The sequence below is a fragment of the Actinotalea sp. Marseille-Q4924 genome (assembly GCF_916618755.1).
Lineage (GTDB): Bacteria > Actinomycetota > Actinomycetes > Actinomycetales > Cellulomonadaceae > Actinotalea.
The window spans coordinates 515,155-626,513 of record NZ_CAKAKB010000001.1 but is presented as its reverse complement, the minus strand read 5'-3'; the positions used below and the strand labels follow the sequence as shown (position 1 = coordinate 626,513).

Here is a 111,359-nt window from a genome sequence, read left to right as displayed (position 1 = left end):
CAGGCCCTCGTCGTGCGTCGTCCCGTCGGGCATCGCTGTCCTCCGGGCTCGGGTCCGCGGCTCGCGCCGGCTCAGCCTCGCGCGCGAGGCAGGCATGTCGACCCTACGGGGCCTCGCACCGGCCGCGCGAACCCTCCGCCCCGGGACGGCACTCAGAGCAGGCGGCGCTGCGCCGCCCACCGCGTCAGCTCGTGGCGGGACGACAGCTGGAGCTTCCGCAGCACCGCCGAGACGTGCGTCTCGACCGTCTTGATCGAGATGAACAGCTCGGATGCGACCTCGCGGTAGGAGTACCCCCGCGCGATGAGCCGCATCACCTCGCGCTCGCGTGCGGAGAGCCGGTCCAGCTCGTCGTCGCCGGTCGCGATGTCCCCCGCCGCCGCCCCGAAGGCGTCGAGGACGAAGCCCGCCAGCCGCGGGGAGAAGACGGCGTCGCCGCCCGCCACGCGGCGCGCCGCGTCGGACAGGTCGGGCCCGGAGATCGCCTTCGTCACGTAGCCGCGGGCGCCGGCCCGGATGACGGCGACGACGTCCTCGGCGGCGTCGGAGACCGACAGCGCGAGGAAACGCACCTCCCCGAGCAGGTCGGTGCACGCCTGGATCACCTCGGCGCCGCCCCCGCCGTTCCCGCCGGGCAGGTGCACGTCGAGGATGACGACCGGCGGGCGCAGCCGTCGCACGGCCTCGATCGCGGACGGGACGTCGTCGGCCTCGCCGACCACGCGGATCCGGCCGTCGAGGGACGCGCGCACCCCCGCTCGGAACATGAGGTGGTCGTCGACGAGGACGACGTCGAGCACGTCACCGCCGGACCCCTGGGCGCCACCCCCCACCGTGCTGCCGATCAGCCCGCTCATCGCGCCTCCCCGTCCTCGTCGTGCCGGGGCAGGCACAGGTGCACCTCGGTGCCCTGGCCCGGCCGGCTCCTCACCGTCGCGGTCCCCCCGCGGCGGCGCATCCGTCCGATGATCGACTCCCGCACGCCGAACCGGTCGTGCGGCACCGCGTCGAGCGCGAACCCGTCGCCGCGGTCCCGCACGAACACCTCGACCTGCTGCGGCGTGCACTCCAGGTACAGCGACAGCGGCGGCCGTCCGTGGTTGGCGGCGTTGAGCAGCGCCTCCCGTGTCGCCTGCAGCAGCGCCTCGGCGCCGTTCTCGGGCACGCAGTCCCCCACGACGACGGTGTCCACCGCCACGGCGTACCGGTCCTCGACCTCGCCGACGACGTCGCGCACCGCGTCAGCCAGCGAGGTGCCCGGGCTGCTGCGGTCGTCGTAGAGCCACGAGCGGAGCTCGCGCTCCTGCGCCCGGGCGAGCCGGGCGACGTCGTCGGGGTCGTCGGAGCGGGCGCGGATGAGGGCGAGGGTCTGCAGCACCGAGTCGTGCAGGTGGGCTGCGATGTCGGCGCGCTCGGACTCCCGCGCCCGTGCCGCGCGCTCGTCGCCGAGCTCGCGCACGAGGCGCAGCCACCACGGCGCGAGCACCAGGGCGGCCCCGACGAGCACGGCGAGCGCCGCGACCGCCGAGCGCAGCAGCGCGTCGACCGGCTCGTCCTGGCCCACGAGCAGCACCACGCCGAGACCCACGAGCAGCACCCCGCCGACGAGCCGCAGGACGCTCGCCGGCGTGCGGCCCCCGGCACGCGACAGCCAGCGGTCCCGCTGGACGGCGTCGAGCTGGCTCCACGCCAGGCCGGCCCCGACGAGCGCGATGAGCGTCGGCACGACCCACGAGTAGTCGACGTCCCAGCCGAAGCGGATCGCCAGCAGCAGGCCGGCCCCGGCGAGCAGCAGGACGCCCAGGCCGATGTCGGTCAGCGGCACCGGCCGCTCCGGGTCACGCAGGCGCGGCGCCAGGCGGCTCAGCGCGGCGGGCCGCTGCTCGCCGGCGGTCCTCACCGGGTCACCGGAGGGCACCGTGACCCACAGGAAGACGTAGAGGATCACACCGGTCGCGCCGAGCGGCAGGAGCAGCAGGAAGAGGGCTCGGACGACGGCGACCGACACGCCCAGGTGCGCCGCAAGACCGGCGCACACGCCGACCACCCACCGGCCCTGGAGGGGCCGGCGCAGCGGCAGACGCGCACGCACGGCGGGGGTGGTCGTCACGAGCAGCATCGTCACACGGGCGGGGGCGGCCGTGGGGCCGCTCAGGCCGATGTCAGGGCCGTTCAGGGGACCGTTCCGGGTACGGTCAGGGTCGCGCGGCTGCACGGATCAGGGTGAGGTCAGGGCACCAACCGATACCCCGGTCGGCCTGCACGGGAGCAGGCTGGATCCATGGACACGACCACGCCTCCCCCGCCGGCGAACGCCGCCGGCCAGCCCTCCGGGCAGTACCCGGGCGGCGCCCCCGGACCGTACGCGCCGTACCCCCCGCCCCCGCGCCCCAGCGGCACCGACGGGTTCTTCGACGGCATCCGCCGCGCCGGCATCGTGCGCAGCGAGGAGCGGTGGATCGGCGGCGTGGCGGGCGGGCTCGCGCGCCGGGCCGGGATCGACCCCCTCGTGGTGCGCGGGCTCTTCGTCCTCACGTCCTTCCTCGGCGGCCTCGGACTCGTCGCGTACGCGGTGGCCTGGGCCCTCCTGCCGGAGGAGAAGGACGGTCGGATCCACCTGCAGCAGCTCTTCCGCGGCCACTTCGACGTCGCGCTCATCGGCATCGCCGTGGCCTTCTTCTCCGGGCTGTCCTCGCCCGACCGGTGGCTGCCCTGGTGGGGCGGCTGGTCCGACGACCACTGGTGGGGCGGCCTGTTCTGGCTCGGCGCGGTCGTGCTGCTGGTCGTCCTCGTCACGACCGCTCGACGCGACGACGGCACCCGAGCCTTCGGTGCCGGCGCCCCGGCCGGTCCCGCGACACCACCCCCGCCCGCGCCCGGTCACGGCACGGACCCCGCGGCCGAGGAGGCCGCCCGACCCACAGGGAACCCCATGGACACCACCGCGCCGTACCCGACGGCGTCCGACGCCCGGGCGTCCGCCGCTGCGGCACCCACGAGCACGACCTTCGCGGCCGGCACCCCCGCGCCACCCCTGACCGGTTCCGTGATCGGCAGCCCCGCGTACGGCGGACCCGCGTACGGCAGCAGCGCGTACGGCGGCCCCGCCTACGGAGGTCCTGCCTACGGAGGAGGGGGCGGCGGCGCCTACCCCGGCACCCCGACACCCTCCGTGCCGCCGACCCCACCCGCCCCGCCGCGGCCCCGCGTCCTCGGCCCGGGCTCCACGACCGTCAGCATCGTGCTCGGCCTCGGCCTGCTGGCCCTCGCCGGCTTCTGGTACGCCCAGCGCGTGGGTGCCTTCGACGGTCCGGTGCTGCTGGCGGCCGGTTCCGCGGTCGTCGTCCTGGCGGGCATCGGCATCGTCCTGGCCGGGCTGCGCGGGCGCCACAGCGGCGCCCTCGGCGCCCTCGCCGTCATCACGACGATCGTGCTGATCCCCCTGGCGTTCTTCGCGCGGGTGGACTGGACCGAGTGGAGCTGGGACGGCACCAGCACCGGCATGGGCGAGATCCGCAACACCCCGACGACGGTCGCCGAGGCCGAGCGCGGCTACTCCGTGGGCGCCGGCGAGGCGACCATCGACCTGACCGAGCTCCCGCTGCGCGACGGCGACGTGGTGGAGGTGCCGATCTCGGTCGGCGCGGGCGAGGTCACCGTCCGGATGCCCGAGGGCGGCGCGTTCACGGCCGACATCCAGGTGTTCGCCGGCGAGGTGCAGTGGCTCGGCGGCCAGGCGCAGACCGGCTTCGGCCAGCAGCGCATGGCGTACGAGTCGCCGGCGGTCGAGGACGGCGCGGAGCCCCAGGTGGTGCTCGACATCTCCGTCGGCGCCGGGGCCGTGAGCGTCGAGGAGGAGTGACATGACCGACGAGACCGGCCGGGAGCACGTCCGCGACGCGGACGGGACCCGCAGCACCGAGGCCCTCAGCAGCACCGACACCAGCACCGACACCAGCACCGACACGACCGAGGAGCCGACGATGGACGAGGGGACGACGGGCACCGCCCGCCCCGAGGGCGCCACAGTCACCGCCCGGGCGGAGGGGGCGACGGCAGGCAGGGCCACCCGCCACGCCGACGACGACGCCCCGTGGTCCGCGCCCGCCACCGCACCGACGACGACGGCTGCGCGCCCGACCGCCGAGCCGGAGATCGCCCGCGGCGTGCGCGTCGGCACCGTGGTGTGGGGCGTCGTCGTCATCATCGCCGGGGCGCTGCTCGCGGCGGCGGCGGCGGGCGTCGTCTTCGACGTGCAGCTCGCCGTGATCGCGACGGTCGCCCTCGCGGGCGTCGCGCTGGTCGTGGGGTCGCTCGTCTCGGCGAGCCGTCGACGCACCCGCGGCGCCTGACGTCGGGCGGCCGCCTGCCGGCCGCACGCCGCAGCGGCCGGTCGTCCACCTGGAGGGGGCGGACGACCGGCACACACGGAGGGCCGCACCAGCGGTGGCTGGTGCGGCCCTCGATGTGTGCGCCGCCGCCGTCAGGTGGGGCGGCGCGTCGGTGCGCGCGCCGGGGCGTCAGGCGCGGGCACCGACCGTCTGGCGCGGCGCGACGTCGGCGGCGGCCGGGACGAGGGCCCGCAGCGCGTACCCGGTCACGGCGAACAGGACACCCATGCCGGCCGCGAAGGCCGCCACACCGAACGCGATCACCGACGTGAACAGCGACGCCCGCAGGAACGACCCGTTCATCACCGAGGCGCGCGCCGGGTCCTCACGGTCCAGCTCGGCGTAGGTCTTGCCACCGGAGCCCTCCAGCGCGTGCTTGTTGATGATGTCCGCCTGCACGTACGCGTCCAGCGGACCGTCCACGACGTTGCCGGCGAACGCCATCGCGTCGTCCGGGATCGTGATGTTCTCCGCCACCAGCTGGCTGCGCACGGTGATCCAGGTCGCGGCACCGCCGGCGACGAGCACCACCCCGGCGACCATCAGCAGCACGGCGATGAGACGAACAGCCTTCGTGTTGACCCCAGTCGTGGACATCGTCCACTCCTTCCCAGGAACTGCTCCGAGTCCGGGAGCCGACCTGAAGGCCATCGTCCCGGTGAGCCCTCTGCGGCTCGATGGGACAAGTCTTTCTCACGGCCGGAGCCGTGACATAGGTCCAAAGGCTCCCGGACCAAGGGCCTACCCACGAAGGGACGGCTCCGCGCGGCGGGCGGCGTCCGCGCTGGTCAGGAGCCCGTCCGCGCGCGTCAGGAGCCGGGGACCGCCCCGGCCGCGGTGTCACGGAGCGCGGAGCGCCCTCGCGCGGTCGTACTCGGCGCGAGCCGCCTGCGCCGTCAGCCGCCACCCGTGCACGGGTCGCCGTCGCACCGCCGTCGTCCGGAGGCGCTCGAGGAGGCCCGGCTCGGTGGCGAGGCGGACGACGGCGGCGGCCATCGCGGCGTCGTCGGCGACGAGCAGGCCGTCCTCCTCGGAGGTGACGAACTCCTCCACCCCGGTCCCCCGCCGCGCGACGACGACGAGCCCGGCGGTCCGCGCCTCGAGGGCCGCGATCCCGAACGCCTCGAGCCGGGCGGGCGCCAGGAAGGCGTCCGCGCCGGCGTAGAGGGCGGGCAGCTCCGCCCGGGGCACCCGCCCGCGGAGTCGGACGACGTCGTCCAGGCCGCGCCGGTGCGCGCGGCGCTGCATCGCGGCCCTCGCGGGACCGTCGCCGACGACGTCCAGCGTGAGCGACCCCGGGGGCAGGGACCGCGCGGCACGGGCGACGACGTCGATGAGCGCCGGCCCGCGCTTGCGCGGGGCCAGGCGCATCGTGGCGACGAGGCGGAGGGGTGGTCCCGCCGCCCCGCCGGTGCCCGCGCTCCCGGCGGCGCCGTCGAGCCGAGCCGCGGGCGCCCAGGCGTCGAGGTCGATCCCGTCGGGGACGACGGCGACGGGTGCGTCGAACACCGCCTCGACGCGACGCGCGGCCGCCCCGCTCACCGCGCTCAGCGCCAGGGGCTCGGAGCGCCAGTGCGTCCGCCGGACCACGGCCCGCAGCGATCCGACGACCCCGTCCAGCATGCAGTGCCACGTGACCGCGACGGGCAGGCCGGCGTCGACGGCGACACGCGTCCCGTCGAACGCGAACGGGGACACCACGCCCGCGTGCACGTGGACGACGTCCGGCGCGAGGCTCTCGAACAGCTGCCGCATCCGGGGCGGCGCGGCGGGGTTGACGGGGAGGTCGAAGGGCAGGCGCGCCCCGAGCCGGTGGACCGCGACGCCGTCGTCGTCCTCGGGCGCCTCCCCCGGGGCGTGGTGCCCGCGCGGGCCGGCGGTCGCCGTGAGGACGTGCACCTCGTCCCCGGCGGCCGCCTGCACCCTCGCCAGGTCGCGGACCTGCGACTCGATGCCGCCCGTGCGCGGGGCGTAGCAGTCGGAGACGTGGACGATGCGCACCGGCCCAGGCTAGACACCCGTCGCCGGTGCCGTGACCCGGCGCCCCGCCGGGGTCCCGCCCGGCGGGGTCACACCAGGATGGTCAGCGGGTTCTCCACCGCTCGGGTGAAGGCGGCCGCCCACCGAGCCGCGAGCGCACCGTCGACCGCACGGTGGTCCGCCGAGAGGACGCACCGCATGACCGTGCCCACGGCGAGCGCGCCGTCCACCACCACCGGCTGCTGGACCGCGGCCCCCACGGCGAGGATGGCCGCCTGCGGCGGGTTGAGGATCGCCGCGAACTCCGGCGTCCCGTACATGCCCAGGTTGGACACGGTGATCGAGCCGCCCTCGAGCTCGGGCTGCCTGAGCCGGCCGGACCGGGCACGCGCGACGAGGTCGGCCGACCGGCGCGACACCTCGGAGACGGGCAGCTGCCCGACGCCCCGCAGCACCGGGGTGACCAGGCCGCCGTCGGTCGCGACGGCGATCGCGACGTCGACGCCGTCCAGCACGGTCATCTCGTCCTCGCCCCACTGCACGTTCGCCTCGGGGACGGCCCGGTACGCCGCGGCCACCGCCTTGACGACGAGGTCGTTGACCGAGACGCGCACGTCGCCCGCCTCGTTGACCTGGCGCCGGAGGTCGAGCAGGGCGTCGACGCGCGGCTCCGCGACGACGTAGAAGTGCGGCACCGTCGCCTTGCTCTCCGCGAGGCGGCGAGCGATCGCCCGCCGCATGGGGGTGTGCGGCACCCGGCTCCCCGGCGCCGGCGCCACGGCTGCCGCCGGGGCGGACGCCGCGGGCTGCGGCGAGGGCGCCGTGGGAGCGGCAGGAGCCTGCGCGGTCGCCGGGGCGCCGGCCGACGCGCCCGTCGCGATCGCCGACTCCACGTCACGACGCACGATCCGCCCGCCGGGGCCGGTCCCGCGGACCCGCTCCAGGTCGAGCTGCGCCTCCCGTGCCATCTTGCGCGCGATCGGGCTGGCGAAGCGCCGCTCGCCGGGGGGAGCAGCGCCGTCCGACGCCTCACCCGAGGGAGCAGCGCCCGACGCCTCGCCACCCGAGGGAGCAGCGCCGTCCGGCGCCCCATCGGTGGGAGCAGCGCCGCCCGACGCCTGGCCACCGGAGAGCGCCGCGTCCTCGGCAGCGTCGGCCAGCTCGGCCGCCCCACCGACCGCCGCGCCGTCGTCGGCGGAGCCCTGGGCCTCCGAGGTTAGAGCCGCCGCTGCGCCGAGGAGCGCGTCGAGGTCCACGTCCTCCCCCGCCTCGCCCAGGACGGCGACGGGTGCACCCACCTCGACGGTCTCGCCGTCGGCGGCCAGACGACGGACGAGCACGCCGGCGGTCTCCGCGGCGAGCTCGACGACGGCCTTCTCGGTCTCGACCTCAGCGAGGACGTCGCCGACGGCGACCGTGGCGCCCTCCTCCGCGACCCACGCGGCGATGACGGCCTCGCCGGCGCCCGTCATGACGGCCGGCATCCGGATCAGCGTCGCCACGTCAGCCACCCATCCCCTCGGTCACGCGGCGCAGGCCCGCCACGACCTCCTCGGTCCGCGCGATGGCCGCCCGCTCGAGCACCTTGGAGATGCTCGGTGACGCCTCGCGGCCCGTGACGCGCTGCACCGGCTGGTCGAGCCAGTCGAAGAAGCGGCGCTGGATCTCGTCGGCGAGCCAGCCGCCGTAGGAGGTGCCGAGGGCACCCTGCTCGGCGATGAGGACGGCGTTCGTCTTGCGGATCGACGCCCCGATCGTGTCCCAGTCGATGCTCGCGCGGTCCAGCCAGCGCAGGTCGACGACCTCCGCGTCGACGCCCGTCTGCTCGACGGCCTCCAGGCTGTGGCCGACCATGCTCAGGTACGTCAGGACGGTGACGTCGGAGCCCTCCCGACGCACCTTGGCCCTGCCGACGGGGATGTGGAAGTCGAGGTCGTCCTCGGGGATCTCCCCCGTGGTCCCGTAGAGGCCGACGTGCTCGAGGACGAGGACCGGGTCGTCGATCGCGAGCGCGGCGTTCATGAGGCCCACGTAGTCGAACGGCGTGGACGCCGCGACGACCCGCCACCCCGGCGCCGTGGCGAAGATGCCGGTGGGGTCCATGGAGTGCTGCGACCCGTACCCCGTCCCTGCCGCGACCTTCGTGCGCAGGACGAACGGCACGGCGTTGTCGCCGCCGAACATGTGGCGTGCCTTGCCGATCTGGTTGAACAGCTGGTCGGCTGCCACCCAGAGGAAGTCGGGGTACATGAGCTCGACCACCGGCCGGTAGCGCCCGTCCAGGGCCATGCCGCCGCCCAGCCCGACGAACGCGTTCTCGCTGATCGGCGTGCCGAGCACGCGGCCGGGGTAGGCGTCGGCCAGGCCCTTGGTGGCGCCGTTCGTGCCGCCGCCCAGGCGGTGGACGTCCTCGCCGAGGACGACGATCCGCTCGTCGGTGCCCATCCGCCGGTTCATGACGCCCGAGACGGCCTCGACGAACTTGGTGGTGACCATGGGGCCGCCGTGGTCCTCCTGCTCCGCGGTGCGCGCGCCGGCGACCTCGGACAGGTCTCCCCGGACGCCGACGTCGACGAAGTCCGTGCTGGGCCACAGGTCGGGCCGGATCCGCCGGGTCCCGGGCTTGCCCTCGGGGTCGGCCTCCGTGAGCGCCTCGACGACGACGGCCATGGCCTCCACGGCCTGCTTCCGCACCCGCGCGACGGTGTCGGCGTCGACGAGCCCCCGCTCGGTCATCTCGGTCGCCACGCGCTCGAGCGGGTCACGAGCCCGCCACTGCGCCTCCTCGTCCTTCTTCCTGTACCCGAAGGCCGAACCGGGGTACGGGCCGTTCTGGTGGAAGAAGCGGTACACCTCGGCCTCGACGAGCACCGGGCCCTTCCCCGAGCGCATGTGCTCGACGGCCTCCGTCATGACCAGGTGCACCGCGAGCGGGTCCATGCCGTCGACGTGCCACGACGCGAGGCCGAAGCCCGGTCCCCGCGCCGAGAGCCGCGGCTCGCCCGTCGCCTCGGCCACCGTGGTGGACACCGCGTAGAGGTTGTTCTCCACGAAGAAGCAGAGCGGCACGTCCCACGCCGCCGTGAGGTTCATCGACTCCAGGACCGAGCCGATGTTGATCGCACCGTCGCCGAAGTACGTGACCGTGACGTCGTCCGTGCCGGCCTGGCGCTGCGCCCACGCGTTGCCCGCTGCCATCGGCACGCCGCCGCCGACGATCGCGTTCGTGCCGAGCGCCCCGGCCTCCATCCACTGCAGGTGCATCGAGCCACCGCGGCCGCGGCAGTAGCCCTCGGCGAGGCCCAGGATCTCGGCGAGGGTGCGGCGCAGGACGACGGCGAGGTCGTCGGTCACGAGGGAGGCGAGGTCCAGCGTCGGCGCGACGTAGGAGAGCGCCTTGGCGAGGAACTGGTGGTGCCCGCGGTGGGAGCCGTTGACGGCGTCCGCGGCGCGCAGGGCCAGCACCGAGCCCACGGCGCCGCCCTCCTGGCCGATGCTCGAGTGGGCGGGGCCGTGGACCAGACCCTGTCCCGCGAGGTCGAGGACCGTCTCCTCGAACGCCCGGATGAGATGGAGCTGGCCGAGCATCGTGGCCAGCAGCGCGGGATCGGCTGCGTCCCAGTCCTCGGGCGTGCTCTCGACGCGGACCCAGGGGGAGCTGGGCTCGAGCGGCGTCCTCCGCATGGTCGTCTCTCCTTCGAAGCGAACCTCTGGTCTCTGAGCCTAGAGCGTGATTGGATACATTCACAAGACCGCGGCCCCGACTCGTGCGACCCGGACCGCCGATCTGGCACGACTTCGGATACAAGGAGGAGCAATGGCGCTTCCCGGCCTGGTGGGCACGGAGCACATCGGGATCACCGTCCCGGACCTCGAGGAGGCGGAGCGGTTCCTCGTCGACGTCCTCGGCTGCGTGCGCGTCTACGCGCTGGGCCCGTTCGAGCGGGACGACGACTGGATGGCCGTCCACCTCGGGGTCCACCCGCGCACCGTGATGCGCGAGCTGCGCTTCTACCGCCTCGGGACCGGCCCGAACCTCGAGGTCTTCCAGTACGAGGCCGCGGACGGGCAGGCGCCCCACCCCCGCAACAGCGACATCGGTGGGCACCACCTGGCGATCTACGTGCACGACCTCGACGCCGCGGTGGCGTACCTGAGGGAGCAGGGCGTCGACGTCATGGGTGAGCCGACGGCGAGCACGCGGCACTCCGCGGGCCAGCGCTGGGTCTACTTCCGCGCCCCGTGGGGCATGCAGCTCGAGCTCGTCAGCTACCCCGAGGGCAAGGCCTACGAGCGGCAGCCCGGGACGACCACGCTCCTGTGGCACCCCGCGGACCCGACCGCCTGAGGGGACGCACGGCAGGATGCCCCCCATGACCGCAGCGGAGCAGACCGACGCACCCCTGACCGGGACCGGACCCGCCTCGGACCGCATCGTCGACGGCCTGCGCCGGCAGATCCTCACCGGTGCCCGGGCACCGGGTTCGCGGATCGTCCAGGAGGACCTCGCGCGCGAATTCAGCGCCAGCCGTCTCCCGGTGCGCGACGCGCTGCGTCGGCTCGAGGGGGAGGGCCTGGTGCGGCTCGTCGCGAACACGGGTGCCTGGGTCGAGTCGCTGTCCGTCCACGAGTGCACCGAGGCGTACCTCATCCGTGAGCGCCTCGAGCCGCTCCTGCTCTCCCTGTCCGCCCCGCACCTGGACGACGCGGTCGTCGACCGTCTCGCCGACCTCGCCGCCCGCATGCAGGGCGCGGACCTCGAGACGTTCCTCCTGCTGGACCGGGAGTTCCACCTCCTGTCCTACGCGGGCGCGGCGGCGCCGTCGATCGAGGAGATCGTCCGTCGGCTGTGGAACTCCACGCAGCCCTACCGTCGGGCGTTCGCGGTCCTCGTCGGGGTCGCCGAGAGCCGGGCGACGCACGCCGAGCACACGCTGCTCGTCGAGGCGCTGCGCCGGCGCGACCCGCAGGACGCCGCGCACGTCCTGGAGCTGCACATCCGCCGGACGCGCGTCGAGCTGGCGCGGCACCCCGATGTCTTCGACACCGACTGAGCCGGAACCGCGAGCGGCACCGGCGCGCGGACCCCTCGAGCCCGACCCGCGGGAGCTCCGGGGCGCGCTGCGCCTGCTCCACTCCGCGGTGTTCCTCGCGTCGTTCGACCGGCTGGCCATCGCACCGCTGCTCATCCCGATCGCCCTCGACCTCGACGTCCCGGTGGAGCAGGTGGCGGTCGTCGCGACCCTCTACTTCGTCGGCTACGGCATCACGCAGGTGCTCTGGGGCTTCGCCTCCGACCGCCTGGGCCGTGTCCGGACCGTCCGGATCGCCCTCGGCATGAGCGTGGTCGCGGGCGTCGTCGGGGTCCTGGCCCCCACCGTCGTCGTGCTCGCCGTCGCGCGCTTCGTCGCCGGCGCCGCCTACGCCGCCGTGTTCCCGACGGCGATCATCTACATCGGCGACTCGCTGCCGGCGCACCGGCGGCACGGCCCGCTCGCCGACCTCATGGCGGTGTCGGCCGTCGGCATGGCCACCGCGACCCTGGTGGCCGCGGGCATCGCCGACCTCAGCGGCTGGCGCGCGGCCTTCGCCGCGCCGACCGTCGTCGCCGCCGTGCTCGTCGTCCTGCTGCGTCGGGTCCCGGAGCCCCGGGTCGACGTCCCGCGGCAGCGCCCCGCGGCGTCCCTCGCGGCGGTCCTCCTCCGGCCGTGGCCGGTCGCCGTCCTGCTCCTCGTCCTCGTCGAGGGCATGGTGCTCGTGGGCATCCTCACGTACCTGCCGGCGCTGCTGCAGCGGTCAGGGATGAGCGCGACGGGGTCGGGCCTGGTGACCGCCGGCTACGGCGTCGCGGTCCTGCTCGCCGCGCCGCTGGTGAAGCGGCTGGCACGGGCCGGCATGTCGGCCGGGCTCCGCCTGATCACCGGCGGGGTGCTCGCCACGGCGTCGTACGCCGCCCTGCTGCTCGACCAGGCGTGGGTCGGTGTGCTGAGCGCGTGCGTCCTGCTGGCGGGCGCCTGGGCGTTCATGCACACGACGCTCCAGACCTGGATCACCGAGGTCGCGCCCGGCGCCCGCGCCACAGCCGTGAGCCTCTTCGCCTCGGGCCTCTTCCTGGGCGGTGCCGCGTGGACGGCGCTCGGCGCGGCGCCGTTCGCCTCCGGGCGGTTCACCACCTACCTGGTCGCCGGCGCGGCCCTGTCCGCCGCGCTCGGCGTGGCGGCGACGTGGTTGCACCGGTCCTACCGGGCCGACCCGGCCCGGTCGGGAACCGGTACCTGACCGGCACCTGACCGGCACCGGCGGGCCGACCGCACGGTCCTAGCGCTCCTGCCCCGCGCCCTGCTCGCGCACGGGCGACGTCGACCCCCGGACCACGAGCTCCACGCCGAGCGAGATCGTCGTCGAACCGGGCACGCCGTCCTGCAGCCAGCGCAGGAGGATGCGGCTCGCCTCCGCACCGATCGCGGAGTGGGGGACGTGGACGGTCGTGAGCGGCGGGGAGAGCTTGTCCACGAAGGGCATGTCGTTGTAGCCCACGACGCTGACGTCCTCGGGGCACCGCAGCCGCCGCTCCTCGAGGACACCGAGCAGGCCGACGGCGATCTGGTCGTTGCCGGCGATGATGGCCGTCGGTCGTGCGCGGTCCAGGAGCAGCCGGCCCGTGCGGGTGCCCTCCTCGACCGAGTAGGTCATGCACTCCTCCGTCAGCGACGGGTCGAGGTCCCCGCCGAGCTCGAGCATGAGCTGCCGGAAGGCCCGCGCGCGCTCCAGACCCGTGGACAGGGCCGTCGGGCCGGACAGGTACCCGATGCGCTCGTGGCCGAGCGCCCGCAGGTGCCGCACGGCCTGCTCCATGCCCGAGGTGTCGTCGCCCATGACGCACGGGAGCGCGGTCCTGTCGGTGCGCCTGTTGAGCAGCACCGTGGGTACGCCGCCCTCGACGAGGCTGCGGACGGCGGCGTCGTCGCGGCGGGCGGAGGCGACGAGGAGCCCGTCGACCTGGCGCGAGCGCAGCGTGTCGAACGCCTCGGCCTCCTTGGCAGGGTCGTTGTCCGTGTCGGCGATCACCGAGCTGTACCCGGCGTTCGTGAGCACCTCAGCGGCCCCCCGCACCATGGGGGCGAAGACAGGGTTGGACAGGTCGGGGACGACGATCCCGACCGTCATGGTGCGGTTCGTCTTGAGCCCCCGGGCGATCGAGTTCGGCCGGTACGCGAGCGCCTTCGCGGCGGCGTGCACGCGCCGCACGGTCGCCTCGCTGACCAGTCCCTGGGTGACGGGGTTGAGCGCCCGCGAGGCCGTGCCGGGGTGCACGCCGGCACGCTCGGCGACGTCCTTGAGCGTCGCGCCCGTCGTGACCTCACTCGCCACGGCCTGCCCCCCTGTCGGTCCCCACGGTCGTCCCCCGGTGACTGGTCCGGGTCACCAGTCGACGGCCACGTACTTGGACTCGGTGTACTCCAGGAGGCCCTCGTGCCCTCCCTCGCGCCCGATGCCCGACTGCTTGGTGCCACCGAAGGGAGCCGCGGGATCCGAGACCACGCCGCGGTTCAGGCCCACCATGCCGCAGTCCAGCGCCTCCGCGAGACGCAGGCCGCGCGCGAGGTCGCGGGTGAAGACGTAGGCGACGAGCCCGTACTCGGTGTCGTTCGCGAGGCGGACGGCCTCGTCGTCGTCGTCGAAGGTCACGACCGGCGCGACCGGGCCGAAGATCTCCTCCTGGAGGATCCGGGCGCCGGTCGGCACGTCCGCCAGGACGGTGGCCGGGTAGAAGAAGCCCTGACCGTCGCCCGGCCGACCGCCGACGAGCACCCGGGCGCCCCGGGCGGCCGCGTCCTCGACGAGCTCGTGCACCTTCTGGACCGCGTCGGCGTTGACGAGCGGGCCGAGCGCGGCGCCCGACAGCCCCGGGCCGGTCGTGACGTCCGCCATCCGCCGCGCGAGGCGCTCCGTGAACTCCGTCGCGACGCTCCGGTGGACGTACATCCGGTTGGCCGCCGTGCAGGCCTCCCCGCCGTTGCGCATCTTGGCGACCATCGCGCCGTCGACCGCGACGTCGAGGTCGGCGTCCTCCAGGACGACGAGGGGCGCGTTGCCGCCGAGCTCCATCGAGCAGGAGACGACCTGGTCCGCCGCGAGCTGGAGGAGCGTGCGCCCGACCTCGGTCGAGCCGGTGAACGACAGCTTCCGGACGCGGGGGTCGGCGAGGACGGCCTGCGCCACGGCACCGGACCGGCGCGAGGGCAGGACGTTGACGACGCCGTCCGGGACGCCGGCATCGGCCAGGACCTCCGCGAGGGCGAGCGCCGTCAGCGGCGTCTCGGACGCGGGCTTGAGGATCACCGTGCAGCCGGCGGCGAGAGCCGGGCCGATCTTGCGGGTGGCCATCGCGGCCGGGAAGTTCCACGGCGTGATGAGCAGCGAGATGCCGATGGGCTGCCGCAGGACGACGATCCGGTTGGCGCCCGACGGCGCGGTGCGGAGGTCGCCGGAGACGCGCACCGCCTCCTCGGCGTACCAGCGGAAGAACTCGGCGGCGTAGGCGACCTCCCCCCGAGCGTCCGGGAGCGCCTTGCCGTTCTCCCGGACCATGAGCTCGGCGATCTGCTCACCCCGCTCGGTCATCAGCTCGAACGCCCGGCGGAGGATCTCCGAGCGTCGTCGCGGTGAGGTGGCGGCCCAGCCCGCAGCGGCGGCGTCGGCGGCGTCGACGCACCGACGCGCGTCCTCGACGGTCCCGTTCGCCACGTGCGCGATCTCCTCGCCCGTCGCGGGGTCGACGACGGCGAACCGGCCGCCGTCCTCGGCCGCCACCCAGCGGCCGCCCACGAACAGGTCGGTGGGGACGCGCAGGCCCTCCACCAGGTCCTCGAGCATCGCCTGGGTCATCGGTGTGTCCTCGTTCCTCGCATCAGGGGTCGGTCGGGACGAGCGGCACGGCGACCGTGATCATCGTCCCATGGTGTGCCGGCCGCTCACCCCGGAGGGGCGACGGCAATGACGGCGATCTCCAGCCGCAGTCGCGGGTCGGTCGCGAGCGAGACGACCTCCACCGAGGTGCTCGTCGGGATGTGCCCGCCGAACCACGCGCCCTGGTAGGCGTTGACGACGTCCTGGTCCTCGCGGACGTGGGTGAAGAACCGGTCCATGCGCACGACGTCCTGCCGTCGGCAGCCGGCCGCCGCGAGCGCGAGGTCGAGGTGCTGGAACAGGAGCTCGACCTGCCCCGCGATGTCCTGGGGCACGGCCTCGAACTGCTCGGGCCGGTGGGGATGGTCGTGGTACGGCGGGGCGGCCGTGATGCCGGAGACGTAGACGGTGCGTCCCTGCGACACCCGGATCGCCGGGACGTACACCTGCTTGATGTCGGGGCTCCAGCCCTCGTGGTGGACGACCTCGAGGTGCTCCTCCGAGCTGCTCACAGCACCTTCCTCCCTCCGCGGCACCGGCGGCCGGGCGGCGGCCGGACCGCCGCGTGCGCCGGGCCCGTGTTCGCGCCGTCACCCGGCCGCCTCCCGCACCGCGCTGTGCGGACCGCGCGGCCGTGCGATCGATTGCCCCGCCGCTGACGTGTCAGAGTCAAGCACGGTTCGACGCCGTGATGCAATCCTTTGCATGCCCCCGATCCATCACGCGCCGACGGCCTGCACCGCCGATTGCTGAGGAGCAGCGCGCCCAAGGCTCGGTGCGCTCTTCCCCGCTGGAGGCGGCGGTGCTACCGTCGGCCGCAATCGTTTGTGTGCGTACTCGGGACCCGGGCGACAGCGACGTCGCCCGCTGCGGCAAGGGAGACGGTGCGATGACGCAGGTGGCCGACGCCGACCTGGTGCTCCTCGACGGCAGGATCACCACGCTCAGCCTCCAGCCGGGCGTCCCGGCCGAGGTCGGTGCGCTCGCCGTGCGGTCCGGACGCGTCCTCGCGGCCGGGAGCGACGACGAGGTCCGGCAGCACGTCGGCCCTGCCACCCGGGTCGTCGAGCTCGGCGGGCGCCGCGTCGTGCCGGGTCTCGTCGACTCGCACGTGCACTTCGTCCGCGCCGGCCGGACCTGGGCGGACGAGGTGCGCTGGGAGTCCATGGCCAGCCTGCAGGACGCGCTGGCGGCGGTGGCGGAGCGCGCGGCGCAGCTCGAGCCGGGCGCGTGGATCCGGGTGATCGGCGGATGGTCCGAGGACCAGTTCGCCGAGCGTCGCGGGCCGACGCGGGAGGACCTCGACGCGGTCGCACCGGACAACCCCGTGTTCGTGCAGGCGCTCTACGAGTACGGCGTCTTCAACAGCGCGGGCATCGCCGCGCTCCGGCTGGACGAGGCCACGATCGCGGCGTCACCGACCCCGGACCAGTTCGAGCGCGACGCGGACGGCGCGTGGAACGGCCGGGGCACCGGGAGGATGGCCCAGCTCTCCTGGTTCTACAACCAGCTCCCGCCGCCGCCGTTCGAGCGGGAGGTCGTCTCGACGGGCCTCCTCTCACGGGAGTTCGCCCGCCTGGGGCTCGTCGGCGCGACGGACGGCGGCGGGGTGAACTCCGGACCGGACGTCTACGGAGCCGTCCACGAGGCCTGGCGACGCGGACTGCTGCGGACCAGGGTCCGGATGCTCAAGCACGCCACCCGCCGCGGCACCGAGACGGAGGACTTCGCCGGCTACCTGCGCTTCGGCGAGCCCCGCTTCGGGGACGCGATGCTCCGGTGGTCCGGGATCGGGGAGATCATCCTCTACCGCAGCCACGACGACCTCGGGAAGCCCGCGGACTTCTCCCCCGAGGCCCTCGCCGCGGCGAAGGAGATCCTGCTCCCCTTCGCCCGGAGGGGATGGGCGGTCCAGGTCCACGTGATGAACAGGGAGTTCCTGGACGGCCTGCTCGACCTCTTCGAGGACATCCACGCCGAGGTGCCGATCGACACCCTGAGGTGGGCCGTCATCCACGCCAACGCCGTCACCGCCGGTGACGTGCCGCGCCTCCAGGCCCTCGGCCTCGGCGTCCTCCACCAGGCCCTCCTGCGACTCAACGGCGAGGCGCTCATCGCGGCCTGGGGGGCCGAACGCGTCGCCGGCTCCCCGGCGCTCCGCGCCCTGCTCGATGCAGGCGTGCCCGTCGGGCTCGGGTCCGACGGCATGCGGGCGTCGTCGTACAACCCGTGGGCGAGCCTGCAGCACTTCATCACCGGGCTGACCGTCGGCGGCACGCCGACCCTGACCGGCGAGCACCTGCTGAGCCGCGAGGAGGCGCTCGCCGGCTACTCCCGCGACACGGCGTGGTTCACGAGCGAGGAGCACGAGCGCGGCCAGCTCACGCCGGGCTTCCTCGCGGACCTCGCGGTGCTGTCCGAGGACTACTTCGAGGTGCCCGTGGAGCGGATGCACACGATCACGTCGGAGCTGACCCTCCTCGGCGGTGACGTCGTGTGGAGCTCAGGGGCGGTCGTCCCCCCGACCGACTGAGGCCGCACCGTCCGACGCGTCGAGCCGGACCAGCCCGGTCCCGACCCGGTCGTCGGCCGACGGTGGCCGCTTCGAGCCGTTCACGATGTACCAGATGCCCTGCGCCTCCTCGTCGGTGTGGTTGACGTACAGGTGCGGGCGCATCGAGTCGAAGCAGAAGGAGTCCCCGGCGCGCAGCACGTACGTCTCCGACTCGAGCCGCAGCGTCAGCTCGCCGGTCAGCACGTAGCCGTGCTCGACGCCCGCGTGCCGCGTGAGGGCTTCGCGGCCCGAGCTGGCCGCGCGCGGCGCGTACGTCGCCAGGACGCCGTCGACGTGGTCGGGGCCCGGCATCACCGCGAGGCCCTGCCACGTCACCCCGTCCCCCATCGTGATGGTCGGCGCCTCCACCGCGCGCTGCACGGGGTGCGCGGACCGGGAGTCCTGGAGCGGGCCGGCCCCGGGCTGGTGGTCGAGGACCTCGTCGACGGACAGGTCCAGGCACGTCACCACGGCGTACAGCGTCGTGACGGACGGCTGCACCTTCCCGGTCTCGACCTGCGACAGCAGGCTCGGTGAGACGCCAGCCCGGGCCGCGGTCTCCCGCAGGCTCATCCCGCGTGCCAGGCGCGCCTCCCGGATGCGCTGCCCGAGCTGGTCGGTGCCGCCCCGCGGCGTCCGTCCCCTCGTCGCAGCCGACACGTCCCCCGTCACGGCCGACCTCCTCGTCTCACCCTGCGCGGACACCCCGCAATGTATCGCCACGCTGAACAGCGCCGACCGAGCGCCCGAGGTCCGGCCGCCGCCGCCGGACATGGGCGAGCCGGTCAGCCGCTGAGGAAGCCCCGGACGAGCGCGGCCACCTCCGACGGCGCCTCCTCGTGGACGAAGTGGTCCGTCCCGGCGACGACGGCGCCGCGCAGGTCCGCGCGCAGGCCGAGGCTCGTCGCGAGCGCCGCCGCGGAGAGGAACGGGCTGTCGGCACCGCGGACGAGCAGCATCGGGACGGTCGAGTCGCGCAGCGCTCCCGTGAGGTCGACGTCCATCGCGCGCAGGGTCTCGTCGACGGCCGCCGACGACGCGAGAGGCACGAAGCCGCCGTCGCCCGCCTCGTAGAGGTGCCGCAGGCGCCGCTCGACGGCGGCGTCGGGCAGCCGCGCGGAGCGCGCGCGGACGGCGCGGCGGACGGCGTCCGCGTCGGTGAGCTGCCCCTCCCCGCCGGACCGCGCCACCCGGAGCCGCTCGAACACCTCCGGCTCGATGCCGGCGGCGTAGTCGACGGCGACGACGGCGCGGATCCGCTCCGGCATCGCGGCACCCGCGAGGATCGCGTTGCGGCCGCCGAGGGAGTGCCCGACGACGGCGCGAGCGGGACCGAGCACGTCGAGCACGGCCGCGACGTCGTCGACGTAGTCCTCGGCGCGGTAGCCGGTGTCGGGCTTGCCGGACCGCCCGTGCCCGCGCTGGTCGATCGCGACGCAGCGGTACTCGCGGCCGAGGTCCTCCAGCACCGGGTCCCACACGGCGGCACCTGCCGTGATCCCGTGGAGGAAGAGCAGCAGCTCGCCCTCGCCGGCGCGCCGCGCGTGGAACGAGAGACGTCCGGTGCTCAGCACGACGTCGGTGACGACCACGGTCAGTACGGGTTCGCGACGAACAGGTCCTGCGCGGGGAACCGGGTGAGGACCTCGATGCCGTAGTCGGTCACCACCACCTCCTCCTCGATGCGCGCGGCGGAGGTCCCGTCGGAGGCCGGGCAGTAGGTCTCCATCGCGAAGACCATGCCCGCCTGCAGCTCGACGGGGTCCTTCATCGAGTTCAGCCGGGAGATGATCGGCCGCTCGTGCAGCCCGAGACCGAGGCCGTGGGCGAACTGCAGCCCGAAGGCGGCGAGCTCGTTGTCGAAGCCGAACTCCTGCGCCCTCGGCAGCACGGCGGCGACCTCGTCCGACCCGACCCCCGGCCGCAGGGCGTCGAGCGCCGCGTCCATCCACTCCCGGGCCTGCGCGTACGCGTCCCGCTGGCTGGGGGTCGCCCACCCGACCCCGAACGTGCGGTAGTAGCAGGTCCGGTAGCCGTTGTAGGAGTGGATGATGTCGAAGAACGCCTGGTCGCCGGGCCGGATGATCCGGTCGGTGAAGTTGTGCGGGTGGGGGTTGCACCGCTCGCCGGAGATCGCGTTGACCGCCTCGACCTGGTCGGAGCCGTACTCGTAGAGCCGCTTGTTGGCGAGCGCCACGATCTCGTTCTCGCGCACGCCGGGCCGCAACGCGTCGACGATGTCCTGGTAGACGCCGTCGACCATGGCAGCCGCCTGGTTGAGCAGCATGATCTCGTCGACGCTCTTGATGACCCGCGCGTCGAGCATCGGCTGCTGGGCGTCCGCGATGCGGATCCCCTGGCGCTCGAGCTCGAAGAGGAAGGGCGGCTCGACGATGTCCAGGCCGAGCGGGGCGTCCGCCAGGCCCGCCTCCGCGAGGATCCCCCGGATCTCCGTGACGGCGTCCTTCATGAGGTCCGCGCCGCCGTCCGGCGCGACCGCCCCCCGGAAGCCGAGGAAGCCGGGCCGGTGGTTCTCCCGCGGCATCCAGTCGGAGTAGAGCTGGTGGTGGCGGACCGCCGAGCCGAAGTCCCAGAGGATCGGCTCGCGTCCCGGCAGCAGCAGGGCGTAGCGGATCATCTTGTCGCCGAGCGCCCCGCCGATCCACGTCTGGGTGGTGTAGCGGATGTTGTAGAAGTCGAAGAGCAGGAAGGCGCCGCAGCCGCTCGCCTCGAGCGCCGCCTGCGCGCGGCCGAGCCGGTACCGGCGCAGCCGCTCGAAGTCCACGCGGTGCTCGTAGTCGACGGCGACCTGGCCGGGGGCTCCCAGCGGGCGCACCCCGGCCGGGCGGGCGCTGGGGCGCTCGAAGGCGCGGTCCGCCCCTCCGCCGTGGTGGTGGCTCATGTCACTCGGCCTCGAGGCCGTCGGTCACGTCGGCGTCCTCCGGCTGGATGTCCAGTCCCGAGCCCCTGGCCACCGTGAGGACGAGGGAGGCGAAGTCCAGCTCGGTGTTGCCGTTGCCGACCTCCTGCGCGACGAGGTTCCGCGTCACGGAGGCGACCGGCATGACGACGCCCGACTGCGCCGCGGCCTTGAGACCGAGGTCGAAGTCCTTCTGCAGGAGGACCGGGGTGAAGGTCGGCGTGAAGTCGAGGTGGACCAGCGCCGGGGTCTTGTACTGGGTGAAGACGGAGCCCATGACGGAGTCGTTGAGGAAGGAGAGGAAGTCGGCGCGCCTGACGCCGGCGCCCTCCGCGAGCACGGTCACCTCGGACAGGGACTGGATCACGACGCCGAGGAAGACGTTGTGCGCGATCTTGACGATGCGCGCCAGCTCCCCCTCGCCGACGTAGGTGACGCCTCTGCCCCACGTCTGCAGGAGCGGCTCCGCCACGTCGAAGCTCTCACGGGGGCCCGACGCCGCGACCGTGAGCTTGCCCGCCGCGATGACCGCCGGGTTGCCCGAGACGGGAGTCGCCAGGAAGCCGATGCCGCGCTCGTCGGCCGCCGCGCGGACGACCTCGCTCGCCGCCACGGACACCGTCGAGGCGTCCCCGATGAGACGAGGGGCGGCGTCCGCGTCGGTCAGCAGGCCGCCCTCCCCGAGCATGACCTCCTGCAGGTCCTTGTCGGCCGAGACCATCGAGAAGACGACGTCGCGCGTCGCCAGGTCGACGGGCCGGTCGACGAGCGTCGCGCCGGACTCCGTCAGCGGCTCCGCCTTGGCCTTCGTGCGGTTGTAGACCGCCACGTCGTACCCGGCGTCGAGCAGGCGCTTGGCCAGCTGGAACCCCATGCGGCCGGCGCCGATCCAGCCGACGGTGGGCTTCGTGTCACTCATTGCTGCTCCTCATCCAGGCAGGGGCTGCCCGACGGTGTGGTGGTCGGTGGGTCGGCGGTCGAGGGCGGTGGTGTCCGGCTGCGCCGGCCGCCGTCCTCAGATCCCGAGGTACTGCTCCAGCGGCGTGGTGTCCGCCCGCAGCTGTTCTGCCGTGCCCGACCAGGTGCTCCGGCCGGTGTCGTCGATGATCACGACGTGCTCCGCGATGTCGAGGGCGAGGTCGACGTTCTGCTCGGCGATGAGGATCGACAGGCCCGAGGAGCGCAGCTCCGCCAGGCGGTCCTGGATCACGTCGAGGACCGCCGGGGCCAGGCCCTCGCTCGGCTCGTCCATGATCAGCAGGTTCGGGTTCGTCATGAGGGCGCGACCGATGGCGAGCATCTGCTGCTCGCCACCGGACAGCGAGCGGGCCATCTGCCGCGAACGGTCCGCGAGACGCGGGAAGAACTCGAAGACCCGCTCGACCGTCCATGGCTCCGCGGCGGACGCCGCCCGGCGCCGGGGGACCACCGTGAGGTTCTCGGTCGTGGTGAGCGAACCGAACACGCGCCGTCCCTGCGGGACGATGGCGATCCCGACCCGCGAGATCTGGAACGGCGTGCGGTGGGTGATCTCCTCGCCGTCGAAGACGATGGACCCGCTCGCGACGGTCGGCGGCCGCAGCCCGCAGACCGAGCGCACGAGTGTCGTCTTCCCCATGCCGTTGCGGCCGAGCAGCGCGACGGACTGCCCGTCGCCGACCGTGAGGTCGACGCCGTGCAGGACGGAGGCCGTCGCGTAGCGGACGTGCAGGTCCGAGACCACGAGAGTCACTTCTTGTCACGCCTTCCGAGGTAGATCGCCCTGACGGTCTCGTTGTCCCGCACCTCTTGCGGGGTCCCGGTGACGACGTGACGGCCGTTCTCCATGCACATCACGCGGTCGGTGAGCCCGAGAGCGAGCGACATGTCGTGCTCGATGAGGAGGATTGGCAGGGTCCGCGGCAGCCCCTCGATGAGGCGCCGGAGGGTCGCCCGCTCCACCGCCGACAGGCCGGCGGCCGGCTCGTCGAGCAGGAGCATCTCCGGCTCCGTGACAAGCGCCATGGCGATCTCGAGCTGGCGCTGCTCGCCGTGGGACAGGTCCGCGACGGTGTCGTCCACCCGGCGGCTGAGACCGACCGACTCGAGCGCCGCGAGGGCGCGCTGCGAGATCTCGTCCCGGGCGCGCTGCGGACGCCAGAACACCCGTGCCCGCGGCGTGCCGCCGCGGGCGGCGACTCGGACGTTGTCCAGGACCGTCATCTCCCGGAACAGGTTGGACACCTGGAAGGTGCGGCCCAGCCCGAGCCGGGCGCGTCGGGCCGTGCCGAGCCGGGTGACGTCCTGGCCGAAGAGCTCGACCGTCCCGGTCGTGGGCAGCTCGTCACCCGCGAGGACCTTGAACAGGGTCGTCTTGCCCGCACCGTTGGGACCGATGACGCCGATGCGCTCGCCCGGGGCCATCGTCAACGAGATCCCGTCCACCGCCTGCACGCCGCCGAACCGCTTGCCGACGGCGTCGGCGACGAGGACGGGGGCTCCGGGCCCTCGCGGGCCCGGAGCCGTCCTGACAGCAGCAGCCATGACTGCTAGCCCTGGAACTGCTGGGAGTAGTTCGGACGGGCCATCGCCTCTTCCGGGTCCATCCCGAGCCACTGGTCGACGGCGTCGAACGTCTCGATCGGCACGTTGAGGAGCTGGCCGTCGACCTCCTGGACCTCCCGGATGTAGACCGGGCTGACCGGGTTGTTGTACTCGTCGAAGACCGTCTTGCCGAGGATCGAGTCCTCGAACGTGGTGTCCGAGATCGCTGCGACGAGCTCGGCGCCCGTGACCAGGCCGTTCTCCTCGAGCACCTGGGCGACCTGGCTGGCCGTGACGTAGCCACCCGCGACGTTGAGCGAGGGGATCTTGCCCTCGTAGCGCTCGGCGTACGCCTCGTTGAACTCCTGCACCTCCGGGGCGTCGCGGCCCTCGGCCCAGTTGCTGACCGAGTGGAAGCCCAGCACCTCGTCACCCATCGCCCGCAGGGTGGCCTGGTCCATGGAGCAGCAGTTCAGCAGGAGCGGCTGGGTGTCCTTGAGGCCGAGGCCGAGGAAGCTGCGCATGAAGTCCGGACCCGGCGCACCGCCCGCCGTGGCCACGTACGCGATGTCGGCACCTGCCGACTGGATCTGGGAGACGTAGGTGCTGAAGTCGGACGTGCCGTTGGGGTACCAGTACTGGGCGGTCACCTCGCCGCCGTTCTGCTCGAACCCCTGCTTGAACCCGGCGCAGGACTCCCACCCGAAGGCGTAGTCCGGGCAGAGCGTGACGGCCGTCTCGTGGCCCTGCTCCGCCGCCCAGACCCCGCCGGGGTAGTTGGCCTGCGAGCCGGACATCGAGCCGGACCGCACCGTGAAGTCGTTCGCCGCCCGCTGGGTGAGGTCGTCGGCGGCCGCGACCGGGTGCAGGTTCGGGATCTCGACGGACGAGGTGTAGGACGCCACCGCGAGGGCGGTGTTGGCGAGCAGGGGGCCGACCACGACGTCGACCTGGTCGGACTCGACGAGCTTGCGGGCCTTGGTCAGCGAGATCTCGGGGTTGCCCGCGTCGTCCTCGACGATGGTCTCGACCGTGACCCCGTTCACCTCGTTGCCGTTGATCTCCCAGTACAGCTCCCAGCCGTCCACCATCTCCTGGCCGGCGACGGCGAAGTTGCCCGTGATCGGGGAGATGTAGCCGACCTTGAGGGTGCCGCCCTCCGCGGCGGCGTCGTCGCCGCCCGTCTCCTCGCCGGTGCTCTCGCCACCGGCATCACCCGTCTCGGCCGGCGCGGCCGGGTCGTCGGAGCCCGCGGGGGCGCAGGCCGCGAGCGTGAGCGCGGCCACCACTCCCAGGGCGGCGCTCCACCGGTGGCGAGTCAACATCGTTGTCGACCTCATGGCAGTTCCTCTCGTGTCAGGCAGGGGGATGGATCAGGGGACGGTGGTGGTCGTGGTGAGCCCGGCGGGCTCGGCAGGTTCGGGGTCGCCGCTGCCGTCGGGGTCGCCCCGCCGCCGACGACGCACGAGCTTCGCGGCGCTCCCGACGAGGCCGGACCGGGCGAAGAGGATGACGAAGATGAAGATGAGGCCGAGGACGGTCGGCCACCGCTCGACGGAGTTGGAGACGACGTTCTCGACGAGGATCACGATGGCGGCGCCCACGAGCGGACCCAGCGTCGTGCCGAGGCCGCCGAGGATGACCATGACGATGAGGAGCACGGAGCGCTCCAGGTTCGTCGCGGACGGGCTCACGAAGTGCGTGTGCCACACGGCGAGGAGGCCGGCGAAGCTGGCCACCGTCCCCGAGATCATGAACGCGCCGAGCTTGTACGCCGGCACGTAGTAGCCGAGGCTGCGCATGCGGCTCTCGGAGTCGCGGATCCCGCGCATGGTCGCCCCGAACGGCGAGCTGCTCACGACCCACAGCAGGCCCGTCGTCACGGCGAAGCACGCGACGAGGAACAGGTAGAACATCCACGGCTCGGCCAGGACGTCGGGCCGCTCGATCCCGGTGATGCCGTTCTCGCCTCGCGTGACGCTCGACAGGCGGTAGGCGAGGCCGAAGACGACCATGCCCAGCGCGAGGGTCACCATGAGGAAGTAGATGCCGTTCGTCCGCATGGACAGCACGCCGTAGACGAACGTGACGAGGACGCCGACACCCATCGCCACCAGGACCTGCGTCACCATCGGGTGCCCCTGCAGGGACGCCCAGCCGGCGCCGTAGGCCGCCGCGCCGGCGATCGCCCCGTGGCCGAGCGAGGCCATCCCGCCGTCGGCGGCGAGGAGGTTGACCGTCGACGCGAGGATCGCGGCGATGAGGACGGTCGAGGCGATCGACACCTGGTACCCCGAGGTGCCGAGGTAGGGGAACGAGGCGAGGGCGACGAGCACGAGCACCATCGCGCCGAGGCCGACCTTCCGGTCGCGCGTCATGTGGCCCTCCCGAAGAGACCGGACGGACGGAGGACGAGGACGAGGGCCATCGGCGCGAAGATCGTGAAGTAGGCCAGCTCGGGGATCCACGCCTTGGCGAAGGCGTCTATGACCCCGATGAGGACCGCGCCGACGGCGGCGCCCTTGATGGAGCCGAGACCGCCGAGGATGATCACGACGAGGGCGTACATGAGCACCTCGTTCTGGATGCCGGGCCGGACGCTGATGACCCCCGAGCCGATCGTCCCGGAGAGGGCTGCGAGCGCCCCGCCGACGACGAACATCCCGGTGAACACCCGGGTGATGTTGACCCCCATCGCGGCGATCGTCTCCCGGTCGTCGACGCCCGCCCGGACGACGGCACCGATCCGGGTCCTCGTCTGGACGAGGGCCAGGGCGATCCCCACGGCGACGGCCACCGCGATGACGAAGAGCCGGTAGAGCGGGTACGTGAGTCCGCCGATCGTCAGCGCGCCCTGGATCGACGCGGAGGCGGGCAGCGTCTTGGGGTCCCCGCCGAAGAACGCGAGGCACAGGTCCGCGACGACGAACATGACGCCGATCGTCAGGAGCACCTCGGGCATCTCCTGCCCCCGCACGAAGCGGAGGAGGAGGACCTCGACGACGAGGGCGGCGACGCCCACCGAGATCATGGCGACGACGACGGCGAGGAGCAGGTTGCCGGTCATGGTCGCGATGACGATGCCGATGTACCCGCCCAGCATGTAGAAGGCGCCGTGGGCGAGGTTGACGATGCGCTGCAGGCCGAACACGAGCGTGAGGCCGCTCGCGAGCAGGAACAGCAGCCCGCCGAAGCTCAGTCCGTTGAGCGCCTGTTGCGCCAGGAACACAGGTTCGAACACCGGGGTCCAGACCTCCACATCATCGGGGAGTCTCCGGCGGGGTCGGGCCCCACCGGTATCCAGCACGGTACGCAACCGTTTGCATCCGTGGCAAGAGTGACTTGTCGATTTCCTCGTCGGGGACTGCTCCCCATGTGCTCACAGCCCCCGTACCGCGGTCTGCAAACGTGTGCCCTTCCTGCTGCACGATGGGCGGCAGGGAGCGTGATGCGACGGTCCTCAGGACCGCGCGGCGCGGGAGGCCGCCGGGTCGGGCGGCCCCGTCGGTCAGGTGGTCTCGCCCCGCCCCTCGGCCGTGTTGAGGTGCGACTGGGAGTCGCGGACACCCGGCAGCGGGCCGTTGACCGTGACGTAGCGACCGCCGCCCGCGACGAGCAGGTCCTCCGCCGGGAACTTCGTGATGACCTCGCAGCCGTCGGCGGTGACCACGAGCTCCTCCTCGATGCGCGCCGCTCCCCAGCCGTCGGCGGCCGGCCAGTACGTCTCGAGGGCGAACACCATGCCCTCCTCGAGCACCTCCGGGTGGTCGAGGGAGGTCAGCCTCGAGAAGATCGGCTTCTCCCAGATGGACAGGCCCACGCCGTGCCCGTACTGCAGGGCGAAGGCGGCCTCCTCGTCGGGGAAGCCGAACTCCTGCGCCTTCGGCCACAGCGAGACGACGTCCGCCGTGGTCGCCCCGGGCCGCACCGCCGCGATGGCGACGTCCATGTACTCCCGCGCCCGCTTGTAGGCGTCGACCTGCGCGCGGCTCGCCGAGCCCACCGCGAACGTGCGGTAGTAGCAGGTCCGGTACCCGTTGAACGAGTGCAGGATGTCGAAGAAGGCCGGGTCACCCGGCCGCACCGCGCGGTCCGAGTACACGTGCGGGTGCGGGGCGCAGCGCTCCCCGGAGATCGCGTTGACGCCCTCGACGTACTCGGAGCCCTGGTCGTACAGGGCCTTGGACACCAGGCCGACGCACTGGTTCTCCCGGACGCCCGGGCGGAGGAACTCGTAGAGCTGGTCGTACGCGGCGTCCACCATCGAGGCGGCCGTCGTCAGGAGCGTGATCTCGTCCGCCGTCTTCGTCCGACGCGCCTCGAGGAAGACCTGCTGGCCGTCGACCACCGTGATGCCCTCCGCCTGGAGAGCAAAGAGGATCGGCAGCTCGACGATGTCGACGCCGAGCGGCTCGTTCGCCAGCCCGAACCTGTCCAGCTCGCGCTTGACCTTCCGGGCGACCTCCTCGGCGATGCCCGCGGCGGGCGGGAACGCCCCGCGCAGCGTCGAGATCCCCGCCCTCGCGCCCGACTCGGCCCGCGGGCGGGTCGCACCGTGGTGCGGGGCGTGCGGGTCGGCGTCGGCCTCCAGGTGCGTCTCGTGCAGCCACGGGTTGAGCAGGTGGTGGTGCTTGGCGGCCGAGCCGAAGTCCCAGACGATCGGGTCGGAGTGGCGCGTGACGAGGCAGAAGCGGATGAGCTTGTCCATCGCCCACGTCCCGATGTGGGTCGCCGAGGCGTAACGGATGTTGCCGAAGTCGAACGCGAGCAGCGCGCCGACCTCGGACCGTTCGAGCTGGGCGCGCAGCCTCGCGAGCCGCTCGTCGCGGAGCCGGCCGAAGTCGACCCGCTCCTCCCAGTCCACGCCCATGGTCCCGCGGGTGGCGATGCTCATCTCGTCCTCCTCGTACGTCGTCGCTGGTGGCCTGCTCGGCGGGGCACCGCCGTCGTCACGTCAGGTGATGCGCCAGCCGCGGTCGACGAAGAGCGAGTGCGCCGAGACACCGCGGTTGAACAGCAGGAACTTCGTCGCGTCCACGACGTCGACGACGGTGGCGAGCTTGCCGCCCGGCGTGCGGCTCTCGTACCCGTCGAGCACGCCGGCGGGCTTGGCGGCCCAGAACGGGGAGTCACCGATGATCCCGGGGTGCAGCGAGTTCACCCGGATCGGGGCGAGCTCCAGCGCGAGCGTGTTCATGATCCCGTCGATCCCGCCGTTGATCGTCGAGACGGTCGTCGAGCCGGGGTACGGCGCGTCCTTGGCGCGGCCGCCGAACAGGACGATGCCCGTGTCGACCGAGGGCTCGAGCCGGTCCAGCAGCGTGTGGACGACCTCGGTGTAGCCGACGAGCTTGAGGATGATCAGCCGTCGCGCGCGCTCGATGTCGTACTCCCGGATCGTGTTCGCGTCCCGCTCGATCGCGCCGAGCACGAGGCCGTCGACCCGCCCGACCCCCGCCAGGGCGTCGGCGATGGTCTCGGGCTCCGAGATGTCGACCGCCACCCCGCTCGCGCCCTCCCCCAGCTCGGCGGCGACCCGCTCGGCCGTCGCGGCGCTGCGGCTCGTCACGATCACGCGGTCCCCGCCTGCGACGAGGTCCTCGGCGAGGGCCAGGCCGATGCCCGAGGACCCCCCGACGATGAGAATGGTGCGGTCGCTCACAGCTCTTCCTCCAGTCGTTCGGTGAGGTAGTCCCAGTCGCGCACGAAGCGGTAGGCGTGCCGCGCCGGCATCTGCGGCGCCTGCGTCTCGAGCCACTGCACCTCGTCGCCCGTCGCGGCGAAGGAGTGGACGCAGCCGACGGCGGCCCATGCGATGTCACCGGCCTGCAGGAGGAACTCCTGGCCGTCGAACGTCGCCCGGACCTCCCCGTCGGTGATGAGGTACGCCTCCTCGAGCGGGTGGTCGTGCGGGCCGGCCTTGCCGTCCGGCTCGTAGCGGACCATGAACATGGTCCCGAGGCTCGCGCCGAGGTCCGAGTCGACCATCATCTTCAGCGAGATCCCCGAGTAGACCAGCAGGGCGGTGCGCATCGACGCCGAGACCGCGAGGAGCTCCTGGGACTGCCTGCCGGGGGACATGTGGTCCGCCGTGATGGTGCCGAAGGACCGGGTGCGAGGGTCGCGCGGGTCCACCCGGACCGGCTCGACCTCGGGCAGCTCCGGCACGCGGTAGGTGTCGGAGCCGTGGCGCTCGCGGGCGGGCGGCGTGAACAGGTCGGACCACTCGGCCACCTCCTCCCCCACGGCGCGCCAGGCGTGCGGCACCCCGATCGGGATCACGCCGTAGTCCCCGGGGACGAGGTGGACGGTCGCCTCGGGCGTCGCGAGCACGACCTCGCCCCGGAGGACGTGGAAGCTCTCCTCGAAGGAGTGCACGTGCGTGGCGGTCCGCCCACCCGGCTCGAGCCGGGAGATGCCGAAGTCGGTGTGCGCGGCGCCGTCGTCCTCCCCCACCGCGCGCCACCGCTGGAGCCCGAGCGCCCCAGGTGCGAGCGGTCCGGGCTCGCGGTACTCCGCCTCGTTGCTGCGTCGGACGACGAACCTGGCCGCCATGCCGGCTCCTAGACGCTCCAGGGCTGCAGCACCCGGGAGCCACGCTGCTCCTCGGGCTGTTCAGCCACACTGAACACGTAGTCCAGCCAACGCGGGGGCCGTTGTCAAGAGATGGCCGGCAGACGGGGCTCCGGCGCGGCGGCTCGCACCGCGTCCCCAGGGGCGGCGATGCTCCTGCCATGGGGGCGACGACGGAGGACGGCGATCCAGGCCACCGGCCGCCGGTCGCGGCGGCCCGTCGGGGCGCGCTCGCCGGATCGCTGGCGGTCGCCCTGGTCGCCGGCTGCGGCACCGGCGACCTCCCGCCGACGCCGGACGGCGTCGTCGGGACCGTGTGGTCCGTGTCCGACGTGTCCGGCACGCGCGACACCCGGGTCCCGGAGGGCTGGGTCGTCGCCCTCCCCGCCGAGCGGCTGCGCGACCTGCTCGACGTCGCCGGCGACGGGCACATGGAGCGCGACCTGCCGTACCTCCAGCTCACCGTGCCGGCCGGCACGCTGGACACGCTCGGCGGGACGGTCGTCGAGGTCGACGGCCGTGGGCGGTTCCGGGTGGACGTCACCGGGGACACCGTGCTGTGCCGGCTGCCCGAGCACCCGTCCGGCCGGCCCACCACCCTCCGGGGTTGCGATCGCGCGGACCTGGCCGGCGGCACCGTCGTGCGCATGACGTGGGGCGAGGGCGGCCTGGCCGTGGTCCCGGTGGACGGATGAGCCTCGACGACGCGCGGCGGAGACGCTCGCGGACGGGCTGACTCGCGCGCCGCCACGGCGGAGCTCGCGTCGTCCGGGGCGTCGCTACCCGCTCGTCCCGGACCGGCTCGGGCTCACTCCCACTCGATCGTGCCCGGCGGCTTGCTCGTCACGTCGAGCACGACCCGGTTGACCTCCGGCACCTCGTTGGTGATGCGCGTGGAGATCCGCGACAGGACGTCGTACGGCACCCGCGCCCAGTCCGCCGTCATGGCGTCCTCGCTGGTGACCGGCCGCAGCACGACAGGGTGGCCGTAGGTGCGGCCGTCGCCCTGCACGCCGACCGAGCGGACGTCCGCGAGCAGCACCACGGGGCACTGCCAGACCGTGCGGTCCAGGCCGGCGCGGGTGAGCTCCTCGCGGGCGATCGCGTCGGCGGCCCGCAGGAGGTCGAGGCGCTCGCCGGTGACCTCGCCGATGATGCGGATGCCGAGGCCGGGGCCCGGGAACGGCTGCCGCCACACGATCGCGTCGGGCAGGCCCAGCTCGAGCCCCACCGCGCGCACCTCGTCCTTGAAGAGCGTGCGCAGCGGCTCCACGAGCTCGAACTGCAGGTCGTCGGGGAGGCCGCCGACGTTGTGGTGGCTCTTGATGTTCGCGGCGCCCTCGCCGCCGCCGGACTCCACGACGTCGGGGTACAGCGTGCCCTGGACGAGGAAGCGGACCTCCTCGCCGTGGGCCCCGCTCTCGGTCACGACCTCGCGCGCCGCCTGCTCGAACACGCGGATGAACTCGCGGCCGATGATCTTCCGCTTCTCCTCCGGGTCCGTGACCCCGGCCAGGGCCCCGAGGAACCGCTCCCGCGCGTCGACGACCTTGAGGTTCACACCGGTGGCAGCGACGAAGTCCCGCTCGACCTGCTCGGGCTCACCCTGGCGCAGCAGGCCGTGGTCGACGAACACGCACGTCAGCTGGTCGCCGACCGCGCGCTGCACGAGAGCAGCCGCGACCGCCGAGTCGACCCCGCCCGACAGCCCGCAGACGACGCGCGCGTCACCGACCTGGGCGCGGATCCGCTGGACCTGCTCCGCGACGACGTTGCCGGGCGTCCAGTCCGGGCGCAGGCCCGCCCCGCGGTAGAGGAAGTTCTCCAGCGCGTGCTGGCCGAGCGGGGAGTGCTTGACCTCCGGGTGCCACTGCATCCCGAACAGCCGCCGGTCCCGGTCCTCGAACGCCGCGACGGGCGAGCCGGCCGAGGTCGCCAGGACGTCGAAGCCGTCGGGCGCTTCCTGGACGGCGTCGCCGTGGCTCATCCACACCGACTGCTCGGTCGGCGACCCGGTGAGCAGCATCCCGGACTCGGGCACCTCGACGTGCGTCCCGCCGTACTCCCGCTGCCCGGTCTGCGCGACCGTGCCCCCGAGGGCCTGCGCCATCGCCTGGAACCCGTAGCAGATGCCCAGGACCGGCACGCCGGCGTCGAACAGCGAGGGGTCGACGCGGGGCGCGCCGTCCGCGTACACGCTCGAGGGCCCCCCGGACAGGATCACGGCGGCGGGGTCGCGGTCGAGGATCTGCTCGGTCGTCCACGTGTGGGGCACGACCTCGGAGTAGACGTTCGCCTCGCGCACGCGGCGCGCGATGAGCTGCGCGTACTGGGCCCCGAAGTCGACGACGAGGACGGGCCGGGCGTCGGTGCCCCCGGGCTGGGGCTGGGTGTCGGTCACCCCAGCGAGTCTAGTGAGGCCGACGACGGCGCCCGGGTGCCGTCCGCCGCGGACGCATGCGGTCAGGCGAGCGAGGGAGGTGCCGCCGGGCCGCGCCGCCGCGCGCGCGCCCAGGTGACCGTCGCGACGACGGCGGGCACGACGGCGACCGCGAGCGCGGCACCGGCGAGCGCCTCGACCAGGACCGGGATCTCCAGCACGACCCCGGGCGACAGGACGGGCCGGGCGACGAGGACCGCCACGGCCGCCCCCGGCACGGCGACGAGGCCGTGGGGGACGTGCGCACCGTGGTGCGTGCGCGCGAGCCCGTGCGGCCCGGACGTCCGACGGGCCGTCGGCCCGGACTCCCACAAGGTCACTGCCGCGGCGACCGCCCCGACGAGCGCCGTGGACGTCAGGAGCAGGTAGGCCGCCCAGACGGCGAGGACGGGGGTCGTGCCGACCGGGGCGAGGGCCAGGAGCAGCACGACGACCCCCGCGAGGAACAGCAGGAGGGACCCGGCGCCCGCACCCACGCCCCAGACGACCAGCAGCCGGATCACGAGCTCGCGCGTGCTCATCGGTCGGTCCTCATCGGTCGGTGGTCAGCGTCGCCGCGAGGACGCGGTGCGCGGGGCGGGGCGGCCGGTGGCCACCTGCGCCTCGCCGCTCGCGTGGATGCGGCGCTCCACGACGAAGGACAGGAACGGGACGACACCGGCCAGGACCATCGCCGTGAGCCGGCCGAACCCCCAGCGCATCGTGGACCACAGGTCCACGACGGTGACGAGGTACACGATGTAGACGAGGCCGTGGATCTGGGCGAACCACTCGTCGGCCCACTCCATGACCGGCCCGCCGGCCTGGAAGCCGTACTTCAGGACGAGCTCGACGGTGAAGAGGAGCAGCGTCACGCCGGTGACGATCGCGAGGACCCGGTAGCGGCGCAGCGACGCCGTCGCGCGGGTCGGCCAGTCCGGCCGACGGCGGGGTGCCGTCGTCGTCGTCCGGGTCGCGCCCGGTGTGCTGCCTGCCACCGCAGGACCTCCCTCTCCCCTGCTGCCGTCCCGCGATTCTCCCCCACGGTGCGCAGTGGTGCTGCCCGGACGCCTGCCGTCCCAGGAGTGCCACAGCCCCGGGCAAATTGCGTCGACCGTGTCGGACGGCGGTCGTACCGTTCTGAGAGTGCGTCCACTTCCTGAGACCGACCCGGGGACACCCCCGCTGACGTCCGCCCCCGCCTACCTGTGGTGGGTGGCGCGGCGCCAGGGCCTGCTGCTCCTCGGCAGCTCGCTGCTCGCCGTCGCGAGCGCGGTCTCCCTCGCGGCGCTGCCGTTCCTGCTCGGTCGCGTCGTCGACACCGGTCTGGACGACGGGCTGTCGCGCGACCTCCTCGTCGGCTGCCTGCTCATCCTCGGTGCCGGTGTCGTCCTGGCGCTCGGCAACGTCTTCGGTCACGTGCTCGACGTGCACAACTGGTTGCGCGGGGCCTTCCGCACGAGCCAGCTGGTGGGCCACCACGTGTCCCGCACCGGTGACGCGGTCACCGCGGAGCTGCCGACCGGTGAGGTCGTGGCGACGGTGGCGAGCGACGCGCTGCGCGTCGGCGAGGTCTTCTACGTGACGGCACGGTTCATCGGCGGCCTGGTCGCGTACCTCGTCGTCGCCGTGCTCCTCCTGAACAGCTCCGTCGTGCTCGGCGTCGCCGTCCTCGTCGGCCTGCCCGCCGTCGCGGGCGTGCTCGCGCTCGTCGTCCGACCGCTGCAGCGCCGCCAGGGCGAGCAGCGCGAGGCCGCCGGACGCCTGACGACCCTCGGTTCCGACACCGTCTCCGGCCTGCGCATCCTGCGCGGGATCGGTGGCGAGGACGTCTTCACCGCGCGCTACCGCGAGCAGTCGCAGCGGGTGCGGCACGCGGGCGTCCGGGTGGCTCAGACCCAGTCGCTGCTCGACGGGCTCCAGACGCTGCTGCCCGGCCTGTTCCTGGCCGGCGTCGTGTGGGTCGGCGCGCGACTGGCGCTCGACGGCGAGATCACCGCCGGTCAGCTCGTGACGTTCTACGGCTACGCGGTCTTCCTCACCGAGCCGCTCACCGCCGCCACCCAGGCGGTGCACGTGCTGACGCGCGCGCTCGTCGGCGTCCGGAAGATCCTGCGGGTGCTGCGCGTCCCCGTCACCGGTGCCGAACGGCCGAGGCCTGCCCACGTCGACGCCACGGCGTCCCCGGCCCCGGGCGGGGACGTGGTCGACGAGGCGTCCGGGCTGCTGGTCCGCGGCGGGACCGTGACCGCGCTGGTCAGCGCGGACCCGGACGAGACCGCCCGGATCGCGACCCGCCTGGGCCTGCTCGGCCGGGAGCACGCCGACGACGCCCCGCAGGTCACGCTGGGCGGCGTGCCGCTCTCCGCCCTCGGGCTGGGCGAGGTGCGCCGGCGCATCGTCGTCGCGGAGTCGACGCCCCAGCTCTTCACCGGCCTGCTGCGCGAGGAGCTCGAGGGACGCGCCGACGCGGACGTGCCCGCCGGCCTCACGCGCACGCGGGAGGAGGCCGAGGCACGGCTGCTGGGCGCGATGTTCGCGGCGGACGCCCAGGACGTCCTCGACTCCGTGCCAGACGGCATGGACGGCGAGGTGGCGGAGAAGGGCCGGTCGCTGTCCGGCGGCCAGCGCCAGCGCCTCGCGCTGGCCCGCGCGCTGCTGACCGAGCCGGAGGTCCTCGTCCTCGTCGAGCCGACGAGCGCCGTGGACGCCCACACCGAGGCCCGGATCGCGGCACGGCTGGCGCAGGTGCGCTCCGGTCGGACGACCGTCGTCGTCACGGCCAGCCCCCTGGTGCTGGACCAGGTCGACGAGGTCGTCCTCGTCGCGGACGGCATCGTCCGCGCCCGTGGCACGCACCGCGGGCTGCTGGACGGCACGGCCGGGACCGACGCCGCCGCCCGCTACCGCGCCGTCGTCAGCCGTGCCGCGGCCGACGAGACCCCCACGACCGCACGAGAGGAGGAGCACCATGAGGCTGCCCGTCGCTGACGCTGCCGCGCTGCGCGCGCACACCGGACGCCTGCTGCGCCGGCACCGGACCGGGCTCGGTCGCGTCCTGGGCCTCCACGTCGCCGCGGCGGTCGCCGGGCTCGCCGGCCCGTGGCTGCTGGGCCTCATGGTCGACGCCGTGCGACGCGGCGCGGACGGCTCGTTCGTCGACCAGGCCGTGCTGTTCCTCGTCGTCGCGGTCGTGCTCCAGGCCGGGCTCGTGCGTGCCGCGCAGCGCGCCTCGATGGTGCTCGGCGAGACGGTCTTCGCCGAGCTCCGCGAGGAGTTCGTCGCGACGGTCACGCGTCTGCCGCTGTCCGTCGTGGAGCGCGCCGGGACCGGCGACCTCGTGTCCCGGACGACGACCGACATCGACCGCGTCCAGCACACGGTCCGCTTCGGCGTCCCTCGTGTGCTCGTCACCTCCGCGACGATCGCGCTCACCGTGGTGGCGGCGTTCGTCGTCGACTGGCGGGTGGCGCTCGCCCTGCTGGTCGGCACGCCGCTGCTCGTCCCGACCGTGCGGTGGTACCTGCGCCGCGCCGCGGCGGGGTACCTGCGGGAGTCGGCCTCCTACGCCCGGCTCAACGGGACGATCACGGAGTCCGTCGAGGGCGCGCGCACCGTGGACGCCCTGAGCCTCGGCGCCCGCCGGCGGGCCCGCACCGACGACGACCTGCGCGAGGCCTTCGCCGCGGAGCGGTACACGCTGCGCCTGCGCACCGTGCTGTTCCCCGGCGTGGACCTGTCGTTCATCCTGCCCATCCTCGGCGTGCTGGTCTGGGGGTCCTGGCTCATCGCCTCCGGGCACACGACCGTCGGCTCCGTCACGACGGTCGCCCTGTACGCCGTGCAGCTCATGCAGCCCATCGGCGAGCTGATCTTCTGGCTCGACGAGGTCCAGGTCGGCTCGACCGCGCTGGCACGGATCGTGGGCGTCGCCGACGTCGAGCCCGACCGCCACGCCGGCGACGCGCAGCCCACGGACGAGCACGTGGTCGCCGAGCGGGTCCGGTACGCGTACCGCGACGGCCACGACGTCCTGCACGGGATCGACCTCGACCTCGCCGTCGGCGAGCGTCTGGCGGTCGTGGGCCCGTCGGGCGCCGGGAAGTCGACGCTCGGCCGGATGCTCGCGGGCATCCACCCGCCCACCGGCGGGCGCGTGAGCGTCGGCGGCGTGCCGTTGGTCGAGCTCCCGCTGGAGGACCTGCGCGGGCACGTCGCGCTCGTCACCCAGGAGCACCACGTCTTCGTCGGGACGATCGAGCAGAACCTCCGCCTGGCGCGCACCGACGCCGACCCGGAGGAGCTGCGCCACGCCCTCGAGGCCGTCGACGCCTGGGAGTGGGTCGCCGCCCTGCCGGACGGCCTGGCCACGGAGGTCGGGTCGGGCGGGGTGGCGCTCACGCCGGCGCAGGCGCAGCAGGTCGCCCTCGCGCGGCTGGTGCTCCTCGACCCGCACACGCTCGTCCTCGACGAGGCGACCTCGTTGCTGGACCCGCGCGCGGCCCGTCACCTCGAGCGGTCCCTGTCGGCCGTCCTCGCGGGGCGCACCGTGGTGGCGATCGCCCACCGTCTGCACACCGCGCACGACGCCGATCGCGTCGCGGTGGTCGACAGCGGGCGCATCACGGAGATCGGCTCGCACGACGAGCTCGTCGCGGCGGGCGGCGACTACGCCGCCCTCTGGCACTCCTGGCAACGGGACTGACGGGCACCGAGGCGACACCCGGTCGGGCCGGACCCTCAGCGGTCCGGCCCGGCCGGCGCCTCGCCGCCTGCCCGCTCCCCCGCCTCGGCACGGGCCTCGTCCCGGACCAGCCGGCTCCAGAGCAGCACGGCGAAGCCGCCGAAGATCCACCACTGCAGCGCGTAGGCGAGGTTCTGCAGGTTCAGCCCGCCCCCGGGGAGCGTCGGCGGCGGCAACCGGTCGACACCGGCGCCGACCGGCTCGTCGACGACGAGGTAGCCCGTGTACACCGGTCCACCCCAGAGGTTGACCAGCTGCCCGGGCGCGATGGCCGCGACCTGGCCCTCGGGCAGGTCGGCCTGCTCGAAGGACTCCCCGGCCTGGAGGAAGCCCCGCACCGTCACCTCGCCGGCCGCCGGTTCCGGCGCCCTCGCCTCGGCCACCCAGCCCCGGACGACCGGAAGGATCCCGCCCGGCACGGCGCCCTGCCCCGCCGCACCGTCGTCGGCGACGACGAAGCGGTCGAGCACGAGGAACCCGACCTCGCCCGTCGTGCCGGCGCGGCCCGGGACCAGGAGCGTCGCGCCGTCGAAGCGCCCGGTCACCTCGACCTTGGTGCCGACGAGGTCGCCGGGGAAGGTCTGCTGCGGCACGAGGACGTCACCCAGCGGTGTCGCGGGCGCCTGCTGCTGCTGCGCGGCGCGGGCCGCCTCGTTGATCTCGGCGCGCTCCCCGGCGCGGTCCAGCTGCCACACGCCGAGGCGCGCGCACACCGCCGCGATCGCGAGGAACACGAGGAGGAGGCCGAGCATCCGTGGGGTCAGTGCCGCCCGGCGGAACATCCGCGCCGTGACGCGCACCGGAGCCGCCTCGTCGTCGGGCACGCCGGGCGGCTCGCCGTCGGGCACGACGGGCGGCTCCCCGACGCGCCGGTGGACCTGCTCTGACACGCCTCCACGCTACCCGCCGTGCCGGTGACGACCGTGCCCGCGACCGCCGCGACGGGGCGCCGGCCGGGATCGCGAACCCGACGCCCCGAACCGTCGCGCCCGGCACCCGGATGTGGTGGCATGGGCAGCAGCGACGCACGTCACAGCCCGCGGGCCGGCTCGGCACCGAGGCAGCACGCGGGTGACGCGCCGGCACGGACATTCGTCCCATGTCTGTGCGTCGGACGCGCGGCACGCTCCACGAGCGGCGGCCCGCCCGCCGGCACCTCGAGCGCAGGAGGAACGGATGTCGTCAGACCGCGCCGTCGTCGACCACCCGACGAGCTGGCCCACCCGCGAGGTGACGCCCCTGGACGACGCGACGCTGCGCCGCGTCGACGCCTGGTGGCGCGCAGCGAACTACCTGTCCGTCGGCCAGATCTACCTGCTCGACAACCCGCTGCTCGCCGAGCCGCTGCACCGCGACCACGTCAAGCCCCGGCTCCTCGGGCACTGGGGCACGACGCCGGGTCTCACGTTCCTCTACGCGCACCTCAACCGGGTCATCGCCGAGCGCGCCCAGTCGACCCTCTACGTCACCGGCCCCGGCCACGGCGGACCCGGCCTCGTCGCGGCGGCCTACCTCGACGGCACGTACTCCGAGGTCTACACGGACATCACGCAGGACTCCGAGGGCATGCGCAAGCTGTTCCGGCAGTTCTCCTTCCCCGGCGGCATCCCCAGCCACGTGGCCCCGGAGACGCCCGGCTCCATCCACGAGGGCGGCGAGCTCGGCTACGCCCTCTCGCACGCGTACGGCGCGGCCTTCGACAACCCGGACCTGCTCGTGGCCGCGGTCGTCGGGGACGGCGAGGCGGAGACCGGTCCGCTCGCCACCAGCTGGCACTCGAACAAGTTCGTCGACCCGCTGTCCGACGGGGTCGTGCTGCCGATCCTGCACCTCAACGGGTACAAGATCGCCAACCCGACGGTCCTGGCCCGCATCCCCGAGGACGAGCTGCTCGACCTCATGCGCGGCTACGGGCACACGCCGTACGTCGTCTCCGGCGGCTTCGACGGCGAGGACCCGGACGTCGTGCACCGGCGCATGGCCGAGGTGCTGGACGAGGTCCTCAACCAGATCGCGGAGATCAAGCAGGCCGCCCGGCAGGGCCGGCTGACCGAACGGCCGCGCTGGCCGATGATCATCCTGCGCACCCCCAAGGGCTGGACGTGCCCGCCGGTCATCGACGGCAAGCAGGTCGAGGACTCCTGGCGGTCGCACCAGGTCCCGCTGGCGAGCGCCCGGGACACCGACGAGCACCTCGAGGTGCTGGAGGGCTGGCTGCGGTCGTACCGCCCCGAGGAGCTGTTCGACGCGACCGGCCGGCTGACGGACGACATCGCGAGCCTGGCGCCGGACGGCGTCCTGCGCATGAGCGCGACGCCGCACGCCAACGGCGGGCTCCTCCTGCGCGACCTGCAGCTGCCGGACTTCCGCGACCACGCCATCGACGTCGACGCGCCCGGCGCGACGATCGCCGAGGCGACCAAGGTCCTCGGCGAGTGGCTGGCGGGCGTCATCGAGCGCAACCCCGACAACTTCCGGATCGTCGGCCCGGACGAGACGGCGTCGAACCGGCTCCAGGCCGTCTTCGGTGTGACGGACAAGGTCTGGAACGCGGAGCTGCTGCCCCGGGACGAGAACCTCGCCCGTGCCGGACGCGTGCTCGAGATGCTCTCCGAGCACCAGTGCCAGGGCTGGCTCGAGGGCTACCTGCTCACCGGTCGGCACGGCCTGTTCAGCTGCTACGAGGCCTTCATCCACATCATCGACTCGATGTTCAACCAGCACGCCAAGTGGCTTAAGGTCACCCGCGAGATCCCGTGGCGACGGCCCATCGCGTCGCTGAACTACCTGCTCACCTCGCACGTGTGGCGGCAGGACCACAACGGGTTCTCCCACCAGGACCCCGGCTTCATCGACCACGTGGTGAACAAGAAGGCGGAGATCGTGCGGGTCTACCTCCCGCCGGACGCCAACACCCTGCTGGTGACGTACGACCACTGCCTGCGCAGCCGCAACCTCGTCAACGTGGTCGTCGCCGGCAAGCAGCCCGCCCCGACGTTCCTGACGATGGACCAGGCGGTCGCGCACTGCGCCCGCGGGCTGGGGATCTGGGAGTGGGCCGGCACGGAGGAGCGCGGGGAGGACCCGGACGTCGTCCTCGCGTGCGCCGGTGACGTCCCCACGCTGGAGGTGCTGGCCGCGGCGGACCTGCTCCGGCAGCACCTGCCGGAGCTCAACGTGCGGGTCGTCAACGTCGTGGACCTCATGCGGCTGCAGGACGAGCGCGAGCACCCGCACGGCCTCAGCGACCGCGAGTTCGACACGATCTTCACGCCGGACAAGCCGATCGTCTTCGCGTACCACGGCTACCCGTGGCTCATCCACCGCCTGACGTACCGCCGCACGGGCCACGCCAACCTGCACGTGCGCGGGTACAAGGAGGAGGGCACGACGACGACGCCGTTCGACATGGTCATGCTCAACGACCTGGACCGGTACCGGCTCGTCATCGACGTCATCGACCGGGTCCCGCACCTGGGGACCCGCGCGGCCGAGCTGCGCCAGGACATGGTCGACGCGCGGCTGCGGGCCCGGCAGTGGACCCGTGAGCACGGCGAGGACATCCCCGAGGTGCGGGACTGGGTGTGGCCGGACGTCGGCGAGACCGGCACGGAGGTCGGCGGCCCGCAGGCGAGCCGGGTCTCCGGCGCGACGGCGACCGGCGGGGACAACGAGTGAGCGCTGACCACGGCGCGGCCGGGGTCGCCCCGGTCCGCGCCGTGGCGCGCCTCACGCTCGCGGGGGTGGCCCCGGCCGCCGTCGGCTTGTGAAGATCGACGCAGACGACCGACAGCGAGGAGCGGGACGCGTGGCGCGCAGCATCTACATCACCTCGGCCGAGGGCGACACCGGCAAGTCGACGATCGCCCTGGGGGTGCTGGACCTGCTGTCGCGCACGGTCCAGCGCGTCGGCGTCTTCCGGCCCGTCGCCCGCTCGACGACGCAGTCGGACTACGTCCTGGAGCTCCTCCTCGCCCACGACGGCGTCGACCTGACCTACGAGGAGTGCGTGGGCACCACCTACGAGGCCGTCCACGCGGACCCCGAGGCCGCGCTCTCCCAGATCGTCAGCCGGTACCACGAGGTGGAGCGGCGCTGCGACGTCGTCGTCATCGTGGGGACCGACTACACGGACGTCGCGGGCGCCACGGAGCTGTCCTACAACGCGCGGATCGCGGCCAACCTCGGGGCACCGGTGCTCGCCGTGGTGCGCGGCGTGGACCGCAGCCCGGACGAGATCCGCCAGGTCGCGGACGTCATGGTCTCCGAGCTGCGCACCCACCACGCGGAGGTCCTCGGGGTCATCGCGAACCGGTGCGCCCCGGAGCAGGTCGTCCACGTGCGCAAGGCCCTGCTCGGCAACGACCGCGTGGCGTGGGCCCTCCCGGAGGACACGCTCCTCAGCGCGCCCACGGTGCGCGCGCTCATGGAGGCCGTCGGCGGACGCCTCGAGGCCGGCGACGAGGAGCTCCTCTCCCGCGAGGCGCTGGACCTGCTCGTCGGCGCCATGTCCGTGGAGCACCTCCTGGACAAGCTCACCGACGGTGCCGTCATCATCACGCCCGGCGACCGCTCCGACGTGCTCCTCGGGCTGCTCATGGCGCACGCGGCCGAGGGCTTCCCGTCGCTGGCGGGCATCATCCTCAACGGCGGGTTCTACCCGCCGCCGGTCATCGCGCGCCTCGTCAACGGCCTCGGGCAGCGCCTGCCCATCATCCGCACCGACCTGGGCACCTTCCGCAGCGCCAACGCCGCGGCGGGCACCCGCGGCCGCCTCACCGCCGACTCCCAGCGCAAGGTCGACACGGCGCTCGCGCTCTTCGAGCGGCACGTCGACGGCGAGCAGCTGCTCGGCCGGCTCGACGTCGCGCGCCCGTCGGTCGTCACGCCGCTCATGTTCGAGTACGAGCTGCTCGCTCGGGCCCGCGGCGACCGCAAGCACATCGTGCTGCCGGAGGGCACCGACGACCGGATCCTGCGCGCCGCCAGCACGCTCCTGCAGCGCGGGGTCGCGCAGCTGACGATCCTCGGCAACGAGACGACCATCCGCGCCCGCGCGACCGAGCTGGGCCTCGACATCGCCGACGCGGCGATCGTCGACCCGCACGACGGCGAGCTGCACGACCGCTTCGCCGCCGAGTACGCCGAGCTGCGCAAGCACAAGGGCATGACCGTCGAGCGCGCCCGGGAGATCGTCAGCTCGGTGTCCTACTTCGGCACGATGATGGTCCAGCTGGGCCTCGCGGACGGCATGGTCTCCGGCGCGATCCACACCACCGCCCACACCATCAAGCCGGCGTTCGAGATCATCAAGACCGTGCCCGGCACGTCGATCGTGTCGAGCGTGTTCCTCATGTGCCTCGAGGACCGCGTGCTCGTCTACGGCGACGCCGCGGTCAACCCCGACCCCACGGCGGAGCAGCTGGCCGACATCGCGATCTCCTCCGCGGAGACCGCCGCGCAGTTCGGCATCCACCCGCGCATCGCGATGCTGTCCTACTCGACGGGTGAGTCCGGGACGGGCCCGGACGTGGAGAAGGTCCGCACCGCCACGGCCCTCGTCCGGGAGCGCCGGCCCGACCTCGACGTCGAGGGGCCCATCCAGTACGACGCGGCCGTGGACGCGTCGGTGGCGAAGACGAAGATGCCCGACTCCACCGTGGCGGGCCGGGCGACCGTCTTCATCTTCCCGGACCTCAACACGGGCAACAACACCTACAAGGCCGTCCAGCGGTCCGCCGGCGCCGTCGCGATCGGGCCCGTGCTGCAGGGCCTGCGCAAGCCGGTCAACGACCTGTCCCGCGGTGCGCTCGTGCAGGACATCGTCAACACGGTGGCCATCACGGCCATCCAGGCCCAGGCGCTCGCCGCGTCGACTGCGACGCCGGACGCGACCTCGACCACCCCCGCCGCCACCACCCCCGCACAGACCCAGGGAGCCGCCCGGTGAACCACGTCCTCGTCCTCAACTCCGGCTCGTCGTCGATCAAGTACCAGCTCGTCGACGTGACCTCGGGCGAGGCGGTCGCCGGCGGGCTGGTCGAGCGGATCGGCGAGCCCGAGGGCTCCCTGCGCCACGACGGCCCGTCCGGACGGACGGAGCGCACGCAGGCGGTGGCCGACCACACGGCGGGCGTGCGCGCGGTGCTGGACCTCTTCGAGGAGGTCGGCCCCTCCCTGGCGGACCTCGAGATCGTCGCCGTCGGGCACCGCGTGGTCCAGGGCGGGGACCGCTTCACCGAGCCCACGCTCGTCGACGACGACGTCGAGGCCGCCATCGAGGACCTCTCGCCGCTGGCGCCGCTGCACAACCCGCCGAACCTCGCCGGCATCCGTGCCGCGCGCACCGCCTTCCCTGACCTGCCGCACGTGGCGATCTTCGACACCGCGTTCCACCACACGCTCCCGCCCGAGGCGTACACGTACGCGATCGACCGGGAGACCGCGCGCGCGTACGGGATCCGCCGCTACGGCTTCCACGGCACGTCGCACGCGTACGTCTCCCGGCGTGCGGCGGCGATGCTGGGCAAGGAGCCGTCGGAGGTCAACGTCATCGTCGCGCACCTCGGCAACGGCGCCTCGATCACCGCGGTCGAGGGCGGCTGCTCGGTCGAGACCTCCATGGGCCTGACGCCGCTCGAGGGCCTGGTCATGGGCACCCGGTCCGGTGACATCGACCCGGCCGTGATCTTCCACCTGCAGCGCGTGGGGGGCATGAGCACCGACGACATCGACACGCTCCTCAACCGCCGCTCGGGCCTGCTGGGCCTGGCCGGCGCCAACGACCTGCGTGACGTGCACGCCGCGATCGAGTCCGGCGACGAGGAGGCCGCGCTCGCCCTGGAGGTGTACTGCCACCGCCTGCGGCACTACGTCGGGGCGTACTACGCCCAGCTCGGCCGGGTGGACGCGATCGCCTTCACCGCCGGTGTCGGCGAGAACGACGACGTCGTGCGGCTCGAGTCGCTCAGCGGCCTGGAGCGCCTGGGGATCGTCGTGGACCCCGAGCGCAACGAGGGACGCAAGAAGGCCGAGACGGTCATCTCGCCGGACGACGCGGAGGTGGCGGTCCTCGTCATCCCCACCAACGAGGAGCTCGAGATCGCGCAGCAGGCCGTCGCCGTCGTCCAGGGAGGCTGAGCCGACTCCCGGGCCACTCGCACTCGACGGCGGCCGGGGGTCCTGCCGACGGCGTCGGTGGGACTACCGTGCCGGGATGACGCAGACCGGGAGCGGAGGGGACGATGGGCAAGCTGATCTACGCAGCCAACATCTCGCTCGACGGCTTCCTGGAGGACGAGACGGGGTCGTTCGACTGGTCCGTGCCCGACGAGGACGTGCACGCGTTCTGGAACGAGCACGAGCGGCACATCGGCACGTCGCTCTACGGCCGACGCATGTACGAGGCGATGCGCGTCTGGGAGGACGACGACTGGTTGACGGACGAGCCTGCGGTGGTCCGCGAGTACGCCGACATCTGGCGTGACACCGACAAGATCGTCTACTCCTCCTCGCTCGACGGCGCCTCGACGGCGCGCACGAGGATCGAGCGGACGTTCGAGCCCGAGGCGGTACGACAGCTCAAGGAGACCTCCGGCTCGGACCTGAGCATCGGGGGCGCAGGCATCGCGGCGGAGGCCTTCCGGCACGGTCTCGTCGACGAGTGCGTCCTGCTCCTCTGCCCGGTGCTCGTGGGCGGCGGGAAGCCGGCGCTGCCTCGCGGCGTACGACTCGACCTCGAGCTGCTGGACCACCGACGGTTCGCCAACGGCGTGATCTACGTCCGCCACGCGGTCCGGGATCGCGCCTGACGCCTGCGGCGGCGGGGGCGGCGGGCGACCCCAGAGGGCGCAGCCCGTCAGAGGCGCGACCGGTGCCGCAGGTGCAGCGCGCGCGAGAACAGCGCGGTCCAGCGCTCACCGGGCAGCGCGAACAGCCTGCCCAGGCCCAGACCCCGGTGGGTCCCACGCTGCACCGCGACCGACTGCGTCCACGTCGTCGCCCGGATGCCCTCGGCGCCGTGCCGCCGGCCCGAGCCCGACGCCTTGACGCCGCCGATCGGCGCGGCCGTCGAGCCCCACGACGCGACGTAGCCCTCGTTGACGTTGACGGTCCCGCACTCCAGACGACCCGCGATCCGGCGGCCTCGGGCCACGTCGCGGGTCCACACGCTCGCGTTCAGCCCGTACTCCGACGCGTTGACCAGCAGCACCGCCGCGTCGTCGTCGGGCACACGGTCCACCGTGACGACCGGCCCGAACGTCTCCTCCGCACGCACGAGCGCGTCGGCGGGGACGGCGTCGAGGACGGTCGGCGCGTAGAAGAGCGGTCCGACGTCCGGCCGGCGGACGCCGCCGGCGAGCGGCACGGCGCCGCGCCGAACCGCGTCCTGCACGTGGAGCTCCACCCGGTCCAGCTGCGCGGTCGACGTCAGGGAGCCGACGTCGGCGGAGTAGTCCAGCCGCGCTCCGAGGCGCAGCGCCCGCACCCGCGGCAGGAAGGCGGCGAGGAAGGCGTCCGCGACCCGCTCGTGCAGGACGAGGCGCTCGACCGACACGCACAGCTGTCCCGTGCTGCCGAAGCACGCCCGCACCGCGCCCTCGGCGGCCACCTCGACGTCCGCGTCGTCGGCGACGTAGAGGGCGTTCTTGCCACCGAGCTCGAGCGAGGCGCCGACCAGGCGTCGTCCGGCCTGCTCGGCGACCACGCGCCCGGTCGGCGTCGAGCCCGTGAACAGCACGTGGTCCACCGCGTCCACCAGCGCGGCGCCGACGGTCGGACCGTCACCGGTGACGACCTGGAGGAGTCCGTCCGGCGCGCCCGCCTCACGCAGCAGCTGCACGCACCACAGCGCCGTCAGCGACGTCTGCACGTCCGGCTTCACGACGACGGCGTTCCCGGCCGCCAGGGCGGGCAGCGCGTCACCGAGGACGAGGGTGAGCGGGTAGTTCCACGGCGCCACGACGCCGACGACACCCACAGGGCGCCGGTGCACCGTGGTCCCCGTGAGCCCGGGCACGAGCCCGCGCACGCGCTGCGGGGCCAGGTAGGAGCGCGCCCGGCGCGCGTAGTGGCTCGCGACGAGGACGACGTCCGCGAGCTCCTCGAACGCCGAGGCCCGCGCCTTGCCGGACTCGAGCTGGACGAGGTCGAGCACCTCGCCCTGCCGCGCGAGCAGGAGGTCGTGCACCCGGTGCAGCAGCGCGGTGCGCTCCCCCAGCGACCGCGCCGCCCAGGTCCGCTGGACGACGCGGGCCCGGCGCACCGCCGCGGCGACGTCGGGCTCCGTGCACAGGGGGAGGGCGACGAGGGGTGCCCCCGTGAGCGGCGTCGTGACGACGCGGTCGCCGCCGCCACCGCCGGTCTGGACGGCGCGGAGCAGGCGCCGTGCCTGCGCCGGCTCCACGGCCCAGGTGGCCGACGGGTCGGTCTCGGGGTCGCGGACGCCGGTGTCGCTCATGGCGCCAGGGTACGAGCGTCAGCCGAGCGCGAGGACCCGCCGCACCTCGGGGTCCACGAGGGCGAGGCACGCCGCGTGGGCGTCCTGCGCCGAGCGGGCCGCCCGCGCCGCGCCGGCGATCTGCCGGCACTGCTCCAGCGTGTGCCGCGCCAGCGACATCCGGACGCCGGGGACGGCCGAGGGTGCCATGGACAGGCTCGTCACCCCCAGCCCCACGAGCACCAGGGCCATGAGCGGGTCGGACGCGGACTCCCCGCACACGCCCACCTGCTTGCCGAGGTCCAGGCCCGCCTCGGCGGTGTGGGCGACGAGGTCGAGCACGGCGGGCTGCCACGGGTCCAGGAGGTCGGACAGCTCACCGCGGAGGCGATCCGTGGCCATCGCGTACTGCGCGAGGTCGTTGGTGCCGAGCGAGACGAAGTCGACCTCGTGCATCACGTCACGAGCGCGCAGCGCCGCCGAGGGCACCTCCACCATGACGCCGACCTTGGTCACCCCGGCGGCGCGCGCGAGCGCGGCGAAGTCCGCGGCCTCGTCCACCGTGGCGATCATGGGGGCCATCACCCACAGCTCGCCGCCCACCTGCCGCGCCGCCTGGGCGGCCGCGCGGAGCTGGGTCTCCAGGAGGTCGCGGGAACGCCGGACCAGCCGGTAGCCCCGCACGCCGAGCGCCGGGTTCTCCTCGCCGGGCTGCGTGACGAACGGCAGCGGCTTGTCCGCCCCGGCGTCGAGCGTGCGGAGCACCAGCTTGCGGTCGCCGAGCGCGCGCAGCGCCCGGGCGTACGTGGCCGCCTGCTCCTCCTCCGACGGCGCCTCGTCGCGCCCGAGGAAGAGCACCTCGGTGCGGAACAGCCCGACACCCTCGACGGCGGCGTCGGTGAGGCGCTCGGCGTCCTCGGCCGTGCCGATGTTGGCCAGCAGCGCGACCGGCCGCCCGTCGGCCGTGCCGCCGGGCGAGCGGTCCTCGGCCAGGGACGCGAGGGCGGCGCGCCGCTCCTCGACGGCGGCTCGGACGTCGTCGTCGGGGTCGACCGTGACGGTGCCGGTCGCCGCGTCCACGGCGACCTCCGTGCCGTCGGCCAGGTCCGTCGCGCCGGTGACCTGAACGAGGCACGGGATGCCGAGCTGGCCGGCGATGATCGCCGTGTGCCCGGTGGGTCCGCCCTCGGAGGTGACGAGGGCGAGCGTGCGCTCCAGGTCGAGCGTCGCGGTGTCGGCCGGGGCGAGGTCGACGGCGACGACGACGGAGGGCCCGTCCAGGACCGGCACGCCCGGGGCGGGGACACCGAGCGCCTCCGCGACGACGCGGTTGCGCACGCTGCGCAGGTCGGTCACGCGTTCCGCGAGGTACCCGCCGGCCTGCTCGAACATGTCGACGAAGGAGCCGACGACGGCGTCGACCGCCGCCACGACCGGCTCGCCGGCGTCGACGCGCTTCAGGGACTGCTCGCGCAGCGCCGGGTCCGCGGCCATCTGCGCGGTGGCCTCGAGCACGTCCTGCAGTGCGCCCGACGCACGGTCGGCCTGCTGCTGGAGCCGCTGGGCGACCGTCGTGAACGCCGCGTCGAGGATGCGGCGGGCGTCCGCGGCGTCGGTCCCGACGCGGGCGGACGGGTCGACGGCGGGGGTCTGGTGGACCTGCACCACCGGGCCGACGACGGCCCCGCGCCCGACCCCCGTGCCGTGCAGCACCCGTCCCGTCACGCCGTCCCCACCGCGTCCAGGTCGCGCTCCAGCATGCGCGCGAGCTCGTCGACGACGTGCTGGGCGTGGTCCCCGGCGGTGTCGTCGACCGCGACGGTGACCTCCTGACCGTGCTGCACCCCGAGCGCCATGATCTGGAGGATACTCGCCGCGTTCACGGCGGCACCGTCCCCCTTGGCGATGGTCACGGGCAGCCCCGAGGCGGCGGCGGCCTGGGAGAAGAGCTTCGCCGGACGGGCGTGCAGGCCGACCTTCGAGCCGACGACGACGGTGCGCTGTGCCATGGGGGTACTCCTCGTCGAGTGGGGGTGGGGCTGGGCCTGCCGCACGCGCGGCGGGTGCTCACGCGCGTGCGGCAGGAGGTCCTGCGCGAGCCTCACGGCTCGATGCCTTCCGCGAGCCTCACGGCTCGGTGCCTTCCGTGAGCCTCACGGCTCGATGGTCACCTTGATCGCCTCGCCGCGGGACACGATCCCGATGCCGTCCAGCACCTGCTCCAGCGGCAGCCGGTGGGTGATGAGGTCCTTGACCGGCACCTCGCCGCTCGCGATGAGCTCGAGCGCACGCTTGTTGTGGTCCGGGCTGGACCCGTTCGCGCCGATGATCATCAGCTCGCGGTAGTGCACGAGGTTCGAGTCGAGCTGGATGATCGGGTTGTCCTTCGGCAGCCCGCCGAAGAAGCTGATCCGACCCTGGCGGGCGATCATCTGGACGGCCTGCTCCTGGGCCTTCCCGGAGGCCGCCGCCGTGATGACGACGTCGGCGCCGCGGCCCTCCGTGAGCTCCAGCACGGTCGCGACCGGGTCCACCTCGTCGGCGCAGATCGCCTCGTCCGGCTTGACCAGCTCTGACGCCATGTCCAGGCGCTCGCGGCTCAGCTCCACGAGGAACACCCGGCCGGCGCCGCGGGCACGGGCGAGCCGCACGTGCAGGCAGCCGATCGGGCCGGACCCCATGACGACGACGTCGTCCCCGGGCTCGATCCGGACGAGCTCCTGGGCGTTGAGGGCGCACGCCAGCGGCTCGGCGACCGACGCCTCGTCGAAGCCGACGCCCTCCGGGATGCGGTTGAGGCCGTCGACGTCGAGCACCGCTTGAGGGACGACCATGTACTCCGCGAAGCCGCCGTCGTAGTGGTAGCCCATGGAGGTCTGGTTCGGGCAGATCGTCATGCGACCGGCCCGGCACTCCCGGCACGTCCCGCACGGGATGGCCGCGATGACCTGGACGCGGTCCCCCGCCTCCCAGCCGGCGACCTCGGCGCCGACCTCCACGACCTCGCCGGCGATCTCGTGACCCATGACGCGCGGCGGGTGGATGTGGTGGTGGCCGAACTTCGAGATCTTCACGTCCGTGCCGCACGTGGAGCACGCACGGACGCGGATCTTCACGTCGTGCGGACCGGGCGACGGCTCGGGTGCGTCCTCGAGGCGGACGTCACCAGGGGCGTGGAAACGGGCGACTCTCATGGTTCTCCTTCTGTCGGCCCGGGAGCTCAGTCGTCCTGGGCGGGGGTCAGCATCCGCAGGACCGTCTCGGTGTCCTCGGCGGTGCGCAGGGCCTCGGCGCGCTCGGGGTCGAGCAGCACCTGGGCGAGCTCGGCGAGCAGGGCCACGTGGCCGTCGCCCTTCGCGGCGATCCCGATGCAGACGGTGACGGGGAACCCGTCCCAGTCGACGCCCTCGGGGAACCGCACGAAGCAGAGGCCGTCGCGCAGCACGGCCTCCTTGCCGGCGAGGGTGGCGTGGGGGATGGCGACGCCCTCGCCGACGTAGGTGGAGATCGACGCCTCGCGCTCGAGCATCGCGTCCACGTAGTCCGGTCCGACGGCGCCCGACTCCACGAGCGCCTGCCCGCAGAGCCGGACCGCCGCCGTGCGGTCGGCCGCCTGCTCCGCCAGCCGGATCGCGCCGGTGGGGAGCAGGGCGGCCACGTCGACCTCAGACATCGACCGTCGTCCCCTGCTGGATGGCCGTGACGACCTTGGTGACGGCCGGGTCGCCCAGGAAGAGGTTGAACGCGACGACCGGTACGTCGGGGACGACGCCCCGCGCACGGTCGGCGAGGCCGGCGTGCGTGAGGACGACGTCCGCGTCACCGGGGATCTCCTGCACGGACGTGTGCTCGACCGTCACGCCGCTCTTGGCGAGCTGCTTGCGGACCGTCGAGGCGAGCATCACGCTGCTGCCCATCCCGGCGTCGCAGGCGACGACGAGCTTCTTGACGGCGGTTCCGTCGATGGTGGTCATGAGGGTCTCCTCCGGTGGTCCGTACGGGCTCAGGCCGTGGCGCCGGCAGCGGGGGCGGTGCCCTCGCGGTGGACGGCGGTGGCCTTGGCGGCGGCCTTGCGGTCGGCCACCTCGGTGCGCGCGGCGTCGAGCTGCGACGCGGCGCCGTCGTCGGTGGCCTGGGCCTCCGCCTTCTCCTTGCGGCCGAGGCCCATGAGCAGGGCTGCGACCACGAAGCTGGTGGCGGCGGCGATGGCGATGCTCAGGAGCACGGCGAGGTGACCACCGCGCGGCGTCATCGCCATGTAGGCGAAGATCGATCCGGGGGCGGGCGAGGCGACGAGGCCGGCGCCGGTGAGGATGTTGGTGAGGATGCCCGCCGCACCGCCCGCGATGGCCGCGGCGATGAGCTGCGGCTTCATGAGGATGTACGGGAAGTAGATCTCGTGGATGCCGCCGAAGAAGTGGATGACGATGGCGGCGGGGACCGACGGGCGCAGCAGGCGCGGCCCGAAGAGCATGAAGGCGATGAGGATGCCGAGGCCCGGGCCCGGGTTCGTCTCGAGCATGAACAGGATCGACTTGCCGGTGTCGGCGGAGTCGGCTGCGCCGAGCGGCGTCAGCACGCCGTGGTTGATCGCGTTGTTGAGGAACAGCACCTTGCCGGGCTCGATGATGAGCGCCGCGAGCGGGAGCAGGCTGTTCTCGACGAGGAAGCCGACACCGCGCTCGGCCCAGCCCATGATCGTGTCGACGACCGGGCCGATCGCGAGCAGGCCGGCGATCGCCATCACGGCGCCCACGATGCCCGCGGTGAAGTTGTCGACGAGCATCTCGAAGCCGGGCTTGGTGCGGTGCTGGACCGCGGCGTCGATCTTCTTGATGATCCACGCGGCCAGCGGGCCCATGGCCATGGCGCCGAGGAACATCGGCGAGCCGGTGCCGACGATGACGCCGACCGTCGCGATCGCGGCGACGACGCCGCCGCGCTGCCCGTGCACCATGCGACCACCGGTGTAGCCGATGAGCAGGGGCAGCAGATAGGTGATCATCGGCCCGACCAGGCCGGTCCAGGGCTCGCCGGCGGCGTTCTCCCCGAACCCGCCGATCTGCCCCACCGGGAACCAGCCGACCTCGATGAAGATGGCCGTGATGAGGCCCCACGCGATGAACGCGCCGATGTTGGGCATCACCATGCCGGCCATGTAGCCGCCGAAGCGTTGGACCGTGGCCTTGGCCCCCGTCCCGGTGACGGTGGGCGTGTACTCGCTCATCTGGAACTCCTTCGTGCCAGTGGTGTCCTGCGACCCATCCCTCGGCGCCTCGCCGCGGTCGTGTCCTGGGGGTGGGGGATGTTCTCGGTGCTGGTTCTCGTGCTGGTTGTGGGTGTGCTGGGTGGTGCTGGTGCCGTGTCGTGCTGCCGTGCCGGTGGAGCCGTCCGGCTGCGTCGGCCGGGGTTCTGGATGCGGGGCGGGACGCGCCCGCGGGGGTCAGCCGGTGCCGACGAGCGGCTCGACGAGGCGGGCGCCGACCGACGGCCCCCGCAGGAGGCTGGCCGACGCGAGGTCGATGTCGCCGGGACCCGGCATCTGGCTGCCGGGGAGCTGGACGGCTGCGGCACCCCACGCGAGCGCCTGGCGCAGCGACGCCGCGGACCGCTCCGGGCCCGCCGGCGCGGTCGTGCTCTCCTCCGCCGCGAGGAAGCCCGCGAGGAACGCGTCGCCTGCCCCGACGGTGCTGCGCGGCGCGACGGCCACGGACTCGCCGAGCGTCACGCCGTCGTCGTCGACGAGGAGTGCGCCCGCGCCGCCCAGGCTGACGAGGACCCGCCGCACGCCGCGGCGACGCAGCTCGTGCGCCGCCTCCACGACCTCGGCACGGGACCGCAGCGGCCGCCCGACCGCCTCGGCGAGCTCCTCGGCGTTCGGCTTGACGAGGTCGGGTGCGGCGTCGACGGCCCGCCGCAGCGCCTCGCCGCTCGTGTCGACGGCGACGCGGACGCCGTGCGCCGTCGCCCGCCGCGTCATGGTGGCGTACTGGTCCGCCGGCGTGCCCGGCGGCAGGCTGCCGCACAGGACGAGCCAGGACCCGGCCGGCGCCTCGGTCAGCGCGCGGTCGAGCACCTCCTCGAGGTCGGCCGGCGCCAGGGGCGTCCCCGGCTCGTTGACCTTGGTGACGGTGCCGTCGCGGTCGGCGATCGTGACGTTGGAGCGGGTGCGCCCGGAGACCGGCACGACCACGGCGGCGACGCCCTCGGCGGTGAGCAGCTGGACGAGCTGGTCGCCCTCCGGCCCGGCGACGGGCAGGACGGTCCGGCTCGGGACGCCGTTCGCGAGCAGGGCCCGCGTGACGTTGACCCCCTTGCCACCCGGGTGCAGGTGCGTGCTGAGGGCCCGGTTGACCTGACCGGCGCGCAGGACGGCCACGTCCATCGTGCGGTCCAGGCTCGGGTTGAGCGTGACGGTGACGATCATGCGCGGACCACCCTCGGGCCGGCGGCCTCGACCTCGTCGGCCAGCTCGGGCTCGAGGTCGAGGTCGGTGATGACGGTGTCGACGTCGGCCAGCGGTGCGACGTGCGCGAGGTCCGACCGGCCGAACTTGGTGTGGTCCGCCAGGACGACGACCCGGCGCGCGGCGTGCACGATCGCCCGCTTCACGGCGGCCTCCGCGAGGTCGGGCGTCGTGAGCCCGTGCTCGACGGTGAGCCCGTTGGTGCCGACGAACGCGACGTCCGCGTAGATGTCGCGCAGGGCCTGCTCGGTCCACGCGCCGACGGCGGCGAGGGTCCGGCCACGGACGGTGCCGCCGAGGAGGTGGAGCGTGACGTTGGGCCGGGTGGCCAGCACGGTCGCCACCGTCAGGGCGTGCGTCACGACCGTCAGCTCCCGGTCCGTGGGCAGCATCTCGGCCAGGCGGACCGTCGTGGTGCCCGCGTCCAGCAGGATGGCGCCGCCGTCCGGCACCTCGTCGAGCGCCGCCTTGGCGATGCGCTCCTTCTGGCCGGCCATGCGCCCCTCCCGGTCGGCGACCGCCGGCTCGAAGCCCAGGCGCTCGACCGGGATGGCACCGCCGTGGGTGCGGCGCAGGATGCCGCGCCGCTCCAGCAGCGTCAGGTCGCGACGGACCGTCTCGGTGGTGACGTCGAAGGACTCGGCGAGGTCCTTGACCTCGACGCGCCCGTCACGGCGCGCGAGCTCCAGGATCTGCTGCTGCCGCTCCGTCGCGTACACGTCATCTCCCTGAAAGAGGCCCGGTCGAGCCCGTTCGGATGTTGCTTTGTCTTTGTCTAGTTGGCTTTGTGCCCGGTGTCAACGCGCGCCCCACCGAATCCCACATCGGAGTGCCGAGCCGGCGCGCCCTGCCACAGCCGTCTGCACGCCAGGTGGGCCCATGGTCCTGGGCGCTCGACGGCACAGGCCCCGGTGAGCGGTGCTCACCGGGGCCTGTGGTTCAGGTCGTCAGCGCGGCTGGTACGGCGAGACGACGACCTCGACGCGCTGGAACTCCTTGAGGTCGGAGTAGCCGGTCGTCGCCATGGCGCGGCGCAGCGCGCCGACGAGGTTGAGCGTGCCGTCTGCCTGGCGGCCCGGGCCGAAGAGGATCTCCTCCAGGGTGCCCGCGGTGCCCACCTCGACCCGCTCCCCGCGGGGCAGCTGCGGGTGGTGGGCCTCCGGGCCCCAGTGGAGCCCCTGCCCGGGGGCCTCGGCGGCCCGCGCCAGCGCGGCGCCGAGCATCGCGGCGTCGGCGCCGCAGGCGATCGCCTTGACGAGATCGCCGGACGTGCCCACGCCACCGTCGGCGATGACGTGCACGTAGCGCCCGCCCGACTCGTCGAGGTAGTCCCGGCGAGCCGCGGCGACGTCGGCGACGGCCGTGGCCATGGGGGCGTGGATGCCGAGCGTCGTGCGGGTCGTGTGGGCCGCACCCCCGCCGAAGCCGACGAGCACGCCGGCGGCGCCCGTGCGCATGAGGTGCAGCGCCGCCGTGTACGTCGAGGCGCCACCGACGATTACGGGGACGTCGAGCTCGTAGATGAACCTCTTGAGGTTGAGCGGCTCGGCGACCCCCGACACGTGCTCCGCCGAGACGGTCGTGCCGCGGATGACGAACAGGTCCACGCCCGCGTCCACCACCGTGCGCCAGAACTGCTGCGTGCGCTGCGGCGAGAGGGCGCCCGCGACGGTGACCCCCGCGTCGCGCACCTCCTTGAGCCGGACGGAGATGAGGTCGGCACGGATGGGCGCTGCGTAGATCTCCTGCATGCGCGCGGTGGCGAGGTCCGGCTCGAGGTCGGCGATCTCGTCCAGCAGGGGCTCGGGGTCCTCGTACCGCGTCCACAGGCCCTCGAGGTCGAGCACCGCGAGGCCGCCCAGCCGACCGAACGCGACGGCGGTCCGGGGGCTCGTCACCGAGTCCATCGGGGCCGCGACGATCGGCAGGTCGAAGTGGTAGGCGTCGATCTGCCAGGAGGTCGAGACCTCCTCGGGGTCGCGGGTGCGGCGCGACGGCACCACGGCGACGTCGTCGAAGGAGAAGGCGCGGCGGCCGCGCTTGCCCCGACCGATCTCGATCTCGTTGCTCACCGGCACAGGCTACCGGCGGGCCGTCCGCTCGCGACGCGGGCGACCGGCTCCCGGGAAGCGGGCCGGTGGCCGCGCACCGGCAGCGCCGCGCCGCCGCTCCGACGCACCGGCGTGCCGACGACGTCGTGTCGGTGGCCGCTGGCAGGGTGCGGTGCAAGGAGGTGCACGGACATGAGCTGGATCCACGCGGGGATCGTCGGCTTCGACACGGAGACCACGGGCGTCGACGTGGACGAGGACCGGATCGTCAGCGCCGCGCTGATCCACCGGGTCGCCCGTCCGGGCGGGGTCGCGACGACGGTCCGCACCTGGCTGCTGGACCCGGGCGTCGAGATCCCCACCGGGGCGACCGCGATCCACGGCATCACGACGGAGCACGCACGTCGCCACGGCGCCCCGGCGCCGGTGGCGCTTGACGAGATCGCGCAGGCCCTGGTCGCCGCCCAGCGGCGCGGTGAGCCGGTGGTGGCCTACAACGCGTCCTTCGACCTCACCCTCCTCGACGTGGAGCTGCGGCGGCACGGCCTGCCCACCGTGCCCGATCGGCTCGGGCGGGCCGCCGCCCCGGTCCTGGACCCCTTCGTCCTCGACCGGACGCTCGACCCGTACCGGCCCGGGTCGCGCCGTCTCGGCGACCTGTGCGAGCGCTACGGGGTCACGGCCGCCGCGCCCCTGCACAGCGCCGACGTCGACGTCCTGGCCACGCTCGACGTGCTCGCACGGATGGTGGAGCTCCATCCCGCCCTGCGGGACCGGACCGCCGCCGAGCTCCACGCGCTGCAGGCCGCGGAGCACCGGGCCTGGGCGGACGTCTTCAACGCCGAGCGCCTCGCACGCGGCTCCTCGGGGACACCGGCCGAGCCGCACTGGCCCGCACGGCTGCCGGTGCCGTCGCCGGTCTGACGGTCAGGCCCCGAGCCTCGTCCGGACCGCCTCGGCGAGGCGCCAGATGACCTGGTCCATGCCCACGAGGCGCTCGCGGTCCCACGGGTCGAGGTCGTCGGAGTAGAGGTTGAGGGCGACCGTCGTGCCCTCGTCGACGTACGCGGGCAGCGCCGCGGACGACCGGAAGCCGGCCACCAGGGCCGCGGAGCGCCATGCGGGCCAACGGGTCTCGGGGTGGAGGTCCGGCACGAGGATCCCGCCCAGCTGCTCCATGGCCGTGACGCACGGGCCCTCACCGCTCCGGACCTCCACCTGGTCGCAGTGGGCGGCCCGGTCGTCGCTGCTGCCGACGTGGGCGAGCGTGCCCCGGCGCAGGACGGTGATGCTGCAGTGGGTGTCGGACCCGAGCTCCTCCGCGGCCGCGGCCGCGTAGCCGTTCATCGCGTCGGTCTCGAGGGAGCCGTTCTCGTTCTCGTGCACGTCCATCGCGGCGTCCCTCCGGGGTCGACAGCCGGGCGTGGTCGCGATCACCCTGACACGCGGACGATCGGGCCGCATGCCGGCGGTGTCGCGCACGTCACCCTCCGTGGCGCGGCGTCTGGCGCGCGATGGCGGTGGAGCGCCGGTAGAACGTCCCCGTGATGCCGTGCGAGGCATCGCGGCCCGCACACCGGACGACCCGACCGGCCGGGCACGAGCGGCCTGGAGCACTGCGTGACCAGCAGCGACACCACCACCCTCCCCCGGCAGTCCCCGACCGGGCGTCACGGGACGGCAACCGCCGTGGAGGACCTGCGCTCCCGCGTCCAGGCCCTCGTCCCGTCGATCACGGGCATGAGCGTCACCGTGGTCGACGGGGGCAGTCCCTTCACGGCCGCCGCGTCCGACCCCCGGACCGCGGCGCTCGACGCCGTGCAGTACGTCGAGGGTGGCCCTGCGGTGACGAGCACGGTGGAGCGGCGGGACGTGGAGGTGACCGACACCCTCGACGACGACGCCGTCTCCGAGTGGGGCGTCTTCACGGCGGCGGCCACCGCGAGGGACATCCGCTCGACGTTCTCGGTCACGGCCCCGGCCACCGAGGGCACGAGCGTCACGGTGACGTTCCTCGCGACGGAGCCCCACGCGTTCGCCGCGGTGCAGCGGGACGTCCGGGACCTCGTTGACCGCCTGCCCGCGGCGACCTTCACGGGCGGGGCGCCCATCCCGCCGACGGCGCTCGGGGCATCCGCTCGGGACCTCGACCTCGTGGAGCAGGCCGTCGGCGTCGTGGCTGCCGCCGCGGGGGTCTCCCTCGGCGAGGCCCAGCAGCTCCTGCCCGACGCGGCAGCGCGCGCCCAGGTCGACGTCGCCGCGGCCGCTCGAGCCGTCCTGGGCGAGGACTGACGAGTGGGGGGCCGGCGCTCGATGTGAGCGGACGTGGCCCTCAGCCGCCGACGCCGCCCTGGCACGGCGCGCCGGGCTCCGGCGTCTGCTCGCCCTGCAGGTACCGCGCGAGGAACGGCGCGACGCGCTCGTCCTCGACCGACTCGACCTCGAGCTGGACGCCCCACGCCGTCGCCACGACCGGGGCCGCCAGCCCCTCGTACGGGCTCACGAGCAGGTACGGGTTCGCGGCGGCGAGCTCCCTCAGCGTGCCGACCTGCGACTCGTCGAGGTCGGGTCGGTACGCGAGCCACACCGCGCCGTGCTCGAGGGAGTGGACGGCGTTCTCGTCGGCGACCGGCACGTCGTAGAACCCGCAGTTCTGCACGACGGGCGAGTGGTCCCCGCCGACCGGCGGGAGCACGCCCTCGTCCGTCTCGACGAGTGCCTGCTGCTCCTCGGGGACCTCGCCCTCGACGTGCCCGGCCGACGGGACGTCCACGAGCTCCTCGCCCTCGATCGGCGCCGCCGCGACGTCGGCGACCTCGTCCTGCTGCCGGAGGGCGTCCGCGATGAGGAAGGCCGCGGGGACGGCCAGCGCCAGCACGACCGCGGCGACGACGAGGACGACGAGGCGCCGTCGTCGTCGTTCCGCCCGCTCCTGCTCGGCCTGGACCTGCGCCAGCGCCTCGCGTCGGGCGTCGCGGGTGTCGGTCTTCCTCGAGCTCATCGTCTCCCCAGGTGCGTCGTGCGTGGGAGCCGACCGCGCTCGGTCGGCTCCGGTGCGTGGCCGGGCCGGCGGCGCCACCGCGCCGCCGGCCCCGACGCCCTCGTCACCCTGCCGGCGGCAGCGACACGAAGGCGTCGACGTCCACGCGGGTGCCCTTGGACTTGCCGAGCTTCGTCCCGAGCACCCGCACCTCCAGTGTGTGCGTCACCGCCGGGTCGAGCGAGTTGCGGCTGAACACGACCTGCCGTGTCCTCGTGGCGGAGTTGAACAGGTCGACGGTCGCGACCCGTTGGCCGTCGAGCCACACCTCCGCCTGGCCGCGGTTGCTCGCGAGGGTGGAGACCCAGGCGATGCTGCTGCCGCTGAACGTCACCCGGCTGACGGCACCGCGAGCGCTCGCGTGCCGCACGGCACCCCCGTAGCTGCCGGTCTGGTTCGCCTGCGTCCACGTGCCGGAGGGGTAGGTCACGGCCGGCGCCGTCCCTGGCCACGACCGTGAACCGGTAGGTCCGTCCCGGGGTCAGGTTCTGCGTGGTCGACGTCGCCGTGGTGGTGACCGGGAATTCACCCGTCTGCCGAGAGGTGCCCGGTCAGGCTCGCACGGCCGCACCGAGCGCCGCCTGGACGGTGCGCCAGGTGGCGTCGTCCGCGGCGGCCAGCAAGGGGCCCCCGACCGGCAGCGCGGTGTACTCGGTGCCGTCGAAGAACCGCGACACTCCCCCCGCCTCCCGGACCAGCACGGCGCCCGGGGCGTGGTCCCACGGCGAGGACCGCCAGTAGCCGAGGTAGTCGCGCTCGCCGGTCGCGAGCTGCGAGTACTCCCACCCGGACCACAGCCGCTGCGCGGTTCCGGCGCCGAGTCCCAGGTCGGGCGAGCCGGCCTCGACGCGCCGTCGGGTCGCGGCGTCCATCGCCCAGACGGCGACGGCACCGGGTGGTGCGCGAGCCGGCGGACCCCGAGGCGATCTCCGGTGCCCGCCCACCCATGCACCGGAGCCGCGCTCGGCGACGAAGGTGCGACCGTGCGCCGGCAGGCAGATCCACCCGGCGACCGCCTCGCCGTGCTCGACGAGCGCCACCATGACGGCGTGGTCCGGGGAGCCCTCGACGAAGGCGCGCGTGCCGTCCAGCGGGTCCACGACCCACGCCCGCGGTGCACCCACCAGCGCGTCGAGCACGGTCGGGTCCGCGGCGACCGCCTCCTCGCCGACGACGGGCACGCCGGGGGCCAGCGCCGCCAGGCCCTCCGTGAGCAGCGCCTCCGCCTCGTGGTCGACGACCGTGACGACGTCGTCGGCGCCCTTCGCGTGGACCTCTCCGGACGTCAGCGCACGGAAGCGCGGCGAGACGACGGTGGCGGCGACGTGCTCGACCAGCGAGCGCACGGCGTCCACGTCGATCCTGCTCATCCGGTCCCCCTCCGCGGCCAGGCCATCCCGCCACGGTGTCATGGGCGGCGGCGCGCCCCCCTGCTCGTCAGCGACCGGAGTAGTTCGGCGCCTCGACCGTCATCTGGATGTCGTGCGGGTGCGACTCCTTGAGCCCCGCGGAGGTGATCCGGACGAAACGGCCGCGCTGCTGCAGCTCGCTGATCGTCCGTGCCCCGACGTAGAACATGGACTGCTGCAGGCCGCCGACGAGCTGGTGCGCCACCGCCCGCAGCGGACCGCGGTAGGGCACCTGGCCCTCGATGCCCTCGGGCACGATCTTCTCGTCGCTGGCGACGTCGGCCTGGAAGTAGCGGTCCTTGGAGTAGGAGACGCGTCCGCGGGACGCCATCGCGCCGAGCGACCCCATGCCCCGGTAGTGCTTGAACTGCTTGCCGTTGACGAAGACGAGCTCGCCGGGGCTCTCCTCGCAGCCGGCGAGCAGCGAGCCGAGCATCACGGTGTCGGCGCCGGCCACGAGGGCCTTCGCGATGTCGCCGGAGTACTGCAGGCCGCCGTCGCCGATCACGGGCACGCCCGCGGGCCGGCAGGCCTTGGCCGCCTCGTGGATGGCCGTGACCTGGGGGACGCCGACCCCCGCCACGACGCGCGTCGTGCAGATGGAGCCCGGGCCGACGCCGACCTTCACCGCGTCGGCGCCCGCGTCGACGAGCGCCTGGGCGCCGGTCCGCGTCGCCACGTTGCCGCCGATGACCTGGACGCCGCGCGCCGCCGGGTCCGTCTTGAGCCGGTGGATCATCGAGAGCATGGCCTGGGCGTGCCCGTGGGCCGTGTCGACGACGAGGACGTCCACGCCCGCCTCGACGAGCGCCATGGCACGCTCCCAGGCGTCGCCGTAGAAGCCGACGGCGGCCGCCACGCGCAGGCGCCCGCTCTCGTCCTTGGTGGCGTGGGGGTACTGCTCCGTCTTGACGAAGTCCTTGACCGTGATGAGGCCCGCGAGGCGGCCGTCGTCGTCCACGAGGGGCAGCTTCTCGACCTTGTGCTTGGCCAGCAGGGCGGCGGCCTCGGTCCGCGCGATGCCCACGTGCCCCGTGACGAGCGGCATGCGCGTCATCACGTCCTCGACGCGCCGGGCGGAGAACTCGGCGGGCGGCACGAACCGCAGGTCGCGGTTGGTGATGATGCCGAGGACCCGCCTGTCCGCGTCGACGACCGGCAGGCCGGAGACCCGGTACTCGCCGCAGAGCGCGTCGAGCTCGGCCAGCGTCGCGTCGGGCCGGATGGTGACCGGGTCGGTCACCATGCCGGACTCGGACCGCTTCACCAGGGTGACCTGCTGGGCCTGGTCCTCGATCGACAGGTTGCGGTGCAGGACGCCGATGCCGCCTTGCCGCGCCATCGCGATGGCCATCCGCGCCTCGGTGACCGTGTCCATCGCCGCGGAGAGCAGCGGGACGGCGACGGAGACGTCCTTCGTCAGCCGGCTCGTCGTGTCGACCTCCGACGGGATGACGTCGCTCTCCCCGGGCAGCAGGAGGACGTCGTCGTACGTGAGGCCGAGGAAGCCGAAGGGGTCCCCGGCGGTGGCCGTGCCGTCCTCCAGGGCGGCTGCGGACGTGGTGACGGGCTCGGGCGCGTTCACCCGGCGATAGTACGCACCTGCACCGGTCGACGACGCCCGCCGACCGGCCCTCGGTCAGCGGATGAGGCCCCGGCGCAGGCCGATCGCGACCGCCTGGGCGCGGTCTGACGCGCCGAGCTTGCGGAACAGCCGCCGCGCGTGGGTCTTGACGGTGTCCTCGGACAGGAAGAGGTCGGCGCCGATCTGCGCGTTGGACCGCCCGTGGCTCATACCGGAGAGCACCTCGAGCTCCCGCTTGGTCAGGTCGCCGGCGCCCGTGGGTGCCGGCGCGGTGTGCGTGCCGTTGCGCGGGGGGCCGGCTCCCGGCCCCGCCGCCACGCCTGCCGACGTGCCGAGGCCCACCGGGCGGGCCGGTACGCCGTCGGACCGTTCCTGACGGGCCGCCTGCTGGGGCACGACCGAGGCCGAGAGGCTGTGCGCCGCGACGGCGGCGAGCTCGCTGCGGTCGACGTCGGGCGCGAGGTAGCCACGCGCCCCCAGTGCGATGGCGCGGTCCAGGGTGATCTCGTCGCCGGGCACGGCGAGCATGATGACGACCGGGTTGACGCCGATGACCCGGAGGCGGCGCAGCGCCTCGATCGGGCCGGTGCCGGGCAGGTGCGCGTCCAGGAGGACGAGGGCCGGGGCGGCACGCCGGGCCAGCGCGAGGAGCTCTTCGGCCGTGGCTGCCGCCCGTGCTGGCGCGAGGGCGGGGATGCCGTGGGCAGCCGCGACGACCCTCTCGCGCACGCTCGAGGAGCCGTGGCACACGATGACGCCTGCCATCGGCCCTCCTTCCGATCAGTCGCCGGCCGCGCCGACGGCACGACGCTCGTCGTACGGGGACTTCATCGGCCGGAGAGCGGCCCGACCTGAGCGCCGGACGGGGGTGAACCTCACCGCACCGTCGCCACGACCTCGTGCAGGGTGCCCGGGAGGGTGCGGACACGGTGCACGGTGGCCGCGACCGGCAGGTCGAGCGTGCTGCTCGCGTCGCCCTGGACGAACACGGGGATGGTCTCGTCCGTCTCCACGAGAACCCGGACGACCTCGGCCGCCAGGACCGGGTCCGTGTCCTCGCCGCCGACGTGGACGAGGACGGCGGCCGGACGCACCCGGGAGAGGGCCTCCACGGCCGCGCGCGGCGTCGTCGACGACAGCACCCGTGCCCGCACGCCCCGCTCCTGCAGCGCCGTGGCGACGACGTGCACGAGGAGGTCCGAGCCCCGACCGGTCGACAGGGCCAGGACGACCGCCGGTGCGGCCACCTTCCCCTCGCCCTCCTCGGCACCTCGCGCGGCCGAGACGGCGGCCCTGCTGCGCAGCTCGGCGAACGCGGCGGCGACCAGTGCCGGTGCGGCGTGCTCGCCCGGCCCTTCCAGCGTCACCCTGCCCACGAGGGTCCGCAGCGCGGGGTCGACGAGGTCCGTCCACCACGCCAGTGCGTCGCGCGGTTGCACCCGCGACAGCATCCAGCGCACCGCCGCGTTGTCGAAGTGACCTGCCGCGGCCACGAGCGCCGGCGGGTCGGGCGCCATGGGCGTGGCGTGGGCGTACGCGTCGACGACCTCGGTCACCGAGGGCGCATGGACGACGTCGCCCTGCGTCTGCGACGGGTCGGCCGACAGGGCGGCGCGGGCGGCCTCCGCCGGTGCGACGCCCTCGAGGGTGAGCCGGCGCATCACGAGCAGACGTGCGACGTCCTCGGAGGAGTACCGCCGGTGGGCGCCGGCCAGGTGCTCCGACGGGCCGAGCCCGTACCGGCGGTCCCAGGTGCGCAGGGTCGCCGGGGCGACGCCGAGTCGACGGGCCACCGCGGCGACGGTGAGCGAGGGGCCTGTGCTGGCGACGTCCGTGTCCGCTCCCGATCTCGGCGTGGTCGGCGACGTGCGCCGCGTCGGCCCTCGATCGGGGCGCCTGCCGCCGGCGTCGGCGCGGGCGGACCCTGAACTGGCCATGGCTCGATTGTGCCCGGTTCGCGAAGCGATGCGCCACCGCACACGCTGCGCGGGGCTCAGCAGCACCCCGGGAGCCGCGCGCGTCCGCGCTTCGGCGGCACTCGTCGAGCGCTTCAGCCGCCGTGGCGGCGAACACCCGGGCACATCTGATTCGAAGAAGTTTGAACGAGGGGGTTGACCAACTTGTGACGCGGTTCTAGGTTGGGCATCAGTTCGCGGTTGATCGCACCGATCACCGCCGGCCTTGAACACGGAGGACAACATGACGGAGATCTCGCGGCTTCCCGGCCCAGTGATGGACCTGTGGGAGTGGCAGTACGAAGGCAAGTGCCGCGAGGCCGACCCGACGCTGTTCTTCCACCCCGAGGGTGAGCGCGGCTCCGCTCGTCGTCGTCGTGCCGAGGCCGCGAAGGCCGTCTGCGCGACCTGCCCCGTCCTCGACGCGTGCCGTGAGCACTCGCTCGCCGTCCGCGAGCCGTACGGCGTGTGGGGCGGGCTGTCGGAGGAGGAGCGCACGGCGGTCCTGCAGAAGCGGCTCCGCAAGGTCTCCTGACCCCCGCGCCACCGCGTCCCCAGACCGACGAGGCCCCGCTCCGAGACGGAGCGGGGCCTCGTGCATGAGGGGACGAGAACGACGAAGCCCCGCTCCGGAGGGAGCGGGGCTTCGTACGTCACGCCGTGGAGGGTCGCCCCTCCCCCGGCGGCGACGCGAGGCGCCGAGGCCCTCGCGCGCGCCGTCGAGCTGTCAGCGCTCGACGACCGCGAGGATGTCGCGCGCGGAGAGGATGAGGTACTCCTCGCCCGCGTACTTCACCTCGGTGCCGCCGTACTTGCTGTAGATGACCTTGTCACCGACCTGGACGTCCAGCGGGATGCGCTGGCCGTTGTCGTCGACCCGACCGGGGCCGACCGCGAGGACCTCGCCCTCCTGGGGCTTCTCCTTCGCGGTGTCGGGGATGACGAGGCCCGAGGCCGTCGTCTGCTCTGCCTCGAGCGTCTTGACGACGACGCGGTCCTCGAGCGGCTTGATGGAGACCGACACAGCGGACCTCCCCTTCGCATTCGTGGGAACGGACGGATGATCGCGGCAGCCTGCGCGCACCTCGCCGTCGTCGCGGGTGCCGGCGGGGGGCATGCAGTCTGCGTCGGCACTCGACGGGGTCGAGTGCCAGATCAGAATCTAGGCCGCGGTTAGCACTCGGTCAACACGAGTGCCAGCCCTGACGTCGTGCGTGCAAGGATCGGCCCGTGGACCCGGACGCCCTCTCGCGCCTGCTCAGCCCCGACGGGTGGGCCCTGCTGGGCGCGCTGCCGCCCTACGACGAGCGGCTGGCCATGGTGCTGTCGGACCAGCTCCGCAAGCAGGGCGTCGACGCGGCTCTCGTCGCCGCCGCACTCACCCAGTCCCGGCTGCGCGCCCGGGCGCGGGACAAGTTCGACGACTTCGCCGACGGCATGCTCTTCACGCCCGAGGGCCTCGAGCAGGCGACGCGCCTCACCGTCGCCGCCCGCCACGCGCAGCGCTACGCCCTGGCCGGCTGCACCAAGGTCGCGGACCTCACGTGCGGCCTCGGTGGGGACGCGATGGCGATGGCGGCTCTGGGCGTGCCGGTCCTCGCCACGGACGTCGACGAGCTCACGGCCGCCCTCGCGACCGTGAACCTGCGCCACTTCCCCGACGCCGAGGTCCGGCACGGCGACGGCCTGGCGCTGGACCTCGAGGCCGAGGGCGTGGACGGTGTCTTCGCCGACCCTGCCCGGCGCACGACCGGCGGTCGGCGGCGGCACGACCCGGCCGCCTACGCGCCGCCCCTGGACCGGGTCCTCGCCGTCCGCGAGCGCGTGCCCGCCCTCGGGGTCAAGGTCGGCCCCGCCATCCCGCACGACCTCGTGCCGGACGACGCCGAGGCGCAGTGGGTCAGCGTGGACGGCGACGTCGTCGAGGCAGGGCTGTGGTTCGGCCCGCTCGCACCGGAGGGTCCCGGGCGCGGCGCCCTCGTCCTGCGCGGCCAGGACGCCACGGCGGTCCGGACCCCGCCGGACGGCGTCCCGCAGCCCGATGTCGGTCCGGTCGGCGCGTACCTGCACGAGCCGGACGGCGCCGTCATCCGCGCCGGGCTGGTCGCGCTCGTCGCGGAGGAGGTGCACGGGCGACTCGTGGACCCCACCATTGCGTACGTGACCTCGGACACCCGCGCGAGCAGCGCCGTCGCGCAGTCCTACCGCGTCGTGGACACGATGCCGTTCGGCGTGAAGCGGCTGCGGACGGCACTCCGCGAGCGCGGGGTGGGGCGGCTCACCATCAAGAAGCGCGGGACCGCCGTGGTCCCCGAGCAGCTGCGCAAGCAGCTGGACCTTCGCGGCGACAACGAGGCGACCGTCGTCCTCACGCGCGTCGCCGGCGCCCAGACCGTGCTGCTCGTGGAGCGTGCCTGATGCAGATCCCCTTCGCCCGGTCCGAGCGCTCGACCCTGGGGGTCGAGTGGGAGCTCGCGCTCGTCGACGCCGACAGCGGTGACCTTCGTCAGGTCGCGCAGACGGTGCTCGACGCCGTCGCGCCGAAGGACGGCGAGGAGCACCCGACCATCAAGCAGGAGCTGCTGCTCAACACGGTCGAGATCGTCACGGGCGTGTGCCGGACGGTCGGGGAGGCGGCGGCGGACCTGGAGCGCAGCATCGCCGAGATCCGCGAGGTGACGGACCCGCTCCGCGTGGAGCTCATGTGCGCCGGGACCCACCCCTTCGCACGCTGGAGCAACCAGAAGGTCACCGACAAGCAGCGGTACGCGACCCTCATCGACCGGACGCAGTGGTGGGGCCGGCAGATGCTCATCTACGGGGTGCACGTCCACGTCGGCATCGAGGACCGCGCCAAGGTGCTCCCCATCCTCCGGGCGATGCTCACCTACTTCCCGCACCTGCAGTCCCTCTCGGCGTCGTCACCGTTCTGGGGCGGCAAGGACACGGGCTACGCGTCGAACCGTGCCCTGATGTTCCAGCAGCTGCCGACGGCGGGGCTGCCGTTCCAGTTCGACGACTGGTCGCAGCTGGAGGCGTACACCGCGGACATGATGCACACCGGCGTCATCGACCAGTTCGACGAGATCCGGTGGGACCTGCGTCCGTCGCCGCGGTTCGGGACGCTCGAGATGCGCATCTGCGACGGAGCGTCGAACCTCACCGAGGTCAGCGCGTTCGCGGCGATGATCCAGTGCCTGGTGGAGCACTTCTCCACGATGCTCGACGAGGGCAAGGAGACGCCGCGGCTGCAGCCCTGGTTCGCGCAGGAGAACAAGTGGCGCTCCGCCCGCTACGGCATGGACGCGATCATCATCACCAGCGCCCAGGGCGACGAGGAGCTCGTCGGAGACGCCGTCGAGCGGATGCTCGTCGACCTCGAGCCGACGGCGGAGCGGCTGGGGTGCCAGGCCGAGCTGGACGGCGTCCGCACGATCCTCCACAAGGGCGCCTCCTACCAGCGCCAACGGGCGGTGGCCCGCCGCAACGGGGGCGAGCTCGACGCCGTCGTCAGCTCCCTCGTCAAGGAGATGCGGGCGGGGCGTCCGCTGTGACGGCGGCCCGCGCCGCACGGTCCGCGGGGCGCCGGTGAGCCGCGAGCGCACCCGGCTCCTCGAGCTCCTCGGCGCCGAGCGCCGCCACGTGCTGGCGGCCGTCGACGGGCTGGGCGAGCCCGACCTGACGGTGCCCGTGGCGCCGTCGGGCTGGTCGATGGCGCAGATGCTCCACCACCTGACGTACGACGACGAGATCTTCTGGGCCGGGGCGATCGTCGGTGCCGACGAGGAGTGCATCGGGCTCCTCCAGGACGGCTGGGCCGTCCCGGTGACGACCGGCGCGGAGGCGGTGGAGGGGTACCGGCGGTGGACGCGTCACGTCGACGCGCTGCTCGCCGACGTCAACCTCGACGCGCCACCGCGGTGGTGGCCGCCTCAGGAGGTCTTCCCGTTCCGGCCGTTCGAGGACGCGCGCGCCTGCGTGCTGCGCCTCCTCGTGGAGACGGCGACCCACGCCGGTCACCTCGACATGGCGCGCGAGCGGATCGACGGCAGTCAGCACCTCGTGGTCGGTTAGCCCTCGCCCTCGAACCCGATGAGCCAGTGCAGGCCGTACCGGTCGACGACCTGCCCGTCCGTCGCGCCCCAGGGCTTCGACTGCAGGTCGTCGACGACACGACCGCCGTCGGCGAGCCGGGCGAACCACGTCCGCAGGACGGCCGGCTCCGCCGCACCGAGCAGCGCGAGCATCATCCCCTCGCACCGGATCGGCGCGTCGTCGCCGGCCGCGTCGGCCGCGAACAGCTCCACCGGCCCACCCGCGAGGTGCCCGTGGGCGATCGCACCGGCCGGGCCGTCCGTCCGGCCGAACTCCTCGAACGTGTGGAGCTCGACCTCGCAGCCGAAGATCTCCGCGTAGGACGTGAGCGCGGCGCGCGCGGTGCCCGGGAGGTGGATGTACGGCGTCGGTGCGGTCATCGGGCAGATGCTTCCACCGCCGGCCGACACGCGCCCGTCGCCGGCATCGCTGTCGTCCCGGGCATGCAGGCGCAGGCGCCTGGTAGCCGACCGGCTCCGGAGGTGTGGGATGAACGACCGCTCACGGCCGCCGGGCGGCTGATGTCGGCTCGCGTGGTGGCCGTCGTGCTCGCCCTGGTGAGCGTGCCTCGACGGGTCGCGGCCGTCCGGCCGGCGGCCCCCTAGCCTTCGCCGCCGGCGAGGTCGGCGGCGGTCGTGAGCCAGCGACGCGGGTCCTGGGAGTGGTAGACCCGCTCGCTCGGCTCGATGGCCTCGAGGAACCCGTCGTAGATCACCGCCTGGCGCAGCGCCGAGACGGGCGCGAGGAGCCGGGCGGCGCGCGACGGGTCGCAGCCGGGTGCGGCGGCGCGCCAGAGGGCGTCCCAGTGGTCGACCACCGCGGGCCGCTCTCCGGCGGGGATCCGCTCGAAGAACGCGGCCCGGTCCAGCAAGGGGTGACCGACGCCGCAGTCCCCCCAGTCGAGGAGCACCAGCCGTGAGTCGTCCCCGCGGAGGTTCCCCGGGTGGAAGTCGCCGTGGACGAGGCTGTCCGGCACACCGCACTCCTCGATCGCCCGGAACCGGTCGGGCAGCTCGTCGACGAGCCGCTCGCACACCAGCCGGGTCGCCCGGCTCAGGTGCGGCCCGACGCGGACGACCGCCTCCCCGGCCCTGCTCGCGAGCGCCCCGGGTCGCCAGTCCGGTGCGCCCAGTCCCCGGAGCTCGTCCAGTCGGTCCACCCATCCCGTCTGCACGCCCACCAGCAGCGACACCATCCGGAGCAGCAGCGATCCCGTCGCCCCGTAGTGGTCCTCGCCGGGCACCTCGTCGAGCAGGATGCGGGGGCCCTCCCTGGCGAGCAGGGGCGGCACCACTGCGGGATCCAGCCGCGAGAGGACAGCACCCTCGTGGGCGAAGAAGGGCGGCACGACCTTGAGCCACGCCGCGCCGTCGGCCGTGGGAAGTCGCCACAGGCTCGACAGGTTCCACGTCCGGACCTGGCGAGCCGGCCCTGTCCGCGCGCGGCCCCCGGCGGCGAGGGCGGCGTCGGCCCACGCGAGGTCCCCGGCGGGACCGCCGGGCCGGGCGTACGGCAGCCGGAGGACATGCGCCTCGAGCGGCGACGTCCACGGTGAGAGCGCCCCGACGGGGCCGGCCACCTCGGCCAGGTACGTCACCGGCCCACCGAGGGCGTCCGGCGACGCCCCCTCGAGCACCCGGAGCACGGTGACGTCGACGCCGTGGGCGGCGCGCGCTCCCTCGACCACCGAGGCCACCTCGTTCCACCACGGCACACGGACCGAGAACGGCGGCAACGCACCGAGCACCTCGCCGTCGGCCCGGCACAGGACGAGGGTGACCTCGCGCGGCGGCGGACGGGTCGGGTCGGACGTCGTCACGGGCACCATGGTGACGGCACGAGCAGTGGTGGCCGGCCGGAATCGCCGGATCCCTGGCCGCAGGAGCGCGCCACCAGCAGACTGGGCGGGGCACCACCGGCACCAGTCAGCGAGGACCGCATGCGCAGGATCGTCGCCCACGTCTCCGTCTCGCTCGACGGGTACTTCGAGGGCCCGGACTCGGACATCAGCCGGGGCCGCGTCGACGACGAGCCGCACCAGCACAGGAACGACGAGCTGAGGACGCGCAGCGCGTTCCTCCAGGGCCGCCGGACGTACGAGCTCATGGAGGCGTTCTGGCCGACGGCGGACCCGGACCCCGCGAACGCCGGGGTGATGGCCGAGCTCGCCGGCATCTGGCGGGACGTGCCGAAGATCGTCTGCTCGCGCACGCTGACGTCGGCGGGTCCTCGTGGACGAGTACGGCCTCTACGTCCACCCGGTCCTGGTGGGGCGTGGCCGGCCGTTCTCCGGACAGGAGCCCGCGCTGACGTCGCTGCGCCTGATCGAGACCAAGACGTTCGGCAACGGCGTCGTGATGCTCCGTCACGAGCGCACCCGAGCCACGGGGTGAGGCGCGACGACGGGACGACGTCCCGGGAGGGGGTCGGGCGGTGGAGCTGCGGGCGTTGACGGTGGTCCGCCACACGGGACGACTCGACGCGATGAGTCGCTTCTACGGTGACGTGCTCGGCATGAGCACCGTCGAGAGCTGGGACCGGCCCGACGGTCGCGGGGCGGTGTTCGCCCCCGCCGGCAGCGTGCACGGCGCGCACGTCGAGGTGCTGGACATGCCTGGCCGGGCGGTGACCGGGGCCTCGCCCGCAGACGTCGTCCTCACCTTCGTCGTCGCCGACGTCCGGGCGGTCCACGACGCGCTCGTCGATGCCGGTGCGACGATCGCTCGCGGCATCGAGGACACGCCGTGGGGTCACCGCTCGTTCGGTCTGGACGACCCTGACGGCCTGCGCATCTGGGTCGTGCAGGACCTGGCCTCGGATCGTCGCGGGTCGGTCTGAGCTCCGCCGGCCGACGACGATGCGCAGCGGTGGCACGAACTCGGCTCCGCACGGTCAGGTCAGGGGCCGTGGTGCCGACCGTGGAGTGCGGGGACGTAGGCGTAGTCGGTCACCCACAGGCCCGGCAGCACCTCACGGTCACCGACCAGCCCGAACCCGAGCCTTTCGTAGAGCCTGCGGGCCGGCACGTTCGCACGCCCGGTGGAGACCGTCGTGGTGCGCCAGTCGGCGCGACGCAGCACGTCCGTCACGAGCCGCGTTCCGACGCCGCGGCGGTGCACGGTGCCCGCGACGACGAGACGGTCGACATCGACGACGGAGCCTTCCTCGGTCCACGCCACTGCCCCGAGCAGCTCCTCGTCGTCGAAGGCGGCGACCCAGAGCAGCGGAGCGGACCGCAGCGCATCCAGGTCCTCGTGCAGCGGCGGGATGCGATCGTCCTGGATGAGGTCTGCTTCCTTCGCGTACGCCTGGCGCTGGACCGCCAGCAGCGCGCGCGCCAACCCCGGCTCGGCGGCCGGCTCGACGCTCCGGAGGATCACCCGGGTCATTGTGCCGTTCTGCAGCACCACATCAGGGCGTCGCCGTCGTCGTAGACGTCTCAGGACATCCGCAGACGACCGCGTCGCGGCGGGACCGGGCGGGCGTCGACGGTCACGGTCACGCGGCGACGTCGGCCAGATCTCTCTCGTAGCGCCGCAGCACCGGGTACGGCGGGAAGCTCGTCAGCGAGGTGGAGTCCGTCACGCGCCAACCGCGGCGCTCGTAGAAGCGGATGGCGCGCCTGTTCTCGTCGAACACGCGCAGCCAGGCCGAGTGGTGGCCCTGCATGCGCAGGTGCTGGAGCACGTCATCGTGAGCGATGCCCGCCAGACCACTGCCCCAGGTGCTCACCGCAGTTCCGAAGTGGAGGAGCTCATTCCCGCGAGTCGCAGCAAAGCCCGCGAGCTCGCCGTCGAGGACGATGGCGAAGCAGTCCGTACCGGGGTCGTCGATCTCGGCCAGCCAGCGGGCACGGACCTGCGAGGTCGGGAAGGGGTGCTAATCCTGGCGGAAGATGTGGCCGAGCCCGACGACGCCACCTTCGCGCTGGACCTCCAAGAGGATCTCCAGGTCGTCGCGAGCAAGAGGTCGCAGGACCGACACGTCCTCGACGCTACAGGGGCCCTTCCGTTCACCGCGGGGCCTGCCGGACGGTGCGGCATGCGCGGACCGCGTGGGAAAGAGCCTCTTCGGTTGCTGTCCGTCGAGGTCCTGGAGGCAGCCGACACGGGCGGCGTTGACGCCCCCGGGAGCCGGGAGGACGATCGGAAGTGCCGACACCGCGACGGAAGGCGGAGCGAGCGTGGTGCGCCGAGAGGAGGCCGCATCATGGTGAACCGCAGCGTCAGGTGCGTGTTCGGCTTTCATCGCTGGCACCGCGAGCACGCCGCTGAGACCGGCGGTCGCTACGCCTGGTACGACCGCTGCCAACGCTGCGGGAAAGAGAAGACCAGCCTCGGAGGACCGGATTCGCCAGGTCCACCCATCTGGTTCTGACGCAGGAACCGGGAGCGCCATGCGACCGTCCTCCAGGTTCCTCACCCGGTTCTGGTCACCCGCTGCCGCCACTGCCATGATCGGGCGATGGGGGACAGGGCGGGTGTCGGGCCGCCGGACTCACGCGCCGCCGTCCTCGTCCTGACCGCAGGGCTCGACCCTGCTCGCCGGACCGTGGACCTCGGAGGCCTGCACCGTCCGACGACGGACCGGCCAGGATGCTGACCTCGCGGCGCGCACTCGCCGTCGTCGCGCTCGCCCTCGTCGTCGCCGTGACCGGCGTGGCGGCCTGGCTGGGAGCTCGCGAACGGGTCGAGCTGAGCGCGCAGGGGTACGCGCTGTCGGGAGGCTTCGTCCGGACGGACGAGGTCGAGCTCGACGAGCGGTCCCTCTACGGGATCCCGGCCGGCACCGACTCGGTGATCGCCGTCGACGCCGGGTCGGGCACGGCGGTCGCGATGAGCTTCTGGCGCAACGACGGACCCGTTGCCGTCACCCTCGTCACCCCGCCGACCGACAACGGCTACGACCCGTGGCCCGTCGACCTCGTGCCCGGCACGGTGTCCGCGCGGACCCCCCTCGACGACGCGGCGCTGCGGGCGGGCGTCACCCGCCTGAGCGTCGAGCCGGGCGAGACCGTAGGTGTGCGGTTCACGCTCCACGACCCGTGCCTGCCCGTGGACCTCCCGATGGGCCCGACGACCGCCGTCCTCGAGGCGACCGCCCTCGGGATCACCCGGACCGTCGCCCTGCCGCTCGATCCGGTCCCGCTCATGATGTCGACGACCGAGCCTCCGGACACCTGCGGCTGACCGCAGCGCCCGCGAGCCGCCGTCGCCTCAGACGAGCACCTGCGTGAGCGGCATCGACGAGTCGACAGCCAGGTCCAGCGGCGAGGCCGGCAGACCCCGCCGCACGACCGCCGCCCCGAGCGCAGCGATCATCGCGCCGTTGTCCGTGCAGTAGCGGATCGGCGGGATGCGCAGCTCGATCCCGGCCTCGGCGCACCGCTGCGCCAGGAGGTCGCGCAGCTGCGAGTTCGCGGAGAAGCCGCCGCCGACGACGAGCGTGGTCACGCCGTGCTGGCGGCAGGCCGCGATCGTTTTGGCGGTGAGCACGTCCGCCACCGACGCGGCGAAGGACGCGGCGACGTCGGCCAGCGGGAGCTCCTCCCCCGCGTCCTGGCGCGACTCGACCCAGCGTGCGACCGCCGTCTTGAGCCCCGAGAACGAGAAGTCGGCCGCGTGCTTCGCCTGGTCCTTCGCGGCCGTGAGGCCCCGCGGGAACCGGATCGCGGTGGGATCGCCCTCGCGCGCCAGGCGGTCGATGTGCGGCCCGCCCGGGTACGGCAGGCCGAGCAACCGGCCGACCTTGTCGAACGCCTCGCCCGCGGCGTCGTCCAGCGTGTGCCCCAGCTCGCTCACGCCCGTGACCGCGTCCTCGACGAGCAGCAGGGACGTGTGCCCTCCGGAGACGACGAGCGCCATGCAGCGCTCGGGGAACAACCCGTGCACGAGCTCGTCGACCACCGCGTGGCCGATGACGTGGTTGACGCCGTACAGGGGCTTGTCGAGAGCGACGGCCAGCGCCTTCGCCGCGGCCGCCCCGACCGTGAGCGGCCCGACGAGCCCGGGCCCCGCGGTCACCGCGATCGCGTCGACCTCTGCGAGCGTCACGTCGGCCTCCGCGAGCGCGCGCTGCAGCGTCGGCACGAACGACTCGAGGTGGGCCCGCGACGCGATCTCGGGGATGATCCCGCCGAACCGCGCGTGCTCGTCGACGGAGCTCGCGACGGCGTCCACGAGCAGCTCGCTCGCGTCGGCGGTCGCCCGGACCAGAGCGACGCCCGTCTCGTCGCACGAGGTCTCGATGCCGAGGACGAGGGCGGGCTGACGCATGGCTCCAGCGTAGGAGTGGAGCCGGTTCTGTTCATACCCGCTACTTGGCATCACCAGATAGCGGGCGTAGTCTCTCCTCGTGCCGGACCTTCACGACCCGCAGCTGCTCAAGGGCGTGCTGCCCATGCTCGTGCTGCGGCTCCTCGTCGAGGCGGAGTCCTACGGCTACGAGCTCGTCACCCGGCTCCGGGCGGCCGGGCTGGAGCAGATCACCACCGGCACGGTCTACCCCGTGCTCGGTCGGCTGGAGCGGGACGGCCTGCTGGCGTCGCGGCTCGTCGCGTCGCCGTCGGGCCCTGCCCGCAAGTACTACCGCCCGACCGACGACGGCGCCGCGCACCTCGCGGGCGCCGAGGCGGCCTGGGCGGCGCTCGCCGCCGTCGTCGCCGCGACGGGGACGAGCACGGCCGCGCAGGCCGGCACGACAGAGCACACCACCGACGAGGGGGACCGATGAACGACGTCGACCGCAGCACGCTCACGCGCACCGACCGCCTCCGGCTGGGGTGGTACCTCCAGCGCCTGTCCTGGGCCCTGCAGGACTACCCCCGCCGGGAGCGGCGAGCGGCGCTGCGGCAGGTGCGCCAGGACACGCTCGCGGCCGCGGGCGACGTCGGCATGCGCACCGCTGTCGACGAGCTCGGGCACCCGCGCGCCCTCGCCGAGCGGTACGTCGCCCAGCTCGACCGCCCGCTCCCGCGCTGGACCTCAGGAGCCGTGGCCGCCGCGCTCGCCTGTGGCGCCCTGCTGTACCTCGGCATGGCGTACACGACCGGGACCCTCCACACCCTCGAGGCGCTCGGTGGCGGGACGCTCACCACCTACCCGCTCGGCGGCGAGGTGGTGTTCACGGCGGACGACCGCACCTTCGCCGTCGAGTCGACGCTCTCATGGCAGGGGGGTCTGCTCTTCGCGGCCGTCGCCGGCGTCGCCTTCGCGCTCGCGTCGCGGGTGTGGCGCGTCCTGCCCTGAGGCATGCGCGCCCGGCCTTGTCCGTCCCGGTCGGTGACCGTCGGTGCCGCGGTGCCCGGGCCGTCGGCCCTCAGCGCAGGGGCAGCCGCATGGTGAAGGCGTCGACACCCTCGGGCTGGTAGTACCGACGCCGGCGTCCGAGCACCTCGAAGCCGTGCCCGCGGTAGAGCGCGATCGCGGGCGCGTTGTCGACGCGCACCTCGAGGAGCACCGCTTCGGCGCCCAGCTCCCGCGCCCGTCCGACGAGCGCGTGCAGCAGGATCGTGCCGAGGCCGCGCCGCTGGGCGGCCGGGTCGACGCCCAGGGTCATGACCTGCCCGACGTCCCCGTCGAACCACAGGCCCGCGTACGCGACGAGCCGCGAGGACCGGCCGCGTGCTGCGCCGTCGGACGAGGTGCCGCCCACCGGACCGGGCGACGCGTCGGCGTCGATCCCGACGTACCACCGCCCCGGCGCGCGCAGCTCCTCCGTGAGCATCCCGGCGGACCACGCCGACGGGGCGAACAGCCGCTCCTCGAGCTCGACGAGGCGCGGCAGGTCCTCCTCGGTCAGGGGCCGGAGGGCCGGGACCGTCCGCGCCTCGCCCGTCCGCTCGCTCACCGGCCGGCCCGCTTGCGCGACGCGGCCGGCATGACGTCCGGCCGCCGCAGGTACAGCGGCTCGGCCGGCTGCGGGACCCCTGCGTCAGCGCGGGCCAGGGCCAGCGCGGCGAGCACCACCGCGTCGACGTGCAGCGGGCCGTGCTCGGCGCGGCCGGCCGGCACGACGTCGTCGGCGTGGAGCACGACCCCCGGGCCGACGACGACGGCGTCCGAGAGCGCACCCGCCGCCGCCAGCTCGGCGGGGCGCGCGACGCCGGGACCGTCCAGCAGCGCCAGCGCGCCGGGGGCCTCCGCCCGGGCGGCGTAGCGTGCGTGGTAGACCTCGCGGCGCCGCGCGTCGGTGAGGACGACGACCTCCTGCGCGGGATCGGCGGCGCGATCCCGGTACGCCTGGGCCGCGAGCGCGTCCAGGCTGCACACCCCGTGCACCGGAAGCCCGAGGGCGAACGCGAAGGTCCGTGCCGTCACGAGCCCCGCCCGCAGCCCGGTGAAGGGCGCCGGGCCCGTCCCGACGACGACGGCCGTCAGGTCACGCCGGTCCGCACCGGCCTCCCGCAGCACCTCGGTGACCAGCGGTGACAGCAGCTCGGCGTGCCGGCGCGGCTCCTCGACGCGGCGCGCGGCGAGCGCGGCGGTCCCGTCGGGGGTCACCAGAGCGACGGTGATGTCCGCGGAGGTGTCGAGGGCGAGCAGCACGGCGACATCCTCGCACCGCCCGCGACGGCGCCGCGGCGCACCGGCGGCCTGCCGGACGACGGCCGGTCAGGCGGGGAGCACGACCCCGGCCCAGCGGGGCCCGACGCCCCGCACGGCGACGTGCCGCTCGCCGACGTCGGCCTGCTCGAGGTCCGCGTCCGACGTCCCGCCGACGGGCCGCGTGATCGTCACCTCGAGGCGGTCCTCCGACAGCACCTCTGCGAGCCCCTCACCCCACTCCACGACCGTGACGGAGTCCTCGAGGCTCTCGTCGAGGTCCAGGGCGTCGAGCTCGTCCAGCGACCCGAGCCGGTACGCGTCCACGTGGACCAGCGCGGGCCCGGCGCCGAGCGGCGGGTGGACGCGGGCGATGATGAACGTCGGCGAGGCCACCTGGCCGCGCACGCCCAGGCCCTCCCCGAGGCCCTGCGTGAACGTGGTCTTCCCCGCGCCCAACGGACCGGTGAGCACGACGAGGTCCCCGGCCCGCAGGAGGTCGGCGACCCGGCGGCCGTAGGCGCGCATCGCGTCGGCGTCGCCGGGCACGTGCACGACCGCGCCGTCACCCGCCTGCCCTGCCCCCTGGGCACCGGCGGCGGCCTCCAGCCCGCGACCGGTCACGCGAGGTCCTCGTCCACCCCGGCCTCGGCATCCACCGCCGCGTCGCCGACGACGACGCGCGGCACGCGTGCCCCCACGCGCGTGATGATCTCGTAGGAGATCGTCCCCGCGGCCTGCGCCCAGTCCTCGGCGGTGGGCTCGCCGTCGGCACCGGAGCCGAAGAGCACGACCGTGTCCCCCGCCCGCTCCGTCGCGTCCGGCCCGAGGTCGAGGACGACCTGGTCCATGCACACCCGTCCCGCGACCCCGAGCCGCCGGCGGCCGACCTGCACCGGACCACCCCAGCGGTCCTGCGTTCCTGAGGCGTGCCGCGGGACGCCGTCGGCGTACCCGATCGGCACGAGACCCAGCACCGTCTCGCCCGTCGTCGTGTAGGCGTGCGCGTACGAGACGCCCTGCCCCGCAGGCACGCGCTTGACCAGCGCGAGGTCCGCCTCGAGGCGCATGGCGGGCGTCAGCCCGAACGACGCGGGGCCGCCCACCTGCGGGACCGGTGAGAGGCCGTAGACGGCGAGCCCGGGCCGAACGAGGTCGTAGTGGACGCTCGCGTCGGTGAGGGTCGCGGCGGAGTTCGCCAGGTGCCGGACCTCGAGGCGCGCACCGGCGCGCTCGGCGAGCGCGATCGCCCCCGCGAACACCTCGGCCTGACCGCGCACCGTCGGGTGGTCGGGTGCGTCCGCGAAGGCCAGGTGCGACCACAGCCCGACGACGGCGACCGCACCCTCGGCCTGGGCGCGCAGCGCGGCGTCGAGGAGGTCCGCCAGCTCGTCCGGCCCCACGCCGTTGCGGCCCAGCCCCGTGTCCACCTTGACGTGCACGCGCGCGGTGACTCCCGCCGACCGGGCCGCCGCGACGACGTCGTCGAGGGCCCACCGCGCCGCGACGGACAGGTCCACGCCCGCGGCCACGGCGCGCTCGAGCGGCGCCCCCGGCGCGTACAGCCATGCCAGCACCGGCACGGTGACGCCGGACTCGCGCAGGGCGAGCGCCTCGTCCACCTGCGCCACACCGAGCCAGGTGGCACCGCCCGCGAGCGCGGCACGGGCGCTGGGCAGGAGGCCGTGCCCGTAGCCGTCCGCCTTGACGACCGCCATGACCGCCGCGTCGCCCGCGTGCTCGCGCAGGGCGGCGACGTTGGAGCGGATGGCGGCCAGGTCGACGACGGCGCGGCCCGGGTAGCTGCTCGGGTGGCTGCTCACGCGCGCCAGTCTCCCACCGCGGCCACCACGGACGGCGTCACCGCAGGCGGCCGGGTCACATCGGGACGACCACGGTCGCCCGGCCCCGTCCCGGTCACCGGAGCAGGTCCGCCACCGTGCCGGGCAGCGCCCGGGCGACGTCGCCGGCGGTCACCGGCCCCCCGGGGTTCGCGCGGTGCGCGGCGAGGCCGTGCACGCACGCGGCCGCCGCGGCGAGCCGCGCGACGTCGTCGGGGGCGGCCAGGTCCCCGCGGCCGGCGAGCAGCGCTCCCAGCACGCCGGCGAGGACGTCACCGGCGCCCGCGGTGGCCAGCCATGCGGGCGCATCCGCCTGCGCGAACGCCCCGTGCGGCCCCACGACGACGGTGACCGCCCCCTTGAGCAGGACGGTCGCACCCGTGCGGTCGTGAGCCTCGCGCGCCCAGCGCAGCGGCTCGGCCTCGACGTCCTCCCGGTCCACGTCGACCCGCCGCGACCCGAGCAGCCGGGCGAGCTCGCCGGCGTGCGGGGTGAGCACGACGCGCGGCGGCAACCGGTCCGGGAGCAGACCCAGCGCTCCGGCGTCGAGCACGACGGGCAGGTGCTCGGGGACCGCCGCCGCGAGGGCGGCGCGGGCCCGGCGCGCCTGCTCCTCCTCCGCCGGGTCCAGGCCCGGGCCGAGCACCCACGCCTGCACCCGGACGTCCGCGTCCCCTCCTGTGACGACCTCCGGGTGGGCCGCGACGACGGCATCACGCACGCGGTCCGGGCCGACGTACCGGACCATCCCGCACCCGGCGCCCTGGGCCCCCGCGACGGTGAGCACGGCCGCCCCCGGGTACGTCGCGGTCCCGGCCACCACGCCGACGACGCCGCGGCTGTACTTGTGCCCGGAGTACCCGGGGACCGGCCAGAGCCGCGCGACGTCGGCGGCGTCCAGGCGGACCACGGCCGGGGCGGCGGAGCGCTGTTCCAACACCGGCCCCAGGCCCAGGTCGACGACCTCGACGCGGCCCGCCAGGTGCGCCGCGGGGGGCAGGAGCAGGCCGGGCTTCGTCGCGCCGAAGGTCACCGTGAGGTCGGCGGGCAGCACAGGACCGGGCACCGCGCCCGTGCCCACGTCGATGCCCGAGGGGACGTCCACGGCGACGACGGTCGGCCGGACGGGGACGGTCCGGCCGGAGCGCGGGGCGCCGCCCGCCACCCCCTCGAGCTGGCCCAGGACCTCCGCGAGGAGCTGGACCACCTCGGCACCCGTGCCCCGCAGACCTCCCCGGGCACCGATGCCCAGCAACCCGTCGAGCACGACGTCGGCCGCGGCCGCCTCCGCGAGCACGTCTCCCAGCCACGCCGAGGCCCCGACGTCCACAGCGGGCCCCGCCGCGTCGGGCACGGCCTCGGGCAGGCGGAGCACCTGCCCACCGGCGGCCCGGTGCGCGGTCAGCCCGCCCTCGTGGACGCGGGTGTCGACGAGGACCGCCACCGTGCGGACGCCGTGCCGCGCCAGCAGCGCGAGCGCGTGCAGGGTGTCCCCGCCGTTGTTGCCCGCGCCCACGAGCCCGACGACGGTCGCGCCGGCCACCCGGCCACGCCCACCGACGCGCTCCCGCAGGAGACGACGGACGTGGAGCGCCAGCGCCGTCGCGGCGTGGTGCATGAGCCCGCCCGCGTACCCGCGCTCGCCGGCGAGCAGCGGCTGCTCGGCGGCGCGGACGTCCGCGGCGGTGAAGGCCTCGATCACGGTCCCATCCTGCCCCGGCCGGCGCAGGCGTGCGGGGCGGCCGCGGTCTAGGTTGTCCCCCATGCGCTTCGGACTCTTCATCCCACAGGGCTGGCGGATGGACCTCGTCGGCATCGACCCCTCGCAGCAGTGGTCGACCATGGACGCCCTCGCCCGGCACGCCGACTCCGGTGACGCCTGGGAGTCGATCTGGGTCTACGACCACTTCCACACCGTCCCCGAGCCGACCGACCAGGCCACCCACGAGGCGTGGACCCTCATGGCCGCCTACGCCGTGAGCACCTCGCGGGTGCGCCTCGGCCAGATGTGCACGTGCATGGCCTACCGGAACCCGGCCTACCTCGCGAAGGTCGCCGCCACCGTCGACCTCATCAGCGGCGGGCGGGTCGAGATGGGCATCGGCGCCGGCTGGTACGAGCACGAGTGGCTCGCCTACGGGTACGGCTTCCCGAGCGCGGGTGACCGGCTCGGCGCCCTGCACGAGGGGGTCGAGATCATGAAGCAGGCGTGGGAGAAGGGCGAGGCGACGCTCGACGGCCGCTACTACCAGGTCGACGGCGCGCAGGTCCGCCCCCAGCCGCTGCAGCCGGGCGGCATCCCGTTCTGGATCGCCGGCGGCGGCGAGAAGAAGACGCTGCGCACCGCGGCGCAGTACGCGCAGTACACGAACTTCGACGGGTCGCCCGAGGGCTTCGCCCACAAGTCGGAGGTGCTGCGCGGCCACTGCGAGGACCTCGGCCGCGACTTCGACCACATCGTCCGCTCCGCCAACTACAACGTCGTCATCGGGCGCGACCAGGCCGAGGTCGACGAGCGGCTCGCCTGGATCGGGGAGCACTACCGCAAGGCCACCCCGAGCAAGGCGGAGTCGACGCTCGAGAGCTTCCGCACCGGCCCGCTCGTCGGCACGCCGGAGCAGATCGTCGAGCGGCTCACCGAGCTGCAGGGCCTCGGCATGACGTACGCGATCACGTACTTCGTCGAGGCGGCGTACGACCGGTCCGGCATCGAGCTGTTCGAGCGCGAGGTCGTGCCGGCGCTGCTCGGCTGACCGCGGGTCCGAGGGCCCGGCGCCGCGGCGGCGTCGGGCCCTCGCTCTGCCCGGCGGCCGACGGCGTCCTCGGGTCAGTCGCGCTCCGCGATGGCGATCGCCGACGCGATACCCGCGTCGTGCGAGATCGACAGGTGCCACCGCTCGACCCCGAGCTCGGCGGCGCGGGCCAGGACGGTGCCGCGGAGCTCCACCTCCGGCGGGCCGCCGGCGATCCGGTGGACCGTCGCGTCCTGCCACGACATGCCCCCGGGCGCGCCGAGCGCCTTCGCGATGGCCTCCTTCGCCGCGAACCGCGCCGCGAGCGAGGTCGGCGGCACGTCGCGCTCCTCCGGCGTGAACAGCCGCTCGACCAGGCCGGGGCTGCGCTCCAGCGTCGCGAGGAAGCGTGCGACGTCCACGACGTCGATCCCCACGCCCACGATCACGGCGCCACCACCGGCGCCGCGTGCGGGGAGACCGCCGTCGTCGTCCGCCCCCGCGACGGCCGGAGGGTCACTCGACCGTGACGGACTTGGCCAGGTTGCGGGGCTGGTCGACGTCCAGGCCCTTCGCGGTGGCGAGCTCGCACGCGAAGATCTGCAGCGGCACGACGGCGACGAGCGGCGCGAGGAGCGTCGGCGTCTGCGGGATGCGGAACACCTCGTCCGCGTACGGCAGGACGGCGTCGTCGCCCTCCTCGGCGATGACCAGCGTGTGCGCACCGCGGGCGCGGATCTCCTGGATGTTGGAGACGACCTTGCTGTGCAGCTGGTCGCGGCCGCGCGGCGACGGGACGATGACGAACACCGGCTGCCCGGGCTCGATGAGGGCGATCGGGCCGTGCTTGAGCTCGCCGGCCGCGAAGCCCTCGGCGTGGATGTACGCGAGCTCCTTGAGCTTCAGCGCGCCCTCCATCGCCACCGGGTAGCCGACGTGCCGGCCGAGGAACAGCACGGACCTCTCCTCGGCCATGCTCCGCGCGATCTCGCGGACGTGCTCGGCGCCGTCGAGGACCTGCTGGATCTTGTCCGGCATCGCCCGCAGGTCGGCCAGGACCTCGGCGATCTCGTCGGGGAACTTCGTCCCGCGCAGCTGGGCGAGGTACAGCCCCAGGAGGTACGCCGCGGTGATCTGGGCGAGGAAGGCCTTCGTCGAGGCGACCGCGACCTCCGGCCCGGCGTGGGTGTAGAGGACCGCGTCGGACTCCCGCGGGATCGTCGAGCCGTGCGTGTTGACGATCGCGACGACCTTGGCGCCCTGCTCGCGCGCGTGACGCACCGCCATGAGCGTGTCCATCGTCTCGCCGGACTGGGAGACCGCCACGACGAGCGTCCGGGAGTTCACCACCGGGTCCCGGTAGCGGAACTCGTGCGCGAGCTCGACCTCGACGGGGATCCGGCACCAGTGCTCGATCGCGTACTTGGCGACCTGCCCGGCGTAGGCCGCCGTGCCGCACGCCACCACGATGATCTTGTCGACCTGGCGCAGGATCGCCTCGTCGACGTGGAGCTCGTCGAGGACGAGCCGACCCTGGAGGTCCGTGCGTCCCAGCAGCGTGTCAGCGACCGCGTGCGGCTGGTCGTGGATCTCCTTGTCCATGAAGGACCTGAAGCCGCCCTTCTCGGCGGCCGAGGCGTCCCAGTCGACCGTGAAGCGCTTGGGCTCGACGTGCTCGCCGTCGAAGCCGACGACGTCCACGGAGTCGGGGGTGATCGTGACCACCTGGTCCTGCCCGAGCTCCATCGCCTCCTTGGTGTACGCGATGAAGGCCGCCACGTCCGAGCCGAGGAAGTTCTCCCCCTCGCCGAGCCCGACGACGAGCGGCGAGTCGTGCCGCGCCCCGACGACCGTGTCCGGGCGGTCCGCGTGCACGGCCAGCACGGTGAAGGTGCCGTGCAGCCGGTTGGCCACCGTGCGCACGGCCTGGGTGAGATCACCGGTCTCCCGGTATTCGGCGGCGACGAGGTGGGCGACGACCTCGGTGTCCGTCTCGGAGCGGAACGTCACCCCGGATGCGGCCAGCTCGGCGCGCAGAAGGGCGAAGTTCTCGACGATGCCGTTGTGGATGACGGCGAGCGTGCCGTCCTCGGACAGGTGCGGGTGCGCGTTGACGTCGTTGGGGGCACCGTGCGTCGCCCACCGGGTGTGACCGATCGCCGCGGTCGCCCCCGGCAGCGGCCGCGCGTCCAGCTCCGCGGTGAGGTTGGCGAGCTTGCCGGCCTTCTTGGCGAAGGTCAGCTGCGGGGCTCCCGGCGTGACGAGGGCGACCCCCGCCGAGTCGTAGCCCCGGTACTCCAGGCGGGCCAGCCCGCCCATGACGACCTCGAGGGGACGACCGTTCGCACGCTGGTCCCCGACGTACCCGACGATTCCGCACATGGCCGCGAGTCTAGTGGGGCGGCCGTGGTGGGCCGGATCCGGCAGACTGCTCCCATGCCGGCAGCAGACGTGGCCCGTGCGGCGGTGCACGGGCCACCCACGAGCCCCGCCAGCCCGTACGTCGACCTGGACCGGGCGACGTGGAGCCGGCTCTCCGCCGCGACGCCGCTCCCGCTGACCGACGCCGACGTCGCGCGCCTCCGGGGCCTGGGCGACCCCATCGACCTGGCGGAGGTGGACGCGGTCTACCGGCCGCTGTCCCGTCTCCTGGCGCTCTACGTCGAGGCGACGGCCGGGCTGCACGCCGCGTCGTCGACGTTCCTCGGGGAGCGCGCCGCCCGGACCCCGTACGTCATCGGCGTCGCCGGCTCCGTGGCGGTCGGGAAGTCCACGACCGCGCGCCTGCTGCGCGAGCTCATGGCGCGCTGGCCGGCGACGCCCCGGGTCGAGCTCGTCACCACCGACGGCTTCCTCCTGCCGAACGCCGAGCTGGAGCGTCGGGGCCTCATGGACCGCAAGGGCTTCCCGGAGTCCTACGACCGGCGCTCGCTCCTGCGCTTCCTCACCGCGGTGAAGGCCGGCCGGGCGGAGGTGCGCGCGCCGGTCTACTCCCACCTCACCTACGACATCGTGCGCGACCGGGAGGTCGTCGTGCGGCGGCCGGACGTGCTCATCGTCGAGGGCCTCAACGTCCTGCAGCCCGCGCGGCCCGCGGTGGGCGGGTCGAACCTGGCGGTCAGCGACTTCTTCGACTTCTCCATCTACGTCGACGCCCGCACCGGCGACGTCCGCCAGTGGTACGTCGACCGGTTCCTGTCCCTGCGGCGCACGGCCTTCGCGGACCCGGCGTCGTACTTCCACCGGTACGCCTCGCTGAGCGACGAGGAGGCGGTCGTGCGGGCGACGAGCATCTGGGACTCGATCAACGCCCCGAACCTCGAGCAGAACATCCTGCCGACCCGCGGCCGGGCCACCCTGGTCCTGCGCAAGGGCGGCGACCACTCGGTCGAGCGGGTCCGCCTCCGCAAGCTCTGACGCTCAGAGCGCGGCGCGGGACCCCGGGTCGGGCGCCGGCAGGACCACCGTGGGCAGCGCGACCACGGCGTCCACCGTCGGGAGGCCCGGCGCGACCGTCATCCCGCCTCGCCCCCGCACGCGCTCCAGGAGGCGACGCAGCACCGCGTCGACCACGAGCCCGAGGGCCAGTCCGACGACGACGCCCACGGCCGCCGCGAGGAGGGGCCGGTCCTGCAGCCAGACGCCGGCGCCGACACCCAGCGCCGTGGAGTACAGCGCCCAGACGACCGAGCCGAAGGCCGCGAGCGCGGTGAAGCGCCGCCGCGAGTAGCCCACCGCCCCCGCCGTCATGTTCACCGCGACACGGCCGATCGGGACGAAGCGCGCCGCGATGATGTAGGACGCGCCCCGGTCGGCGAGGGCCAGCCGGGCCCGGTCGAGAGCCCGCCCGGCGCGCTCCCCGCGCAGCACCGGGATCCGCTGCAGGGGCAGTCGTCGGCCGATGGCGTACGCGACCTGGTCCCCGGCGAACGCCCCCAGCGCCGCGACGACGACCACGAGCCACAGCTCGGGGCGCCCGGTCGCCGCGGAGACCGCGGCGAGGGCGATGACGGCCGTCTCGGACGGCACGGGCGGGAAGAAGCCGTCCAGGGTGGTCAGCACCCACAGGGCCACGAAGGCCCACGGGGAGCCGACGAGCGCGACGACCCAGTCCGCGGCAGCAGTCGGGTCCATGCGTCCTCCCCCCGGGCGTCGCTGCCCGATGCCCGCCGTGTGCTCGTCCAGCCGGGGCACGGGCGACCGGCGGAGCCGGCCCCGTCCGGGCCGATGTGCTCACGGTAGGTCCGCGCAGGCCTCCAGCGGAATGGGTGAGGACCCCGATCGCACCCTGGCCGGTGCGCGCACGGCCCCGTACGGGTCCGGGGATGCGCCCGTCAGCCCTGGGGCAGGTCGAAGCCGAGCGCCTGCGCGGCGCGGTGCGGCGTCGCATCGGCCCAGCGCAGCCCGTTGGGCGGTGCCACCAGCGACCGCATCTCGGCCTGGTCGACGTAGAGCCGACCCAGGAGGTGGTCGGTCTCGTGCTGGACGATCCGGGCCGGCCAGCCGTGCAGCACCTCGTCGACGTCGGCGCCGCGCTCGTCCTGGCACCGCAGGCGCACGGAGCGCCACCGGGTGCGGACCGCCTGCCACCCGTCGACGCTGAGGCAGCCCTCGTAGTGCCCGACGCGCTCGTCCCCCACCGCCTCGTACCGCGGGTTGACGAGCACCCGGAAGGGCACGGGCGTCCGCTCGCGCGCGGTGGCCGTCTCCTCGTCCACCGCCCACTGGTCCTCGACGACCGCGATCGCCAGGCTCAGGCCGACCTGCGGGGCCGCGAGGCCGACACCCGGGGCCGCGTGCATGGTCGCCCGCATCGCCATGAGGAGCTCGGCGAGCAGGCCGTCGTCGAGCTGCCCGTCGTAGGGCTCGGCGAGGGCGCGCAGGACGGGGTCGCCCGCCTGGACCACGGGCATCGGCTGCGGTCCGGCGAGGAGCTCCTCGACGCGGTCCCGGACCTCCGTCGCGGAGCTCACAGCGCGAGGCGCTCGCGCACCACCCCGGCCAGCCGCTCCGCGACCTGCTCCGCGTGCGCCTGCTCCGCGGCCTCCACCATGACCCGCACCACGGGCTCGGTGCCGGACGGGCGCAGCAGCACCCGGCCCGAACGGCCGAGCTCGGCCTCCGCCGCCTCGACCGCCGACCGGACGCCGTCGTCGGCCCCGGCACGGGTGCGGTCGACGCCGGTGACGTTGAGCAGGACCTGCGGGAGCCGCCGCACGGACGAGGCGAGGTCCTCCAGCGAGCGGCCGGTCTGCGCCACCCGCGACGCGAGCTGCAGGGCCGTGAGGGTGCCGTCCCCGGTCGTGCCGTGGGCCGCGAGGATGAGGTGCCCCGACTGCTCGCCGCCCAGGCTGTACCCGTGGGCCCGCATGGCCTCCAGGACGTACCGGTCCCCGACGGCGGTCTGCACGGTGCGGACACCGGCGTCCGCCATCGCCAGCTGCAGGCCCAGGTTGCTCATGACGGTGGTGACGAGCGTGTCCTCGACGAGCTCGCCGCGCTCCTTGAGCGCGACCGCCAGGACGCCCATGATCTGGTCCCCGTCGACGAGCCGACCGGTCGCGTCGACGGCGAGGCAGCGGTCGGCGTCGCCGTCGAACGCCACGCCGAGGTGCGCCCGCGCCGCGACGACGGCCGCCTGGAGCTGCTCGGGGTGCGTGGAGCCGCACTGCTCGTTGATGTTCCGCCCGTCCGGGGAGGCGTTGATGACGACGACGTCCGCCCCGGCGGCGCGCAGCGCGGCGGGCCCCACCTCGCTCGCCGCGCCGTTCGCGCAGTCGACCACGACGCGGAGCCCGTCCAGGAGCGCGGGCAGCGTCGCCACGAGATGGTGGACGTAGCGCTCTCCGGCCCCGCCGACGTCCGGCGTGATGCGCCCGACGGCGGCACCGGTCGGGCGGTCCCACGGCTCCCGCATGCGGGACTCGATGAGGTCCTCGATCTCGTCGTCGAGCTTGTGGCCGCCGCGGGCGAAGAACTTGATGCCGTTGTCCGGCATGGGGTTGTGCGACGCCGACAGCATGACGCCGAGGTCCACCCCGAGCGCGCCGGTGAGGTACGCGACCGCTGGCGTCGGCAGGACGCCGACGTCGACCACGTCCACGCCGGCGCTCGCGAGGCCGGCGGAGACCGCGGCGGACAGGAACTCCCCCGACGCCCGCGGGTCGCGCCCGACGACGGCGCGCGGCCGGTGCCCCTCGAACTCACCCCGCGCCGCGAGGACGTGCGCCGCGGCGACGGACACGTCGAGCGCCAGCTCCGCCGTGACGTCCCGGTTCGCCAGACCGCGCACACCGTCGGTACCGAACAACCGCCCCATGGACCAGCCTCCTCGTTCCTCGCCGACTGTCCCACAGGACCGGTCGGTCGTGCCTCGCTCGAACCGCTGCGCCGCGCTCCTGCCCCGCACGCACCGACGGCCCCGATGGGAGTCCATCGGGGCCGTCGGTGGAGCGGCTGAGGTCAGCGCTTCGAGTACTGCGGGGCCTTGCGGGCCTTCTTCAGGCCGGCCTTCTTGCGCTCGACCACGCGGGCGTCGCGGGTGAGGAAGCCGGCCTTCTTCAGCGCCGGACGGTTGTGCTCGGCGTCGATCTCGTTGAGCGCACGGGCGATGCCCAGGCGCAGGGCGCCGGCCTGCCCGGAGACGCCACCGCCGTCGATGCGGGCGATGACGTCGAAGCGGCCCTCGACGTCGACCAGCTTGAGCGGGCTGTTCACCAGCTGCTGGTGCACCTTGTTCGGGAAGTAGTCCTCGAGCGTGCGGCCGTTGATCTTCCACGTGCCGGTGCCGGGGACGAGGCGCACGCGGGCGACCGCCTCCTTACGACGGCCGAGCGCCTGGCCCGGTGCCGTCAGGCTCTGGCCGCGGCCGGTCGGCGCGCTCGTCTCGGAGGTGTAGCTGGTGGGCGTCTCGTCGCCCTCGATGTCAACGGTGGTCTCGGCCACTGGTCAGTCCTCGCGTCCTGGGGTACGTGGAGATCGGTCTCAGCGGCCGACGGGCTGCTGAGCGACCTGGGTGATCTCGAAGGGCTTCGGCTGCTGGGCCGCGTGCGGGTGCTCCGGGCCGGCGTAGACCTTCAGCTTGCTGATCTGGGCACGGCCCAGGGAGTTGCGGGGCAGCATGCCGCGGACGGCCTTCTCCACCGCCCGCTCGGGCTTCTTGGCGAGGAGCTCGCTGTAGGGGACCGCGCGCAGACCGCCCGGGTAGCCCGAGTGGCGGTAGGCGAGCTTCTGCTCGCGCTTGTTGCCGGTGAGCGCGACCTTGCTCGCGTTGATGATGATGACGAAGTCGCCCTGGTCGATGTGCGGGGCGAACGTCGGCTTGTGCTTGCCGCGCAGCAGCGTGGCGACGTGGGACGCCAGGCGGCCGAGGACGACGTCGGTCGCGTCGATGACGTGCCAGGTCCGCTCGACGTCGCCGGGCTTCGGGGTGTACGTGCGCACGGTCGTAGCCTTCGTTTCTGGTGCTGCTCAAGTGGCATCGTCGCAGGGGCGCGAGGCGCCCCGGGGCTTCGATGAGGTCAGGTGCCGCGCGACCGCGACCGGCGAGTGGGAGGCACCGGTCCGCTGGGACGCACAACGACACGCCAGAGTACCCGTACGCGGGCACGAGGGTCAAAACCTGCTAGTGCCGTGCGGCGAGGTCCTCGCACACACCCGCGCTCCCGCCGTCAGCGCGCCCGCTGCACCCGCTGGACGTCCCACACCGGTTCGGGCGTCTCCACCACGGTGCCGTCCTCCCCCACCACGAGGAACCGGTCGAAGCCCCGCGCGAACCACCGGTCGTGCGTCACGGCCAGGACGGTCCCCTCGTACGCCGCCAGGCCCCGCTCCAGCGCCTCCGCCGAGTGCAGGTCCAGGTTGTCCGTCGGCTCGTCCAGCAGGAGCAGCTTCGCGCCGGACAGCTCGAGCAGCAGGATGTGGAAGCGCGCCTGCTGCCCGCCGGACAGCGTCTCGTAGCGCTGCTCCGCCGCGGCGACGAGCTCGTACCGGTCCAGCGCCTTGCTCGCCGGCTCGCGTCCCATGCCCGCCCGCTGCCCCTCCCCGCGGTGCAGGATCTCCAGCAGCGTCCGGCCGTGCAGCCCAGGGTGGGTGTCGCTCTGCGCGAACCAGCCGGGTCGCACGCGGGCACCGAGGGTCAGCCGGCCGGTGTGCACCACCGGGGCAGGCGGCCGCTCGAGCACCTGGTCCGGTGCCGGGTCGGTCCCGCCCGCGGCGAGGAGGCGCAGCAGGTGCGACTTGCCCGAGCCGTTCGAGCCGAGCACCGCGACGCGCTCGCCGAACCACACCTCGAGGTCGAAGGGCCGGAGCAGCCCGGTGAGCTCCAGGCGGTCGGCGACGACGGCGCGCTTGCCCGTCCGGCCGCCGCGGAGCCGGACCTGCACGTCCTGGTCGTGGGTGAGGACCACCGGTGGCCCCTCGTCCTCGAAGCGCCGCAGCCGGGTGCGCGCCGCCTGGTAGCGCGAGGCCATCCCGTCGTTGAACGTCGCCTTGACCTTGAGGTCGTTGACGAGGCGACGCAGCTGGGCGTGGTCCTCCGCCCAGCGGCGGGTCAGCTCCTCGTGGCGCTCCCGGCGCGCGGCGCGGGCGTCGGCGAAGGTGGAGAACCCGGCGCCGTGGACCCACAGCCGCGATCCGACGGCCGTGGGCTCGAGGCTCGCCACCTGCGTGGCGGTGCGGGCCAGCAGCTCGCGGTCGTGGCTGACGAAGAGCACCGTCTTGTCCGATGCGGCGAGCCGGGTCTCGAGCCACCTCTTGGTCGGCACGTCGAGGTAGTTGTCCGGCTCGTCCAGCAGGAGCACCTCGTCCGCGCCGCGCAGCAGCGCCTCGAGGACCAGCCGCTTCTGCTCGCCGCCGGAGAGGCTGCGGACCTCGCGGTACTGCGCGCGCTCGAAGGGCACGGACAGCACGGCGTCCGTGACGCGGTCCCAGGCCGTCTCGGCCTCGTAGCCCCGCACGTCGGCCCAGTCGGCCAGCGCCTGCGCGTACCGCAGCTGCGCGGGCTCGTCGTCGACCTCCATGATCGCCAGCTCGGCGGCGGCCAGCTCCCCGGCGGCGTCGCGGATGGCCGGCGGGGCGAGCGCGGCGAGGAGGTCGCGCACGGAGCGGTCGTCGTCGATGCGGCCGACCGCCTGCCGCATGACGCCGAGGCCGCCGCTGCGCACCACGACGCCGGTGTGCGGTGCCTCGTCCCCGGCGACGAGGCGCAGCAACGTCGTCTTGCCCGCGCCGTTCGGTCCCACGAGGGCGACCTTCGCGCCGTCCCCGACCCGCAGGTCGACGTCGGCGAGGAGCGGCCGGCCGTCGGGCAGCACGTACCCGACGCCCTGCACGTCCACATGACCCATGGCCGCAGTGTGCTCCACCCCGGGCACGCCGGACGACCGCACCCGGGGCGTCGGGCTCCGGATGCGACGCCACAGCGGCGGTGCGACCGTGGCGGCATGACCACTCCGAGCAACGAGTTCACCGGCGACACGCCCGCCACCTCGGCCGACCCCGAGCACGGCGCCGAGGGCGACAGCGACCAGCTCCAGCAGGAAGATACGCTGCTCGACCGCGGCGTCGACAGCATCCTGGACGAGGGCTACTCCCCGCCGGAGCACCCTCCGGGCAACCGGCTGGAGACGCACCTGGACCAGGCGCTCGGTGAGCGCCTGGACGACAAGCTCGCGCAGGAGGAGCCGGAGGTCTGGGACACCCTGGACGAGCCGACCGCCGGCGCCCGGGAGGCGGACCGCGCCGGCCGGCTGGCCGCCGACGAGGCCGGTCCCACCGGCGAGCCGACCGCGGACACGATGGCGCGCGACGTCGGCATCGCGGGCAGCGGCGCGACGGCCGAGGAGGCCGCCGTGCACATCATCGAGGAGGACGACGGCACGGTCTGAGCAGGCCGACCGGGCGCTCCTGCCGGCCTCCGGCGTCGGCGGCTACGCCGTCCCGGCGCGCGGGCGACCGGGGCCTTGTTCCCCGACCTGCTCCCCGACCTGCTCCCTGCCCTCGACGACGGCGCGCGCGACCTCGCTGATCCCCCGCGAGGACGCGCGCGCCGCGTCGCGCAGGAGGGCGAACGCCTCGCCGACCTCGATGCCGTGGCGCTCCGCGACGAGACCCTTGGCCTGCTCGATGACCACCCGGCTGTCCAGGGCTCGCTGGAGCTGACCGGCGAGGGTCTCGGCGTCCGCGACGGCCCGGTGCTGCACGAGGGCGCCGGCGGCGGCCTCCCCGAGCGAGGACAGGACGGCCACATCCCCGGGGGCCAGCGCGGGCGCCGCGTCGAGGAAGACGTTGAGCGCACCGACCACCGAGCCCCGGACCTGCATCGGGATGCCGTAGGCGGCACGCACGCCGAGCGCCCGTGCACCCTGGTACCAGGCGGGCCACCGGTCGACGACGTCCTCGACGTCGTCGACGACGACCACCCGGCGCGCCCGGACGGCGGCCAGGCACGGGCCCTCACCGGACCGCACCTGCACGATCTCCAGCAGCGCCGTCGTGTGGTCGGTGCTGGCCAGGAGCTCCGCGTCGGCCCCGTCGGGCTCGGACACGAGGAGCATGCCGGCGGCGCGCGCCTGCACGAGGTCGACCGCGAGGTCGACCAGGCGCTGCCCGAGGTCCGCCACGGTCCCGCAGGCGTCGGACGACGCGTACGACGTCAGGTCCGCGATCGTCGCGGCGACGCGGACGGGATCGGTGCTGGGGCGGCTGTCGGACACTGGGCTCCTTGACGTCGGCATGCGGGGGGCGCGGGCCCCGGCGCTGTCAGGATTGTGCCCGCACGCCCGGCTCCTCGTCATCCGGGACGACACCGTCGGCGTCCTCGGGCGCGCGGCGCGCCCGCGTGCGCTCGGCGCGCTCCCCGAGGCGCTCCGCCGTCGGGTACGCGACCTCCTCGAGCGTGAGGCCGTGGGCGGGCGCGACGACCGCGGCGCCCTCCCGGCGCCGTCCCGCGAGGAGCTCGGTCGGCCAGCCGACCTCACGTCGCCCCTCGCCGACCGCCACCAGCGCGCCCATGAGGGACCGGACCATCGAGTGGCAGAACGCGTCTGCCTGGACGATCGCGAGGACGAGGCCCGCGTCGGGGCCGTGCTGCGGTCGGACGACGTCCAGCACCTGCAGCGTGCGGATGGTCGTCGCGTCGGGTCGGGCGCGGCAGAACGCCGCGAAGTCGTGCCGCCCCACCAGGCCGGCGGCCGCCTCGCTCATCGCGGTCGCGTCGAGGGGCAGGCGGTGACGGACGACGTGCGCGCGCCGCAGCGGGTCGACCTGCGCGACGTCGTCCGCGATGCGGTACGCGTAGCGGCGGTGCAGCGCGGAGAAGCGCGCGTCGAAGCCCTCGGGGGCCACCGCCGCCCGGTGGACGACGACGTCGGGCGGCAGCACACCGGCGAGCCGACGGACGAGGACGTCGCCCGGCTCGCCCTCCATCCGGCCGCGCACGGCCAGCCACACGGCGTTCTCCACGTCCACGTGCGCGACCTGGCCGCGGGCGTGGACGCCCGCGTCGGTGCGCCCCGCGACCGTGAGCCGGGGGGGCGGGCAGCGCAGCACGGTGCCGAGGGCGGTCTCGAGCGTGCCCTGCACCGTGCGCAGCGTGGGCTGCGCCGCCCAGCCCGCGAAGCCGGTGCCGTCGTACGACAGGTCGAGCCGCACCCGGACGACGTCGTCGGACCGGGCCGTGCCCGCGTCGGCGCGGGGGTCGACCGGCGCGGAGGCGGGGGTCCAGGTGTCGTCCACGGGCCCACGCTAGCGAGAGGGCCGTGGCGCGACGCCGACAGCCCGCCTAGCCTCACGGTGGCGGGTACGTGGCGGGCACGTGGTCGGCACGTGGTCGGCACGGCAGTCGGCACCGCCGACGGGCGGACGGCGGGCGGACGGTGGGCGGGTGACGAACGGGACGACCGAGGGCGGCCTCACGCTCGCGGTCGACTGCGGGGGTGGGGGCATCAAGGCGTCCGTGCTCGACGCGGCCGGGACGCTGCACGTGCCCCCCGTCCGGGTCCCCACGCCGTACCCGCTGCCGCCGGAGCGGCTCGTGCAGACCATCGTGGAGATCGCCGGGGGCCTGCCGGCCGCGACCCGCGCCACCGTCGGGATGCCGGGGATGATCCGCCACGGCGTCGTCATCGCGACACCGCACTACGTCACGCGCGCCGGGCCGCGGACGCGGGTGCTCCCGGAGCTCGTCGAGGCCTGGTCGGGGCACGACATGGCCGCGTCCCTCGGCGCGGCGCTCGGCCTGCCCGTGCTCGTCCTCAACGACGCCGAGGTGCACGGCGCCGGGGTGGTCTCCGGCAGCGGGCTGGAGCTCGTGCTCACGCTCGGCACGGGGCTCGGCTCGGCGCTCTTCGACGGCGGGGTCCTCGCCCCGCACCTGGAGCTCTCGCACGCGCCCCTGCGCCGGGGGGTGACGTACGACTCCTACCTGGGCGAGCCGGAACGCCGTCGGCTCGGGGACGGCATGTGGTCCCGCCGGGTCCGGCGCGCCGTGGAGGGTCTGCGCCCGGTGGTCCGCTGGGACCGCCTCTACCTCGGCGGCGGCAACGCCCGTCTCGTCAGCCCGACGGCGTTGGCGGCACTGGGGGACGACGTCGTCGTCGTGCCCAACTCCGCCGGGATCGTCGGCGGGGTGCGGGCCTGGTCGCTGCGCCGGATCACCGACGCGCGCTGAGCACCCCGCTCGGCCGGCCGGCGGACGCGCCGGCCGCAGCCGGTGCGCGCACCGCGGGAGGGTCCACCTCCTCGAGCAGCTCGAGCAGGACCCGCGTGAAGGCGACCGGCCGGACCAGGGAGGCGAGGTGCGTCGCGCCCCGCACGACGACGCGCCGGGCGCCGGGGCGCGCCGCGAGGAACGCGCGCTCGTGCAGCCGGAAGTGGTCCCACTGCCCGTTCGCGAACCACACAGGGCAGGTGACCCGCGCCAGGTCGGTCCGCGGCTCCACCGCCCGCATCGCGGTCAGGAGGTCCACCATGACCTCGAGGGCGAACCCGCCGGCCGCCACGTCGGTCGCCCCGTCCGGTGGCAGCGCGCGGTCCACGAGCGCCTGGTTGAGCGCCGCACCACGGTCGGGCAGCCGGCCGATGAGCCGAGCCGCCTGCCGCCACGCCTCCGTCAGCACCGTGTCGGGGTCGGTCGAGCAGCCGGACAGCAGCAGGGCCGCTGCCCCGCCCGGGTTCCGCGCCGCCCACGTGGTGCCGAGGTACCCGCCGAGCGACAGACCGACGACGACGGCGCGGCCGCCCACGTCGTCGACGGCGTCGCCGATCGCGTCCAGCGCGGCCTCGACGGTGAAGGTCTCCTCGACGCGGCGGCCGTGCCCCGGCAGGTCGGGCGCGACCGCACGACGCCCGGCCCGCTCCAGCGCCTCGAGCTGGGCCCGCCACATCGTGCCCGACGTGCGCGCGCCGTGGAGGAGGACGACCGGCAGGGGCAAGGGCATCCGCCCACGCTAGCCACCTCCCCGGGGGCGTACGAGGGGAACGCCGAGCCGAGGGCTGCCCCGTCGCGACGGGGCGCAGTGCAGTGGGCGCCGAGCCCGGCAGCGGGGCCGACTCCATCCCGGCTGGTGCCGACAGCACGAGGGGCCCGGAGCATCGCGCTCCGGGCCCCTCGTGACGGGGTGCTGCTGGACGGGGTCAGGCCTTGTCGGCCTTGTCCTCGCCGTCGACCTCGGTGGCGTCCGCCTCCGTGGCGTCGTCGGCGGCCGTGTCCTCGGCCGACGCGGCGCTGGGAGCCGACTCGGCGGACTCGGCCGACTCGGCGCTCTCGGCCGACTCCGCGCTCTCGGCGCTGTCCGCCGACTCGGCCGACGCCGCGGCGGGGGCCGCCGCAGCCGGCGCCGCCGCCTTCTTCGTCGCCTTCTCGGCCTCCCGCACGGTGGCCTGCTTGGGGCTCACCGGCTCGAGGACGAGCTCGATGACGGCCATGGGCGCGTTGTCGCCCTTGCGCGGGCCGATCTTCGTGATGCGGGTGTAGCCACCCTGCCGCTCGGCCATGGCCGGCGCGATCTCCGTGAAGAGCTCGTGCACGACGCCCTTGTCCCGGACGACCGTCAGGACACGACGGCGCGAGGCGAGGTCGCCGCGCTTGGCGAAGGTGATGAGGCGCTCGGCGAGCGGGCGCAGCCGCTTCGCCTTGGTCTCGGTCGTGGTGATGCGACGGTGCTCGAAGAGGCTCGTCGCCAGGTTGGCGAGGATGCGGCGCTCGTGCGCCGGACCGCCACCGAGCCGCGGACCCTTGGTGGGCGTGGGCATTCTGTACTCCTCAGTTCATCGAACGGGACCGCGCCGCGGACGGCTCGGTCCTCCACGGCGTCAGGACAGCTCGTCCTCGGTGTAGTCGGCGTCGTCGTAGTAGGCGGCGCTCGACGGGTCGAAGTCGATCGGGCTGTCCTTGAGGGACAGGCCGAGGCCCGAGAGCTTCTCCTTGACCTCGGTGATCGACTTGGCACCGAAGTTCCGGATGTCGAGCAGGTCCGCCTCCGAGCGGGCGACGAGCTCGCCCACCGAGTGGATGCCCTCGCGCTTGAGGCAGTTGTACGACCGGATGGTCAGCTGCAGCTCCTCGATGGGCAGCGCGAGGTCGGCGGCGAGCGCGGCGTCGGTGGGCGACGGGCCGATCTCGATGCCCTCCGCCTCGATGTTGAGCTCACGCGCCAGGCCGAAGAGCTCGACGAGCGTCTTGCCGGCCGAGGCCAGGGCGTCGCGCGGGGCGATCGCCTGCTTGGTCTCGACGTCGACGACCAGCTTGTCGAAGTCCGTGCGCTGCTCGACACGCGTCGCCTCGACCTTGTAGGTCACCTTGAGGACGGGCGAGTAGATCGAGTCGACCGGGATGCGACCGATCTCGGCGTCGTACGACTTGTTCTGCTGCGCCGAGACGTAGCCGCGGCCGCGCTCGACCGTGAGCTCGATCTCGAGCTTGCCCTTGCCGTTGAGCGTGGCGATGTGCAGGTCCGGGTTGTGCACCTGCACGCCGGCGGGCGGCGTGATGTCCGCGGCGGTCACGGTGCCCGGGCCCTGCTTGCGCAGGTACATGACGACCGGCTCGTCGTTCTCGGAGGAGACGACGAGGTCCTTGATGTTGAGGATGATCTCGGTGACGTCCTCCTTGGCGCCCGTCACCGTGCTGAACTCGTGCAGCACGCCGTCGATGCGGATCGACGTCACGGCCGCGCCGGGGATCGACGAGAGCAGGGTGCGACGCAGGGAGTTGCCGAGCGTGTAGCCGAAGCCAGGCTCGAGCGGCTCGATGACGAACCGCGAGCGGTTCTCGGAGACGACCTCTTCGGTCAGCGTGGGGCGCTGTGCGATGAGCACGGTGGGGTTCCTCTCAGTGAGCGTCCGCCATATGACGCTTCACAAGTGCTGCCTGCGGGTCTCTGTCCACCCGCAGGGTCGTGCCGCCCGGGGACCCACGACGACGCCGCGCCGGGGCGCGTGGTCGGACGGGGCCGTCCGGACGTGTGCGCGCCGGGCCGTGGCGATCCACGGCCCGGCGCGACGGGGTCAGACGCGGCGACGCTTCGGCGGACGGCAGCCGTTGTGCGCCTGGGGGGTGACGTCCTGGATCGAGCCGACCTCGAGGCCGGTGGCCTGGAGGGAGCGGATCGCGGTCTCGCGGCCCGAGCCCGGGCCCTTGACGAAGACGTCGACCTTCTTCATGCCGTGCTCCTGCGCGCGGCGGGCCGCCGCCTCGGCGGCGAGCTGGGCGGCGAAGGGCGTCGACTTGCGCGAGCCCTTGAAGCCGACCTGGCCGGACGACGCCCACGCGATCACGGCACCGGACGGGTCCGTGATCGAGACGATCGTGTTGTTGAACGTGCTCTTGATGTGGGCCTGGCCCACGGCGACGTTCTTCTTCTCCTTGCGGCGGGGCTTGCGGGCCGCGGACGTACGGGTCTTGGGAGGCATTGCGGTCTCTCTCCTGGTCTGAGGTCGTCGGACCGGTGGTGCGGCGCGCGGCCCGGGCGGGCTGCGCGGGCGTCACACCCCGGACTGCTGGCTACTTGCGCCCGGCCTTCTTCTTGCCGGCGACGGTGCGCTTCGGGCCCTTGCGGGTACGAGCGTTGGTCTTGGTCCGCTGACCGCGCACGGGCAGTCCCCGGCGGTGCCGGATGCCCTCGTAGCTGCCGATCTCGACCTTGCGTCGGATGTCCGCGGCGACCTCACGGCGGAGGTCACCCTCGAGGCGGTAGCTGCTCTCGAGGTGGTCGCGGAGTGCGACGAGCTCGGCGTCGCCGAGGTCCTTGACGCGGAGGTCCGGGCTGATGCCGGTGGCCGCGAGCGTCTCCTGGGCGCGCGTGCGCCCGACGCCGTAGATGTAGGTGAGCGCCACCTCGAGCCGCTTGTCGCGGGGGAGGTCGACGCCGACGAGACGTGCCATGTTCGGTGCTCCTGTACTGCGCCGGAGGTCTTCCGCACGCCCCTCCCGCCGCTGCGGGCCCCGGCCTCCGGGCCGGGGGTTTGCGCCTCCGTCGTGACGGACGCGCTGGGTGTGCGCTGGCCGGCCCGAGGGCCGGGGACTGCCTGCCCGGGCGGTGCTGCTGCCCGGTGGTGCTGCTGCCGCCTCGCGGCCGACCCGTGGGCCGGCCGGTCAGCCCTGGCGCTGCTTGTGGCGCAGGTTGTCGCAGATCACCATGACGCGACCGTGCCGGCGGATCACCTTGCACTTGTCGCAGATCTTCTTGACGCTGGGCTTGACCTTCATGCTCGTTCCTCCGCCGCCGCACGCGCGCACGTGCGTGCGACGGGCGGCAGTTCGCTCGGGTGATCGGGACGGACTACTTGTAGCGGTAGACGATCCGGCCGCGGGACAGGTCGTACGGGCTGAGCTCCACCACGACCCGGTCCTCGGGGAGGATCCGGATGTAGTGCTGTCGCATCTTGCCCGAGATGTGGGCAAGGACCTTGTGGCCGTTGGCGAGCTCGACGCGGAACATCGCGTTCGGCAGTGCCTCGACCACGGAGCCCTCGATCTCGATGACACCGTCCTTCTTTGCCATGTCCTCCGCTAACTGTTGTGGTACGACTTCTGCTGATCCGCCGTCCCCGAGGGGTTCCGGCGGAGGCTGGCCCGTGGGGCCCGGGACACCGACGGCGCCCTGCGGGCCCGACGTCGCCCGCCCAGGCGCACGCGGCGCGCAGGCAGACGGACCCGACAGATCATCCTACGGCATCGGCCGGACTGCTGCGAACCGGTGTGCCGCACCCCGCCCGGGGCCGCAGCTCCGCCCGGAGGTCACTCCCAGGGTGCGACGGTGACGCCGTGGGCCGCGAGTGCCTGCGCGCCGCCGTCGGGCGCCGTCAGCACCCAGACGCCGTCCGGCCCGATCGCCACCGTGTGCTCCCAGTGCGCGGAGCGCGAGCCGTCGACGGTCACGACCGTCCAGTCGTCCTCGAGCACCTGCGTCATCCGCGAACCCCGGGTGAGCATCGGCTCGACGGCGAGGCACATGCCCGCACGCAGCCGCGGCCCGCGCTCGCGCGTCCGGTAGTTGAGCACGTCCGGCGGCTGGTGCATCGCGGAGCCGATGCCGTGCCCGATGTACTCCTGGACGATCCCGTAGCCGGTGCCGGCGGCCTCGACCGAGTCCTCGATGGCCTCGCCCACCGCACCGAGCCGCTCCCCCGTCGCCAGCGCGGCGATGCCTGCCCACATCGCAGCCTCCGTCGCGTCGCTCAGGGCGACGTCGGCCGGGTCGGCGTCGGGGAGCACCACGGTGAACGCGGCGTCGCCGTGCCAGCCGTCGACGATCGCGCCGCAGTCCACGGACACGACGTCGCCCGGCTCCAGCACGCGGTCACCGGGGATGCCGTGGACGATCTCGTCGTTCACCGACACGCACAGCGTCGCCGGGTAGCCGTGGTAGCCCAGGAACGAGGCGGTGGCCCCCGCCGCGCCGATGACCTCGGCGGCCACGGCGTCCAGCTCGGCGGTCGTCACGCCGGGACGGATCGCGTCCCGCACGGCTGCGTGGGCGTCGGCGACGACCAGCCCCGCACGCCGCATCACGCGGACCTGCTCAGCGGTCTTGTACTCGATCTTCTCTCTGCCGAACACGGTGCCTCAGGCCGCCTCGCGCAGGGCGGACAGCAGCCGCTGCGTCACCTCGTCGACCTCACCGAGGCCGTCGACCCGCACGAGCAGGCCGCGCTCGGCGTAGAGCGCCGCGATGGGCTCCGTCTGCTCGCGGTACACCTCCAGGCGGTGCCGGATGACCGGCTCGGTGTCGTCCTCCCGCCCCTCCACGGTCGCGCGGTGCAGCAGGCGCTGCACGACGACCTCGGCGTCGGCGACGAGCTCCATGGCACCGTCGAGCGCGAGACCGCGCCGCTGCAGGATCGCGTCGAGCTCCGCGACCTGGGCGAGGTTGCGCGGGTAGCCGTCCAGCAGGAACCCGCCGGCGACGTCCGGCTCGTCCAGGCGGGCGGCCACCATCGCGTTCGTCACCTCGTCGGGCACGAGCGCCCCGCGGGAGGTGTAGCTCTGCGCCGTCCGGCCGAGCTCGGTGCCTCCGGCGATGTTCGCGCGGAAGATGTCACCGGTCGAGATCGCCGGCACTCCGAGCGCGTCGGCGAGGCGGGCCGCCTGCGTGCCCTTGCCGGCCCCGGGGGGGCCGAGGAGGACGACCCGGGTCACCGCAGGAACCCTTCGTAGTGCCGCTGCTCGAGCTGGGAGTTGATCTGCTTGACCGTCTCCAGGCCGACGCCCACGACGATGAGGATCGACGCGCCGCCCAGGGGGATCTGGGTGTTGATGTCGAGCAGGATGAACACGAACAGGACGATCATCGCGACGAAGGCCAGGTAGATGGACCCGGGCGCCGTGATGCGCGTGATGACGTAGTCGAGGTACTCCGCCGTCGGCCGCCCCGCCCGGATGCCCGGGATGAAGCCGCCGTACTTCTTCATGTTGTCGGCGACCTCGTCCGGGTTGAACGTGATGGCCGTGTAGAAGTACGCGAAGAAGATGATCAGCAGGATGTAGAGCGAGATGTTGATCGGGCTCGCGGGGTCCACGACGTTGTTCGTCAGCCAGATGACCCACTCGGCCGACTGGTCGCCGAACTGCGCGACGAGGCCCGGGATCGCCAGGAGCGACGACGCGAAGATGATCGGGATGACGCCCGACATGTTGATCTTGATCGGGATGTAGGTGCTGGACCCGCCGTACATCCGGCGCCCCACCATGCGCTTGGCGTACTGGACCGGGATGCGTCGCTGGGACTGCTCCACGAACACCACGAGGCCGATGACCAGGACGATGACGACCAGGACCGCGGCGAACTTGGCGATGCCGTTCTCGCTGCCGGCGATGGACCACAGGGCGGAGGGGAACGTCGCCGCGATCGAGGTGAAGATCAGCAGGGACATGCCGTTGCCGATGCCGCGCTCGGTGATCCGCTCGCCGAGCCACATGATCAGCGTGGTGCCGGCGGTCATGGTGATGATCATCAGGGCGATGGTGACGACCCCGTCGTTGGGGATCACGGGGACGCTGCAGCCCTGGAAGAGGAGCCCGTTGCGCGCGACCGTGATGATGGTCGTCGACTGCAGGATCGCCAGGCCGATGGTGAGGTAGCGGGTGTACTGGGTCAGCTGGGCCTGACCCTGCTGACCCTCCTTGTGCAGCGCCTCGAAGCGTGGGATGACCACACGCAGCAGCTGCACGATGATGCTCGCCGTGATGTACGGCATGATCCCCAGCGCGAACACGGAGAGCTGCAGGAGCGCCCCGCCGCTGAAGAGGTTGATGATGCCGAGCAGGTCGTTGTTGGCGACCTGCGCCACGCACTGCTGGACGTTGCCGTAGTCGACGCCCGGGGTCGGGATGAACGACCCCACCCGGAAGACGGCCATGATCGCCATCGTGAACAGCAGCTTGCGCCGCAGGTCTGGGGTCCGGAACGCCCGGCCGAATGCGCTGAGCACCTGTCCTCCTGCTCCGCCGTCAGGACGGCGGTCTGTCGTCGTGCCCGCCGCCGACGACCTGCCGGGGACGGGTGAGCCGCCCTGACCCTAGCCGAGGCAGGGGCCGTGGACGGCGCAGGGGCCGGGTCGCATCGCGTCCCGGCCCCTGCGTCAGGTCAGTCCTGCGTCACCGACCCGCCGGCCGCGAGGATCTTCTCCTTGGCGGACGCCGAGATGGCATGGACCGACACCGCGAGCTTGACGTCGAGCTCACCGGTGCCGAGCACCTTGACGGGCTGGCCCTTGCGGACGGCACCCTTCGCCACGAGGTCCTCGACCGTCACGTCGCCACCGCTGGGGTACAGCGACGCGAGCGTGGCGATGTTGACCACCTGGAACTCGGTGCGGAACGGGTTCTTGAAGCCGCGGAGCTTGGGCAGCCGCATGTGCAGCGGCATCTGCCCACCCTCGAACGACTCCGGCACCTGGTAGCGCGCCTTGGTGCCCTTGGTGCCACGTCCCGCCGTCTTGCCCTTGGACGCCTCACCACGACCCACGCGGGTCTTCTTGGTGTGGGCGCCGGGAGCCGGACGCAGGTGGTGCACCTTGAGCGTGCCGCCGGCACCCTCCGTGGTGTTCGTCGTCTTCGCGGGCTTGGCGGCGGCCTTGGTCGCCGTCGTCTTGCGCGGAGCAGCCTTCTTCTTCGGCGCCTCGGTGGCCTCGGCGGCCGCCTCGGTCGCGTCGCTGTTCTTCTCTGCCATGGTCACTCGACCTCCTCGACGGTGACGAGGTGCGCCACCGTGGTGACCATGCCGCGGATCTCGGGGCGGTCCTCCTTGACGACGACGTCGCCGATCCGCTTGAGCCCGAGGCTCCGCAGCGTGTCACGCTGGTTCTGCTTGCCGCCGATGGCGGACCTGGTCTGGGTCACCTTGAGACGGGCCATCACGCACCCGCCTTCGCGGCGATGCCCTCGGCGCGCGCCCGGAGCATGGCCGCGGGGGTCACGTGCTCCAGGGACAGGCCACGGCGGGCGGCGACGGCCTCCGGCTCCTCGAGCTCCCGCAGCGCCTGCACCGTCGCGTGGACGATGTTGATGGCGTTGGACGAGCCCATGGACTTCGACAGGACGTCGTGGATGCCGGCGCACTCGAGCACGGCGCGGACCGGACCACCGGCGATGACACCGGTACCCGGGGAGGCCGGGCGCAGGAAGACCACGCCGGCCGCCGCCTCACCCGTGACGGGGTGCGGGATGGTGCCCTGGATGCGGGGGACGCGGAAGAAGCTCTTCTTGGCCTCCTCCACACCCTTCGCGATCGCGGCGGGCACCTCCTTGGCCTTGCCGTAGCCGACGCCGACCGTGCCGTCGCCGTCACCCACCACGACGAGCGCGGTGAAGCTGAACCGGCGACCACCCTTGACGACCTTGGAGACGCGGTTGATGGTCACCACGCGCTCGACGAAGGCACTCTTCTCGGCGGCGTCGCCGCGGCGGTCGCCACGACGGTTGTCGCCACGCTCGCGCCGGTCGCCGCCGCCGCCGGCGGCGCCGGTGTTGCTGCGCTGCGGTGCAGCCATCAGAACTTCCTCTGCTTCCGTACGGACAGGACTCGGGTGGCGGTCACAGGGCGAGACCGCCCTCGCGGGCGCCGTCGGCGACCGCCGCGACTCGACCGTGGTACTTGTTCCCGCCACGGTCGAACACGACGGCCTCGACACCGGCGGCCTTCGCCCGCTCGGCGATGAGCTCGCCGACCCGACGTGCCTTGGCGGTCTTGTCGCCGTCGAGGGCCCGGAGGTCCGCCTCGAGGGTGGACGCCGAGGCGACGGTGCGGCCGATGCTGTCGTCGACGACCTGGGCGACCATGTGACGCGTCGACCGCGTCACGACGAGGCGGGGCCGTGCGGGCGTGCCGACGACCTTCTTGCGCAGGCGGAGGTGGCGGCGCGCACGGGCGACGGCCTTGCCCTTGCCACGGATGGTGAGAGCCACGGTTACTTACCAGCCTTTCCGGCCTTGCGGCGGACGACCTCGCCCGCGTACCGCACGCCCTTGCCCTTGTACGGCTCGGGCTTGCGGATCTTGCGGATGTTCGCGGCGACCTCGCCGACCTGCTGCTTGTCGATGCCGCTGACGGAGAACTTCGTCGGCGTCTCCACCGCGAAGGTGATGCCCTCCGGGGCGGTGACGGTGACCGGGTGGCTGAAGCCCAGGGCGAACTCGAGGTCCGACCCCTTGGCCGTCACGCGGTAACCGGTGCCGACGATCTCGAGCTTCTTGGTGTAGCCCTCGGTCACGCCGGTCACGAGGTTCGCGAGCAGCGTCCGGGTGAGGCCGTGCAGCGAGCGCGACTGGCGCTCGTCGTCCGGACGCGACACCACGAGGGTGCTGTCGTCCTGCGCGACCTCGATGGGCGCGGCCACGGTGTGGGTCAGGGTGCCCTTGGGACCCGTGACCGTCACGCGGGCGCCGTCGATGGCGACGTCGACGCCGGCCGGGACCGGGACGGGGACCTTGCCGATTCGGGACATGGTGCTCTCCTCTCGGTCTCTCGGTTACCAGACGTAGGCGAGGACTTCCCCACCTACGCCCTTCGACGCGGCCTGCTTGTCCGTCAGCAGGCCGGAGGACGTGGACAGGATCGCCACGCCCAGGCCGCCGAGGACGCGAGGCAGGTTGGTGGACTTGGCGTACACGCGCAGGCCGGGCTTCGACACGCGGCGCACACCGGCGAGCGAGCGCTCGCGGTTCGGGCCGAACTTGAGCTGGATCGTCAGGTTCTTGCCCACGGGGGCGTCACCGACGGTCCAGCCGGCGATGTAGCCCTCCGCCTGGAGGATGTCCGCGATGTTCGCCTTGAGCTTGGAGTACGGCATCGTCACGGAGTCGTGGTACGCGGAGTTCGCGTTCCGCAGACGCGTCAGCATGTCTGCGATCGGGTCGGTCATCGTCATCGGGCTTTTTGCCCTTCCTCACCGGGGTATCCCCGCGCCGAGCGGCGCAAGGGGACCTGCGGCGTAGTGGTTACCAGCTGCTCTTGGTGACGCCGGGGAGCTCACCGCGGTGCGCCATCTGGCGCAGGCAGATACGGCACAGGCCGAACTTGCGGTAGACCGAGTGCGGCCGGCCGCACTTCTGGCACCGGGTGTAGGCGCGGACCGCGTACTTGGGCTTCCGCGCCGCCTTCTGGATCAGGGCGGTCTTCGCCATGGTCAGTTCTCCTTGAAGGGGAAGCCGAGACGGCGGAGCAGCGAGCGGCCCTCGTCGTCGGTGGTCGCGGTCGTCACGATCGTGATGTCCATGCCACGGCTGCGGTCGATCCTGTCCGGGTCGACCTCGTGGAACATCACCTGCTCGGTCAGGCCGAAGGTGTAGTTGCCGTGGCCGTCGAACTGCTTGGGCGACAGGCCGCGGAAGTCGCGGATGCGCGGGAGCGCCAGGGACACCAGGCGGTCGGTGAACTCCCACATGCGGTCACCGCGGAGCGTGACGTGGGCACCGATCGGCATGCCCTCGCGCAGCTTGAACTGCGCGATGGACTTGCGGGCCTTGGTGACCTGCGGCTTCTGCCCGGTGATCGCGGTGAGGTCGCGGATCGCACCCTCGATGAGCTTGGAGTCCTTCGCCGCCTCACCGACACCCATGTTCACGACGACCTTGACGAGCCGTGCGACCTGGTTGACGTTCTCGTGGGCGAACTCCTCGCGCAGGGCGGGGAGGATCTCCTCGGCGTACTTCGTCTTCAGACGCGGAGCGGTCCGCGTCGCGACAGTCTCAGTGCTCATCTCAGATGTCCTTACCCGAGCGCTTCGCCACGCGGACGCGCACCGTGCGGGTGCGGCCGTCGCGCTCGATCTCCTCGCTGCGGAAGCCGACCCGGGTGCCCTTCTTGGTCTCCGGGTCCACGAGCATGACGTTGCTGACGTGGATGGCGGCCTCGCGCGTCTCGATCCCACCGGTGCGCGAGCCCCGGTTGGTCTGGCCGGCCTTGACGTGGTGGGTCATGCGCTGCACGCCCTCGACGATGACGCGGTCCTTCTCCTGGATCACCTCGAGCACCCGGCCCTGCTTGCCCTTGTCGCGACCCGCGATGACGACGACGAGGTCGCCCTTCTTGATCTTGGCCATGGTCAGAGCACCTCCGGTGCCAGCGAGATGATCTTCATGAACTTCTTGTCCCGCAGCTCACGACCGACCGGGCCGAAGATGCGCGTCCCACGGGGCTCCCCGTCGTTCTTGAGGATCACCGCGGCGTTCTCGTCGAACTTGATGTACGAGCCGTCGGGCCGGCGGCGCTCCTTGGTGGTGCGCACGACGACGGCCTTGACGACGTCACCCTTCTTGACGTTTCCGCCCGGGATGGCGTCCTTGACCGTCGCGACGATCACGTCGCCGATACCGGCGTAGCGACGGCCGGATCCGCCGAGAACACGGATGCAGAGGATCTGCTTCGCTCCCGTGTTGTCGGCGACCTTCAGTCGCGACTCCTGCTGGATCATGTCTGTGAACTCCTGTCGTCGAGCCGGTTCTCGCCAGCGCGAGCCTGGCCGAACGGATATGGGGTGAGACCGTCACCGACCCGGCCGCATCGCGGCGGCCGGGCAGGCGGGGGGTTTGCTACTTCGCCTTCTCCAGGATCTCCACCACACGCCAGCGCTTGGTCGCCGACAGCGGACGGGTCTCCATGATGAGGACGAGGTCGCCGATGCCGGCCGCGTTGGCCTCGTCGTGCGCCTTGACCTTGCTCGTGCGTCGCAGGACCTTGCCGTAGAGCGGGTGCTTGACCCGGTCCTCGACCTCGACCACGACGGTCTTCTCCATCTTGTCGCTGACCACGTAGCCACGCCGCGTCTTGCGGTAGGGACGGTGGTCGGCGGCCGTGGACTCAGCGGCCTCGGCCGCAGCGTTCTCGGTGCTCATGTCTGCCCTCTCGCTCACTCGGCGCTCGCGCCGGGTGCGGTACGGATGCCGAGCTCACGCTCGCGCAGGACCGTGTAGATCCGCGCGATGTCGCGACGCACGGCCTTGAGCCGGCCGTGGCTCTCGAGCTGACCGGTCGCGGACTGGAAGCGGAGGTTGAACAGCTCCTCCTTGGCCTTCTTCAGCTCGGCGACGAGTGCCTCGTCGTCCATGCCGTCGAGCTCGGCCGGAGCCAGCTCCTTCGATCCGATAGCCATCAGATGCCACCACCCTCGCGCACCACGAAACGGCACTTCATCGGGAGCTTGTGCATCGCGCGGCGCATGGCCTCGCGAGCGAGCGGCTCCGGGACACCGGCGAGCTCGAACATGATGCGGCCCGGCTTGACGTTCGCGACCCACCACTCGGGCGAGCCCTTGCCGGAGCCCATGCGGGTCTCGGCCGGCTTCTTGGTCAGCGGACGGTCGGGGTAGATGTTGATCCACACCTTGCCGCCACGCTTGATGTGACGCGTCATCGCGATACGCGCCGACTCGATCTGCCGGTTCGTCACGTAGGCCGGCTCGAGAGCCTGGATGCCGTAGTCGCCGAACGAGATCGTCGTGCCACCCTTCGCCGCGCCGGAGCGCGACGGGTGGTGCTGCTTGCGGTGCTTGAGCCGCCGCGGGATCAGCATGCTCAGGCCTCCGTTCCGGTCTCAGGGGCCGACTCGCCGGCGGGGGCCGCAGCGGCCTCGGCCGGAGCCTCGGTGCGCTCGGTCCGCTCCGGGCGGCGCGGCGCGCCGCCACGTGCCGGGCGGTCGCCACGGTCGCCACGGGGACCACCGCGAGGAGCACGCGGGCCGGCCGTGGCCTGCTCGCGGGCGTACTCCTTCTCGGTCATGTCGCCCTTGTAGATCCACACCTTGACGCCGATCTGACCGAACGTCGTCCGGGCCTCGAAGGTGCCGAAGTCGATGTTCGCGCGCAGCGTGTGCAGGGGGACGCGCCCCTCGCGGTAGAACTCGCTGCGGCTCATCTCCGCGCCGCCCAGACGACCGGCGCACTGCACCCGGATGCCCTTGGCACCGGCGCGCAGGGCGGACTGCATGCCCTTGCGCATGGCACGGCGGAACGAGACACGGCTCGCGAGCTGCTCGGCGATGCCCTGCGCGACCAGCTGGGCCTCGAGCTCGGCGTTCTTGACCTCGAGGATGTTCAGCTGGACCTGCTTGCCGGTGAGCTTCTCGAGCTCGCCGCGGATGCGGTCGGCCTCGGCGCCGCGGCGGCCGATGACGATGCCCGGACGCGCCGTGTGGATGTCCACGCGGACGCGGTCGCGGGTGCGCTCGATCTCAACCTTGGCGATGCCGGCGCGCTCGAGGCCCGTCGACATGAGCTTGCGGATCTGGACGTCCTCACGGACGTAGTCGCGGTACCGCTGCCCCGGCTTGGTGCTGTCGGCGAACCAGCGCGACCGGTGGTCCGTGGTGATGCCGAGGCGGTACCCGTGCGGGTTGACCTTCTGTCCCACTATCGGGTCCTCTCCTTCTTCTCGACCGGGGCGACGACCACGGTGATGTGGCTCGTGCGCTTGAGGATCCGCGACGCGCGCCCCTGGGCACGCGGACGGAACCGCTTGAGGGTCGGGCCCTCGTCGACGTACGCCGCCTGGACGACCAGCGCCGAGGCGTCGAAGGCCTCGTTCGCACGGTCGGCCTTGACGCGGGCGTTGGCGATCGCGCTCTCGACCACCTTGCGGACGGTCTCCCCCGCGGCCTGCGGCGCGAACCTCAGCGTCGCGACGGCCTCCTCGGCCTGCTTGCCACGGATGAGGTCCACGACGCGCCGGGCCTTCTGGGGCGTGACACGGACGAACCGCGCCTGCGCCTTGGCTTCCATTGCTGTCCTGCCTTCTTGTGTCGTCATGCGACTGGTGGGGATGTCACCTGCTTGCACCCGTGAGGGTCAGCGGCGACGGCCCTTCCGGTCGTCCTTCTCGTGGCCGCGGAAGGTCCGCGTGGGGGCGAACTCGCCGAGCTTGTGGCCGACCATCGACTCGGTCACGAAGACCGGGACGTGCTTGCGGCCGTCGTGCACGGCGAACGTGTGCCCGAGGAAGTCGGGGGTGATCATCGACCGGCGGGACCAGGTCTTGATGACCGTCTTGGTCCCCTTCTCGTTCTGCACGTCCACCTTCTTCTGGAGGTGGCCGTCGACGAAGGGGCCCTTCTTGAGGCTACGTGGCATCGGTCAGGTCTCCTGTCAGCGCTTCTTGCCGGTACGACGACGGCGGACGATCAGCTTGTCGCTGGGCTTGTTCGGACGCCGCGTACGGCCCTCCGGCTGGCCCCACGGGCTGACGGGGTGACGGCCACCGGACGTCTTGCCCTCACCACCACCGTGCGGGTGGTCGATCGGGTTCATGGCGACACCACGGACGGTCGGGCGCTTGCCCTTCCACCGCATGCGGCCGGCCTTGCCCCAGTTGATGTTCGACTGCTCGGCGTTGCCCACCTCGCCGACCGTCGCGCGGCAGCGCAGGTCGACGTTGCGGATCTCGCCCGACGGCATGCGCAGCTGGGCGTACGGGCCGTCCTTCGCGACGAGCTGCACGGAGGCGCCAGCCGAGCGGGCGATCTTCGCGCCGCCGCCGGGCTTGAGCTCGATGGCGTGGATGACCGTACCGGTCGGGATGTTGCGCAGCGGCAGGTTGTTGCCGGGCTTGATGTCCGCGCCCGGGCCGTTCTCGACGACGTCGCCCTGCGACAGCTTGTTGGGCGCGATGATGTAGCGCTTCTCGCCGTCCGCGTAGTGCAGGAGCGCGATGCGCGCCGTCCGGTTGGGGTCGTACTCGATGTGAGCGACCTTGGCCGGCACGCCGTCCTTGTCGTGGCGCCGGAAGTCGATGACCCGGTAGGCGCGCTTGTGGCCACCGCCCTGGTGCCGCGTGGTCACGCGACCGGTGGAGTTGCGACCCCCGGTCTTGTGCAGCGGGCGAACCAGCGACTTCTCCGGCTCCGAGCGCGTGATCTCGACGAAGTCGGCGACGCTGCTGCCACGGCGGCCAGGCGTCGTCGGCTTGTACTTACGGATTCCCATGGAAGGTGTGTCCCTTACGTCTCGTCGGTCCGGCGTCAGCCGACCGGTCCGCCGAAGATGTCGATGGTGCCCTCGCGCAGCGTCACGATCGCGCGCTTGGTGTCCTTGCGCTTGCCGATCCCGGAGCGGGTGCGGCGGCTCTTGCCCTTGCGGTTGGCCGTGTTGACCGAGTCGACCTTGACGCCGAAGACCTGCTCCACGGCGATCTTGATCTCGGTCTTGTTCGCACGGGGGTCCACGAGGAACGTGTACTTGCCCTCGTCGAGCAGGCCGTAGCTCTTCTCGGAGACGACCGGCGACAGGAGGATGTCCCGCGGGTCCTTTTTGTTCACGGTGGTCACTTCGTCTCCTCCGTGGCGAGCTCGGACGCCTCGGACTCGGTCGCGACGGCCTTGGCCGAGCGACCCGCCGGACGCGCGAGGAACGCCTCGAGGGCGCCCCGCGTGAAGACGACGTCGTCCGAGACCAGCACGTCGTAGGTGTTGAGCTGGTCGGCGGTGAGCAGGTGGACCTGCTCGAGGTTGCGCAGCGACTTCCACGAGCCCTCGTCGCCCCGCTCGAGCACCACGAGGACGTGGCGGCGCGGGGACAGGGTGGCCAGCGTGGCCGCCGCGGTCCGCGTCGAGGGCAGCGCGTCGGCGCCGAGGAAGTTCTCGACGACGTGCACGCGACCGGCGCGGGCACGGTCCGAGAGGGCCCCACGCAGCGCGGCGGCCTTCATCTTCTTCGGCGTCCGCTGGCTGTAGTCGCGCGGCACGGGGCCGTGCACGGTGCCACCGCCGGCGAACTGCGGCGCACGGGTCGAGCCCTGACGGGCGCGGCCGGTGCCCTTCTGCTTGTACGGCTTGCGGCCGCCGCCCGAGACCTCACCACGCGACTTCGTCTTGTGCGTGCCCTGGCGGGCCGCCGCGAGCTGCGCGACGACGACCTGGTGGATGAGCGGGACGTTCGTCTGGACGTCGAACACCTCGGAGGGCAGCTCGGCCGTGCCGGCCTTCTTGCCCTGGGCGTCCAGGACGTCGACGGTCTGCGTCGTCATCGAGGACTCACGCTCCCTTCGCGGCGTTGCGCACCAGCACGACGCCGCCCTTGGGGCCCGGGACGGCGCCCTTGACGAGCACCAGGCCCTTCTCGGCGTCGACCGCGTGCACGGTCAGGTTCTGGGTGGTCTGGCGGACGTGACCCATCCGGCCCGCCATGCGCAGTCCCTTGAAGACCCGCGACGGCGTCGAGGCGCCACCGATCGAGCCGGGCTTGCGGTGGTTGCGGTGGGCACCGTGCGAGGCGCCGACGCCGGAGAAGCCGTGGCGCTTCATGACGCCCGCGGTGCCCTTGCCCTTGGTGGTGCCGACGACGTCGACGAGCTGGCCGGCGGTGAAGGCCTCGGCGGTGATCTCCTGGCCGAGCGCGTACTGGGCGGCGTCGGGCGTCCGGATCTCCGTGACGTGGCGGCGCGGGGTCACGCCGGCCTTCTCGAAGTGGCCCTTGAGCGGCTGGGTGACCTTGCGCGGGTCGATCTGGCCGAAGGCCAGCTGGACCGCGGCGTAGCCGTCCGTCTCCTCGGAGCGGACCTGGGTCACCACGTTCGTGCCGACCTGCACGACCGTGACGGGCACGAGGCGCCCGGCCTCGTCCCACACCTGGGTCATGCCGAGCTTGGTGCCCAGCACGGCCGTGACGGGCCTGGCGTTCTGGGGAAGCGTGGTCATCGTGATCTCCTGAGCCTCAGAGCTTGATCTCGATGTTCACGTCCGCGGGCAGGTCGAGACGCATGAGCGAGTCGACCGCCTTCGGCGTGGGATCGATGATGTCGATGAGGCGCTTGTGGGTGCGCATCTCGAAGTGCTCGCGGCTGTCCTTGTACTTGTGAGGCGACCGGATGACGCAGAAGACGTTCTTCTCCGTCGGCAGCGGCACCGGGCCCACGACCGTCGCACCAGCGCGCGTCACCGTGTCGACGATCTTGCGCGCCGAGCTGTCGATGACCTCGTGGTCGTAGGACTTGAGCCGGATGCGGATCTTCTGTCCCGCCATGGCGTCGTCTGACTCTCTCTCTCGAACCGCTAGCTGTCCGACCCCCGCACTCGGGCGTGTCGCGTTTCGCGACACACCTTCGCGCTGCGCACCCGTGAAGGCACGAGGTCGTTGGATGCTGTCGGGACCACCCGCCGCAGGCGGGCTGGTCCCTCAACGTCTGTCGTACGTGGTTGCTGCGCTCCGGTCCGGACACGCGCCGACACCGGGCTGGATCTGGACGATCCCGCCGGCGGCCGCGTTCGGACGCAACGGCGCCGGGCAACCTGAACAGTGTGCCAGACGAAACCCACGAAGACCAATCGCGTGTCGCACGGCCTGGCCGTGCGGTGCGTGGTAGCCGTGCAGGTCCCGTCGGCGCCGTCGTCGTACGCCGCCCCTGGGGGCTGCACCGTCGCCGCACGAGGTGCGCGACCGGACGACACGGCGAGGGCCCGGACCACACGTGGTCCGGGCCCTCGTCGACGTCACTTGACGATCTTGGTGACCTTGCCGGAGCCGACGGTCCGACCACCCTCACGGATGGCGAAGCCGAGGCCCTCCTCCATGGCGATCGGCTGGATCAGCTCGACCGACATCTCGGTGTTGTCGCCCGGCATGACCATCTCGGTGCCCTCGGGCAGCGTGATGACGCCGGTGACGTCCGTCGTCCGGAAGTAGAACTGCGGACGGTAGTTCGAGTAGAACGGGTTGTGACGGCCGCCCTCGTCCTTGGCCAGGATGTAGACCTGGGCCTCGAAGTTGGTGTGCGGCGTGATCGAACCCGGCTTCACGACGACCTGGCCGCGCTCGACGTCCTCGCGCTTGATGCCGCGGAGCAGGAGGCCGCAGTTCTCGCCGGCCCACGCCTCGTCCATCTGCTTGTGGAACATCTCGATGCCCGTGACCGTGGTCTTCTGCGCCGGGCGGATGCCGACGATCTCGACCTCGGAGTTGATCGCGAGCTTGCCGCGGTCGACCTTGCCGGTCACGACGGTGCCACGGCCCGTGATGGTGAAGACGTCCTCGATCGGCATGAGGAACGGCTTGTCCATATCACGCACCGGCTCCGGCACGGACTCGTCAACGGCGTCGAGGAGCTCCTGGACGGACTCGACCCACTTCGGGTCGCCCTCGAGCGCCTTGAGGCCCGAGACGCGGACCACGGGGGCCTCGTCGCCGTCGAAGCCCTGCGCCGACAGCAGCTCGCGGACCTCCATCTCGACGAGCTCGAGGATCTCCTCGTCGTCGACCATGTCGG

124 protein-coding genes and 1 pseudogene (2 of these 125 only partly in view) are annotated in these 111,359 nt (G+C 73.5%); 29 read left to right on the top strand and 96 right to left on the bottom strand.

Annotation, left to right across the window (positions count from 1 at the left end; all coding sequences use genetic code 11):
* The 3 genes from LG379_RS03025 to LG379_RS03015 form a co-directional block, all read right to left on the bottom strand.
* On the bottom strand, positions 1-33 hold the 5' end (the start) of the coding sequence (locus LG379_RS03025; RefSeq protein ID WP_225753095.1) for a PP2C family protein-serine/threonine phosphatase. It extends 1,227 nt beyond the left edge of the window; only the first 33 of its 1,260 coding nucleotides appear in the window; the start codon lies at positions 31-33; its stop codon lies off the left edge, out of view.
* 119 nt (positions 34-152) lie between these two features.
* The gene (locus LG379_RS03020; RefSeq protein ID WP_304522415.1) at positions 153-857 is read right to left on the bottom strand and encodes a response regulator transcription factor; all 705 of its coding nucleotides are present in this window, start codon (positions 855-857) and stop codon (positions 153-155) included.
* Positions 854-2,119, bottom strand: coding sequence for a PspC domain-containing protein (locus tag LG379_RS03015; protein WP_370634414.1), 1,266 nt, complete (start codon positions 2,117-2,119; stop codon positions 854-856). The genes LG379_RS03020 and LG379_RS03015 overlap by 4 nt, the downstream gene beginning before the upstream one ends.
* A gap of 162 nt (positions 2,120-2,281) precedes the next feature.
* On the opposite strand from LG379_RS03015, the gene LG379_RS03010 reads away from it, so the two are divergent.
* Positions 2,282-3,862 carry a PspC domain-containing protein gene (locus tag LG379_RS03010; RefSeq protein WP_225753093.1) on the top strand — a complete coding sequence of 527 codons (1,581 nt, stop codon included), beginning with the start codon at positions 2,282-2,284 and terminating at the stop codon, positions 3,860-3,862.
* A gap of 1 nt (position 3,863) precedes the next feature.
* A complete protein-coding gene (locus LG379_RS03005; protein WP_225753092.1) occupies positions 3,864-4,352 on the top strand; it encodes a hypothetical protein in 489 nt (162 codons plus the stop codon).
* 168 nt (positions 4,353-4,520) lie between these two features.
* Here LG379_RS03005 and LG379_RS03000 read toward each other — a convergent pair whose 3' ends face one another.
* The 4 genes from LG379_RS03000 to LG379_RS02985 all read right to left on the bottom strand — a co-directional run bounded on the left by LG379_RS03000 (position 4,521) and on the right by LG379_RS02985 (position 10,055).
* Positions 4,521-4,988: an aromatic ring-opening dioxygenase LigA gene (locus LG379_RS03000; RefSeq protein WP_225753091.1), complete on the bottom strand. Its 468-nt coding sequence runs from the start codon at positions 4,986-4,988 to the stop codon at positions 4,521-4,523.
* Positions 4,989-5,231: 243 nt separating this feature from the next.
* Positions 5,232-6,392: a glycosyltransferase family 4 protein gene (locus LG379_RS02995; RefSeq protein WP_225753090.1), complete on the bottom strand. Its 1,161-nt coding sequence runs from the start codon at positions 6,390-6,392 to the stop codon at positions 5,232-5,234.
* Between the two features lie 68 nt (positions 6,393-6,460).
* On the bottom strand, positions 6,461-7,873 hold the full coding sequence (locus LG379_RS02990; protein WP_225753089.1) for a dihydrolipoamide acetyltransferase family protein: 1,413 nt from the start codon (positions 7,871-7,873) through the stop codon (positions 6,461-6,463).
* Position 7,874: 1 nt separating this feature from the next.
* Positions 7,875-10,055 carry a thiamine pyrophosphate-dependent enzyme gene (locus LG379_RS02985; protein WP_225753088.1) on the bottom strand — a complete coding sequence of 727 codons (2,181 nt, stop codon included), beginning with the start codon at positions 10,053-10,055 and terminating at the stop codon, positions 7,875-7,877.
* Between the two features lie 133 nt (positions 10,056-10,188).
* Here LG379_RS02985 and LG379_RS02980 point away from each other — a divergent pair, with 133 nt between their 5' ends.
* Genes LG379_RS02980 through LG379_RS02970 form a run of 3 tightly spaced genes read left to right on the top strand, consistent with a single transcriptional unit; the run spans position 10,189 to position 12,650 of the window.
* Complete coding sequence (locus LG379_RS02980; RefSeq protein WP_225753087.1) at positions 10,189-10,719, top strand: VOC family protein; 531 nt, start codon at positions 10,189-10,191, stop codon at positions 10,717-10,719.
* Between the two features lie 25 nt (positions 10,720-10,744).
* Positions 10,745-11,425, top strand: coding sequence for a GntR family transcriptional regulator (locus LG379_RS02975; protein ID WP_225753086.1), 681 nt, complete (start codon positions 10,745-10,747; stop codon positions 11,423-11,425).
* On the top strand, positions 11,406-12,650 hold the full coding sequence (locus tag LG379_RS02970; protein ID WP_225753085.1) for an MFS transporter: 1,245 nt from the start codon (positions 11,406-11,408) through the stop codon (positions 12,648-12,650). The genes LG379_RS02975 and LG379_RS02970 overlap by 20 nt, the downstream gene beginning before the upstream one ends.
* A gap of 39 nt (positions 12,651-12,689) precedes the next feature.
* On the opposite strand, the gene LG379_RS02965 is transcribed toward LG379_RS02970, so the two are convergent.
* The 3 genes from LG379_RS02965 to LG379_RS02955 all read right to left on the bottom strand — a co-directional run bounded on the left by LG379_RS02965 (position 12,690) and on the right by LG379_RS02955 (position 15,793).
* A complete protein-coding gene (locus tag LG379_RS02965) occupies positions 12,690-13,742 on the bottom strand; it encodes a LacI family DNA-binding transcriptional regulator (RefSeq protein WP_225753084.1) in 1,053 nt (350 codons plus the stop codon).
* Positions 13,743-13,793: 51 nt separating this feature from the next.
* Complete coding sequence (locus LG379_RS02960; protein WP_225753083.1) at positions 13,794-15,260, bottom strand: NAD-dependent succinate-semialdehyde dehydrogenase; 1,467 nt, start codon at positions 15,258-15,260, stop codon at positions 13,794-13,796.
* A gap of 86 nt (positions 15,261-15,346) precedes the next feature.
* Positions 15,347-15,793: a RidA family protein gene (locus LG379_RS02955; RefSeq protein ID WP_225753082.1), complete on the bottom strand. Its 447-nt coding sequence runs from the start codon at positions 15,791-15,793 to the stop codon at positions 15,347-15,349.
* Positions 15,794-16,170: 377 nt separating this feature from the next.
* On the opposite strand from LG379_RS02955, the gene LG379_RS02950 reads away from it, so the two are divergent.
* Complete coding sequence (locus LG379_RS02950) at positions 16,171-17,814, top strand: amidohydrolase (RefSeq protein ID WP_225753081.1); 1,644 nt, start codon at positions 16,171-16,173, stop codon at positions 17,812-17,814.
* Here the strand turns inward: LG379_RS02950 and LG379_RS02945 are convergent.
* The 12 genes from LG379_RS02945 to LG379_RS02890 form a co-directional block, all read right to left on the bottom strand.
* The gene (locus LG379_RS02945; RefSeq protein ID WP_225753080.1) at positions 17,785-18,507 is read right to left on the bottom strand and encodes a cupin domain-containing protein; all 723 of its coding nucleotides are present in this window, start codon (positions 18,505-18,507) and stop codon (positions 17,785-17,787) included. The genes LG379_RS02950 and LG379_RS02945 overlap by 30 nt on opposite strands.
* Before the next feature lie 113 nt (positions 18,508-18,620).
* Complete coding sequence (locus LG379_RS02940; RefSeq protein ID WP_225753079.1) at positions 18,621-19,427, bottom strand: alpha/beta fold hydrolase; 807 nt, start codon at positions 19,425-19,427, stop codon at positions 18,621-18,623.
* 2 nt (positions 19,428-19,429) lie between these two features.
* Positions 19,430-20,737, bottom strand: coding sequence for a Xaa-Pro peptidase family protein (locus LG379_RS02935; RefSeq protein ID WP_225753078.1), 1,308 nt, complete (start codon positions 20,735-20,737; stop codon positions 19,430-19,432).
* Position 20,738: 1 nt separating this feature from the next.
* Positions 20,739-21,674, bottom strand: coding sequence for an NAD(P)-dependent oxidoreductase (locus LG379_RS02930; protein ID WP_225753077.1), 936 nt, complete (start codon positions 21,672-21,674; stop codon positions 20,739-20,741).
* Positions 21,675-21,770: 96 nt separating this feature from the next.
* Positions 21,771-22,478, bottom strand: a complete 708-nt coding sequence (locus LG379_RS02925; RefSeq protein WP_225753076.1) for an ABC transporter ATP-binding protein — start codon at positions 22,476-22,478, stop codon at positions 21,771-21,773.
* Positions 22,479-22,483: 5 nt separating this feature from the next.
* Positions 22,484-23,278, bottom strand: coding sequence for an ABC transporter ATP-binding protein (locus tag LG379_RS02920; protein ID WP_225753075.1), 795 nt, complete (start codon positions 23,276-23,278; stop codon positions 22,484-22,486).
* A 5-nt stretch (positions 23,279-23,283) separates the two neighbouring features.
* Positions 23,284-24,603 carry an ABC transporter substrate-binding protein gene (locus tag LG379_RS02915; RefSeq protein ID WP_225753074.1) on the bottom strand — a complete coding sequence of 440 codons (1,320 nt, stop codon included), beginning with the start codon at positions 24,601-24,603 and terminating at the stop codon, positions 23,284-23,286.
* 48 nt (positions 24,604-24,651) lie between these two features.
* Complete coding sequence (locus tag LG379_RS02910; protein WP_225753073.1) at positions 24,652-25,656, bottom strand: branched-chain amino acid ABC transporter permease; 1,005 nt, start codon at positions 25,654-25,656, stop codon at positions 24,652-24,654.
* A complete protein-coding gene (locus LG379_RS02905) occupies positions 25,653-26,519 on the bottom strand; it encodes a branched-chain amino acid ABC transporter permease (protein WP_225753072.1) in 867 nt (288 codons plus the stop codon). Before LG379_RS02905 ends, LG379_RS02910 begins: the two co-directional genes overlap by 4 nt.
* A 267-nt stretch (positions 26,520-26,786) precedes the next feature.
* Complete coding sequence (locus LG379_RS02900; protein ID WP_225753071.1) at positions 26,787-28,172, bottom strand: Xaa-Pro peptidase family protein; 1,386 nt, start codon at positions 28,170-28,172, stop codon at positions 26,787-26,789.
* 60 nt (positions 28,173-28,232) lie between these two features.
* Positions 28,233-28,940, bottom strand: a complete 708-nt coding sequence (locus LG379_RS02895; protein WP_225753070.1) for an SDR family NAD(P)-dependent oxidoreductase — start codon at positions 28,938-28,940, stop codon at positions 28,233-28,235.
* Positions 28,937-29,833 (bottom strand): cupin domain-containing protein, encoded by an 897-nt coding sequence (locus LG379_RS02890; protein WP_225753069.1) that lies wholly within the window; start codon positions 29,831-29,833, stop codon positions 28,937-28,939. The genes LG379_RS02895 and LG379_RS02890 overlap by 4 nt, the downstream gene beginning before the upstream one ends.
* A gap of 179 nt (positions 29,834-30,012) precedes the next feature.
* Here LG379_RS02890 and LG379_RS02885 point away from each other — a divergent pair, with 179 nt between their 5' ends.
* Complete coding sequence (locus LG379_RS02885) at positions 30,013-30,546, top strand: hypothetical protein (protein WP_225753068.1); 534 nt, start codon at positions 30,013-30,015, stop codon at positions 30,544-30,546.
* A 113-nt stretch (positions 30,547-30,659) separates the two neighbouring features.
* On the opposite strand, the gene guaA is transcribed toward LG379_RS02885, so the two are convergent.
* The 3 genes from guaA to LG379_RS02870 all read right to left on the bottom strand — a co-directional run bounded on the left by guaA (position 30,660) and on the right by LG379_RS02870 (position 33,268).
* Entirely contained in the window at positions 30,660-32,252 is a 1,593-nt protein-coding gene (gene guaA, locus LG379_RS02880) for a glutamine-hydrolyzing GMP synthase (protein WP_225753067.1), read from the bottom strand.
* 62 nt (positions 32,253-32,314) lie between these two features.
* Positions 32,315-32,812: a hypothetical protein gene (locus tag LG379_RS02875; protein WP_225753066.1), complete on the bottom strand. Its 498-nt coding sequence runs from the start codon at positions 32,810-32,812 to the stop codon at positions 32,315-32,317.
* A gap of 24 nt (positions 32,813-32,836) precedes the next feature.
* Positions 32,837-33,268 (bottom strand): DUF3817 domain-containing protein, encoded by a 432-nt coding sequence (locus LG379_RS02870; protein WP_225753065.1) that lies wholly within the window; start codon positions 33,266-33,268, stop codon positions 32,837-32,839.
* Positions 33,269-33,416: 148 nt separating this feature from the next.
* Between LG379_RS02870 and LG379_RS02865 the strand changes: the two genes are divergently transcribed.
* Both LG379_RS02865 and LG379_RS02860 read left to right on the top strand, forming a co-directional pair.
* On the top strand, positions 33,417-35,261 hold the full coding sequence (locus LG379_RS02865) for an ABC transporter ATP-binding protein (RefSeq protein ID WP_225753064.1): 1,845 nt from the start codon (positions 33,417-33,419) through the stop codon (positions 35,259-35,261).
* Positions 35,242-36,975 carry an ABC transporter ATP-binding protein gene (locus tag LG379_RS02860; protein ID WP_225753063.1) on the top strand — a complete coding sequence of 578 codons (1,734 nt, stop codon included), beginning with the start codon at positions 35,242-35,244 and terminating at the stop codon, positions 36,973-36,975. Before LG379_RS02865 ends, LG379_RS02860 begins: the two co-directional genes overlap by 20 nt.
* Before the next feature lie 35 nt (positions 36,976-37,010).
* On the opposite strand, the gene LG379_RS02855 is transcribed toward LG379_RS02860, so the two are convergent.
* The gene (locus LG379_RS02855) at positions 37,011-37,904 is read right to left on the bottom strand and encodes an SURF1 family protein (RefSeq protein WP_225753062.1); all 894 of its coding nucleotides are present in this window, start codon (positions 37,902-37,904) and stop codon (positions 37,011-37,013) included.
* A 286-nt stretch (positions 37,905-38,190) separates the two neighbouring features.
* Here LG379_RS02855 and LG379_RS02850 point away from each other — a divergent pair, with 286 nt between their 5' ends.
* The 4 genes from LG379_RS02850 to LG379_RS02835 all read left to right on the top strand — a co-directional run bounded on the left by LG379_RS02850 (position 38,191) and on the right by LG379_RS02835 (position 44,825).
* The gene (locus LG379_RS02850; protein ID WP_225753061.1) at positions 38,191-40,692 is read left to right on the top strand and encodes a phosphoketolase; all 2,502 of its coding nucleotides are present in this window, start codon (positions 38,191-38,193) and stop codon (positions 40,690-40,692) included.
* A 130-nt stretch (positions 40,693-40,822) separates the two neighbouring features.
* Entirely contained in the window at positions 40,823-42,964 is a 2,142-nt protein-coding gene (pta, locus tag LG379_RS02845; RefSeq protein WP_225753060.1) for a phosphate acetyltransferase, read from the top strand.
* On the top strand, positions 42,961-44,154 hold the full coding sequence (locus LG379_RS02840; RefSeq protein WP_225753059.1) for an acetate/propionate family kinase: 1,194 nt from the start codon (positions 42,961-42,963) through the stop codon (positions 44,152-44,154). Before pta ends, LG379_RS02840 begins: the two co-directional genes overlap by 4 nt.
* Before the next feature lie 104 nt (positions 44,155-44,258).
* Positions 44,259-44,825: a dihydrofolate reductase family protein gene (locus tag LG379_RS02835; RefSeq protein WP_225753058.1), complete on the top strand. Its 567-nt coding sequence runs from the start codon at positions 44,259-44,261 to the stop codon at positions 44,823-44,825.
* 47 nt (positions 44,826-44,872) lie between these two features.
* Here the strand turns inward: LG379_RS02835 and LG379_RS02830 are convergent, their stop codons facing one another.
* The 10 genes from LG379_RS02830 to LG379_RS02785 all read right to left on the bottom strand — a co-directional run bounded on the left by LG379_RS02830 (position 44,873) and on the right by LG379_RS02785 (position 54,991).
* Positions 44,873-46,474, bottom strand: coding sequence for a succinic semialdehyde dehydrogenase (locus tag LG379_RS02830; RefSeq protein ID WP_225753057.1), 1,602 nt, complete (start codon positions 46,472-46,474; stop codon positions 44,873-44,875).
* Positions 46,475-46,492: 18 nt separating this feature from the next.
* A complete protein-coding gene (gene ptsP, locus LG379_RS02825; protein ID WP_225753056.1) occupies positions 46,493-48,178 on the bottom strand; it encodes a phosphoenolpyruvate--protein phosphotransferase in 1,686 nt (561 codons plus the stop codon).
* Positions 48,175-48,462: an HPr family phosphocarrier protein gene (locus LG379_RS02820; RefSeq protein ID WP_225753055.1), complete on the bottom strand. Its 288-nt coding sequence runs from the start codon at positions 48,460-48,462 to the stop codon at positions 48,175-48,177. Before LG379_RS02820 ends, ptsP begins: the two co-directional genes overlap by 4 nt.
* A 144-nt stretch (positions 48,463-48,606) precedes the next feature.
* On the bottom strand, positions 48,607-49,647 hold the full coding sequence (locus LG379_RS02815; protein ID WP_225753054.1) for a zinc-dependent dehydrogenase: 1,041 nt from the start codon (positions 49,645-49,647) through the stop codon (positions 48,607-48,609).
* A 26-nt stretch (positions 49,648-49,673) separates the two neighbouring features.
* Entirely contained in the window at positions 49,674-50,126 is a 453-nt protein-coding gene (locus LG379_RS02810; RefSeq protein ID WP_225753053.1) for a PTS sugar transporter subunit IIA, read from the bottom strand.
* Entirely contained in the window at positions 50,119-50,427 is a 309-nt protein-coding gene (locus LG379_RS02805; protein WP_225753052.1) for a PTS lactose transporter subunit IIB, read from the bottom strand. Before LG379_RS02805 ends, LG379_RS02810 begins: the two co-directional genes overlap by 8 nt.
* Positions 50,428-50,456: 29 nt before the next feature.
* Positions 50,457-51,680 (bottom strand): PTS mannitol transporter subunit IICB, encoded by a 1,224-nt coding sequence (locus tag LG379_RS02800; RefSeq protein WP_225753051.1) that lies wholly within the window; start codon positions 51,678-51,680, stop codon positions 50,457-50,459.
* Between the two features lie 216 nt (positions 51,681-51,896).
* The gene (gene pfkB, locus LG379_RS02795) at positions 51,897-52,880 is read right to left on the bottom strand and encodes a 1-phosphofructokinase (RefSeq protein ID WP_225753050.1); all 984 of its coding nucleotides are present in this window, start codon (positions 52,878-52,880) and stop codon (positions 51,897-51,899) included.
* Positions 52,877-53,638 carry a DeoR/GlpR family DNA-binding transcription regulator gene (locus LG379_RS02790; RefSeq protein WP_225753049.1) on the bottom strand — a complete coding sequence of 254 codons (762 nt, stop codon included), beginning with the start codon at positions 53,636-53,638 and terminating at the stop codon, positions 52,877-52,879. The genes pfkB and LG379_RS02790 overlap by 4 nt, the downstream gene beginning before the upstream one ends.
* A 228-nt stretch (positions 53,639-53,866) precedes the next feature.
* Positions 53,867-54,991: a GuaB3 family IMP dehydrogenase-related protein gene (locus LG379_RS02785; RefSeq protein WP_225753048.1), complete on the bottom strand. Its 1,125-nt coding sequence runs from the start codon at positions 54,989-54,991 to the stop codon at positions 53,867-53,869.
* 171 nt (positions 54,992-55,162) lie between these two features.
* Here LG379_RS02785 and LG379_RS02780 point away from each other — a divergent pair, with 171 nt between their 5' ends.
* Complete coding sequence (locus LG379_RS02780) at positions 55,163-55,894, top strand: exonuclease domain-containing protein (RefSeq protein ID WP_225753047.1); 732 nt, start codon at positions 55,163-55,165, stop codon at positions 55,892-55,894.
* Between the two features lie 3 nt (positions 55,895-55,897).
* On the opposite strand, the gene LG379_RS02775 is transcribed toward LG379_RS02780, so the two are convergent.
* Positions 55,898-56,362 (bottom strand): GAF domain-containing protein, encoded by a 465-nt coding sequence (locus LG379_RS02775; RefSeq protein WP_225753046.1) that lies wholly within the window; start codon positions 56,360-56,362, stop codon positions 55,898-55,900.
* Positions 56,363-56,590: 228 nt separating this feature from the next.
* On the opposite strand from LG379_RS02775, the gene LG379_RS02770 reads away from it, so the two are divergent.
* Positions 56,591-57,262 (top strand): hypothetical protein, encoded by a 672-nt coding sequence (locus LG379_RS02770; protein WP_225753045.1) that lies wholly within the window; start codon positions 56,591-56,593, stop codon positions 57,260-57,262.
* A gap of 40 nt (positions 57,263-57,302) precedes the next feature.
* Here LG379_RS02770 and LG379_RS02765 read toward each other — a convergent pair whose 3' ends face one another.
* The 6 genes from LG379_RS02765 to LG379_RS02740 all read right to left on the bottom strand — a co-directional run bounded on the left by LG379_RS02765 (position 57,303) and on the right by LG379_RS02740 (position 62,797).
* Positions 57,303-57,971, bottom strand: a complete 669-nt coding sequence (locus LG379_RS02765) for a DUF3105 domain-containing protein (RefSeq protein WP_225753044.1) — start codon at positions 57,969-57,971, stop codon at positions 57,303-57,305.
* Positions 57,972-58,074: 103 nt separating this feature from the next.
* Positions 58,075-58,440 carry a hypothetical protein gene (locus LG379_RS02760; RefSeq protein ID WP_225753043.1) on the bottom strand — a complete coding sequence of 122 codons (366 nt, stop codon included), beginning with the start codon at positions 58,438-58,440 and terminating at the stop codon, positions 58,075-58,077.
* 121 nt (positions 58,441-58,561) lie between these two features.
* Positions 58,562-59,380 (bottom strand): inositol monophosphatase, encoded by an 819-nt coding sequence (locus tag LG379_RS02755; protein WP_225753042.1) that lies wholly within the window; start codon positions 59,378-59,380, stop codon positions 58,562-58,564.
* Between the two features lie 67 nt (positions 59,381-59,447).
* Complete coding sequence (gene guaB / locus LG379_RS02750; protein WP_225753345.1) at positions 59,448-60,965, bottom strand: IMP dehydrogenase; 1,518 nt, start codon at positions 60,963-60,965, stop codon at positions 59,448-59,450.
* 93 nt (positions 60,966-61,058) lie between these two features.
* The gene (locus LG379_RS02745) at positions 61,059-61,769 is read right to left on the bottom strand and encodes a response regulator transcription factor (RefSeq protein ID WP_225753041.1); all 711 of its coding nucleotides are present in this window, start codon (positions 61,767-61,769) and stop codon (positions 61,059-61,061) included.
* 110 nt (positions 61,770-61,879) lie between these two features.
* Entirely contained in the window at positions 61,880-62,797 is a 918-nt protein-coding gene (locus tag LG379_RS02740; protein ID WP_255632879.1) for a MerR family transcriptional regulator, read from the bottom strand.
* Between the two features lie 406 nt (positions 62,798-63,203).
* Between LG379_RS02740 and LG379_RS02735 the strand changes: the two genes are divergently transcribed.
* A complete protein-coding gene (locus LG379_RS02735; protein ID WP_225753039.1) occupies positions 63,204-63,494 on the top strand; it encodes a WhiB family transcriptional regulator in 291 nt (96 codons plus the stop codon).
* A 192-nt stretch (positions 63,495-63,686) separates the two neighbouring features.
* Here LG379_RS02735 and groES read toward each other — a convergent pair whose 3' ends face one another.
* Positions 63,687-63,983 (bottom strand): co-chaperone GroES, encoded by a 297-nt coding sequence (gene groES, locus LG379_RS02730; RefSeq protein ID WP_034222576.1) that lies wholly within the window; start codon positions 63,981-63,983, stop codon positions 63,687-63,689.
* 206 nt (positions 63,984-64,189) lie between these two features.
* On the opposite strand from groES, the gene LG379_RS02725 reads away from it, so the two are divergent.
* The 3 genes from LG379_RS02725 to LG379_RS02715 are packed head-to-tail and all read left to right on the top strand — an operon-like array spanning position 64,190 to position 67,033.
* Positions 64,190-65,377 carry a class I SAM-dependent methyltransferase gene (locus LG379_RS02725; RefSeq protein ID WP_225753038.1) on the top strand — a complete coding sequence of 396 codons (1,188 nt, stop codon included), beginning with the start codon at positions 64,190-64,192 and terminating at the stop codon, positions 65,375-65,377.
* The gene (locus LG379_RS02720) at positions 65,377-66,513 is read left to right on the top strand and encodes a glutamate--cysteine ligase (protein WP_225753037.1); all 1,137 of its coding nucleotides are present in this window, start codon (positions 65,377-65,379) and stop codon (positions 66,511-66,513) included. Before LG379_RS02725 ends, LG379_RS02720 begins: the two co-directional genes overlap by 1 nt.
* A 34-nt stretch (positions 66,514-66,547) precedes the next feature.
* Entirely contained in the window at positions 66,548-67,033 is a 486-nt protein-coding gene (locus LG379_RS02715) for a DUF664 domain-containing protein (protein WP_225753036.1), read from the top strand.
* On the opposite strand, the gene LG379_RS02710 is transcribed toward LG379_RS02715, so the two are convergent.
* Both LG379_RS02710 and LG379_RS02705 read right to left on the bottom strand, forming a co-directional pair.
* Complete coding sequence (locus LG379_RS02710; RefSeq protein ID WP_225753035.1) at positions 67,030-67,434, bottom strand: VOC family protein; 405 nt, start codon at positions 67,432-67,434, stop codon at positions 67,030-67,032. The two genes, LG379_RS02715 and LG379_RS02710, sit on opposite strands and share 4 nt — an antisense overlap.
* 221 nt (positions 67,435-67,655) lie before the next feature.
* On the bottom strand, positions 67,656-68,873 hold the full coding sequence (locus tag LG379_RS02705; RefSeq protein WP_225753034.1) for a phosphotransferase: 1,218 nt from the start codon (positions 68,871-68,873) through the stop codon (positions 67,656-67,658).
* Between the two features lie 120 nt (positions 68,874-68,993).
* On the opposite strand from LG379_RS02705, the pseudogene LG379_RS02700 reads away from it, so the two are divergent.
* From LG379_RS02700 to LG379_RS02690, 3 genes and pseudogenes are all read left to right on the top strand, one after another.
* Positions 68,994-69,212, top strand: a pseudogene (locus LG379_RS02700) (dihydrofolate reductase family protein); the annotation flags it as partial.
* Between the two features lie 73 nt (positions 69,213-69,285).
* The gene (locus LG379_RS02695; RefSeq protein WP_225753033.1) at positions 69,286-69,447 is read left to right on the top strand and encodes a dihydrofolate reductase family protein; all 162 of its coding nucleotides are present in this window, start codon (positions 69,286-69,288) and stop codon (positions 69,445-69,447) included.
* 40 nt (positions 69,448-69,487) lie between these two features.
* The gene (locus LG379_RS02690; protein WP_370634413.1) at positions 69,488-69,892 is read left to right on the top strand and encodes a VOC family protein; all 405 of its coding nucleotides are present in this window, start codon (positions 69,488-69,490) and stop codon (positions 69,890-69,892) included.
* A gap of 59 nt (positions 69,893-69,951) precedes the next feature.
* Here LG379_RS02690 and LG379_RS02685 read toward each other — a convergent pair whose 3' ends face one another.
* Both LG379_RS02685 and LG379_RS02680 read right to left on the bottom strand, forming a co-directional pair.
* The gene (locus LG379_RS02685; protein ID WP_225753032.1) at positions 69,952-70,434 is read right to left on the bottom strand and encodes a GNAT family N-acetyltransferase; all 483 of its coding nucleotides are present in this window, start codon (positions 70,432-70,434) and stop codon (positions 69,952-69,954) included.
* A 118-nt stretch (positions 70,435-70,552) separates the two neighbouring features.
* Complete coding sequence (locus LG379_RS02680; RefSeq protein ID WP_255632883.1) at positions 70,553-70,858, bottom strand: N-acetyltransferase; 306 nt, start codon at positions 70,856-70,858, stop codon at positions 70,553-70,555.
* 791 nt (positions 70,859-71,649) lie between these two features.
* On the opposite strand from LG379_RS02680, the gene LG379_RS02675 reads away from it, so the two are divergent.
* Positions 71,650-72,243, top strand: coding sequence for a hypothetical protein (locus tag LG379_RS02675; RefSeq protein ID WP_225753031.1), 594 nt, complete (start codon positions 71,650-71,652; stop codon positions 72,241-72,243).
* A gap of 27 nt (positions 72,244-72,270) precedes the next feature.
* Here the strand turns inward: LG379_RS02675 and tsaD are convergent, their stop codons facing one another.
* Positions 72,271-73,329 (bottom strand): tRNA (adenosine(37)-N6)-threonylcarbamoyltransferase complex transferase subunit TsaD, encoded by a 1,059-nt coding sequence (gene tsaD, locus LG379_RS02670; protein WP_225753030.1) that lies wholly within the window; start codon positions 73,327-73,329, stop codon positions 72,271-72,273.
* A 79-nt stretch (positions 73,330-73,408) separates the two neighbouring features.
* On the opposite strand from tsaD, the gene LG379_RS02665 reads away from it, so the two are divergent.
* Positions 73,409-73,786, top strand: coding sequence for a PadR family transcriptional regulator (locus tag LG379_RS02665; RefSeq protein ID WP_225753029.1), 378 nt, complete (start codon positions 73,409-73,411; stop codon positions 73,784-73,786).
* Positions 73,783-74,301 (top strand): hypothetical protein, encoded by a 519-nt coding sequence (locus LG379_RS02660; RefSeq protein ID WP_225753028.1) that lies wholly within the window; start codon positions 73,783-73,785, stop codon positions 74,299-74,301. Before LG379_RS02665 ends, LG379_RS02660 begins: the two co-directional genes overlap by 4 nt.
* A 70-nt stretch (positions 74,302-74,371) precedes the next feature.
* Here LG379_RS02660 and LG379_RS02655 read toward each other — a convergent pair whose 3' ends face one another.
* The 5 genes from LG379_RS02655 to LG379_RS02635 form a co-directional block, all read right to left on the bottom strand.
* A complete protein-coding gene (locus LG379_RS02655) occupies positions 74,372-74,902 on the bottom strand; it encodes a GNAT family N-acetyltransferase (RefSeq protein WP_225753027.1) in 531 nt (176 codons plus the stop codon).
* Positions 74,899-75,600 (bottom strand): tRNA (adenosine(37)-N6)-threonylcarbamoyltransferase complex dimerization subunit type 1 TsaB, encoded by a 702-nt coding sequence (gene tsaB, locus LG379_RS02650; protein ID WP_225753026.1) that lies wholly within the window; start codon positions 75,598-75,600, stop codon positions 74,899-74,901. The genes LG379_RS02655 and tsaB overlap by 4 nt, the downstream gene beginning before the upstream one ends.
* Positions 75,601-75,666: 66 nt before the next feature.
* Entirely contained in the window at positions 75,667-76,125 is a 459-nt protein-coding gene (gene tsaE / locus LG379_RS02645; protein WP_225753342.1) for a tRNA (adenosine(37)-N6)-threonylcarbamoyltransferase complex ATPase subunit type 1 TsaE, read from the bottom strand.
* Between the two features lie 92 nt (positions 76,126-76,217).
* Positions 76,218-77,420 (bottom strand): alanine racemase, encoded by a 1,203-nt coding sequence (alr, locus tag LG379_RS02640; protein WP_225753025.1) that lies wholly within the window; start codon positions 77,418-77,420, stop codon positions 76,218-76,220.
* 94 nt (positions 77,421-77,514) lie between these two features.
* Positions 77,515-79,140, bottom strand: coding sequence for a bifunctional ADP-dependent NAD(P)H-hydrate dehydratase/NAD(P)H-hydrate epimerase (locus LG379_RS02635; protein WP_225753024.1), 1,626 nt, complete (start codon positions 79,138-79,140; stop codon positions 77,515-77,517).
* A 61-nt stretch (positions 79,141-79,201) separates the two neighbouring features.
* On the opposite strand from LG379_RS02635, the gene LG379_RS02630 reads away from it, so the two are divergent.
* Positions 79,202-80,191 (top strand): LLM class F420-dependent oxidoreductase, encoded by a 990-nt coding sequence (locus tag LG379_RS02630; protein ID WP_225753023.1) that lies wholly within the window; start codon positions 79,202-79,204, stop codon positions 80,189-80,191.
* Positions 80,192-80,265: 74 nt separating this feature from the next.
* Here LG379_RS02630 and LG379_RS02625 read toward each other — a convergent pair whose 3' ends face one another.
* A complete protein-coding gene (locus LG379_RS02625) occupies positions 80,266-80,619 on the bottom strand; it encodes a holo-ACP synthase (protein ID WP_225753022.1) in 354 nt (117 codons plus the stop codon).
* A 67-nt stretch (positions 80,620-80,686) separates the two neighbouring features.
* A complete protein-coding gene (gene glmS, locus LG379_RS02620; RefSeq protein WP_225753021.1) occupies positions 80,687-82,552 on the bottom strand; it encodes a glutamine--fructose-6-phosphate transaminase (isomerizing) in 1,866 nt (621 codons plus the stop codon).
* Between the two features lie 54 nt (positions 82,553-82,606).
* Between glmS and coaA the strand changes: the two genes are divergently transcribed.
* Positions 82,607-83,587, top strand: coding sequence for a type I pantothenate kinase (coaA, locus tag LG379_RS02615; protein WP_225753020.1), 981 nt, complete (start codon positions 82,607-82,609; stop codon positions 83,585-83,587).
* A 3-nt stretch (positions 83,588-83,590) separates the two neighbouring features.
* Here coaA and LG379_RS02610 read toward each other — a convergent pair whose 3' ends face one another.
* The 6 genes from LG379_RS02610 to LG379_RS02585 all read right to left on the bottom strand — a co-directional run bounded on the left by LG379_RS02610 (position 83,591) and on the right by LG379_RS02585 (position 89,517).
* On the bottom strand, positions 83,591-84,304 hold the full coding sequence (locus LG379_RS02610; protein WP_225753019.1) for a DedA family protein: 714 nt from the start codon (positions 84,302-84,304) through the stop codon (positions 83,591-83,593).
* Positions 84,305-84,504: 200 nt separating this feature from the next.
* A complete protein-coding gene (locus LG379_RS02605; RefSeq protein ID WP_225753018.1) occupies positions 84,505-85,143 on the bottom strand; it encodes a peptide deformylase in 639 nt (212 codons plus the stop codon).
* Entirely contained in the window at positions 85,140-86,489 is a 1,350-nt protein-coding gene (gene glmM, locus LG379_RS02600) for a phosphoglucosamine mutase (RefSeq protein WP_225753017.1), read from the bottom strand. Before glmM ends, LG379_RS02605 begins: the two co-directional genes overlap by 4 nt.
* Before the next feature lie 143 nt (positions 86,490-86,632).
* Positions 86,633-87,115 (bottom strand): 30S ribosomal protein S9, encoded by a 483-nt coding sequence (rpsI, locus tag LG379_RS02595; RefSeq protein ID WP_225753016.1) that lies wholly within the window; start codon positions 87,113-87,115, stop codon positions 86,633-86,635.
* 39 nt (positions 87,116-87,154) lie between these two features.
* Positions 87,155-87,613, bottom strand: a complete 459-nt coding sequence (gene rplM, locus LG379_RS02590; protein WP_225753015.1) for a 50S ribosomal protein L13 — start codon at positions 87,611-87,613, stop codon at positions 87,155-87,157.
* 227 nt (positions 87,614-87,840) lie between these two features.
* Positions 87,841-89,517, bottom strand: coding sequence for an ATP-binding cassette domain-containing protein (locus LG379_RS02585; RefSeq protein WP_225753014.1), 1,677 nt, complete (start codon positions 89,515-89,517; stop codon positions 87,841-87,843).
* A gap of 96 nt (positions 89,518-89,613) precedes the next feature.
* On the opposite strand from LG379_RS02585, the gene LG379_RS02580 reads away from it, so the two are divergent.
* Positions 89,614-90,057 carry a DUF5709 domain-containing protein gene (locus LG379_RS02580; RefSeq protein WP_225753013.1) on the top strand — a complete coding sequence of 148 codons (444 nt, stop codon included), beginning with the start codon at positions 89,614-89,616 and terminating at the stop codon, positions 90,055-90,057.
* A gap of 42 nt (positions 90,058-90,099) precedes the next feature.
* Here the strand turns inward: LG379_RS02580 and LG379_RS02575 are convergent, their stop codons facing one another.
* Together LG379_RS02575 and truA are read right to left on the bottom strand one after the other, a co-directional pair.
* Positions 90,100-90,885, bottom strand: a complete 786-nt coding sequence (locus tag LG379_RS02575) for a GAF and ANTAR domain-containing protein (protein ID WP_225753012.1) — start codon at positions 90,883-90,885, stop codon at positions 90,100-90,102.
* Between the two features lie 46 nt (positions 90,886-90,931).
* Positions 90,932-91,906 (bottom strand): tRNA pseudouridine(38-40) synthase TruA, encoded by a 975-nt coding sequence (gene truA / locus LG379_RS02570; RefSeq protein WP_370634412.1) that lies wholly within the window; start codon positions 91,904-91,906, stop codon positions 90,932-90,934.
* Positions 91,907-92,054: 148 nt separating this feature from the next.
* Between truA and LG379_RS02565 the strand changes: the two genes are divergently transcribed.
* On the top strand, positions 92,055-92,840 hold the full coding sequence (locus tag LG379_RS02565; protein ID WP_225753011.1) for an ROK family protein: 786 nt from the start codon (positions 92,055-92,057) through the stop codon (positions 92,838-92,840).
* Here LG379_RS02565 and LG379_RS02560 read toward each other — a convergent pair.
* The 32 genes from LG379_RS02560 to tuf all read right to left on the bottom strand — a co-directional run.
* On the bottom strand, positions 92,824-93,609 hold the full coding sequence (locus LG379_RS02560; protein ID WP_225753010.1) for an alpha/beta fold hydrolase: 786 nt from the start codon (positions 93,607-93,609) through the stop codon (positions 92,824-92,826). The genes LG379_RS02565 and LG379_RS02560 overlap by 17 nt on opposite strands.
* Before the next feature lie 196 nt (positions 93,610-93,805).
* Positions 93,806-94,423: a 50S ribosomal protein L17 gene (rplQ, locus tag LG379_RS02555; protein ID WP_225753009.1), complete on the bottom strand. Its 618-nt coding sequence runs from the start codon at positions 94,421-94,423 to the stop codon at positions 93,806-93,808.
* 60 nt (positions 94,424-94,483) lie between these two features.
* Positions 94,484-95,488, bottom strand: coding sequence for a DNA-directed RNA polymerase subunit alpha (locus LG379_RS02550; RefSeq protein ID WP_225753008.1), 1,005 nt, complete (start codon positions 95,486-95,488; stop codon positions 94,484-94,486).
* Positions 95,489-95,677: 189 nt separating this feature from the next.
* Positions 95,678-96,082, bottom strand: a complete 405-nt coding sequence (rpsK, locus tag LG379_RS02545) for a 30S ribosomal protein S11 (protein WP_161915873.1) — start codon at positions 96,080-96,082, stop codon at positions 95,678-95,680.
* 91 nt (positions 96,083-96,173) lie between these two features.
* Positions 96,174-96,554 (bottom strand): 30S ribosomal protein S13, encoded by a 381-nt coding sequence (rpsM, locus tag LG379_RS02540; RefSeq protein WP_225753007.1) that lies wholly within the window; start codon positions 96,552-96,554, stop codon positions 96,174-96,176.
* Between the two features lie 210 nt (positions 96,555-96,764).
* Positions 96,765-96,878 carry a 50S ribosomal protein L36 gene (rpmJ, locus tag LG379_RS02535; RefSeq protein ID WP_003956441.1) on the bottom strand — a complete coding sequence of 38 codons (114 nt, stop codon included), beginning with the start codon at positions 96,876-96,878 and terminating at the stop codon, positions 96,765-96,767.
* Between the two features lie 73 nt (positions 96,879-96,951).
* Entirely contained in the window at positions 96,952-97,173 is a 222-nt protein-coding gene (infA, locus tag LG379_RS02530; protein ID WP_012867920.1) for a translation initiation factor IF-1, read from the bottom strand.
* Positions 97,174-97,409: 236 nt separating this feature from the next.
* Entirely contained in the window at positions 97,410-98,231 is an 822-nt protein-coding gene (gene map / locus LG379_RS02525) for a type I methionyl aminopeptidase (RefSeq protein ID WP_225753006.1), read from the bottom strand.
* Between the two features lie 6 nt (positions 98,232-98,237).
* Positions 98,238-98,810, bottom strand: a complete 573-nt coding sequence (locus tag LG379_RS02520; protein ID WP_225753005.1) for an adenylate kinase — start codon at positions 98,808-98,810, stop codon at positions 98,238-98,240.
* Complete coding sequence (gene secY, locus LG379_RS02515; protein WP_225753004.1) at positions 98,807-100,102, bottom strand: preprotein translocase subunit SecY; 1,296 nt, start codon at positions 100,100-100,102, stop codon at positions 98,807-98,809. Before secY ends, LG379_RS02520 begins: the two co-directional genes overlap by 4 nt.
* A 155-nt stretch (positions 100,103-100,257) precedes the next feature.
* The gene (rplO, locus tag LG379_RS02510; protein WP_225753340.1) at positions 100,258-100,842 is read right to left on the bottom strand and encodes a 50S ribosomal protein L15; all 585 of its coding nucleotides are present in this window, start codon (positions 100,840-100,842) and stop codon (positions 100,258-100,260) included.
* Positions 100,843-100,844: 2 nt separating this feature from the next.
* Positions 100,845-101,027: a 50S ribosomal protein L30 gene (gene rpmD, locus LG379_RS02505; protein ID WP_225753003.1), complete on the bottom strand. Its 183-nt coding sequence runs from the start codon at positions 101,025-101,027 to the stop codon at positions 100,845-100,847.
* On the bottom strand, positions 101,027-101,662 hold the full coding sequence (rpsE, locus tag LG379_RS02500) for a 30S ribosomal protein S5 (protein ID WP_225753002.1): 636 nt from the start codon (positions 101,660-101,662) through the stop codon (positions 101,027-101,029). Before rpsE ends, rpmD begins: the two co-directional genes overlap by 1 nt.
* A 43-nt stretch (positions 101,663-101,705) precedes the next feature.
* Positions 101,706-102,077, bottom strand: coding sequence for a 50S ribosomal protein L18 (gene rplR / locus LG379_RS02495; RefSeq protein WP_225753001.1), 372 nt, complete (start codon positions 102,075-102,077; stop codon positions 101,706-101,708).
* A gap of 2 nt (positions 102,078-102,079) precedes the next feature.
* Complete coding sequence (gene rplF / locus LG379_RS02490) at positions 102,080-102,616, bottom strand: 50S ribosomal protein L6 (RefSeq protein WP_225753000.1); 537 nt, start codon at positions 102,614-102,616, stop codon at positions 102,080-102,082.
* A 24-nt stretch (positions 102,617-102,640) separates the two neighbouring features.
* The gene (rpsH, locus tag LG379_RS02485; protein WP_225752999.1) at positions 102,641-103,039 is read right to left on the bottom strand and encodes a 30S ribosomal protein S8; all 399 of its coding nucleotides are present in this window, start codon (positions 103,037-103,039) and stop codon (positions 102,641-102,643) included.
* A 70-nt stretch (positions 103,040-103,109) separates the two neighbouring features.
* Positions 103,110-103,295, bottom strand: a complete 186-nt coding sequence (locus LG379_RS02480; RefSeq protein WP_034223424.1) for a type Z 30S ribosomal protein S14 — start codon at positions 103,293-103,295, stop codon at positions 103,110-103,112.
* 2 nt (positions 103,296-103,297) lie between these two features.
* Positions 103,298-103,870, bottom strand: a complete 573-nt coding sequence (gene rplE, locus LG379_RS02475; RefSeq protein ID WP_225752998.1) for a 50S ribosomal protein L5 — start codon at positions 103,868-103,870, stop codon at positions 103,298-103,300.
* Between the two features lies 1 nt (position 103,871).
* Positions 103,872-104,213 (bottom strand): 50S ribosomal protein L24, encoded by a 342-nt coding sequence (gene rplX, locus LG379_RS02470; protein ID WP_225752997.1) that lies wholly within the window; start codon positions 104,211-104,213, stop codon positions 103,872-103,874.
* A gap of 2 nt (positions 104,214-104,215) precedes the next feature.
* On the bottom strand, positions 104,216-104,584 hold the full coding sequence (gene rplN, locus LG379_RS02465) for a 50S ribosomal protein L14 (RefSeq protein WP_034223428.1): 369 nt from the start codon (positions 104,582-104,584) through the stop codon (positions 104,216-104,218).
* 118 nt (positions 104,585-104,702) lie between these two features.
* Positions 104,703-105,005, bottom strand: a complete 303-nt coding sequence (gene rpsQ / locus LG379_RS02460; protein ID WP_225752996.1) for a 30S ribosomal protein S17 — start codon at positions 105,003-105,005, stop codon at positions 104,703-104,705.
* A gap of 14 nt (positions 105,006-105,019) precedes the next feature.
* Positions 105,020-105,262, bottom strand: coding sequence for a 50S ribosomal protein L29 (gene rpmC, locus LG379_RS02455; protein WP_304522414.1), 243 nt, complete (start codon positions 105,260-105,262; stop codon positions 105,020-105,022).
* Entirely contained in the window at positions 105,262-105,681 is a 420-nt protein-coding gene (rplP, locus tag LG379_RS02450; RefSeq protein ID WP_225752995.1) for a 50S ribosomal protein L16, read from the bottom strand. Before rplP ends, rpmC begins: the two co-directional genes overlap by 1 nt.
* A gap of 2 nt (positions 105,682-105,683) precedes the next feature.
* On the bottom strand, positions 105,684-106,517 hold the full coding sequence (gene rpsC, locus LG379_RS02445; protein WP_225752994.1) for a 30S ribosomal protein S3: 834 nt from the start codon (positions 106,515-106,517) through the stop codon (positions 105,684-105,686).
* A complete protein-coding gene (rplV, locus tag LG379_RS02440) occupies positions 106,517-106,885 on the bottom strand; it encodes a 50S ribosomal protein L22 (protein WP_225752993.1) in 369 nt (122 codons plus the stop codon). Before rplV ends, rpsC begins: the two co-directional genes overlap by 1 nt.
* A 66-nt stretch (positions 106,886-106,951) precedes the next feature.
* Complete coding sequence (rpsS, locus tag LG379_RS02435) at positions 106,952-107,233, bottom strand: 30S ribosomal protein S19 (RefSeq protein WP_182112038.1); 282 nt, start codon at positions 107,231-107,233, stop codon at positions 106,952-106,954.
* Positions 107,234-107,248: 15 nt separating this feature from the next.
* A complete protein-coding gene (rplB, locus tag LG379_RS02430; protein WP_225752992.1) occupies positions 107,249-108,085 on the bottom strand; it encodes a 50S ribosomal protein L2 in 837 nt (278 codons plus the stop codon).
* Positions 108,086-108,120: 35 nt separating this feature from the next.
* A complete protein-coding gene (gene rplW / locus LG379_RS02425) occupies positions 108,121-108,426 on the bottom strand; it encodes a 50S ribosomal protein L23 (RefSeq protein ID WP_225752991.1) in 306 nt (101 codons plus the stop codon).
* Positions 108,423-109,124, bottom strand: coding sequence for a 50S ribosomal protein L4 (rplD, locus tag LG379_RS02420; RefSeq protein WP_225752990.1), 702 nt, complete (start codon positions 109,122-109,124; stop codon positions 108,423-108,425). The genes rplW and rplD overlap by 4 nt, the downstream gene beginning before the upstream one ends.
* Positions 109,125-109,131: 7 nt before the next feature.
* Complete coding sequence (rplC, locus tag LG379_RS02415) at positions 109,132-109,794, bottom strand: 50S ribosomal protein L3 (RefSeq protein WP_225752989.1); 663 nt, start codon at positions 109,792-109,794, stop codon at positions 109,132-109,134.
* A gap of 16 nt (positions 109,795-109,810) precedes the next feature.
* Positions 109,811-110,119 (bottom strand): 30S ribosomal protein S10, encoded by a 309-nt coding sequence (gene rpsJ / locus LG379_RS02410; protein ID WP_012867945.1) that lies wholly within the window; start codon positions 110,117-110,119, stop codon positions 109,811-109,813.
* 467 nt (positions 110,120-110,586) lie between these two features.
* Positions 110,587-111,359, bottom strand: the 3' portion of a protein-coding gene (gene tuf, locus LG379_RS02405; RefSeq protein WP_225752988.1) for an elongation factor Tu. It continues 418 nt past the right edge of the window; the window shows 773 of its 1,191 coding nt (coding positions 419-1,191); its start codon lies off the right edge, out of view; the stop codon is at positions 110,587-110,589.

Coding starts and splice junctions, on each gene's coding strand:
- LG379_RS02985 (WP_225753088.1), bottom strand. CDS start 10,055: ATGCGGAGGACGCCGCTCGAGCCCAGCTCCCCCTGGGTCCGCGTCGAG.
- LG379_RS03005 (WP_225753092.1), top strand. CDS start 3,864: ATGACCGACGAGACCGGCCGGGAGCACGTCCGCGACGCGGACGGGACC.
- rpsJ (WP_012867945.1), bottom strand. CDS start 110,119: ATGGCGGGACAGAAGATCCGCATCCGGCTCAAGTCCTACGACCACGAG.
- LG379_RS02765 (WP_225753044.1), bottom strand. CDS start 57,971: ATGAGCTCGAGGAAGACCGACACCCGCGACGCCCGACGCGAGGCGCTG.
- LG379_RS02720 (WP_225753037.1), top strand. CDS start 65,377: ATGCAGATCCCCTTCGCCCGGTCCGAGCGCTCGACCCTGGGGGTCGAG.
- LG379_RS02585 (WP_225753014.1), bottom strand. CDS start 89,517: ATGGGTCATGTGGACGTGCAGGGCGTCGGGTACGTGCTGCCCGACGGC.
- rplX (WP_225752997.1), bottom strand. CDS start 104,213: ATGGCCAAGATCAAGAAGGGCGACCTCGTCGTCGTCATCGCGGGTCGC.
- glmM (WP_225753017.1), bottom strand. CDS start 86,489: ATGGGGCGGTTGTTCGGTACCGACGGTGTGCGCGGTCTGGCGAACCGG.
- coaA (WP_225753020.1), top strand. CDS start 82,607: ATGCCGGCAGCAGACGTGGCCCGTGCGGCGGTGCACGGGCCACCCACG.
- LG379_RS02975 (WP_225753086.1), top strand. CDS start 10,745: ATGACCGCAGCGGAGCAGACCGACGCACCCCTGACCGGGACCGGACCC.
- LG379_RS02935 (WP_225753078.1), bottom strand. CDS start 20,737: ATGAGCCACCACCACGGCGGAGGGGCGGACCGCGCCTTCGAGCGCCCC.
- LG379_RS02755 (WP_225753042.1), bottom strand. CDS start 59,380: ATGAGCAGGATCGACGTGGACGCCGTGCGCTCGCTGGTCGAGCACGTC.
- LG379_RS02915 (WP_225753074.1), bottom strand. CDS start 24,603: ATGTTGACTCGCCACCGGTGGAGCGCCGCCCTGGGAGTGGTGGCCGCG.
- LG379_RS02805 (WP_225753052.1), bottom strand. CDS start 50,427: ATGACCACCATCGACGGAACCGCCGTCAAGAAGCTCGTCGTCGCCTGC.
- pfkB (WP_225753050.1), bottom strand. CDS start 52,880: ATGATCGTCACCGTCACGCTCAACCCGAGCCTGGACCGCACGATGGAC.
- rplC (WP_225752989.1), bottom strand. CDS start 109,794: ATGACCACGCTTCCCCAGAACGCCAGGCCCGTCACGGCCGTGCTGGGC.
- LG379_RS02630 (WP_225753023.1), top strand. CDS start 79,202: ATGCGCTTCGGACTCTTCATCCCACAGGGCTGGCGGATGGACCTCGTC.
- LG379_RS02800 (WP_225753051.1), bottom strand. CDS start 51,680: ATGAGCGAGTACACGCCCACCGTCACCGGGACGGGGGCCAAGGCCACG.
- LG379_RS02815 (WP_225753054.1), bottom strand. CDS start 49,647: ATGAGAGTCGCCCGTTTCCACGCCCCTGGTGACGTCCGCCTCGAGGAC.
- LG379_RS02850 (WP_225753061.1), top strand. CDS start 38,191: ATGTCGTCAGACCGCGCCGTCGTCGACCACCCGACGAGCTGGCCCACC.
- rplB (WP_225752992.1), bottom strand. CDS start 108,085: ATGGGAATCCGTAAGTACAAGCCGACGACGCCTGGCCGCCGTGGCAGC.
- LG379_RS02930 (WP_225753077.1), bottom strand. CDS start 21,674: ATGAGTGACACGAAGCCCACCGTCGGCTGGATCGGCGCCGGCCGCATG.
- LG379_RS02710 (WP_225753035.1), bottom strand. CDS start 67,434: ATGACCGCACCGACGCCGTACATCCACCTCCCGGGCACCGCGCGCGCC.
- tsaE (WP_225753342.1), bottom strand. CDS start 76,125: ATGCGCGCCTACGGCCGCCGGGTCGCCGACCTCCTGCGGGCCGGGGAC.
- rplN (WP_034223428.1), bottom strand. CDS start 104,584: ATGATCCAGCAGGAGTCGCGACTGAAGGTCGCCGACAACACGGGAGCG.
- infA (WP_012867920.1), bottom strand. CDS start 97,173: ATGGCAAAGAAGGACGGTGTCATCGAGATCGAGGGCTCCGTGGTCGAG.
- rpsE (WP_225753002.1), bottom strand. CDS start 101,662: ATGGCTGCACCGCAGCGCAGCAACACCGGCGCCGCCGGCGGCGGCGGC.
- rpsH (WP_225752999.1), bottom strand. CDS start 103,039: ATGACGATGACCGACCCGATCGCAGACATGCTGACGCGTCTGCGGAAC.
- LG379_RS02745 (WP_225753041.1), bottom strand. CDS start 61,769: ATGGCAGGCGTCATCGTGTGCCACGGCTCCTCGAGCGTGCGCGAGAGG.
- LG379_RS02675 (WP_225753031.1), top strand. CDS start 71,650: ATGCTGACCTCGCGGCGCGCACTCGCCGTCGTCGCGCTCGCCCTCGTC.
- LG379_RS03020 (WP_304522415.1), bottom strand. CDS start 857: ATGAGCGGGCTGATCGGCAGCACGGTGGGGGGTGGCGCCCAGGGGTCC.
- rpmD (WP_225753003.1), bottom strand. CDS start 101,027: ATGGCCCGTCTCAAGGTGACCCAGACCAGGTCCGCCATCGGCGGCAAG.
- LG379_RS03010 (WP_225753093.1), top strand. CDS start 2,282: ATGGACACGACCACGCCTCCCCCGCCGGCGAACGCCGCCGGCCAGCCC.
- LG379_RS02885 (WP_225753068.1), top strand. CDS start 30,013: ATGGGGGCGACGACGGAGGACGGCGATCCAGGCCACCGGCCGCCGGTC.
- LG379_RS02970 (WP_225753085.1), top strand. CDS start 11,406: ATGTCTTCGACACCGACTGAGCCGGAACCGCGAGCGGCACCGGCGCGC.
- rplV (WP_225752993.1), bottom strand. CDS start 106,885: ATGGAAGCCAAGGCGCAGGCGCGGTTCGTCCGTGTCACGCCCCAGAAG.
- rpsS (WP_182112038.1), bottom strand. CDS start 107,233: ATGCCACGTAGCCTCAAGAAGGGCCCCTTCGTCGACGGCCACCTCCAG.
- LG379_RS03015 (WP_370634414.1), bottom strand. CDS start 2,119: ATGCTGCTCGTGACGACCACCCCCGCCGTGCGTGCGCGTCTGCCGCTG.
- LG379_RS02835 (WP_225753058.1), top strand. CDS start 44,259: ATGGGCAAGCTGATCTACGCAGCCAACATCTCGCTCGACGGCTTCCTG.
- LG379_RS02735 (WP_225753039.1), top strand. CDS start 63,204: ATGACGGAGATCTCGCGGCTTCCCGGCCCAGTGATGGACCTGTGGGAG.
- LG379_RS02660 (WP_225753028.1), top strand. CDS start 73,783: ATGAACGACGTCGACCGCAGCACGCTCACGCGCACCGACCGCCTCCGG.
- LG379_RS02980 (WP_225753087.1), top strand. CDS start 10,189: ATGGCGCTTCCCGGCCTGGTGGGCACGGAGCACATCGGGATCACCGTC.
- glmS (WP_225753021.1), bottom strand. CDS start 82,552: ATGTGCGGAATCGTCGGGTACGTCGGGGACCAGCGTGCGAACGGTCGT.
- LG379_RS02960 (WP_225753083.1), bottom strand. CDS start 15,260: ATGACCCAGGCGATGCTCGAGGACCTGGTGGAGGGCCTGCGCGTCCCC.
- rplP (WP_225752995.1), bottom strand. CDS start 105,681: ATGCTGATCCCGCGGCGGCTCAAGCACCGCAAGCAGCACCACCCGTCG.
- LG379_RS02910 (WP_225753073.1), bottom strand. CDS start 25,656: ATGACGCGCGACCGGAAGGTCGGCCTCGGCGCGATGGTGCTCGTGCTC.
- LG379_RS02810 (WP_225753053.1), bottom strand. CDS start 50,126: ATGTCTGAGGTCGACGTGGCCGCCCTGCTCCCCACCGGCGCGATCCGG.
- rplD (WP_225752990.1), bottom strand. CDS start 109,124: ATGACGACGCAGACCGTCGACGTCCTGGACGCCCAGGGCAAGAAGGCC.
- rplO (WP_225753340.1), bottom strand. CDS start 100,842: ATGGCAGAGAAGAACAGCGACGCGACCGAGGCGGCCGCCGAGGCCACC.
- LG379_RS02775 (WP_225753046.1), bottom strand. CDS start 56,362: ATGGACGTGCACGAGAACGAGAACGGCTCCCTCGAGACCGACGCGATG.
- LG379_RS03000 (WP_225753091.1), bottom strand. CDS start 4,988: ATGTCCACGACTGGGGTCAACACGAAGGCTGTTCGTCTCATCGCCGTG.
- LG379_RS02875 (WP_225753066.1), bottom strand. CDS start 32,812: ATGAGCACGCGCGAGCTCGTGATCCGGCTGCTGGTCGTCTGGGGCGTG.
- rpsQ (WP_225752996.1), bottom strand. CDS start 105,005: ATGAGCACCGAGAACGCTGCGGCCGAGGCCGCTGAGTCCACGGCCGCC.
- LG379_RS02860 (WP_225753063.1), top strand. CDS start 35,242: ATGAGGCTGCCCGTCGCTGACGCTGCCGCGCTGCGCGCGCACACCGGA.
- LG379_RS02480 (WP_034223424.1), bottom strand. CDS start 103,295: ATGGCGAAGACCGCCCTGATCCAGAAGGCGGCGCGGAAGCCCAAGTAC.
- rpsM (WP_225753007.1), bottom strand. CDS start 96,554: ATGGCACGTCTCGTCGGCGTCGACCTCCCCCGCGACAAGCGGCTCGAG.
- LG379_RS02900 (WP_225753071.1), bottom strand. CDS start 28,172: ATGAGCATCGCCACCCGCGGGACCATGGGCGTGGACTGGGAGGAGCGG.
- LG379_RS02580 (WP_225753013.1), top strand. CDS start 89,614: ATGACCACTCCGAGCAACGAGTTCACCGGCGACACGCCCGCCACCTCG.
- LG379_RS02820 (WP_225753055.1), bottom strand. CDS start 48,462: ATGGCACAGCGCACCGTCGTCGTCGGCTCGAAGGTCGGCCTGCACGCC.
- rplF (WP_225753000.1), bottom strand. CDS start 102,616: ATGTCCCGAATCGGCAAGGTCCCCGTCCCGGTCCCGGCCGGCGTCGAC.
- LG379_RS02780 (WP_225753047.1), top strand. CDS start 55,163: ATGAGCTGGATCCACGCGGGGATCGTCGGCTTCGACACGGAGACCACG.
- rpmJ (WP_003956441.1), bottom strand. CDS start 96,878: ATGAAGGTCAAGCCCAGCGTCAAGAAGATCTGCGACAAGTGCAAGGTG.
- LG379_RS02950 (WP_225753081.1), top strand. CDS start 16,171: ATGACGCAGGTGGCCGACGCCGACCTGGTGCTCCTCGACGGCAGGATC.
- LG379_RS02560 (WP_225753010.1), bottom strand. CDS start 93,609: ATGCCCTTGCCCCTGCCGGTCGTCCTCCTCCACGGCGCGCGCACGTCG.
- tsaD (WP_225753030.1), bottom strand. CDS start 73,329: ATGCGTCAGCCCGCCCTCGTCCTCGGCATCGAGACCTCGTGCGACGAG.
- rpsK (WP_161915873.1), bottom strand. CDS start 96,082: ATGCCTCCCAAGACCCGTACGTCCGCGGCCCGCAAGCCCCGCCGCAAG.
- LG379_RS02920 (WP_225753075.1), bottom strand. CDS start 23,278: ATGGCTGCTGCTGTCAGGACGGCTCCGGGCCCGCGAGGGCCCGGAGCC.
- LG379_RS02890 (WP_225753069.1), bottom strand. CDS start 29,833: ATGGCGGCCAGGTTCGTCGTCCGACGCAGCAACGAGGCGGAGTACCGC.
- rplQ (WP_225753009.1), bottom strand. CDS start 94,423: ATGCCCACGCCCACCAAGGGTCCGCGGCTCGGTGGCGGTCCGGCGCAC.
- LG379_RS02610 (WP_225753019.1), bottom strand. CDS start 84,304: ATGGACCCGACTGCTGCCGCGGACTGGGTCGTCGCGCTCGTCGGCTCC.
- rplE (WP_225752998.1), bottom strand. CDS start 103,870: ATGAGCACTGAGACTGTCGCGACGCGGACCGCTCCGCGTCTGAAGACG.
- LG379_RS02830 (WP_225753057.1), bottom strand. CDS start 46,474: ATGAGCGACACCGGCGTCCGCGACCCCGAGACCGACCCGTCGGCCACC.
- rpmC (WP_304522414.1), bottom strand. CDS start 105,262: ATGGCTATCGGATCGAAGGAGCTGGCTCCGGCCGAGCTCGACGGCATG.